This is a genomic window from Gibbsiella greigii (assembly GCF_039540155.1).
Taxonomy (GTDB): Bacteria; Pseudomonadota; Gammaproteobacteria; order Enterobacterales; family Enterobacteriaceae; genus Gibbsiella; species Gibbsiella quercinecans.
On the sequence record NZ_BAABEM010000047.1, the window covers coordinates 1 to 98962 of the forward strand.

Consider the following 98962-nt stretch of genomic DNA (forward strand, 5'->3'; position numbering starts at 1 on the left):
TTACGGGCCGTAAGTAACGGAGTCTGATGCAAATGTCAGATCGTATGCGCCTGTTAGGGCGCGGCTGGTAACAGAGCCTTATAGGCGCATCAGAAAAACCTCCGGCTATGCCGGAGGATATTTATTTGCCTGTTTTTTGCTCCGACCGTGGCGGGCAGCAGATGGACAGTGCCGCTGCGAAATCAAGAAAATTAATTACACAAAAACAACTAAGTTAACGCAATTTGGCAACAATAAAGAAATGAAATGGCGCTATTGATGAAATATCGCGCATTATTTTGTTATTTAGTGGTCGGATGAGTAGTAAACTTTCATCAACTGCGATAAGATTTCCTCCAGCTTAAAATTTCATCACTCACTCTTTCATTTGTTTTGCCCGCCGCATCCCTGGCAGTTTAACGGCCGGCATTTTTAGGAGGTTCGCATGTCTTTGTATCAGGCTTATCCCATGCATCGGATTCTCCTGCGCCGCAGCGCAGTGATTTTGCTTGGCGCCCTGGCGCTGCCGGTGATGCTGTTCCGCCGCGATCGCGCGCGGTTTTACAGCTACCTGCATCGCGTTTGGTCAAAAACCAGCGATAAGCCCGTGTGGTTACAGCAGGCGGAACTGGCGGCCGGTGATTTTTACTGAGTTTCCGGGGCTTGAGCGGCCAGCGTTTTTGGCGTACGGCGCTCAACCTATGCGGCGGCAGGGGGCACGGCCCCTTGTCTTCTTCCTTCTTCTTGATGGCTTCATTGGGCGCGGTTAGCGCCTGTCTGTAAACATTATCCCCGCGATTCTTTACCCTTAGGTCGTACTAAGCTGCGAATTCTTCTACACTTTAGTATTACTTTGAGGGAGCGAAGCATGAGTGACAAAATTCCTGTCGGTATCAGCGCTTGCCTGTTAGGCGGTGCCGTGCGTTTTGACGGTGGCCATAAAAGGCTAACGTTTGCCGTAGAACAACTCGGCGAATATGTGCAATTTGCATCCATCTGCCCGGAAATGGCGATAGGGTTACCTTCGCCGCGGCCGGCGCTGCGTTTGATTAAACAGCAGCAGCAAATCAGGTTGTGCAACAGCAACGACAGCAGCGTTGATGTCACCGAGCCGATGCAGCAATTTTCCAGGCAACAGGTCGCCAAGCTGGGGAACCTGTGCGGTTACATCGTCTGTTCAAAATCGCCAAGCTGCGGCATGGAGCGGGTGCGGGTGTATAGCGAAAATGGCGACGGCGCGCGCAAAAGCGGCGTTGGCCTGTTTACCGCTGAACTGATGCGCCAGATGCCCTGGCTGCCCGTTGAGGAAGACGGCCGTTTGCAAGATGCCGCACTGCGTGAAAACTTTGTCGAGCGGGTTTATGCGCTGCACGAACTGAATACCTTATGGCGCTCTGGCCTGACGCGCGGCAAGCTGATTGCGTTCCACAGCCGCTATAAGCTCTCGCTGTTGGCGCATTCTCAGCCGGAATACCGCGCGCTCGGCCGCTTTGTCGCGGATATCGAAAAGTGGGATTCGCTGGACGCCTTCGCTACGGAATACCGTAGCCGGTTAATGGCGCTGATGGCGCATAAGGCCACGCGCCGTAACCATACCAATGTGCTGATGCACGTTCAGGGGTATTTCCGCCGTCAGCTTAGCCCAGCCCAGCGCCAGGAGCTGGCGCAGCTCATCGATCGTTACCGCCAGGGGATGCAGCCGTTGCTGGTGCCTATCGCGTTGCTAAAACACTATATGGCTGAATACCCGGATAGCTATCTGGCACAGCAGCGTTACTTTGAACCCTACCCGGAAGCTCTGCGCCTGCGCTACGGCCGTTAATCACAAGGAAGCGCCTATGGCCACCCATCTTATTTGGCTGCGCAATGACTTGCGTATTACTGACAACCGGGCGCTGCACGCCGCCTGTGACGATCCCGAATCCAAGGTGTTGGCGGTGTTTATCGCTACACCGCGGCAATGGCAACAACACGGCATGGCGCCGCGCCAGGCCAGTTTTATTCATGCCAACCTGCTGGTGCTCCAGCAGGCGTTGACGCAACGGGCAATCCCGCTGTTCTTCCACCAATGTGATGATTTTTCAGCATCCGTTGACTGGTTGGCGGCCTTCTGCCGGCAACAGCAAGTGGATGCGCTTTACTATAACCGCCAGTATGAAATTAACGAGCGCGAACGTGATGCCCAGTTGGAAACGCGCCTGGCGGGCAACGTTACGTGCCACAGTTTTGACGACAGCCTGCTGTTGCCGCCAGGCAGTGTACTGACCGGCAAGGGCGAAATGTTCAGGGTGTATACCCCGTTTCGCAAGGCTTTTATTCAGCGCTTGATGGCCACGGACGTCAGTTCTTTACCGGCGCCCAAAGCGCGCGGTAAAAAGATAGCGGTGCGCCCGATCGCGCCGTTTGATTACCCGCAGGCGGCGTTGAGCGATGCATTCCCCAGTGGCGAAGAGGCGGCGCTACAGCGGTTACGGGCTTTCTGCCGCGAGCAGGTGCAGGATTACGTGCGACAGCGCGATCTGCCCGCGCTGGCAGGAACCAGCTGCCTTTCGCCCTATCTGGCAACCGGTGTGATCTCGCCGCGCCAGTGCGTCAACCGGCTGCGGGCCGAATGCCCGGAGGTGCTGGAAAACACCGAAGGCGGTGCGTTCAGTTGGCTCAATGAGCTGATTTGGCGTGAGTTTTACCGTCATCTGCTGGTGGCTTATTCGGCGCTGTGCAAGTACCGGCCCTTTATTGACTGGACGGATAATGTGCGCTGGCAGGGGGATGCCGCGTTGCTGGAAGCCTGGCAGCAAGGGCAAACCGGCTACCCGATCGTCGATGCGGCGATGCGGCAACTGAACGCCACGGGGTGGATGCATAACCGGTTGCGGATGATCAGCGCCAGCTTTCTGGTGAAGGATTTACTGATCGACTGGCGTGCCGGCGAGCGGTACTTCATGTCGCAACTGTTGGACGGCGATCTGGCGGCCAACAACGGCGGCTGGCAGTGGGCAGCGTCTACCGGCACCGACGCCACGCCCTATTTTCGCATCTTCAATCCGACCACCCAGGGAGAACGTTTTGATCCACAAGGCACTTTTATTCGTAAGTGGTTGCCTGAACTGGCGGAAGTGCCGGACAATGATATTCATCAACCCTATCGCTGGTTGGAAAAGCAGCGGCAGCGCGTGCTGAATTATCCGCAACCGATCGTGATACATCAGCAGGCGCGGCGTGAAACACTGGCAGCTTTTGAGGCAGCGAAGCGGGAAGCGCGTTAAGGCGAAGCTGGAGTGACCTGTCATGATGAATAAATTAGTGGCCTTGTGCCTGGCCGGGTACTGCTCGTGGGCCAGCGCGGCGTTCGACGTTGTGGCGCTGGGCGTCGAGGGCGGCGTCAGCGACGGCAACCTGACCTCGTACCTGATCCGCAGCGATAGCCAGCGGCAATATCTGGCGTTGGACGCCGGTTCATTATTGCCGGGTATCGCCAAAGGGTTGGCAAAGGGCAGCTTCCCCCAGGTTAACGACGCGCTTGCTGCGCCATATACGCCGCAGGGCTATGTATTGCGTGAACTGATCGGCAGCTATTTTATTAGCCATGCGCACCTTGACCACGTTGCCGGGCTGATTCTGGCCGCACCGGAAGACAGCCGCAAAACCCTTTATGCATCCACGGATGCGGTGCTGACCCTGCGCAACCACTATTTTAACTGGAAGGCCTGGCCTAACTTCACCGATTCCGGCAACGGCACGCGTCTTGGCACCTATCGCCTGCAGCCGGTGCGTGAACAGCAGCGTTTTACCTTCGGCAATACCGGGCTTAGCGGCGTGCTTTATCCGCTGAGCCATGCGAAGAGCCCCTCCGCCATGGTGCTGATTTCCGATCGCACCGATTCCTTTGCCTATTTCGGCGATACCGGGCCGGATACGGTTGAACAATCCCGCCATCTGGATACCGCCTGGCGGGCGCTTGGCCCGCTGGTGGCGCAGGGTAAGCTGAAAGGTATGATCATTGAAACGTCCTACCCCAACGGGGTGGAAGACAGCAAACTATATGGCCATCTGACGCCGGCTTGGTTGCTGGCAGAGCTGAAAAACCTGGAAAAATACAGCGGCGGCGACGGTGCGTTGAAAGATTTGCCGGTGATCATCAGCCATATCAAACCCAGCCTGAAACAGGGCGGTGACGTGCGCGCCACGGTGCGCCAACAGTTGGAACAGGGGAATGATATGGGCGTGCGCTTTATTTTGATGGAGCAAGGGGAGCGGCAACAGTTTTGATCTTCCGCCTTGCGATGGGCTTCGGCGCCAAAAGGGGAAGATTCATACCCAAAATAATTCGAGTTGCAGGACAAAAACGCAAAAGCGTTTTTGAACAGCGCTAGCGCTGGCCCCGAAGGGGTGAGGCCGTATGGCCGAATCACGCGGCAACGCAGCGACAAATTCGTCAGGAACGAATTTGCCTGGCCTTTGGCCAGCCTCCGGTGAGCGACAAATCTGCCGGGAGCAGATTTGAACGCTGTTGGCAGCGGCCCCGAAGGGGCGAGGCCCAGGGATGGGCCGAGTAACCAAGCCAACACACCTGCAACTTGAAGTATGAAGGGTATAATAGGTTGATTTTAAAGAGAGGACATTATGCTTAACCTCGATCTGGAACATCTGATCAATACCGAATTAAACAGTTCGGCTTTTCAAGACTACGCCCCGAATGGCTTGCAGGTGGAAGGCCGGCCTCATGTACAACGGATCGTCACCGGGGTGACGGCCTGCCAGGCATTGCTGGACGCCGCCGTTGAGCAACAGGCGGATGCCATCGTCGTGCACCATGGCTATTTCTGGAAAAATGAGGCGCCTGCGGTGCGCGGGATGAAACGTAATCGCCTGAAAACGCTGCTGGCCAACGACATCAATCTGTATGGTTATCATTTGCCGCTGGATGCGCACCCGGTGCTGGGCAACAACGCCCAGTTGGCGCTGGCGCTGGGTATCCGCGTGATCGGTGAAGTTGAGCCTTTGTTGCCGCATGGGGAGTTCGAACGGCTGATTGGCGCTGATGAGCTGAAACAGCGTCTGGAAAGCCGCCTGGGCCGCAGCGTATTACACTGCGGCGATAACGCGCCGGCGCATATTCGCCGCGTGGCCTGGTGCACCGGCGGCGGGCAGAGTTTTATCGATAGCGCGGCGCGTTTTGGCGTGGATGCATTTATCAGCGGTGAAGTTTCTGAGCAAACCATCCATGTCGCCCGGGAAATGGGGCTGCACTTCTTTGCCGCCGGCCACCATGCCACTGAGCGCGGCGGGATCAAGGCGCTCGGCGAGTGGTTGCAGCAGAACCATGGCTTTGAGGTCACCTTTATCGATATTCCCAATCCGGCTTAATCTTTAGCCTAGGGTTCAGCCTGGCTGAACCCTTTAATCCTATCTGCAGCAAGATTTGGCCCACTTTTCAATTATTTCCCTTCCGTGAATGCGGTTTAATCCCTTCTTTTTTCACCGGTTGTTCTATTGACAGCGGAAGCTGCCTCGCGCATAACAGTGAGGTTTTTCATCATAAAAAGAGGTGTCGGGGTGCAACGAGCGCAGTATTACCTGTTGGGTGAAAAAGCCGCCGTGCTTGAGTTGGCGCCGCCGGTCACGTTGGTCAGCCAACGGCGGATCTGGGCACTGGCCGAAAAGCTTAATCATCACCCCGACGTGCATGAAGTGGTGCCGGGGATGAATAACTTAACGCTGTTGCTGCGGGTGCCGCAGGCTAACGCGCAGGCCATGCTGGCCGCGTTGCAGCAAGGTTGGGAGCGTGAAGAAAGCCTGGTGCCGGAGCCGCGTCATGTGGATATTCCCGTCATTTATGGCGGCGAATATGGGCCGGATCTGGCCGCGGTGGCGGACCACACCGGTATGTCGCCGCAGCAGGTGGTGGAATGCCATGCAGCGGCGGCCTACGTGGTTTACTTCCTCGGTTTTCAGCCCGGTTTCCCTTACCTGGGCGGCATGCCGGAAAAACTGGCGATGCCGCGCCGTGCAGAGCCGCGCCTGAGCGTCGCGGCCGGATCGGTAGGGATTGGCGGCGGCCAAACGGGTATCTATCCGTTGGCCAGCCCGGGCGGCTGGCAAATTATTGGCCGTACGCCGCGGGCTTTGTTTACCCCTGACACCATGCCGCCAACGTTGCTGCGCCCCGGCGACAATGTGCGTTTTGTGCCGCAAAAGGAGGGCGTATGCTGAAAATCCTACGGGCGGGCATTTTTACCACGGTGCAGGATCTTGGCCGCCATGGCTTCCGGCGCCTGGGGGTTAGCCAGGGTGGCGCGCTGGATATTCCCGCGCTGAAGATCGCCAACCTATTGGTGGGGAATCCGCAAGACGCCGCCGGCCTGGAGATCACCCTTGGGCAGTTTAGTGCCGAATTCAGCCGCGCCGGCTGGTTCGCCCTCACCGGCGCGGGCTGTGACGCCTCGCTGGATGGCAAACCGCTATGGACCGGCTGGCGTTACCGGGTAAAAAAAGGCCAACGGCTGGTGCTGAATATGCCAAGGCGCGGTATGCGCAGCTACCTGGCCGTGGCGGGCGGGATTACCGTGCCGGCGGTGCTGGGATCGCGCAGTACCGATGTTAAGGCCGCCTTCGGTGGCCTGGAAGGGCGGCCGTTGCGGGATGGCGATCGGCTGCCGCTTGGCAAGAGCCAGACGCTGGCGCGCGACAGCATCGGGGTGAAGCAGTTGCTGTTTAATAACCGTATTCGTGCGTTAGCCGGGCCGGAGTATGGCGAATACAGTGAGGAAGCGCAGGACGCCTTTTGGCGCACCCCCTGGCAGATTAGCCCGCAGAGCAACCGCATGGGGTACCGTTTGCACGGTGGCCATGCTTTGGCCCGCACCACTGAACATGAGATCTTGTCACATGGCCTGGTGCCCGGTGTGGTTCAGGTGCCGCATAACGGGCAACCCATCGTGCTGATGGCGGATGCGCAAACGACCGGCGGCTACCCGCGTATCGCCTGCGTGATCGAGGCCGATCTTTACCACCTGGCGCAGATTCGCCTGGGGGAACCGATTCATTTTATGCCTTGCACGCTGGCGGAGGCGCAGCGCGCCAAAAGCGAACAGGACCATTTTATCCAACAAATTGCCTGGGGGCTGGATGAACATTGATTGGCGGTAATGGCCGATGAAGGTGTAAATCTTTTTCATCTCCAGAGGCTGGCCGCTATCCACCCGGAACAACGTGGAATCAACGCTGACACAACATCAGAGGGAATAGGCTATGGAACATGGGGTGGATTTGTGGCCACTGATCGGTATCGCTGCCATCGTGATTGGTTTCTTGTTGCGCATCAATCCGGTTTTAGTGGTCATCGCTTCAGGGATTATTACCGGGCTGGCGGCCTCAATGCCGCTGGCCGTTATTCTGGAAAAGCTTGGCGAAGGGTTCCTCAATACCCGTAATCTGCCATTGATCCTGCTGTTGCCGTTAGCGGTAATTGGCCTGCTGGAACGCCATGGATTAAAGGAACGCGCACAAATATGGATTGCCAAAATCAAAAGTGCGACGACAGGGCGTTTGCTGATCGTCTATTTGTTTTTCCGTGAAATAACCGCGGCAATGGGGCTGACCAGCCTGGGTGGGCATCCGCAGATGGTGCGGCCCATGTTGGCGCCCATGGCTGAAGGCGCAATGAAAAAACGTTACGGCGAATTGCCGGAGCATGTTCGCTATCGTTTACGCGCGATGTCTGCGGCGGCTGATAATGTGGGCCTGTTCTTTGGCGAAGATATCTTCGTTGCGTTTGGCGCGATTATTTTCATGCACAACTTTATGCTGGAGTCTGGCGGGATTCAAACCGAGCCGCTGCATATCGCGTTGTGGGGCATCCCCACCGCCATTTTCGCTTTTTTGATCCATGCCTGGCGTATGTACCGCATGGATCAGCGCTTGAGCACAGAGCTGGCGCAGCTTAACCAGGCGGCATTAAAAGCGAAGGGAGAGGCGCAATGAATTTCCAACAGCAATACCTCTACTGGCTTGCCGGCGCAGTTTTATTGATTGTCGCAGTGATGTCTCTCCGCGATCGCGCTAACCCACGCCGTATCTTCACCGCGTTGTTTTGGGGGTTATATGGCGTAATTTTCTTGCTCGGTGATTGGTCTTACGGGCTGTTTGGCTCTGGGGAAGACGCTCGCCGCCAACTGCATATTCTGGTTGGTGTGCTGGTGGTTGTCATGGCGCTGATTGCGGGGTTTGGTGGGGTACGTCTGGGCCATTATCACCAGCGCAGCGTGGAACAGCGTGAGGAAAGCGCCCAACGGCTTGGCAACCGCTTATTTGTGCCGGCGTTGACGATACCCGTGGTAACGGTAATCGGCGTATTGCTGTTTAACAACGTGCAGGTGTTGCAAACAAAGGTGTTCGGCCCCGGCAATCATGCAACGCTGATCACCTTGTTCAGTATGACGGTCGGCTGCCTGCTGGGCTGTTTGATTGCGTTAAAAATGACTGGTGAAAAAAGCCATCAGCCGATTCAGGAGGCGCGGCGCCTGCTGGATTCCGTTGGCTGGGCGTTTATCTTACCGCAGATCCTGGCAACGCTTGGGCTGTTATTTACTGCGGCGGGGGTTGGCACGGCGATTTCTCATTTGACGCAAGAGTACCTGGCGGTAGACAACCGTTTTATTGCGGTCGTGGTGTATGCGGTTGGCATGGCGCTGTTAACCATGGTTATGGGCAATGCTTTCGCTGCCTTTCCTATCGTGACCGCGGGGGTTGGGATCCCTATTCTGGTATTGCAGCACGGCGGCAATCCAGCGGTAATGGCGGCGATCGGTATGTTCTCAGGGTATTGCGGCACATTAATGACGCCGATGGCGGCTAACTATAATATTGTCCCCGCCGCATTGTTGGAGCTGCCTGATAAAAACGCCGTCATTAAGGCCCAGATCCCAACGGGAATAGCGTTGTTGTTGGTGAATGTGCTGCTGCTTTATTTTTTGATGTTCCTTTAGGGTATCTTTATATGCGCAACGTTCTGATTACCGGCTTTGAACCTTTCGATGGCGAATCTGTTAACCCTTCCAGGGAGGTCGTGAAGCAGTTGAACGATCGGGATCTGGCCGGGGGGCATATTATCGCGCGCCAGTTGCCGTGCGTGTTTGGTGAGGCGTTAACCGTGCTGGCGGCGGCGATTGATGAGTGGCAACCGGCAATGGTGTTGTGTATCGGCCAGGCGGGAGGGCGAACCGATATTACGCTTGAGCGTGTGGCGATTAATATTAACGACGCGCGCATTCCTGATAATAAAGGCTATCAGCCCATCGATGAACCGATAGTGGCCGACGGGCCGGCTGCGTATTTCAGCACGCTGCCGATCAAAGCGGTGGTGGAGGCGATTCGTGCCGCGGGTATTCCCGCTTCGGTATCGCAAACGGCCGGGACCTACGTCTGTAATCACGTTATGTACGGCCTGCTGCATTATTTGCGTGGCTGGCCGGCGGTGAAAGGGGGATTTATGCATATCCCTTATTTGCCTGAGCAGGCGATCGCACATCCCGGCGCGCCGAGTATGGCCGCCCAAACGGTGTTAATTGCCGTGGAGTTGGCGATATCTATAACCTTACAGGTGGAACAAGATCAAAAAGTGGCCGGTGGCGCCACGCATTAAGGAGTCGTAGATGCCGGAAGGGCCGGAAATACGCCGGGCGGCGGATAAACTGGCGGCTGCGGTGATTGAACAACCGCTGACTGACGTTTGGTTTGCTTTTCCACAGTTGAAGCACTATCAGGCAACGCTGGTTGGCCAGCGGGTGATCGCGATTGAACCACGTGGCAAGGCGTTGCTGATCCATTTTTCTGATGGGCTGACGATGTATAGCCACAACCAGCTATATGGCGTGTGGAAAGTGGTTAGTGCCGGGGAGGTGCCCGATACCAAACGTGATTTACGCGTGCGCCTGCAAACGCCGGAGCGGGCGATTTTGCTCTACAGTGCTTCGGATATTACCGTGGGGCCGCGTGAAGAGATTGAGCAGCACCCGTTTTTGCAACGCATCGGCCCGGATGTGCTGGATCCTGTGGTGACGGTGGCCGCCGTCGAACAGCGTTTATTGCTGCCGGCGTTCAGGCGGCGGCAACTGGGGGGCATGCTGCTCGATCAGGCCTTCCTCGCAGGGTTGGGCAACTACCTGCGTGCCGAAATTTTATGGCAGGCCGAACTGGCGCCGCAGCACCGGGCGCAGGAGCTGGCGCCACCGGCGTTGCACCGCCTGGCCGAGGCGCTGCTGCAGATCCCGCGTTTGTCTTACCAGACGCGGGGGCAGGTGGATGACAACCGCCACCACGGCACTCTCTTTAGCTTTAAGGTGTTTCACCGCAGCGGCGAGCCTTGCCCGCGCTGCGGCGCCATGATCGTTCGTGAGACGCTGTCTTCACGGCCGTTCTATTGGTGCCCGGGGTGCCAGAAATAGCGGGGGAATACCCTTATTCCCTCACCGGCAAAATCGTGCCTCTTTATTCCTGCCTGGTTTCAATACGAAAAACGCCGCCCAGGGGCGGCGTTTGACGCGGTAGGGCAAGAACCCAGCGCGGTTATTTTTTCAGCAGAGAGTCAAAGTCGCGCTCGGCGTAGCCGGTGTAAAGCTGGCGCGGGCGAGCGATTTTCAACCCTTCGGCATGCATTTCGCTCCAGTGTGCGATCCAGCCGATGGTACGGGCAATGGCAAAGATCACTGTGAACATGGAGGATGGGATGCCCATCGCCTTCAGGATGATGCCTGAATAGAAATCGACGTTCGGGTACAGTTTTTTCTCGATGAAGTACGGATCGTGCAGTGCGATGTGCTCCAGCTCCATCGCCACTTCCAGCAGGTTATCATCCTTCTTGTTCAGCTCTTTCAGCACTTCGTGGCAGGTTTCGCGCATTACGGTCGCGCGCGGATCGTAGTTTTTGTATACGCGGTGGCCAAAGCCCATCAGACGGAATGAGTCGTTCTTGTCTTTGGCGCGTTTGATGAATTCCGGAATGTGTTCAACGCTCTTGATTTCTTCGAGCATTTTCAGCGCGGCTTCGTTGGCGCCGCCATGCGCAGGCCCCCAAAGCGATGCGATACCGGCCGCGATGCAGGCAAATGGGTTGGCGCCGGAAGAACCGGCGGTGCGCACGGTCGACGTCGAGGCGTTCTGTTCGTGATCGGCGTGCAGGATCAGGATCCGATCCATTGCGCGTTCCAGCACTGGGTTGACCACGTATTCTTCACACGGCGTCGCGAACATCATGTGCAGGAAGTTACCCGCATACGACAGCTCGTTACGCGGATAAACAAACGGCTGGCCAAGGGAGTATTTGTAACACATCGCCGCGACGGTCGGCATTTTCGACAGCAGACGGAAGGCGGCGATTTCCCGGTGGCGCTCGTTGTTGACGTCCAGCGCGTCGTGATAGAAGGCCGCAAGCGCACCGGTAACGCCGCACAGCACGGCCATTGGGTGTGAGTCACGGCGGAAACCACGGAACAGATGGGTGATCTGATCGTGGATCATGGTATGGCGGGTAACATTGGTTCGGAACTGTTCAAATTCTTCTTTGGTTGGCGTCTCGCCGTACAGCAGGATGTAACACACCTCAAGATAGGTGGATTTTTTCGCCAGCTGTTCAATCGGGAAGCCGCGGTGCAGCAAAATGCCGTTGTCACCGTCGATGTAGGTGATTTTGGATTCACAGGACGCGGTAGAGGTAAAGCCAGGATCAAAGGTGAAGTAACCTTTCGTGCCCAAGGCGCGGACGTCGAGGACATCAGGACCCAGCGTCGGGGTCAGTACGTTTAGCTCGATCGGCGCTGCACCGTCATTCAGTGCCAGCGTCGCTTTTTTGTCAGTCATTTACAGTCTCCTTAGCGCCTTATTTTTAAACCACTAATAACTGAAATACCTTAAATCTCCGCATGTTGCCCGCAAAAAATTCGCGCAAGCGCAAACTCTGTGAGCAACTACGCAAATGCGTGTATGGGTACAGAGTGCTCATCAGGCGAACGAAACGGGTGACCAGTTATCAACGATTCATTCGAATTCATTATTGTCTGTTAATTGTTACCTACGATATGCCGCGGTTGTTCAAACCCGTGCCCTTCGCGCTGTTCAGTGCCATGTTGCCGCCTTGCTCACCAGGCCCATAAGGTTGCCCGGCATGTTGTTTGCTGGCTATGGCATGCGCGATCGCGGCTCTGGGCGGTGTAACCACACGGATTGAAGGAGTTTCAGCAAGATACACTGTTGCATAACTTGGGCGTAGGGGGAAGTGTATCTGCTGGTCGTTCGTCTATCATAGGCGTGTTTGCGTTGTATATGTAATTCAAATGTTGATATTTTGTCAAATTATATGATTTGTTTTGTGTTTTTTGTGAAAAAAGTGATCCAAATCACTGTTCAGGGGAAATGTCTCCAAAGAGATTGTGTGGGAATTGTAATAGGATTGTGATCATCCTATACTGCCGCCAGGTCTCCGGGTTTACCCTGAAGTAGGAGCACCCAGCGTTATAACAACGCGCCGTTTGAGCACAGAGGATGTTGATGTTTGAGCGCGTGACGTGTGAGGGTTTTTTTCGGCTCTTAACGCTGTCTGATCCCCGCCCAGGCCGGAGGAAGGAAAATAATAAGAGCTGTGTGGGCAAAATCGTGAAAAAACAAAGACCTGTTAATCTGGATCTGCAAACGATCCGGTTTCCCGTAACTGCAATAGCTTCCATTTTACACCGAGTCTCTGGCGTAATCACCTTCGTTGCCGTGGGCATTCTCCTCTGGCTGTTAGGCCTGTCTCTCTCTTCCCAGGACGGGTTTCTGCAAGCTACAGCCATCATGAATAGTTTCTTTGTGAAATTTATTTTTTGGGGGATCCTGACGGCGCTGGCTTATCACATTTGCGGTGGCATTCGCCATTTGTTAATGGATTTTGGCTATATCGAAGAGAGTTTGGCCGCGGGTAAACGTTCTGCCCAGGTGGCGTTCGTATTGACCGCCGTGTTGTCAATTCTGGCGGGAGTCTTGGTATGGTAAGCAATGTTTCTGCATTAGGACGCAACGGCGTGCATGACTGGTTACTACTGCGTGCCTCCGCCATCGTTATCACCCTGTACGTTCTTTATCTTCTGGGTTTTGTCGCCACGGCGCCTGACATTACCTATGACATCTGGCGGGGTTTCTTCGCCACTTCCATCACGAAAGTTTTTACCCTGCTGGCATTGCTTTCCATCCTGGTGCACGCCTGGATTGGGATGTGGCAGGTGTTAACGGATTATATCAAACCGCTGGCGGTGCGCCTGGTGCTGCAATTGGCGATCGTGGTCGCGCTGGTGGTCTATTTACTGTATGGAACAATTGTCGTGTGGGGTGCGTAAATGAAGCTGCCAGTCAGAGAGTTTGATGCTGTTGTTATCGGTGCCGGCGGCGCGGGAATGCGCGCGGCGCTGCAGATTTCCCAGGCGGGCTCAACCTGTGCCCTGCTGTCAAAAGTATTTCCAACCCGTTCCCATACCGTGTCCGCTCAGGGCGGCATTACCGTCGCGCTTGGCAACACCCATGAAGATAACTGGGAATGGCACATGTACGACACGGTGAAAGGCTCTGATTATATCGGCGATCAGGACGCCATCGAATACATGTGCAAAACCGGCCCTGAAGCCATTCTTGAGCTTGAACACATGGGGCTGCCGTTTTCCCGTTTGGATGATGGCCGTATTTATCAGCGGCCGTTTGGCGGCCAGTCGAAGAACTTTGGCGGCGAGCAGGCGGCCCGCACGGCCGCCGCTGCCGACCGCACCGGCCATGCGCTGCTGCACACCCTTTACCAGCAGAATCTGAAAAATCACACTACGATTTTCTCCGAATGGTATGCGCTGGATCTGGTGAAAAACCAGGATGGCGCCGTGGTGGGCACCACCGCTATCTGTATTGAAACCGGCGAAGTGGTCTATTTCAAAGCCAAGGCCACCGTGTTGGCGACCGGCGGCGCCGGGCGTATTTATCAGTCCACCACCAATGCGCACATCAATACCGGCGACGGCGTGGGGATGGCGTTGCGCGCTGGGGTGCCGGTGCAGGATATGGAAATGTGGCAGTTCCACCCAACCGGTATTGCCGGCGCGGGGGTTCTGGTCACAGAAGGCTGCCGTGGCGAAGGCGGATACCTGCTGAACAAACACGGCGAGCGCTTCATGGAGCGCTACGCGCCGAATGCCAAAGATCTGGCGGGCCGTGATGTGGTGGCTCGTTCGATCATGATCGAAATCCGTGAAGGCCGCGGCTGCGACGGCCCGTGGGGCCCGCACGCCAAGCTGAAGCTCGATCATCTGGGTAAAGATGTCTTGGAATCGCGCTTGCCGGGGATCCTCGAGCTGTCGCGCACTTTTGCTCACGTCGATCCGGTCAAAGAGCCGATCCCGGTGATCCCGACCTGCCACTATATGATGGGCGGCATTCCAACCAAGGTGACCGGCCAGGCATTGACGGTGAACGCGCAGGGGGAAGACGTGGTGATCCCGGGGCTATTCGCTGTGGGCGAAATCGCTTGTGTGTCGGTACACGGCGCCAACCGGCTTGGCGGCAACTCGCTGCTCGATCTGGTGGTCTTCGGCCGTTCCGCGGGCCTGCATCTGCAGGAGTCCCTGGAAGAGCAGGGCGCTAGCCGTGACGCCAGCGATTCCGACGTTGAGGCTTCGCTGGAACGCCTTAATCGCTGGAACAATAACCGCAGCGGTGAAGATCCGGTTGAAATCCGCAAAGCGCTGCAATCCTGTATGCAGCACAATTTCTCGGTGTTCCGCGAAGGCGATGCGATGGCCAAAGGGTTGGAAGAGTTGAAAGTGATCCGCGAGCGCCTGAAGAACGCGCGTTTGGACGATACCTCAACGGAGTTCAATACCCAGCGCATCGAATGCCTGGAGTTGGATAACCTGATGGAGACGGCGTTTTCTACCGCCGTATCGGCCAACTACCGCACGGAAAGCCGCGGCGCCCACAGCCGCTTTGACTACCCGGATCGGGATGACGCTAATTGGCTGTGCCATTCGCTGTATCTGCCGCAGTCGGAAAGCATGACGCGCCGTAGCGTGAATATGCAGCCGACGTTGCGCCCGGCATTCCCGCCAAAAGTGCGTTCTTATTAATTGCGGAGAAGGGATAAATGAAACTCGAATTTTCAATCTATCGCTATAACCCGGATGTTGATGATGCGCCGCACATGCAGGATTACACGCTGGAAGCGGAAGAAGGCCGGGATATGATGTTGTTGGACGCGCTGATCCAACTGAAAGAAAAGGATCCGACCCTGGCGTTTCGCCGTTCCTGCCGTGAAGGGGTCTGCGGCTCCGACGGGCTGAATATGAACGGTAAAAACGGCCTGGCCTGTATCACCCCGGTATCTGCGCTGCGCAAAGGCAATAACAAGATCGTGATCCGGCCGCTGCCGGGATTGCCGGTGATCCGCGATCTGGTGGTGGACATGGGGCAGTTCTATACCCAGTATGAAAAGATTAAGCCTTACTTATTGAATGACGGTAAAAATCCACCGGCGCGCGAACACCTGCAATCGCCGGAGCAGCGCGCTAAACTGGATGGTTTGTATGAGTGCATTCTGTGTGCCTGCTGTTCAACCTCGTGCCCGTCATTCTGGTGGAACCCTGATAAGTTCGTTGGGCCGGCTGGGCTGCTGGCGGCATACCGCTTCCTGATCGACAGCCGCGATACCGAAACGGCAGAACGTTTGGATGATCTGAACGATGCTTTTAGTGTTTTCCGCTGCCATAGCATTATGAATTGTGTCAGTGTATGTCCCAAAGGCCTTAATCCAACGCGTGCAATTGGCCATATTAAGTCAATGTTGCTGCAGCGTAGCGCTTAAAGAGTACAAGATGCTGTGCCGGGGGTTCCCCGGCCTCATCGCTGGGCAGGAAGCGCCTAAAAACCGGTGGTGATTGCCATGTTGGCAAAGCTTGTTTTTCCTCGGTTTTTAGATGTTCCTTGTAATGGGCCGCGAGGCCCGGAATAAAACGTACGTGAGGTTTGAATTCGGCAAGCGGTTATTTTTTAGCAATGGGGAACGGCGCATCTGAGCGTATTTTCGCCAGTCGGCGCCGGTAAGGGCATTTAAACGTGTGGTATCGCGTTTGTGCGCTGTCCTGGCCCAGTTTGTTTGCAATAATAACGCGGTTGTGCTGAGTTCAGGATAAGGCCGCAGGTACGGCGAGTGAACCGTTTTACGGCAAACCGTCTTTTCACGGTAACCATGTTAACCACGGCGAAAACTGAAGCTTTAAAGCTTAAGGGATCATAATGCAGAACGGCGCAATGAAGGCCTGGCTGGATTCCTCCTATCTGGCGGGCGCGAACCAGTCCTACATAGAGCAGCTCTATGAAGATTTTCTAACCGATCCGGGCTCCGTTGAGGATAGCTGGCGTTCTATCTTTCAGCAGCTTCCTACCGTAAGAGCCACACCCGATCAGCTCCATTCCCAAACGCGCGAGTATTTCCGCCGCCTGGCGAAAGATAGCGCACGTTATCACTCCACCATCAGCGATCCGCAGACCGATGCCAAACAGGTCAAGGTGCTGCAATTAATCAACGCATTCCGCTTTCGTGGGCACCAGCATGCCAATCTGGATCCGCTCGGCTTATGGCAACAGGAGCGGGTGCTGGATCTGGACCCTGCCTACCACAACCTGACCGAAGCCGATTTTCAGGAAACTTTTAACGTGGGTTCTTTCGCCATTGGCAGAGAAACCATGCGGCTGAGTGATTTGTATGCCGCGCTGAAACAAACCTATTGCGGTTCGATCGGCGCTGAATACATGCACATCACCAATACCGACGAAAAACGCTGGATCCAGCAGCGTATTGAATCGGTGGTTGGCCAGGCCAGCTTCAGCAACGAGGAGAAGCGCCGTTTTCTGCAAGAGCTGACGGCGGCCGAAGGGCTGGAACGCTATCTGGGGGCCAAGTTCCCCGGGGCGAAGCGCTTCTCGCTGGAAGGCGGCGATGCGCTGGTGCCGATGTTGAAAGAGATGGTGCGCCACGCCGGCAGTAATGGCACGCGTGAAGTGGTGCTGGGCATGGCCCACCGCGGCCGCCTGAACGTGCTGATCAATGTGCTGGGTAAGAAACCGGCTGATTTGTTCGACGAGTTTGCCGGTAAGCATAAAGAACACCTGGGCACCGGCGATGTGAAATATCACCAAGGCTATTCGTCCGACGTCGAAACCGAAGGTGGTATGGTTCACCTGGCGCTGGCGTTTAACCCCTCGCACCTGGAAATCGTCAGCCCGGTGGTGATGGGCTCGGTACGTGCTCGCCGCGATCGTCTTGATGAAGCGCACAGCAACATGGTGTTGCCAATCACTATTCATGGCGATGCCGCCATTACCGGCCAGGGCGTTATTCAGGAAACCCTGAACATGTCGCAGGCCCGCGGCTATGAGGTGGGCGGTACGGTGCGCATCGTGATTAACAACCAGGTGGGTTTCACCACCTCCAACCCGCATGATGCGCGCTCCACCCAGTATTGCACCGATATCGCTAAAATGGTGCAGGCGCCGATTTTCCATGTGAACGCAGACGATCCGGAAGCCGTGGCCTTCGTGACCCGGATTGCGTTGGATTTCCGTAACACCTTCAAACGTGACGTGATGATCGATCTGGTCTGTTACCGCCGTCATGGCCATAACGAAGCGGATGAGCCGAGTGCCACTCAGCCGTTGATGTATCAAAAGATCAAGAAACACCCTACGCCGCGCAAGATCTACGCTGACAAACTGACAGAGCAGAATATCGCCAGCCTGGAAGATGCCACGGAAATGGTCAACCTGTATCGTGATGCGCTTGATGGCGGTGAGTGCGTTGTGGATTCATGGCGCCCGATGAACCTTCACTCTTTCACCTGGTCGCCTTATCTGAACCATGAATGGGACGAAGAATATCCAAGCAAAGTGGATATGAAACGCCTGCAGGAGCTGGCGCGCCGCATCAGCCGTGTGCCGGATGGGGTCGAAATGCAATCCCGCGTGGCGAAAATCTACGGCGATCGCGCTGAGATGGCCGCGGGCAACAAGCTGTTCGACTGGGGCGGGGCCGAAACGTTGGCGTATGCGACGCTGGTGGATGAAGGTATCCCAATCCGTATTTCCGGTGAAGACTCCGGCCGCGGGACGTTCTTCCACCGCCATGCCGTGGTGCATAACCAGAAAGATGGTTCGGTCTACGTGCCGTTGGCAAATATCCATAGTGGGCAAGGCGAGTTCAAGGTGTGGGATTCCGTGCTGTCTGAAGAGGCGGTGCTGGCGTTCGAATATGGCTATGCCACCGCCGAACCGCGCACATTGACGATCTGGGAAGCGCAGTTTGGTGACTTCGCCAACGGCGCCCAGGTGGTGATCGATCAGTTCATCAGCTCCGGCGAGCAAAAATGGGGCCGTATGTGCGGGCTGGTGATGCTGCTGCCGCATGGCTATGAAGGGCAGGGGCCGGAACACTCCTCCGCCCGCCTGGAGCGCTATCTGCAGCTTTGTGCGGAACAGAATATGCAGGTGTGCATTCCGTCAACGCCGGCGCAGGTTTACCACATGCTGCGCCGCCAGGCGCTGCGCGGTATGCGCCGCCCGCTGGTGGTGATGTCGCCCAAATCTCTGTTGCGCCACCCGCTGGCGACCTCTTCGCTGGATGAGTTGGCCAACGGCGCCTTCCAGCCGGCGATTGGCGAGATCGATGAGCTCGATCCGAAAGCCGTGAAGCGCGTCGTACTGTGCGCCGGCAAGGTGTATTACGACCTGCTGGAACAGCGCCGGAAGAATGAGCAGCAGGATGTGGCGATTGTGCGTATCGAGCAACTGTATCCGTTCCCACATCAGGCGGTTCAGGCGGTGCTGGAAAAATACGCCCATGTGCATGATTTTGTCTGGTGCCAGGAAGAGCCGTTGAACCAGGGGGCCTGGTACTGCAGCCAGCATAATTTCCGTGAAGTGATCCCGTTCGGGGCCTCTTTACGTTACGCCGGGCGGCCTGCCTCCGCCTCGCCGGCGGTGGGTTATATGTCCGTGCACCAGAAGCAGCAACAGGCTCTGGTGAATGACGCGCTGAATATTGATTAAAAATTAAGGGAAAGCTAATGAGTAGCGTAGATATTCTGGTTCCTGACCTTCCTGAATCGGTTGCCGATGCCTCGGTTGCCACCTGGCACAAAAAACCGGGCGATAGCGTTCAGCGTGACGAAGTCCTGGTTGAAATTGAAACCGACAAAGTGGTGCTGGAAGTGCCCGCCAGCGAAGCGGGCGTGCTTGATGCCATTTTGGAAGATGAAGGCGCCACGGTGACTTCCCGGCAGATCCTCGGCCGCATTCGCCAGGGCGATAACTCCGGTAAGCCGACGGCAGAGAAAAGCCAAAGCAAAGAAGCCACGCCGGCCCAGCGCGCCACCGCCAGCCTGGAAGAAGAGAGCAATGACGCATTAAGCCCGGCGATTCGCCGCCTGATTGCTGAACATGAACTTGATGCCAGCGCCATTAAAGGCAGTGGCGTGGGTGGCCGTATCACCCGTGAAGATGTGGAAGTGCATCTGGCCAACGCGGCGAAGCCCGCTCAGCAGCCCGCCGCTGCGCCAGCGGCCGAAGCGGCACCTCAGCCTGCGGCGTTGAACGGCCGCAGTGAAAAACGCGTGCCGATGACCCGCCTGCGCAAACGCGTGGCGGAACGCCTGCTGGAGGCCAAAAACAGCACGGCCATGCTGACGACCTTCAATGAAATCAACATGAAGCCGATCATGGATCTGCGCAAACAGTACGGCGAAGCGTTTGAAAAGCGCCACGGCGTGCGCCTGGGCTTCATGTCCTTCTACATCAAGGCGGTGGTTGAAGCATTGAAACGCTACCCGGAAGTGAATGCTTCCATTGATGGCGATGACGTGGTTTATCACAATTACTTTGATGTCAGCATTGCGGTATCGACGCCGCGCGGCCTGGTGACCCCGGTTCTGCGCGACGTGGACAGCCTCAGCATGGCGGACATTGAGAAAAAAATTAAAGAGCTGGCGGTAAAAGGCCGTGACGGCAAGTTGAAAGTGGAAGAACTGACCGGCGGTAACTTCACCATCACCAACGGCGGTGTGTTCGGTTCACTGATGTCGACGCCTATCATAAACCCGCCGCAAAGCGCCATTTTGGGGATGCACGCGATCAAGGACCGGCCGATGGCAGTAAACGGCCAGGTGGTGATCCTGCCGATGATGTATCTGGCTCTCTCATACGATCACCGGCTGATCGACGGGCGTGAGTCCGTGGGTTATTTGGTGGCGGTCAAAGAGATGCTGGAAGATCCGACTCGCCTGCTGCTGGACGTCTAGTACCAGACCATTGCCGCCCTGCGTTGTGTGCCGCCGGGCGGCTATTTGACTCAGCATAAGGTGTTGGCCGTGTGTGTTGGTCTATGATGGCAGCCATACCCGAATACGGCGGGAGACACATGGCGCGCGGTATCGTGCCCTTACGATACTCTGTGGCCGATAAGTCATGCGGTTTTCGCGATCGTGGCTCGGCTAAAACTTTCAGACAGAACGGATTGAATATCATGAACTTACACGAATATCAGGCAAAACAGCTGTTTGCTCGGTATGGCTTGCCGGCCCCTGCCGGTTACGCCTGCACGACGCCGCGTGAAGCAGAAGAAGCCGCTTCCAAAATCGGCAGTGGCCCATGGGTCGTCAAATGCCAGGTGCATGCTGGCGGCCGTGGTAAATCGGGCGGCGTCAAGGTAGTGAACAGTAAGGAAGAGATTCGTGCTTTTGCTGAACAATGGCTGGGCAAACGCCTGGTGACCTACCAGACGGATGAGCAGGGCCAGCCGGTTAACCAGATCCTGGTGGAAGCGGCCACCGATATCGACAAGGAACTGTATCTGGGCGCGGTGGTGGATCGCAGTAGCCGCCGCGTGGTCTTCATGGCCTCTACCGAAGGCGGTGTGGAAATCGAGAAGGTGGCCGAGCACACCCCTGAATTGATCCACAAGATGAGTATCGATCCGCTGACCGGGCCGCAGCCTTATCAGGGCCGCGAGCTGGCATTCAAGCTGGGGCTGTCGGGGAAACAGGTTAGCCAGTTCAGCAAAATTTTCATGGGATTGGCGAAGTTGTTCCTGGAACGCGATCTGGCGCTGGTTGAAATCAACCCGCTGGTGATCACCAAACAGGGCGATTTGATCTGCCTGGACGGCAAGTTGGGCGTTGACGGCAACGCGCTGTTCCGCCAGCCGGAACTGCGCGAAATGCATGATATCTCGCAGGAAGATGAACGCGAATCCCGTGCGTCCCAGTGGGAGCTGAACTATGTCGCCCTGGACGGAAACATCGGCTGTATGGTGAACGGCGCCGGGCTGGCAATGGGTACCATGGACATTGTCAAATTGCACGGCGGTGAGCCAGCCAACTTCCTTGACGTGGGCGGCGGCGCAACCAAAGAACGCGTTACCGAAGCGTTTAAAATCATCCTGTCTGACGACAAGGTGAAGGCGGTTCTGGTGAATATTTTTGGTGGTATCGTGCGCTGCGATCTGATCGCCGACGGTATCATTGGCGCAGTGGCCGAGGTGGGCGTGAGCGTCCCTGTGGTGGTGCGCCTGGAAGGTAACAATGCCGAATTGGGCGCCAAAAAACTGGCGGACAGCGGTTTGAACATCATTGCTGCGACCAGCCTGACAGATGCGGCTCAGCAAGTTGTTGCGGCAGTGGAGGGGGAATAATGTCCATTTTAATTGATAAGAACACCAAAGTCATTTGCCAGGGTTTTACCGGTAGCCAGGGCACCTTCCACTCCGAACAGGCCATCGCCTACGGCACGAAAATGGTCGGCGGCGTGACGCCGGGCAAAGGCGGCACTACCCATTTGGGGCTGCCGGTATTCAATACCGTACGCGAAGCGGTAGAAGCCACCGGCGCTACGGCATCGGTGATCTACGTGCCGGCCCCGTTCTGCAAAGATTCCATTCTGGAAGCGATTGATGCCGGTATCAAACTGATCATCACCATTACGGAAGGCATCCCGACGCTGGATATGCTGACCGTTAAAGTGAAGCTGGACGAAGCCGGTGTGCGGATGATCGGCCCGAACTGCCCGGGGGTTATCACCCCAGGTGAATGTAAAATCGGTATCATGCCGGGCCATATTCACCTGCCGGGCAAAGTGGGCATTGTTTCCCGCTCCGGCACCCTGACCTATGAAGCGGTGAAACAAACCACCGATGTGGGGTTGGGGCAGTCCACTTGTGTTGGCATTGGCGGCGACCCTATCCCTGGTTCCAATTTCATCGATATCCTGAAACTGTTCCAGGAAGATCCGCAAACTGAAGCCATTGTTATGATTGGTGAAATCGGCGGCAGCGCGGAAGAAGAAGCCGCGGCGTATATCAAGGCGCACGTGACCAAGCCTGTGGTTGGCTATATTGCCGGCGTCACCGCGCCCAAGGGCAAACGTATGGGCCACGCGGGCGCGATCATTGCCGGCGGTAAAGGCACGGCGGATGAAAAATTCGCGGCGCTGGAAGCGGCAGGGGTGAAAACCGTACGCAGCCTGGCTGATATTGGCGACGCCATCAAAACCGTATTGGGCAACTGAGCCATAGCGTAATCTGGTAATAACTTATGTGTTGTAGGCCACCCACCGGGTGGCTTTTTTTTGGGGGGGCGGTTTAGCAGCGCAGATGGTTTTTTTATGAGAGAAAGCTGTTTTTTGCTAAGACGCCGTTTTTTACCATCTAGAGCCGTCGTAATGTATTCCAGTAACGCAGTTAATTAAAATGACACTAAATGTTATTTTTTTATTTATTTTTACGTTTATTAATCGTGATTGTATCTCAACGTCTGTTTATTAATAGCTAAATGACCACGCGGCATTTGCCATGCGGCTCTCTCCCGGTTGCTTCCGTTCATTACCTGTCGGCCTGCGTATAGCCATGTTGAAAGCGGTTGAGGGGATTGAGCCTCTCAAAAACGGCATCGGCACCGAGCCGTGTCTGGTGTGCAAGGATGTCGTCGTGCGGTTGCGCGCCGGGTATGGCGTGAAGGGAAAAGCATTGTCTCGGCGGCAGAAAAAACGGCTATGATTAATGTAGAAAATCAATTTTGTGATTTAAATCACTGTGTTCGATATATGGAAATAAATGGTTAATTTATTGCGTGTTATAAGTAGGTAAAAATAAAAACACCCACCTTTTATGCTACATTAAATTAACATAATGAACATGATGGAAAAAAAATTAACTCATTGATTAACATGTCATAAGAAAATTATGCGAAATAGTGTGATGAATCTGGAAATAAAAGCCAGATAGGCTTAAATTGTTTCAGATCAAATTAAGCCTGAGCACCTCTTTTGGCTGTCTTTTGACCTATAGCCAAAAGTCTAACCCACGTCACGTAAAAACCTATTTATTGTGTGGGATTGGGCGAGTATCATCCATTCTGTATTCAGGCATGGGCGATCTTGTTGTATTTGTTACCCGCTGTCGGTTTTCAGTGTTGTGCTTTGTGTCCGTTGTGATGCGCGGGCCTGAGCGCGTAGTTGAAAGCGGAGAGGCTGGATCAATTTGTTGTGTTTTTAGGGCATTCACTGCGGGGCGTTAGCGGCACTATGCCGGTAACCGCAAGTCGGAGTCTTCCTGCGAGGAGCAAGGAGTCAAGATGTTTGATATTGTCGAGCTGTCGCGCTTACAGTTTGCGTTAACGGCGATGTACCATTTCTTATTTGTTCCACTAACGCTCGGTATGGCGTTTCTGTTGGCAATTATGGAAACGGTATATGTGCTGTCAGGCAAACAAATCTATAAAGATATGACCAAATTCTGGGGCAAGCTGTTTGCAGTCAACTTTGCCCTGGGTGTGGCCACCGGTTTGACCATGGAGTTCCAGTTCGGAACCAACTGGTCTTACTTCTCTCACTACGTCGGTGACATCTTCGGGGCCCCGTTGGCGATCGAAGGTCTGATGGCGTTCTTCCTTGAATCGACGCTGGTTGGCCTGTTCTTCTTCGGCTGGGATCGTCTGAGCAAGGTGCAGCACATGGCGGTAACCTGGTTTGTGGCCCTCGGCTCCAACCTTTCTGCTCTGTGGATCCTGGTCGCTAACGGCTGGATGCAGAACCCAATCGCTTCTGACTTCAACTTCGAAACCATGCGTATGGAGATGGTGAGCTTCTCCGAACTGGTCCTGAACCCCGTTGCGCAGGTGAAGTTTGTGCATACCGTCGCGGCCGGTTACACCACCGGTGCGATGTTCGTGCTGGGCATCAGCGCCTATTACCTGCTGAAAGGCCGTGATGTGGCGTTCGCCAAACGCTCCTTCGCCATCGCCGCCAGCTTCGGTATGGCTGCCGTACTGTCCGTTATCGTGCTGGGTGATGAATCCGGTTATGAAATGGGCGACGTGCAGAAAACCAAACTGGCAGCGATCGAAGCCGAGTGGGAAACCCAACCGGCACCGGCGGCCTTTACCCTGTTCGGTATCCCGAACCAGGATAAACAGGAAAACGCATACGCGATCCAAATCCCTTATGCGCTGGGCCTGATCGCAACCCGCTCCACCAATACCCAGGTCACCGGTCTGAAAGATTTGATGGCGCAGCATGAATTGCGTATCCGTAACGGTATGACCGCTTACCACCTGCTGGAAGAACTGCGCGCCGGCAATACCGATCCGAACGTGCGTGCCGAATTCAACAAGACCAAGCAGGACCTGGGTTATGGCATGTTGCTCAAACGCTATACGCCGAACGTGACCGATGCCACGGAAGCGCAGATCGCCCAGGCAACTAAAGACTCCATCCCACGCGTGGCGCCGCTGTACTTTGCTTTCCGTATCATGGTGGCCTGCGGTGTGCTGATGCTGATCATTATCGGCCTGTCTTTCCTCAGCGTCGTGCGTGGCCGTATTGGCCAGAAGAAATGGCTGCTGCGCGCTGCCCTGTTCGGTATTCCGTTACCGTGGATTGCGGTGGAAGCCGGTTGGTTCGTGGCTGAATATGGCCGCCAGCCTTGGGCGATCGGTGAGGTGCTGCCGACGGCCGTTGCCAACTCGTCGCTGACGGCGGGTGATATCCTGTTCTCCATGGGGCTGATTTGCGGTTTGTATACGCTGTTCCTGGTGGCTGAGCTGTATCTGATGTTTAAATTCGCGCGCCTGGGCCCTAGCAGCCTGAAAACCGGCCGTTACCATTTTGAACAACCGACTGCCGCCTTGCAGGAAGCACGTTAAACAGGAGTCCACGTATGTTTGACTATGAAGTACTACGATTTATCTGGTGGATACTGGTTGGCGTGCTGCTGATCGGTTTCGCTATCACCGACGGTTTTGATATGGGCGTCGGCATTTTGGTGCGCTTGATTGGGAAAACCGATACCGAACGCCGTGTGATGATCAACTCTATCGCCCCGCACTGGGACGGTAACCAGGTTTGGTTGATCACTGCGGGTGGCGCGCTGTTTGCCGCCTGGCCGATGGTTTACGCTGCGGCATTCTCCGGCTTTTACGTGGCGATGATCCTGGTGCTGGCGTCGTTGTTCTTCCGCCCGGTCGGTTTTGACTACCGCTCCAAGCTGGAAAATAGCCGCTGGCGCAACATGTGGGACTGGGGCATCTTCATCGGCTCATTCGTGCCGGCCTTGGTATTCGGCGTGGCCTTCGGCAACCTGTTGCAGGGCGTGCCGTTCCACGTGGATGAGTATCTGCGCCTGTTCTATACCGGTAACTTTTTCCAATTGCTGAATCCGTTTGGCCTGTTGGCGGGTATCGTCAGCCTGACCATGCTGATTACCCAAGGGGCGACCTATCTGCAGATGCGCACCACCGGTGAGATCCACCTGCGCGCCCGCGCCGCGGCACAGTTGGCGACGCTGATCATGGCGGTATGCTTCCTGTTGGCCGGTGCCTGGTTGGTGAAAGGCATTGATGGCTATGTGGTCACCTCCGCGCTGAACACAATGGCGGAGTCTAACCCGCTGCGTAAAGAGGTGGCCCATCAGGCTGGCGCTTGGCTGATCAACTACAACAAATATCCGCTGCTGTGGGCATTGCCTGCGCTGGGTGTGGTGCTGCCGCTGTTTACCATCCTGTTCTCACGGTTGGAAAAAGGCGCGCTGGCGTTTGTGACGTCATCATTGACCATCGCCTGTGTGATCCTGACGGCGGGCATCACCATGTTCCCGTTCGTGATGCCTTCCAGCACTAACCCGAACGTTAGCCTGACCATGTGGGATGCCACGTCCAGCCTGCTGACTCTGCAGGTGATGACAGTCGTGGCCGTGATCTTCGTGCCTATCGTTCTGGCGTACACCAGTTGGTCGTACTACAAAATGTTCGGGCGCCTGGATAAGAACTATATTGAAAGCAACAAGCATTCGTTGTACTAAGGAAAAGGAGCTAAACCATGTGGTATTTTGCCTGGATTCTCGGAACGCTTCTTGCCTGCGCCTTCGGCATCATCACGGCGCTGGCGCTTGAGCACAGCGAAGATTCAAAAGCGCAGCAAGACGGCAAGTAATGGATTCGTTAGCCGATAAGCTGTACGCGATTACCGATAAGGGCCCGGTTCGGGCCCTCTCATTGGTGCTGGCGTTGGTGGTTGCAGGGTGCGTGTTCTGGGATCCTTCTCGGTTTGCCGCACGCACCAGCGCGTTTGAAGTATGGCACGGTATTTTGCTGATTTGGGCCGTTTGCGCCGGGGTGGTTCATGGCTTTGGTTTCCGCCCGCAACGCGCATTGTGGCGTGCATTTTTCGCGCCACTTCCGGCAATTGTGATCCTTATCGCGGGATTACTTTACGTAACTTTATAATCTATTCGAAATACCTGAGTTATGGGCCATTCTGGCCCATAATTATTTGCATTCCCCCTCTGGTACCCCATTCCAAACCCGATCTCTCTTGCGTATAGTAGCAGCGTTAATTGCATTGCTGGGAAGTAGAGTGAGTAATATGTTGTTCCGATGGCCGGTGCGTGTCTACTTTGAAGATACCGATGCCGGTGGCGTGGTTTATCACGCTCGCTATGTCGCCTTTTTTGAAAGAGCGCGCACTGAAATGTTGCGTCAGCATAACTTTCATCAGCAGCAACTGCTCAGTGAACACGTCGCTTTTATGGTCCGGCGTATGACGGTGGAATACCTGCATCCTGCACGCCTTGATGAGCTGCTGGAAGTGCAGAGTGAAATCACCCAGATACGCGGGGCTTCTCTCACGTTTGCTCAACGCATTGTCAATTCTGACGGTACTCTTTTGAGTCAGGCAGATGTGTTGATTGCATGCATTGATCCACACCAAATGAAGCCGGTAGCGCTTCCTAAGTCTATTGTCGCGGAGTTTAAGCAGTGACTGAGATGAATATCCTAGATTTATTCTTGAAGGCGAGCCTGCTGGTTAAGCTTATCATGCTGGTTTTGATAGGCTTTTCCGTAGTCTCCTGGGCGATTATCATCCAGCGTACCCGTATTTTGAATGCGGCAACGCGCGACGCCGAAGCCTTTGAAGACAAGTTCTGGTCCGGTATTGAGCTTTCACGCCTGTATCAGGAAAGCCAGGCGCGCCGTGACAGCCTGACTGGCTCTGAACAGATTTTTTATGCCGGCTTTAAAGAGTTTGCCCGTTTGCACCGCGCCAATAACCATGCGCCGGATGCGGTGATTGAGGGCGCTTCACGCGCGATGCGTATTTCGCTCAATCGTGAACTGGAAAGCCTGGAAAACCACATCCCCTTCCTGGGCACGGTCGGCTCTATCAGCCCCTATATCGGCCTGTTCGGTACCGTATGGGGGATCATGCATGCCTTTATCGCCTTGGGCGCGGTGAAGCAGGCAACGCTGCAGATGGTTGCGCCCGGTATCGCCGAAGCACTGATCGCCACCGCGATCGGTCTGTTCGCTGCGATCCCGGCGGTCATGGCGTATAACCGCCTCAACCTGCGGGTTAACAAGCTTGAGCAGAATTACGACAACTTTATGGAAGAGTTTACCGCCATTCTGTACCGTCAGGCCTTCTCCAGCAGCAGCAAATAAGTAGGAGGATAGCATGGCGCGTAGACGTGGCCGTCGTGAGCTGAAGTCTGAAATCAACATTGTTCCGCTGCTGGATGTGCTGCTGGTGCTGCTGCTGATCTTTATGGCAACCGCACCCATCATCACCCAGAGTGTGGAGGTCGATCTGCCGGATGCCACCGATTCCAAAACGGTATCCAGCGATGATAATCCGCCGGTCATCCTTGAGGTTTCCGGCGTTGGCCAATACACCATGGTGGTTGACCATAACCGTATGGAGCTATTGCCGCCCGAGCAGGTGGCAGCGGAGGCCAAATCACGCCTGGCGGCGAACCCGAAGACGGTCTTCTTGATCGGCGGGGCGAAGGAAGTGCCTTATGATGAGATCATCAAGGCATTGAATATTCTGCACCAGGCAGGCGTGGCTTCGGTTGGGTTGATGACTCAACCTATCTAGCCGCCTGGCGAGCGGCACCCGGTTCCTGCGTAACTGATGCGGGAACCCCGTTTAGGCACCAGTTTTTGGGACTCTATTTTGGTAAAACCAACTGAGCAAAACGATAAGCTGAACCGCGCCGTTATTGTTTCGGTGGTTCTGCACTTCGTATTGATTGCCCTGTTGATCTGGGGCTCGCTGCATGAAAATGCCGAAATGAGCGCTGGCGGCGGCGGTGACGGCACCGCTATCGGCGCCGTGATGGTTGATCCGGGGGCGGTGGTCGAGCAGTACAATCGCCAGCAGCAGCAGAACAATGATGCGCAGCGTGCAGAGAAACAGCGCCAGAAGAAGGCGGAACAGCAGGCTGAAGAGCTGCAGCAGAAGCAGGCGGCAGAGCAGCAGCGCCTAAAAGCGCTGGAGCAAGAGCGGCTGGCGGCGCAGGAAAAGGCCGCCCAGGAAAAAGCGGCCCAGGCAGAGCAGCAAAAGCAGGCGGCGGAGCAACAGCAGCAGGCCGCCGAGCAACAGAAAGCGGCGGAAGCCGCCGCGGCGAAGGCCAAACAGCAGCAAAAGGCGGCGGAAGAAGCCGCGGCTAAAGCAAAAGCCGAAGCGGATAAAATCGCGCAGGCGCAGGCCGAAGCACAGAAAAAGGCCGAGGCGGAAGCCAAGAAAGAAGCGGCCGCCGCAGCGGCCAAGAAGCAGGCGGAAGAGGCGAAGAAAGCCGCTGAAGCCAAAGCGGCTGCGGATGCAGAGAAAAAAGCCGCGGCCGAGGCGGCTAAGAAAGCAGCTGCTGAAGAGGCGAAGAAAGCCGCAGCCGAAGAGGCTAAAAAGGCAGCGGCGGAAAAAGCGGCGGCAGCCAAAAAAGCGGCTGATGCCAAGAAGAAAGCTGCTGCCGAGGCGGCGAAGCAGTCTGCGGATGTTGACGAGCTGTTTGGCGGCCTGGCGGACGGCAAGAACGCGCCGAAAGGCGGCGGCGCCACTCAGAAAGGCGACGGTAAACCGGCCGGCCAGGGCAATGCTAAAACGGCGGGCGCCAGTGGGGCGGATATTAGTGGTTATATGGGGCAGATTCGTTCGGCGATTCAGAACAAGTTTTATGACGCCAGCTCGTTCTCTGGTAAGACCTGTGATCTGCACATCAAGCTAGCGCCGGATGGCCTGTTGATCAGTGTACAGCCTGCGGGTGGGGATCCTGCACTGTGTCAGGCAGCCGTGGCCGCAGCGAAACAGGCTAATATTCCCAAACCGCCAAGCGATGCGGTTTATCAGCACTTTAAGAATTCGACCCTTGAATTCAAACCGCAATAACGGTTGATTAACTGAGTAATACTGCAGGGATGTACTAAGGTAACCAACAGGGATTATGTAGTGTTGTTTGTGTTGGTTTGTTAAAATTCTGCTAATTTATCGCAGGCAATCCTGTCTGGATAAGGGAGATGAGATGAAGCAGGCATTTCGAGTAGCGCTAGGTTTTTTAATACTGTGGGCCTCCGTGCTGCACGCGGAAGTTCGTATTGAAATCACCCAAGGGGTCGACTCCGCTCGCCCGATTGGCGTGGTGCCGTTTAAATGGGCGGGCCCGGGCACGCCGCCGGAAGATATCGGCAAAATAGTGGGTGCCGATCTGCGCAACAGCGGCAAGTTCAACCCGATTGACGCCGCGCGCATGCCGCAGCAACCGTCTACGGCGTCTGAAGTGACCCCTGCGGCCTGGACGGCGTTGGGGATCGATGCTGTGGTTGTCGGGCAGATCCAGCCTGGCGCCGACGGCAGCTATCTGGTGTCTTACCAACTGGTCGACACTTCTGGCGCGCCGGGCACGGTATTGGCGCAAAATCAGTATAAGGTAACCAAGCAATGGTTGCGTTATGCTGCGCATACCGCCAGCGATGAAGTGTTTGAGAAACTGACGGGCATCAAGGGCGCATTCCGCACCCGCATCGCCTATGTTGTTCAAACCAACGGCGGCAAGTTCCCGTATGAACTGCGCGTAGCGGATTACGACGGCTTCAACCAGTTTGTGGTGCACCGCTCGCCGGAACCGCTGATGTCGCCGGCCTGGTCGCCAGACGGCAGCAAGTTGGCCTATGTGACCTTTGAAAGCGGCCGTTCAGCGTTGGTTGTCCAGACGTTGTCCAGCGGTGCCATTCGCCAGATTGCCTCATTCCCGCGGCACAACGGTGCGCCGGCGTTCTCGCCGGACGGTAGCCGCCTGGCCTTTGCGCTGTCCAAATCTGGTAGCCTGAATCTGTACGTAATGAATTTGGGTTCAGGGCAGATTACTCAGGTGACCGATGGTCGCAGCAACAATACGGAGCCAACCTGGTTCCCGGATAGCCAGTCGCTGGCGTACACTTCCGATCAGGGCGGGCGTCCGCAGATTTATAAAATCAGTGCAAATGGTGGTGCTCCGCAGCGCCTGACCTGGGAAGGTTCTCAGAATCAGGACTCTGAAGTCAGCGCCGACGGTAAATTCCTGGTGATGGTGAGCTCCAACAATGGGGTTCAGCATATCGCCAAACAGGATCTGGGTTCGGGCGCCGTTCAAGTTTTAACGGATACGTTCCTGGACGAAACGCCAAGTATCGCACCTAACGGCACCATGGTGATCTATAGCTCCACGCAAGGTATGGGCTCTGTGCTGCAATTGGTTTCGACCGACGGGCGTTTCAAAGCGCGTCTTCCGGCAACTGATGGACAGGTAAAATTTCCTGCCTGGTCGCCGTATCTGTGATGCATGTGTAAATATGTATGGCAAACTCTAAAAGGAACAAAGAAATGCAACTGAACAAAGTGCTGAAAGGGCTTCTGCTGGCACTGCCAGTTCTGGCTGTAGCAGCTTGTAGTTCTAACAAAAGCGCTAACAATGACCAATCAGGCATGGGCGCTGGCGCCGGCACTGGTATGGAAAGCGGTAGCAGCAACCTGTCTTCCGAAGAACAAGCTCGTCTGCAGATGCAAGAACTGCAGAAGAACAACATTGTTTACTTCGGCCTGGACAAGTATGACATCACTTCTGAGTTCTCTCAGATGCTGGATGCGCACGCGGCTTTCCTGCGTAACAACCCATCCTACAAAGTGACCGTTGAAGGCCACGCGGATGAGCGCGGTACGCCGGAATATAACATCGCCCTGGGCGAACGCCGTGCTAACGCCGTGAAAATGTACCTGCAAGGTAAAGGCGTTTCTGCTGATCAGATCTCTATCGTTTCTTACGGTAAAGAAAAACCAGCAGTACTGGGCCACGACGAAGCGGCTTATGCTAAAAACCGTCGTGCCGTTCTGGTTTACTAAGAGAATCGCATGAACAGTAACTTCAGACGTCATTTTTTTGGTCTGTCGTTACTGGTTGGCGTAGCGGCTCCATGGGCCGCTACTGCCCAAGCGCCAATCAGTAATGTCGGCTCCGGCTCGGTTGAAGACCGCGTCACCTCACTTGAGCGTATCACCAATGCTCAAGGCCAGCTTTTAAACCAACTTCAGCAGCAAGCCTCCGATAACCAGCGTGATATCGATACCCTGCGCGGGCAGATTCAAGAAAGCCAGTACCAATTGAATCAGGTTGTTGAACGCCAGAAGCAGATCTACCAGCAAATTGACAGCCTTAGCCAAGGTGGCGCCCAGGCTCCTGCCGCTTCGGCGGGCGCAGGTGCGGCTGCGGCTAATGCTGATTCCGGGAATTCGGGCGCACAGGCCCCGGCCAGCACGGGCGATGCGAACAGCGATTACAACAGCGCTGTGTCGCTGGCGCTGGAAAAAAAACAGTATGACCAGGCGATCACGGCCTTTCAGTCGTTCGTAAAACAGTATCCGCAGTCTACCTACCAGCCCAACGCCAACTATTGGCTGGGGCAGTTGTTTTACAACAAGGGTAAAAAAGACGATGCGGCCTACTATTTTGCCGTGGTGGTGAAGAACTACGCTAAATCACCGAAAGCGCCGGATGCCATGTATAAAGTTGGGGTTATCATGCAGGAAAAAGGGCAGGCCGATAAGGCCAAGGCCGTTTTCCAACAGGTGGTAAAACAGTACCCAACCAGCGATGCGGCCAAACAGGCAAAAAAACGCATAGCCAGTTAAATCAGTAAAAATGAGCCCGGATATTGGCCTTTTTGGCCGATTTCTGGGCTCATTCGCGTGAAGAACAAGCAGTTGAACCGCTGTTAATGAAATTTAGGTTGCGCTGCCAAGATAAATTAGTAATATATGCCGCCGTTGCCAAGACATCTTGCAAGATGTTAAAGCAGCAGGGAAATTGGGTCGTTAGCTCAGTTGGTAGAGCAGTTGACTTTTAATCAATTGGTCGCAGGTTCGAATCCTGCACGACCCACCAATTCAAAATGGATTGGCAGAGAGTGGAACGTAAAGGATGAGAACCGTTAAGGTTCGAGTCGAGCGGAGCGAGACAACATCGCGCAGCGATGGCCCGAAGGGCGAGGCGAAGCCGAGTTATCCTACACGACCCACCAATTTCCTGGTAATAGCAGTAACCATATTCAGTGGGTGATTAGCTCAGTTGGTAGAGCATCTCCTTTACACGGAGGGGGTCGGCGGTTCGAGCCCGTCATCACCCACCACTGTTATGGGTCGTTAGCTCAGTTGGTAGAGCAGTTGACTTTTAATCAATTGGTCGCAGGTTCGAATCCTGCACGACCCACCATTTAGTATTTTGATAATACAGCCCTCCGTTCTGTATTCATCGTTCGGCAATAAACCATATCAGTGGGTCGTTAGCTCAGTTGGTAGAGCAGTTGACTTTTAATCAATTGGTCGCAGGTTCGAATCCTGCACGACCCACCATCTGGTTTCTTGATAATACAGTCCTCCCTTCTGTATTCATCGTTCGGCAGTAAGCCATATCAATGGGTCGTTAGCTCAGTTGGTAGAGCAGTTGACTTTTAATCAATTGGTCGCAGGTTCGAATCCTGCACGACCCACCAATGTAAAAAAGCGCCCTAAAGGCGCTTTTTTGCTATGCGCCGAACTTAACGATTCGAACCTGTAGCAGGTTCGAGCCTCACCCGTGAGGCAACGGAGCCGCTTGCGGCGACGGCCCGAAGGGCGAGCCCCAGCACCATCTTGCCGTTTCATGTCATATCACGTCTTCTGGCTAAGACAATGAGGATTGTAGGCTTGGCCCATCCGGTTTCTCTTTTTTGTATGGTTAAGGCTTGTTTTTCGCCACATGGTCACCGGCACCAGGCTTGAGCATAGCGCTATCCACGACGGCCAATAGCGCGGTTGCAGCGACGACCAGGAAGGCGATACGGAATGGCATGGCGGCGTCAGCCGCGGGCGCCATGGCTTCGCCGATGCGCCAGGCGATAGCGCCCAGTGCGATACCTAAACCCATTGCAAGCTGGAAAGCCGTGGAGAACAGGGTATTGGCACTCGACATCTGCGCCTGTGGCACATCGGAGAAGGCAATGGTGTTAAGCGCGGTGAACTGCATTGAGCGCGCCATGCCGCCGAAGAACAACACTGTGCAGATTAGCCACAGCGGCATCTGGCTGGCGAATAACGCGCAAGCACCGATCAAGGCAGCATTGAACACGCCATTGACGATCAGGATCGGCCGGAAGCCAAAGCGTCGCATCACCCGCGTCGTCAGCGGTTTCATTGTCAGGTTCCCGGCGAATACCGCCATCAGCATCATGCCCGCGGAGAAGGCATCGAAACCGAAACCAATCTGGAACATCAGCGGGAGCAGGAACGGCACCGCGCTCACGCCCATACGGAACAGTGAGCCGCCCCAGATTGTAACCGCGAAGGTCGGCAGCTTTAGCGCGCCAAGGTCGAACATCGGCCGGGCCGCACGTTTGAGATGGACGACGCCAGCCGCCATCAAGCCAATACCGGCGGCTAGCGCCAGTGCCGCCTCGCCCCAAGCCGCTTCAGGATGCGACAGGATTTCGGTGGCCGCCATCAGGCCGAATAGCCCGCCGCCCGTCAGCAGGAAGCCCGGCCAGTCGAACGGTTTGTCCCGAACACGTTCCAGCGGCGGCACGATATACCAGGCAAGTATAAAGGCGATCGCGCCCAGCGGCAGGTTGAGCCAGAAAATCCAACGCCAATCGCCGTGGTCGGCGATTAGTCCGCCCAGCGGCGGCCCCAGCACCGGAGCTACCAACGCCGGCCAGGTGAGCACTGCGATTGCGCGCACCAGTTCCTGTTTGGGCGTTTCGCGCAATACCACTAACCGCCCGACCGGCACCATCAGGGCCCCGCCGATCCCCTGCAGGATGCGCGTGACGATGAACTGCGGCAGTGAGGCCGCCAGTCCACACAGCAGTGACGCGACGGTAAACAAGGCGATGGCGAAAGCGAACACGTGCCGCGCCCCAAAACGTTCCGCCATCCATCCGCTGATCGGGATGAATACGCCCAGCGTCAGCATGTAGGCCGACACTCCGGTGTTGAGATCGACCGGCAAGGCGCCGAAACTGCGTGCCATCGTCGGGATCGCCGGGGTAATCACCGTGGCATCCAGGTTTTCCATGAAGAATGTGCCCGCTACCAGCAAGGCGAGCGCGGAACGGCGGTCAATGATTGGCATGGCGGCGTTCTCTTTGCGGTTTACGCATCACATATTGAAAATCACCACTATAAAGTCACAACTGAAATAGAACAATTGACCTAAAAGTTGATTATTTATTCACTTTATATGAATTATGGATCTGATATCCCACCTGTGTGACGCCATTGTGATCGCCGACTACAGCAGCATGCCCGCGGCAAGGAAGATGTGCCTTCTCAGCAACGAGCGGTATGCCACTTTCTGATTCCGGAGTTTAAATGACAATGCTGTAGTAGCCGGATTGATGCGCTCTGCCTAAGCTATCACGCTCCCCGTGTTGCTTGGAAAAAAGACAGAGTATGCCGTTCGACATCGCCGCGTCCTGTATCCAATCGGGTATCCCAATATTTGCATCCCAGGTAAAACCAATTCAAGAAATTCGGGAGCGAGGACTGATGCTTGATAGGTGGGGAAAAGGGCCTGCGTCTGGGAACCACGATATTGAACTAGCCATTGGTCTTGCCTAAGAGGCATATGCAGCAAGTACTGACAGAAGCACGACCCACTAATGTAAAAAAACGCCTTAAAAGCGTTTTTGCTATGCGCACAACCCAACGATTCTAATGACTGCCTTTCCATACTCTAGCGTCTATTTTTTCAATAAATTAAACAACGCCCAGTTTTTTTAGAAAATAACAGCGACATTTCACTTTTTGTTAGGTATTTTGTTTAGTATGTAAAACATTGGTGGTTTGCGGAGCGGAAATTCCCGTAAGCTTGCCGGCCAGCGCAGAGATGACAGCGATGAGTGAAATGTTTGATGCCAACGCGGCGGTATATCCATTCCCGCCAAAGCCTGTGCTGTTGGATGCCGCGCAAAACGCGTTCTATCGCCAGCAGATCAAAACCCTGCTCAAGCAACGCGATGCGGTGATGGTCGCGCATTACTATACCGACCCGGAAATTCAGGCGCTGGCGGAAGAAACCGGCGGCTGTGTGGCAGATTCCCTGGAGATGGCGCGCTTTGGCTGCCAGCATCCGGCCTCCACGCTGCTCGTGGCCGGCGTGCGCTTTATGGGGGAAACAGCCAAAATCCTTAGCCCTAAGAAGCAGGTGCTGATGCCCACGCTGCAGGCGGAATGTTCATTGGATCTGGGCTGCCCTGCGGCGGAATTCGCTGCCTTTTGCGATCGCCACCCAGACCGCACCGTGGTGGTGTATGCCAATACATCGGCCGCCGTTAAGGCGCGCGCCGATTGGGTGGTGACCTCCAGCATTGCCGTCGAACTGATTGAGCATCTCGATAGCCTGGGCGAGAAAATCATCTGGGCGCCGGATCGCCATTTAGGCAACTATGTGCAAAAACAGACGGGGGCGGACATACTGTGTTGGCAGGGCGCCTGTATCGTTCATGATGAGTTTAAAACTCAGGCGCTGATGCGCATGAAGGCCTTACATCCCGCGGCGGCGATACTGGTGCATCCGGAGTCGCCACAGGCGGTGGTCGATCTGGCCGATGCGGTGGGCTCTACCAGCCAACTGATCCAGGCGGCCAAAACCTTGCCGCAGCGCCAGCTGATTGTCGCGACCGATCGAGGCATCTTTTATAAGATGCAGCAGGCATGCCCGGATAAAGCGTTGTTCGAAGCGCCGACCGCCGGTGAAGGCGCCACCTGCCGCAGCTGTGCGCATTGCCCATGGATGGCGATGAATGGCCTGAAGGCGATTGCCGAAGGGTTGGCGCTCGGCGGGCGGCAGTATGAAATCCAAGTGGATGCGCAACTGCGCGCGCAAGCGCTGCGGCCGTTGAACCGCATGTTGGAATTTGCTGCCCGTTTGAATATGCAGGTCAAAGGGAACGCCTAACTTTTAATCATGAGATAAGGACGAGAAGATGAGTTTTTTCAGTACCAGCAATATATTGGTGCATATTCCCTTGGGCGCGGGAGGGTATGATCTCTCCTGGATAGAAGCCATTGGCACGCTGTTTGGCCTGTTGTGCATCTGGTATGCCAGCAAAGAGAAAATCATCAACTATCCGCTTGGCCTGATCAACGTCACGCTGTTCGCCGTGATATTTTTCCAGATCCAACTGTATGCCAGCCTGTTGCTGCAGCTATTTTTCTTTGCCGCCAATATTTACGGTTGGTACGCCTGGAGCCGCAAGACGGCGGATCGGCAGGCTGAATTGCAGATCCGCTGGCTGCCGTTGCCCAAGGCCCTGGCCTGGGCGGTGGTGTGCGCCATCGGCATTCTGCTGATGACCTTTAATATCGATGCCGTCTTTGCCTGGCTGACGCGGCTTGCGGTCGCGGTGATGCAAGGCCTGGGCATGTCGATCAGTATGCCGGCGCTCCAGCCGGATGCTTTCCCATTCTGGGATTCCACCATGATGGTGTTGTCGATTGTGGCGATGATTCTAATGACCCGCAAATACGTTGAGAACTGGTTACTGTGGGTGGTTATTGACGTGATCAGCGTGGCGATCTTCACCTATCAAGGCGTTTACGCCATGGCGCTGGAATACGTTATCCTGACGCTGATCGCGCTTAACGGTTGCTGGTTGTGGATCAAAAGCGCCGCCGACAACCGTTCCCGGCCGCTGTCGCCAGTGCAATAATTCACGGCCGCACAATCGGCGTGGTAGCTGCGTCTATCGCGTCATGATTCGCCGGCATGCGCTGTCAAAAGCACCGCTGATACAGCCGGTGCTTTTATCTTTTCGTCAAGTTTGCCGTATTGGTACGTTGTTCTGATATATAAGAATTATTCGCCAATAAATTGATCGCAGCGATTTCGCGTGCCAAAGGTGATTTACAGCGCCTGCCGTGCAGGCTAGATTGATGCCATCTGATCTATACCTTCCATACTTCAAGTTGCAGGTGTGTTGGCTTGGTTACTCGGCCCATCCCTTGGCCGCGCCCCTTCGGAGCCAGCGCTAGCGCTGTTCAAAAACGCTTGTGCGTTTTTGTCCTGCAACTCGAATTATTTTGGGTATATGCCTTAAGAAACATTATCGATACCGAATGGAAAAGTTATGAGTTACCAAAACGACGATTTACGTATTAAAGAGATTAAGGAACTTCTGCCGCCAGTGGCTTTATTAGAGAAGTTCCCGGCCACGGAAAAGGCCGCGGAGACGGTGGCCCTGGCGCGCAACGCGATTCATAAGATCCTTCGCGGCAATGACGATCGTCTGCTGGTGGTGATTGGCCCATGCTCTATTCACGATCCGAAAGCGGCCAAAGAATATGCGGCGCGTTTGCTGAACTTGCGCCATGAATTGCAGGATGATCTGGAAGTTGTGATGCGTGTTTACTTTGAAAAACCGCGCACTACCGTGGGCTGGAAAGGTTTGATCAACGATCCGTTGATGGATCACAGCTTCCAGATTAATGATGGCCTGCGCCTGGCACGTAAGCTGCTGCTGGATATCAACGACACCGGGCTGCCGGCGGCCGGGGAATTCCTCGACATGATCACCCCGCAATATCTGGCGGATCTGATGAGCTGGGGAGCAATCGGCGCCCGTACCACGGAATCGCAAGTGCACCGCGAGCTGGCTTCCGGCCTGTCATGCCCGGTTGGTTTTAAAAATGGCACCGACGGCACCATTAAGGTCGCTATTGATGCGATTAACGCTGCGGGCGCGCCGCACTGCTTCCTGTCGGTAACCAAATGGGGCCATTCGGCGATCGTTAATACCAGCGGTAACGGCGACTGCCACATCATCCTGCGCGGTGGTAAAGAGCCAAACTACAGCGCGGCGCATGTGCAGCAAGTGAAAGAGGTGCTGACCAAGGTGGGTTTGCCGGCGCAGGTGATGATCGATTTCAGCCACGCCAACAGCAGCAAACAGTTCAAGAAGCAGTTGGATGTGAGCGCAGACGTTTGCCAGCAACTGCGTGGCGGCGAGAAGGGCATCATCGGCGTTATGATCGAAAGCCACCTGGTTGAAGGCAATCAGGCGCTGGAAAGCGGCGAGCCTCTGGTATATGGGCAAAGCGTGACGGATGCCTGCATCGGCTGGGAAGACACCGAAACTGTGCTGCGCGATTTGGCCGCGGCGGTGCGTGCACGCCGTAGCTGATCTTGATATGCCGGGCAGGTGCCAGCAACCTGCCCAAAACGCGGATAAAAAAATGCCAGTCAGTAGCCTGACTGGCATTTTTGCTATTAGCCGGCACGGTTATGCCGGCGCGCAATGGTTACTTCGCTTTACCTTGGTTCGCCACGGCAGCGGCTTTCGCTGCGATCTCGTCGGCGTTGCCCAGATAGTAGTGTTTGATCGGTTTGAAGTTTTCGTCGAACTCATACACCAACGGCACGCCGGTTGGGATGTTCAGTTCAAGGATTTCTTCTTCGCTCATGTTATCCAGGTATTTCACCAGCGCACGCAGGGAGTTACCGTGAGCGGCAATGATCACGCGCTCACCGCTTTTGATGCGCGGCAGAATGCTTTCATTCCAGTAAGGGATTACACGTTCGATGGTCAGCGCCAGGCTTTCGGTCAGCGGCAGCTCTTTTTCGGTCAGTTTTGCGTAACGTGGATCGTGGCCAGGATAGCGTTCGTCTTCTTTGGTCAGTGCCGGTGGGGTAACGGCGAAGCCGCGGCGCCATTGTTTCACCTGGTCGTCGCCGTATTTTTCAGCGGTTTCCGCTTTGTTCAGGCCCTGCAGCGCGCCGTAGTGGCGTTCGTTCAGCTTCCAGGATTTCTCCGTTGGCAGCCAGGCCTGATCCAGTTCGTCCAGCACGCTCCACAGGGTATGAATCGCACGTTTCAGTACGGAGGTATAAGCGAAATCGAAGGAGAAACCTTCATCTTTCAGCAGTTTACCTGCTGCTTTCGCTTCGGAGCGCCCTTTGTCGGACAGGTCAACATCGTACCAACCGGTAAAGCGGTTTTCGTTGTTCCACTGGCTTTCGCCGTGACGCACCAGAACTAGCTTAGTTACAGCCATAGCTTAACTCCTTAATAATCTGACGATTCAATGATAACGAATATCATTATATTGCCGTGCCCGGTGGCTCGGCAATCGATAGTGTTTAACCATAGCCAATTTCTTGGCACAAAGTAAGGGATTGGTTAAGGAAAAAGCTGAATCGATCAGGCTGGCGGGCAGATAAGGCACGGCGCGAATGAAATTTATTCAACCGCGCCGTGGAAGGAGGGCGGGATTATGCCGCTTTTTTCAGGCAGTGGCCCATAAAGGTTTTACGCGCTTCGCCCTTCAGGTCTTTTTTGGCCGCTTCGGCATTGCAGCTTTTCATTTTCTGCTGTTGTGGCGTGAGGTGTTTTTCAGCGGTTTGGTGGCCTTCGGATTTCAGGCAGGTGCTCATGAAGGTGGAACGATCGGCACCCTTTAGCGCTTTGCCAGAGGCTTGCTGGTTGCAATCCGTCATGCGTTGCTGCTGGGCAGCCTGCGCCGGGGAAGGGGTTTTTGCTGGGTGTTCAGCGGCCATCAGGTTGCTGCTCAGCATTAAACCAGCCAGTAATGGGAGTGCGGTAATTAAACGCATTAAAAATTCCTTTTGCTATTGGCCGGCCGGGAACGGCCGAAGATTGTGATAAGGCACAACGGGTTGTGCCTTATCACCGTAATCTGATTTTAGTGCTGGGAATGGAATAAGAAAAGGCGCGGCGCGCTTGCCCCTGCGTAAAAGCGTAAGCATTTATAACAGCCGAGCCCCGGCCGGTTACCGGGGCTCGCTGGGCTACAGAGCGAAAAATTGGTAGTGCGTTGCGCTGCGATACGTTTGGCCGGGCTGCAGCCAGCAGTCAGGTTGCGGCCATTCAGGGTGGTTTGGGCTATCGGGTAAAAATTCGCTTTCCAGCGCAATGCCGGCATAGTTGGTGTAGCTGCCGCCGTCGCGTGCTGGCGTGCCGGCCAGGAAGTTGCCGCTGTATAACTGCACCGCAGGGGCGCTGGTGAACATACTCATTTGCACTTTATTGTCTGCTGCCCACAGGTGGGCGCAGGGATCGGCCAATGCGCCGGGCTGGCGCAGCAAGTAGGCATGATCGTAGCCTTTTACCCGCTGTTGATCGCGATCGTGTAAAAAATCCCGCAGCAGGGTTTTCGGCTGGCGGAAATCCATGCCGGTTCCATCGACCGCCGTCAGCGCGGCACGGGGGATGCCGTCACTGTCGACCGGCAGATAACGGTCTGCAAACAGCTGCAACCGCTGTTTGCGTGCGTCCGTGCCGGCGCCGTCAAGATTGAAATAGGCATGATTGGTCAGGTTGACCGGGCAGGGACGATCGGTTTGCGCCCAAAAGGCGATCTCTATACGGTTATCGTCTGTCAGGCGGTAAGTCACCTGTGCGTCGAGGTTGCCGGGGAAGCCTTGATCGCCGTTTTTAGAGTGCAGGCGGTAAGTGAGCTGCTGTGCATTTTGTTGGCTGGCCAGCCAGCGGCGGGCATGGAACCCGGCCTGCCCGCCATGCAGTTGATGCAAGCCCTGATTAGCGGCCAGCGGGTGCGGTTTGCCGTCGATTTGCAACTGGGCCAGGGCGATGCGGTTGGCGTAGCGGCCGATGGTGGCCCCCAGATAAGCCCCCTGATGTGGGTAATCGGCGGGGGAAGGGCACCCCAGCAGCAGCTCACGCCGCTCGCCGCTTCTTAGCGGGAAAACGGTGGACAGCCAGGTTGCGCCCCAATCCATCAGCGTGACTGTCATACCGTTGGTATTGTGTAGGGTAACCAGATTGAACGGCTGCCCATCGGGGGCGGGTGCGTCGGCGGGGGTTAACATTGGCTCGCTCCTTGTGATGCTTGGCACACGTAAAAGGTTTCAGTAAGGCCGTTGGTCCGCAGTGGGTATTCGCGCGCCACGGTTTCGCGTACCGATGCGACCAGTTCCTGCGGCATCAGCGCCACGACGCAACCGCCAAAGCCGCCGCCGGTCATACGCACCCCGCCGCGTTCGCCTATCACCGATTTAACGATCTCGACTAATGTGTTGATAGGCGGCACGGTAATCTCAAAGTCATCACGCATTGAAGCGTGCGATTGCGCCATCAACTGCCCCATCCGGTGTAGATCGCCCGCCGCCAGCGCATTTGCGGCGGCCAGCGTGCGCGCGTTTTCAGTGATCACATGGCGCGCCCGCTTGGCAACGATCGGATCCAACCCCGCCTGGCGGCTTGCGAACAGTTCCTCATCAACATCGCGCAGTGCTTTAACGCCAAAGAACCGCGCGGCTTCTTCGCACTGTTTGCGGCGGGTGTTGTATTCGCTGTCCACCAGGCCGCGTTTAACGTTGGAATTGATGATCACCACGGCCACGTTTTCCGGCATGGATACGGCTTGGCTGGCCAGAGAACGGCAGTCGATCAACAGTGCGTGATCCTGCTTGCCCAAGGCTGAAATAAGCTGATCCATAATGCCGCAATTACAGCCTACAAATTGGTTTTCTGCTTCCTGCCCATTCAGCGCCAGCGCCACGCCGTCAAGCGGCAAACCATACAGTGCCTGCAAGGCCTGGCCGACGGCAACCTCCAGGGAGGCCGAGGAGCTCAGGCCGGCACCTTGGGGCACATTACCGCTGATGACCAGATCCGCGCCGCCGAAATCGCTGCAACGGTTTAGCAGGTGTTTTACCACGCCACGCACATAGCTCGCCCATTGCCAATCGGGGTGCGGTGTTATCGGGCTAGCGAGGGAAAACAGATCCTGCTGATTATCATAGTCCGCCGCCAGCGTACGAATTTGACCATCGTCACGTTTCGCTGCGCTGATCACCGTTTGGTAATCAATGGCGCAGGGCAGCACAAAGCCGTCGTTATAGTCGGTATGTTCACCGATCAGGTTCACCCGCCCCGGCGCCTGAACGGTCAGGGCCGAAGGGTAGCCGAAGTGTTGGGCGAAGGCGTTTTGGGTATGTTTTTTCAAACTCATGGTGTCACTCTCCGGCTTCAAGGTAATGGGTATCGCTAACGGTGCGCAGCCGCTCTGCCGCTTGCTCTGCGGTGAGATCGCGTTGGGTTTCTGCCAGCATTTCGTAACCCACCATAAATTTGCGTACCGTGGCGGAGCGCAACAACGGCGGATAAAAGTGGGCGTGCAGTTGCCAGTGCCGGTTATCGGCGCCGTTGAATGGCGCGCCATGCCAGCCCATGGAATAGGGGAAAGAGCACTGGAACAGATTGTCGTAACGGCTGGTTAGCTTTTTCAGCGCCAGCGCCAAATCCCAGCATTGGCCGTGGCTTAAATCGGGCAGGCGTTGCACCGGCGTTTTGGGCAGCAGAAGGGTTTCAAACGGCCAGGCGGCCCAGTAGGGCACCACGGCCAGCCAGTGCTCGGTTTCCACCACGGTGCGGCGGCCATCAGCCTGCTCGCGTTGCACATAGTCCATCAGCATCACGCTGCCGTACTGGGCGAGATACTCGCGTTGCAGGCGGTTTTCACGTTCGGCTTCGTTCGGCAAAAAGCTGTTGGCCCATACCTGGCCGTGCGGGTGCGGGTTAGAGCAGCCCATCGCCGCGCCTTTGTTCTCAAACACCTGCACCCAGGGGTAACGTTGGCCCAGCTCGGCGGTCTGCTGTTGCCAGGCGGCAATCACCTGTTCCAGTGCCGGCAGGGAAAGCTGCGGCAGCGTTTTACTGTGATCGGGAGAAAAGCAGATGACCCGGCTGGTGCCGCGTGCGCTTTGGCAACGCATCAACGGATCGCTGTTTTCCGGCGCCGGCGGGGTGTCGCTCATCAGGGCGGCAAAGTCATTGGTGAACACGTAGGTGCCCGAATAATCTGGGTTCTTATCGCCGGTAACGCGGGTATTGCCGGGGCAAAGAAAGCACTGGGAATCGTGTGCGGGCAGTGTCAGCCGTGCCGGCGCTTCTTGTTGCCCTTGCCAGGGGCGTTTGGCGCGGTGCGGCGATACCAATACCCACTGGCCGGTAAGCGGATTAAAACGGCGATGCGGGTGATCGATAGGATTAAACTCCGTCATGATTCTTCCTTTCAGGTGCCTGTGTTTACGCCGTCTCTGCAATCGTTTCCAGCGTGTGGTTAACCCCGGTGCTGAACGAATGGCGGCTTATGTTGGGCAAAAAGATAGCACCATGGTGCGTGAAAAAAGGTGATCCAGCGCGAAAAATGGAATCGTTTACACAACGGTTTTAAACGTAAACTCACGTTTTAATGCCAGGCATGGTGATTTAATAACTATGAGGGTGGTAGCGTTTTCATTACGCGCGCCGGCAGAGTGCCCTGCCGGCGGCCGGTCAGGCGTGCAGGTAGTGCGGATAGGTGAAAAACAGCAGATGTATGACGTTCAGGCCAAAGTGGAACAGGATCGGCACCCACAGGCGCCCGCTCCACATCCAGGCCAGCCCATAGATAAGCCCGGCCAGGGTTGCGAAGCCCACCAGCAGCATACCGCCGGCCAGATGGGCGGCGCCAAACGCCAGCGCAGTGATAATCAACGCCGGGTAGGCGCCCAGCCATTGGCGCAGGCGCTGTTGCAGGTAGCCGCGGAACAGCGCTTCTTCCGCCATGGCGACGAAAAACAGGTTGGCCATCAGGAACGCCAGTATCCATTCGGGCGCATGCAGTTCGATTTTCAACCCACCCAGGCCCACGGCCAGCAGCAGTAGCGCCGGGATGGACAGGATCAGCAGCAGCCAGGCAACCGGGGTGGCGTTTTTGTCTGCCTGGCCAGCGTTAAAGAGCGTGGGCAAGCAGGCAAACAGCAGGAAAGGGAGCAGCGCTTTATCAAAGTTGTAATACAGTTTGAACGGTACACTCAGCGGCCCGGCCTGGCCATCAACCATCACTGGGTTATTAAAACCGGGAAGCCGATGGCAAAACAGGGCGATGGCGCCGATCACCAGTATGGCTTCCAGCGCAATGGACCATGCGGATAGTTGCCGATAGCGCAATTTCAGCCCAACCAGCACTGCAAGCCCCGCCAAAATGCCTAAGCTCGCGGGGGTAATGATATGGTGATATATCCCCATCCCCACGGAGGCGAGAAGAATCAGCCAAGCGACAAGCTGATTGAAGGGCAAGAAAAATAATGAAGCCGAAAGAACTCCCCACATCGTTGTTATTCCTTTGCGATTGTTACTCAGGGCCGGTACGCGCAGGCCGCGTCGCCCCATAGATGGCTGAACGGATAGTAACACAAGGCAACCTGACCACAGATTGATACCGCAGTAATCGTCCTGATGGAATAGCAACCCGTGCCAGGCTCTGGCCATGAATGAAATAATAATCGTATCTTCACGTGGTTTGCAGCCCGCCGCATTAGGATTTGCCTGTAAAAAATCACCTGCCGCCCGTTCGTTAGCGGAACAACAATGTTACGCATCGGTTGCTTTTCCCGCGGAAAACGCATTATGCCCCACGGTTTTGCCAACAGGATCACAGATACTGAATCGGGTTAGCAAAATATCTTGTTTACGCGTTATGTCCTCATTAATCTCCCTGTAAAACCGATTTAGCTATTTTAGCAAAAAACAAAACATACCTCTGATGGGAACACTAAGATGATGATAAAACGCAGTTATCTTGCTGTAACGATGGGTCTGATACTTTCCGGTTCCGCGATGGCGGCATCGACCACCGATAGCCTTGAAGCACGGCTAAACGCGCTGGAAAAACGCCTGCAACTGGCGGAACAGCGCGCGGCCCAGGCGGAAGCCCGCGCCGATGCGGCAGAAAAACAAACGCAACAGCTGGCCGCGCGCACAACGCAAGCCGAGCAAAAAACCGATCAGGTCGCGCAAAAAACGGCTGATCTGGCCAGCCAGAATAAAGTCGCCAATGGTTTCGAATTCCACGGCTATGCCCGTTCCGGCTTGTCGACCAACGGCTCGCCGCGCAGCTCCCAGGTTGATATTGGGCCAGGGATGACGCCGGCGGGCAGCACCGGCGGCCACGTCGGCCGTCTGGGCAATGAAGACGATACGTATGTTGAAATGAAGCTGGAGCATAAACAGAAGCTGGATAACGGCGCGACCACCCGCTTCAAAGTGATGATGGCCGACGGTCAGCGCAGCTATAACGACTGGACGGCGTCCACCAGCGATCTCAACGTGCGTGAAGCCTTTGTCGAGTTGGGCTCGCTGCCAAGCTTCACCGGCGCATTGAAAGACAGCACTATCTGGGCTGGTAAGCGTTTTGATCGCGATAACTTCGATATCCACTGGATCGATTCCGACGTGATTTTCCTTGCCGGTACTGGCGGCGGTATCTATGACGTGAAATGGGCGGATAACTTCAAGAGTAACTTCTCGCTGTATGGCCGCAGCCTGGGTGATATCGAAGGGCTGGATGATAGCATCCAGAACTACATTCTGACGGCCAATAACTACGTTGGCCCGTTCCAGTTCATGCTCAGCGGCCTACGCGCCAAAGACAATGACGCGCGGGCAAACACTGGCCATAACAGCGCTTATACCGTGACCAACAGCAACGCGGGCGATACCGGTTACCATGCGATGCTGGCCTGGCACGGCGACAGTTTCTACGGGCTACGCGACGGCACCTCGACAACCGCACTGCTGTATGGCCACGGTCTGGGGGCCGAGGTGAAGTCTCTCGGTTCCGACGGCAACCTGACCGACGATGCCAGCACCTGGCGCCTGGCCACCTATGGCACCACTTCGCTGAATAAAACCTGGAGTTTCGCACCTTCTGTTTTGGCGCAGACCAGTAAGGATCGCTACATCAAAGGCGACAGCTATGACTGGGTCACCTTTAACGCCCGCTTCATCCAGGAAATTAACCAGAACTTTGCGCTGGCTTACGAGGGCAGCTACCAATACATGGATCTTGATCCGCAAGGTTATCTGAGCCGTAACCACGTGAGCGGCGGGTTCTATAAATTGACGTTTGCGCCAACGTTTAAGGTGGGCGACATCGCCAATTTCTTCAGCCGCCCGGAACTGCGCGTCTTCGCCTCCTGGATGGATTGGGATAAACGGCTGGATAACTACGCCACGGATGACGCATTCGGCGCCAAAGGCCTTACCGCCGGCGGCGAATGGAACTTCGGCGTCCAGATGGAAACCTGGTTCTAACTATACGCATACGGCCACCGGCGCCCTGCCTGGGCGGCGGTGCCAAGCTCCCCATCAGTATCAAGCTGCAGGAAAGTGGCAGCCGAACAAACCACGCAGCAGGTTAGGGCGCGGCGGCTGTGGAATGCCCAGGGAGGGGATGATTGAACGCAGGCAATACTCTGCAACTGAAACATGAAGGGGATAGCGGTTACCTGATTCATCATTCAGAGGAATATCATGGACATTAACGCTACAGCAAACGCGTTGCTTCCCCTCTTGGGCGGGAAAGAAAACATCGCCAGCGCCGCACACTGCGCCACCCGGTTGCGCCTGGTACTCAGCGACGACAGCCTGGCGGATAAAGCCGCTATCGAAAAGCTTGATGGGGTAAAAGGCTGTTTCCATAATGCCGGCCAGATGCAGATTATTTTTGGCACCGGGCTGGTCAATAAAGTGCATGCTGCCTTTATCCAGGCCGCCGGTATTAGCGAATCCAGCAAGTCTGAAGCCGCCAACATCGCCGCCAAAAAGTTGAACCCGCTGCAGCGCCTGGCGCGTTTGCTGTCGAATATCTTCGTGCCAATCATCCCCGCCATCGTGGCCTCCGGCCTGTTGATGGGGCTGCTTGGGATGGTGAAAACCTATGGCTGGGCCGATGCCAACAGCGCACTGTTTGTGATGCTGGACATGTTCAGCTCGGCGGCGTTTATCATTCTGCCGATCCTGATTGGCTTTACGGCGGCGCGTGAGTTTGGCGGCAATCCTTATCTGGGCGCTACGCTGGGCGGCATTTTGACCCACCCGGCGTTAACCAACGCCTGGGGCGTTGCCGGCGGCTTCCAGACGATGAATTTCTTTGGCCTGGATGTGGCGATGATCGGCTATCAGGGTACGGTTTTCCCGGTCTTGCTGGCGGTGTGGTTTATGAGCCAGTTGGAAAAACGCCTGCGCAAGATCATTCCAGATGCGCTGGATCTGATCCTGACACCGTTTCTGACGGTGATCATCTCTGGCTTTATCGCCATGCTGTTTATCGGCCCGGCAGGCCGCGCCCTGGGCGACGGCATCTCGTTGGTACTTAGCACGCTGATCGCCCATGCCGGTTGGCTGGCGGGCCTGCTGTTCGGCGGCCTGTATTCCGTCATTGTGATCACCGGCATCCACCACAGCTTCCACGCCATTGAAGCCGGGCTGTTGGGCAATCCCAATATTGGCGTGAATTTCCTGTTACCGATTTGGGCGATGGCGAACGTCGCGCAGGGGGGCGCCTGTTTGGCGGTGTATTTCAAAACCCGTGACGTAAAAATCAAAGCGATTGTGATCCCGTCTTCATTCTCTTGCCTGCTGGGCATTACGGAAGCGGCGATTTTCGGTATCAACCTGCGCTTTATGAAACCCTTTATTGCCGCGTTGATCGGCGGGGCGCTCGGCGGCGCCTGGGTAGTGGCGATGCACGTCAATATGACGGCGGTGGGGCTAACCGGCCTGCCGGGCATGGCTATCGCCCAGGCCGGATCGTTGCTTAATTACACCATCGGTATGGCGATCGCCTTTGCCGGGGCGTTTATTATCTCGCTGCTGCTGAAATACAAAACCGACGGCCAATGAGCCTTCCGGTGGTTCTCTGCGTAACGCCCTGGCCGCCGGCCCGGGCGTTTATCCTTTCATCCAACGTTGCGACTGGCTGATATCCGCGAAGTTTTGTAACGTATCCAGGCTTTGCTGGTGCAGTTCCTGGGTGGGCGCCGCGCATAAATCCTGTAACACAGACACTTTGAAACCGGCGTCATGCGCCTGGCGCACGCTGCTTTCGATAGCCAGCGGAGTGCTGACGCCGGCCATCAGCAGGTGGTGGCAACGCTGGCCGCGCAGCCAGGCCAAGAGATTGTTGCCGGCGAAGGCGCTGACCGCTTTTTTGTCAAACAGCAGATCCTCCGGCTGCTGATCCAGCCCGTGCAGCCAACGGCAGCCGCCGTTGCTCAGGCGTAGCGCCCCGGTTTGCTTGAGGTGATTAAACAGCGGCGAGTGCGGCGGCATATCATGGTAGTCGTCGGCAAAGCCGGTGCGCACCCAGATCACCGGGATCTTGCGCACGCGGGCATAGGCGGTGGCTACATTAATGTGGGTTATCAGATCCCGCGCCTCGGCCTGCGGGTAGCAGTGATTGGCACGGCCTTTGGCGCCGGCAAAATCTTCAATAAGATCGACAACGATTAGCGCAGCGGACATGGCTTCTCCAAAAACGGTAACTCATCTTTTCATGATAAAAGGCCGCGCGGGATGTGCTGTAGCGAAGTGTTGCCGGATATGTCATCGGCTGCGCGGCACGGCCACGCAGCCTGAGCCGCTAAGCCAGTTGCTGGTGTTGGTAGCGGTAGTGCTCGCCATCGGGGATGAAGGCCAGACGGTGGGTAATGCATTGCGGGGCATCTTCCGCATGGTGCGAGACAAACAGCAGTTGGGTGCTGCCCTGGCTTATCAGCACATCGACAAAGCGGCGCACCAACTGGCGATTGAGCGGATCAAGCCCCTGTAATGGCTCGTCGAGGATCAGCAGCGCCGGGTGTTTAACCAGGGCGCGGGCGATCAGAACCAGGCGCTGTTGCCCCCAGGAAAGGCTGTGGAAGGGGGCATCCCCCTGCGCCTGGCTGAATCCCAGCAGCGCCAGCCATTGGCCCGCCAACTGGCGATGGCGATCGGACACCGCCTGATAGATGCCGATCGAATCAAAGAAACCGGAGGTAATGACGTTGCGTACGCTGGCGCTGACACGGTAGTCCAGATGCAGGCTACTGCTGACATAGCCGATGTGGCGTTTGATATCCCAGATGGTTTCACCGCTGCCGCGCCGGCGGCCGAACAGTGACAAATCGTTGCTGTAACCCTGTGGATGATCGCCGGTGATCAGGCTGAGCAGGGTGGATTTCCCTGCGCCGTTCGGCCCGATAATTTGCCAGTGTTCACCGTGGTTCACCTGCCAATCCAGGTGGTTGAGGATCGGCCGGTCGTTGTAGCTCACTACGCCGTCGCGCAGTACGATCAGTGGTTGATCCTGCGGCGGTTGGGTTTCCTGCGCCGGTGTTTCGGTTTCCGGCAGCGCCAGGCCGTTAAGGTGCTCACTGTGTGCCAACTGCGCCACCAGCGCTTCGGCCATCACTTCGGCGCGCGGGCCGGTGTTGGTCAGGGTGCAGTCCGCCAGCACACCGACCTGCTGAACGAAATCCGGGATATCATCAAAGCGGTTCAGCACCAATACCAGCGTATAGCCCTGCTGCGACAGCGTGGCCAACAACGCCGCCAACTGCGCCCGTGAGTTGACGTCCAGGCCGTCGAAGGGTTCGTCTAGGATCAGCAAATCCGGCTGCGGCATCAGTGCGCGGCACAGCAGCGTTTTGCGGGTTTCACCGGTGGAAAGGTATTTGAAGCGGCGGGAGAGCAGGGCGCTGATGCCAAACTGTGCGGCCAACTGCGCGCAACGAGCCGGATCTTGCTCCTCTTCCTGGATGATTTCGCTGCAGGTTCGGCCCGTGTCGTCTTCGCCGGGGCTGAGCATATCGGTGTTGTTGCGCTGCCATTCTTCGCTGACCAGCTTTTGCAGTTGTTCGAATGAAATGCGCACCACACGATGAAAGGTGCTGTGCTGCTCGCCGCGCAGCAGCACCAGTTCGCCGGCCAGGGCGCGCGCCAGAGCAGATTTCCCGCTGCCGTTGGCACCGACAAACGCCCAACTGTCGCCTGAATTAATACTTAGCGCATCCAACACCAGCGTACGGGTATCACTAATGCGGAACGAACCTTGCGAAATCTGCAACGACGACATCAACTATTCCTTTTTATGCAATTTTATTCTTAGGAATAGGCGCTTCGGCCGGCGATGTCAATCGGCACGGGCGGCTTTTTACGCCGCCTGGGCTAGCACAGCGTGGCGATAATCACGCGATCGGCATTGAACAATGCGGTAACCGCCATACCCGTGCGGAGCTGCAACTGCTGCAGTTCCTGGCTGGTGAGCGTTGAGCACAGTGTTTCGCCGCCGGCCAGTTGCACCAGCACTTCACTGTGATCGGGGCCGGGCTGGATATGGCTTACGTGGCCCGGCAGGTGATTATCCGCCGCGTGGGCTAACGCCGGATCGGTAGCCAGTTTCACCCAGGGCGCCTTGATCAACGCCAGCACTTCTTTGCCGGGGGTCAGTTGCAGGCGGTTGGCGCTTTGCTCCGTGAGCGCGACGGCCAGGTGGGTTTTGCCATCGGCCAACAGCAGGTTGACGTGCTGCTGAACCTGGTGGTGATCGCGCTCGATAACCGTGCCGAAGAACTGGTTACGGGCGCTGGTTTGCAGGGAAAAGCGGGAAATGGCCGCCAACAGGCTATCCAGCGGCAGTTCATCCTGGCGCAGCACGTCGAACGCTTTCTGCTGGATCTGCGCCAGCAGATCGTAGAGCTGGATTAACCGCTGGCCATAATGGGTGACCTGCGCGCCGCCGCCGCCTTTGCCGCCGGTTACGCTTTCCACCACCGGGTGATCCGCCAGTTGGTTCATTTCATTAATCGCATCCCAGGCGCTTTTATAGCTGATGCCTGCCAGTTTGGCGCCCTGGCTGATGGAGCCGGAGTTCAGCACCTGTTTGAGCAATGCGATACGCCGTGGATCGGCAAAGAGCTTTTGCTGAAGTTTAATGGTGAGGAGGATTTCGGCCTGCATAACACATCCTGTTGGCTCAAAAGCGTTATTGTCGCTGATTTGGCGTAAACAACCAAATGAGCACGTTTGGCAGATGATAAATTTCACCTGGGCCTTAAAATGGCCACGTTTTACCTGTATTTTAGTGTAGGAACCAGAGACGGTTGTTTAAATCAGCAGTTAAGCGAGGCTACGATGCTGGAACTATTAAAAAGTCTGTTATTCGCTGTGGTAATGGTGCCGGTTGTGATGGCCATTATCCTTGGCCTGATCTATGGCTTGGGTGAGGTTTTCAACGTGTTGTCCAAAGTGGGCCATTCAAACGAAAAATCTAGCCAGGTCACACAGCACAAATAACCGTTCCGCGGCACCGCCAGTTAGGGCATCACGGTGCCTTTTATTCTCCCTTCCAGGCGCACACAGCGTGCGTTCTTTGCGGCATCTCGCAAAAGCCAATCACTCTCTTTACAGCCAACGTTATAGTCTTCATTATACAGCGGAGAATGTATTCGTTTGTTAATTGGCGGAGAAAACAATGAAAAAGCAATGGACCAAATGGATCGGCGGTATGGTGTTGGCTTCCGGCATGGTGATGCAGGCGTCGGCGGCGGATAAAATCACGGTATTTGCAGCGGCTTCGCTGACCAATGCGCTGCAGGATATTGCGACACAATATCAGCATGGCAAGGATGTGCAGGTTGTTTCTTCTTTCGCTTCTTCTTCCACGCTGGCGCGCCAGATTGAACAAGGTGCGCCGGCCGATATGTTTATTTCTGCCGATCAGCAGTGGATGGATTACGCCATCGATAAACAACAAATGGTGAAAGACACCCGTTACACCCTGTTGGGCAATGAGCTGGTGCTGATCGCCGCACAAGACAGCAAACAGGACAAACTGACCATTTCCAAACAGACGGACTGGGCCAAGCTGCTCAACGGTAGCCGCCTGGCGGTGGGCGATCCGGATCACGTGCCGGCGGGCATCTATGCCAAAGAAGCGTTAGGTAATCTCGGTGCCTGGGCGGCGCTGGAGCCTAAACTGGCGCGCGCCAATAACGTGCGCAGCGCGATGGCGCTGGTGGAGCGCGGTGAAGCCCCGTTGGGCATCGTCTACGGTTCCGATGCCGTTGCCAGCAACAAGGTGAAAGTCGTCGGCGTCTTCCCGGAAGACAGCCACAAGCCAGTTGAATACCCAATGGCGATTGTTAAGGATCGCCAGACCCCTGCCGTTACCGCATTTTATGACTACCTGAAGGGCCCGGAAGCGGCCGCCGTGTTTAAAAAATATGGCTTTAGCCCGCGCTAATGATGCTGAGCGAGTATGAGTGGCAGGCGGTTGAACTGAGCCTCAAAGTCTCGGTGGTGGCGGTGATCGGCAGTTTGCCGCTGGGCATATTGATGGCCTGGATCTTGGTGCGCTGCCGGTTCCCCGGTAAATCGCTGCTGGACAGCGTGATTCACCTGCCGTTGGTGCTGCCGCCGGTGGTGATCGGCTATTTACTGCTGGTCGCCATGGGGCGGCGCGGCGTGATCGGTGAATGGCTGTATGACTGGTTCGGTTTTAGCTTCAGCTTTAGCTGGCGCGGTGCTGCACTGGCTTCCGCGGTGGTGGCGTTTCCGCTGATGGTGCGCGCCATTCGGCTGGCGTTGGAGGCGATCGATACCCGTTTGGAGCAGGCGGCACGCACGCTGGGCGCCAACCCATGGCGGGTGTTTTTCACTATTACGCTGCCGCTCTCCCTGCCGGGTATTATCGTCGGCGTGGTGCTGGCCTTTGCCCGTTCGCTGGGCGAGTTCGGCGCCACCATTACCTTCGTTTCCAACATTCCGGGGGAAACCCGCACTATTCCGCTGGCGATGTATACCCTGATTGAAACGCCGGGGGCGGAAGCGGCGGCGGCGCGCCTGTGCGTGATAGCTATCGTGCTTTCCCTGGCTTCTTTGTTGATATCCGAGTGGCTGTCCCGCTGGGGCCGTAAGCGGTTAAGGGTGTAGTCATGCTGGAACTGGATTTTTCGCAACGGCTCGGCGATCTTGATCTACAGGTGAAGGCTAATCTGCCGGCGCACGGGATCACGGCCATTTTTGGGTTGTCCGGCGCCGGCAAGACCTCGCTGATTAACGCCGTCGGCGGCCTGACGCGGCCGCAACGCGGGCGCATTGTGCTCAACGGCCGGGTGTTATTGGATACCGCCGCTGGGCTGTGTCTGCCGCCGGAAAAGCGCCGTATCGGCTATGTTTTTCAGGATGCCCGTCTGTTCCCGCACTACCGGGTGCGCGGCAATCTGCAATATGGCATGGCTGCGGCTATGCGCAGCCAGTTTGATGCCATTGTCGAGCTGTTGGGGATTGCACCGCTGTTGAACCGCCTGCCGATGACGTTGTCCGGCGGTGAAAAACAGCGCGTGGCGATTGGCCGGGCGTTGCTGACCGCGCCTGAGGTGCTGTTGATGGACGAGCCGTTGGCATCGCTTGATCAGCCGCGTAAACGTGAGCTGTTGCCCTATCTGGAACGGCTAGCGCAGGATGTGAAGATCCCGATTCTCTACGTCAGCCACAGCATGGAAGAAATTCTGCGCCTTGCCGAACAGGTGATGGTGCTGGATCAGGGGAAAGTGCGTGCGTTTGGCGCACTGGATGAGGTCTGGGCCAGCAGCGTACTGCGGCCGTGGCTGCAACAGGCGGATCAAAGCAGCGTGCTTAATGTGCTCGTTATGGAGCACCATTCCCACTATGCGATGACGGCGCTCGGGGTCGGGGATTATCCCTTATGGGTGGGGCGCATTCAGGCGCCGGTTGGCACGGCGTTGCGCATCCGTGTTAATTCTGCCGATGTTTCTTTGGTGCTGCAGCCCCCGGTGAACAGCAGTATTCGCAACGTGTTGCCGGCGCAGGTGCTTGAATGCCTGGATGTGGACGAGCAGGTGGAGGTGAAGCTGGCCGTGGGGAATAACGTACTCTGGGCGCGGATCACACCATGGGCGCGCGATGAACTGGCGATCCAGCCGGGGATGAAGCTGTATGCACAGGTGAAAAGCGTGGCGATTAGTCGCGAACGCCCTCACGCTCACCCTCACCCCAACCCTCTCCCGCCGGGAGAGGGCGCAGCCTGAGCTGGGGTTAGGTTCCGGGGCTAAATCTCGCTTGTTGTGAGTCTGGCGAAGGTGTTTCACTCCTTGCTTATCGTCGGTGCCGATACTCCCTCTCCCTATGGGAGAGGGCTGGGGTGAGGGGATTATCGTTATGCCAGAACCCGGGTGCGGATCACTTCGGCGATGCCTGGCTGCAGATGATCGGCGATCACCAAATCGGCGCGTTCCTTGATTGCATCATCGGCGTTGCCCATTGCGACGCCAAGCCCGGCCGTTTCCAGCATGCTCAGATCGTTATAGTTATCGCCAAACGCCACAACCTGATCCATGCTCAAACCCTGGGATTCCACCCACTGGCGCAGGCGCTTGCCTTTGCTGTTGCCGCTTTTGGCGACGTCCACCTGATCGTGCCATGACCATTCGCAGGCCAGCCCCAGCTCTTTCTCAACCGTTTCGGCAAAGGTGCGCAAGGCCGGGATATCATTATGCGAGGTAGCGAACTTCCAGATCGCCTGTGCGTCGTCGGTTGCCTGCATCAGGCTATCAACCTGCAGCAACGTTGGGCGATGCGCTGCTGGCAAGGTTTCGGCCCAGGCCAGCGAACGGGTGACGTGGCCGGTTTCTTCCTGATACAGCATGGCATCGTCCACATACATCAGCCCGTGGATGCGGCTCTGTTTAAGCAACTGCAACACCTGCTGCGCCTGCGCTTTTGGCAGCGGATCGGCATCCAACACCTTTTGCTGATGAATGTCGTAGAGGTAGGTGCCGTTGCAGCAAATAGCCGGGGTATCAAGCTGTAACGCATGGTAGAACGGATAGATCGCCACGTGATGGCGGCCGGTTACCACCACCACTTTAATTCCGGCAGCCTGTGCCGCCGCCAGCGCTTCAAGCGACTGTGGCAAGATCCGTTTTTGTTTGTCCAACAGGGTGCCGTCCAAATCGAGGGCAATAACGCGATAGCTCATAGCGTGTCTCATTAATTGTCAGCGAAATAATCAACTGATGGTACACCGTCTCACCCCCGGATAAAACCGTAATACCCGTCTACAGATAGGCGCGTTTTCGGTTATGCCATAAACAGGTAATACACCAGGCCCACCTTCAGGCCGAGAATAATGATATAGGCCGCGCAGTACTTCAGGGTGCCGGCCATGATGGCGCTGCCCTGGCCTTCCATACGCGTGGCGGAAACGGCAATGGCGATACTCTGTGGGGAGATCATTTTGCCGCCGGTTGCGCCAGAGGTGTTGGCCGCCGCCAGCCACAGCGGATCGACATGCAGTTTTTCCGCCGCCGCGGTTTGCAGTTTACCGAACAGCACGTTGGAGTTGGTGTCGCTGCCGGTGACAAAGGTGCCCAGCGCGCCGATGACCGGTGCGATAAACAGATAAGCGCCGCCGGTGGTGTTGACCATGGTTTGCGCCAGCGTAGCGATAACCCCACTGACGTCCATCACGGTAGCCATCGCCACGATCGCGGTAATGGCGATGATGGAGTTCTTCAACTGTTTTACGGTGCCCCAAAAGGTCTTGAGCATATCAGGCACAGACGCGCCCTGGATAAAACCGCCCAACAGCGTCGCGATGATAATCAGTACCCCAGGTGTGGCGATCCAGTCGATTTTGAGCTTGAGCGCACCGCCGTTGGCCAACGGTAACGCCAGGCTGGTGGCTACCTGCGCCACGGCGTTTTTGATACCGGGGAACAACGGTGAGCACAGCAGGATAAAGACGAAAATCAGTAGGTAAATGGCGCAGGCCTGCAGCAGTTGGCGCAGGGTGTAGCGGGGGCGGGCAGATAACGCCGTGCTGGCGATGCGGTAGGCGTCGTCAACCGGCGCGCCTTTGCGCCTTTTGGCCAACAGCGCGACGGCCAGCAAGCTCACCAGGCTGCCGGCGAACGCCGGCAGTTCGGCCCCCAGGTGAACCGCGACGAAATATTGCGGGATCAGGGTGGTGATACCGCACAGCAAGGTGATGCCAAATACGCCGCGGATAGCTTTGATCCCGCCGCCGATGATCGCGACGATCACAAAAGGCAGCAAAATATTAAATAACGCCAGTTGGGCGATAATCGTCCCGCCCAGCGCGGTGACCGGTAGATTAACCTGCTCGGCCAGAATAGAAACCGGGATACCCACGGCGCCGAACGCGGTCGGCACCGTGTTGGCCACCAGCGAAGCGATAGCAGCCTTAAGCGGGTTGAACCCGAGCGCGATCAAAATCCCGATAGGGATCGCCACCGCTGTGCCGTAACCGGCAGCGGCCTCCAGAAACCCGCCGAAGCACCAGGAAATCAGCAGCACCTGAATACGCTTATCATCACTGATGCTGGCCAGTACATCCCGCAGTACGTCCATGCTGCGTGTTTTCAGCATCAGGTTGTAGCTGTAAATCGCCCCGAGGATCACGATGATAATCGGCCACAGCCCTTTGATGAAACCGTAGATAACCGCCGATGTCAGGGTTTGCAGCGGGGTGTGCCAGAAAAAGGCGGCCACGCCTAAAGAAAGCAGGAGGGTAACAATAACGGCGTAGTGGATAGGTGTCTTGACCTTAAGAATTAAAAATATCATGACCAAAAGCGGGGAGACCCCCAGCAGAAACTGCAGATATTCTTGCATAAAACTCCCTAACTGCGCAGGCGAAAAATTATTAGTATGATGATTTAACCGGCTGTTTTTGTAGCGTAAAAAGAGGTTCAAATCAGGGGGCTGGATCGCTTCAGGGGAAAAAATGCAAAAAAACGGTGCATTTTTTAAAAAATATTTACCAAGAATATTATTTATCTTTTATTAATAACTTTGATGAATTTGCGGGTTATTTAGCCGATAGCAACCGGGTAAAAAATTGGCTATAAACGCCGCAATGCGCACGCACACCGATAGCCGACGGCCGGCGCCTGAGGTAAGCTAAGGAAAACCGCAAAAATGAAACCGGTTTCTCTTTTACCCTGTTCAAGGAGCCCAAATGAAGCAAATCGTTTATGTCGCCAGCCCGGAAAGCCAGCAGATTCACGTATGGCAATTGGATGATGCCGGTGCGTTGGCACTGCTGCAGACCGTTGACGTACCCGGGCAGGTGCAGCCGATCGCCATTCATCCGGACAAACGCTATCTGTACGTTGGCGTCCGCCCCGCCTTTGGCGTGGTGAGCTACCGTATCGAAGAGGACGGCAGGCTGCAGGAGGCCGGGATGGCGCCGTTGCCGGGTGGGCCGACGCATATTTCCACCGATTTGCAGGGGCGTTATTTGTTCTCGGTTTCATACAGCGGCAACTGCGCCAGCGTCAGCCCGATCTGCGAAGATGGCGTTGTGGCCGCGCCGCTGCAGGAGATCAACGGTTTGACGGCGCCGCACTCGGCGAATATCGATCCGACCAACCAACTGGTGCTGATCCCGTGTCTGAAGGAAGACCGCATTCGCCTGTTCGATCTAAGCCCGCAGGGGCAACTGGCGCCCCATAGCCAGCCGGAGGTCAAGGCTGCCAGCGGCGCCGGCCCACGCCACATGGCTTTCCATCCCAATCAACGTTATGCATATTGCGTTAATGAACTGGACAGCACGGTGGATGTGCTGGCGATCGGCGAAGGCGGCAAAAAATACACCACGGTGCAGACGCTCGACGTTATGCCCGCGGATTTCAACGGTACCCGTTGGGCGGCGGATATCCACATCACGCCGGATGGCCGCTTCCTGTATACCAGCGATCGCACCGCCAGCATTCTGACGATTTTCCGCGTGGCGCAAGACGGCAGCGCCTTGAGCGTCGTTGGGCACCACCCTACGGAACAGCAGCCGCGTGGCTTTAATATCGATCACAGCGGGCGCTTTGTGATTTCCGCCGGGCAGAAGTCCGATCATATTGCGGTCTATGCGATTAATAGCGCGGATGGCACCTTGAAAACGCTGGCGCGTTACCCGGTGGGTAAAGGCCCGATGTGGGTAAGCATACTGGCGCAGTAAGATTAAGGGCGCAACGCTGTTGCGCCCTGATGATTCGCGTGGTTAGCTGTAGATTACCGTCAGTGCCGCACTGCCCAGCGTATGGAAGTGCACGTTAAAGCCCACCAGAGCGCCGCTTGAACCTTCATCGACGTCGATGTGATCGACATCCAGCGCGTATACCGTGAACTGGTAGCGGTGGCTTTCGCCCTGTGGCGGCGCCGCGCCGCCATAGCCGGCTTTGCCGAAGTCGGTGCGGCCCTGCACTGCACCCGCTGGCAGCCCCGGTTTGCCCGAGCCGGCCCCTTGCGGCAGCTCGCGCACGTCGGCCGGGATATTGGCGACGGTCCAGTGCCACCAGCCGGAGCCGGTCGGCGCATCGGGATCGTAAGCGGTGATCACAAAACTTTTAGTGCCTTCCGGCGCCCCATCCCAGGCCAGGTGCGGCGAAAGGTTCTCGCCCTGATAGCCCATGCCATTGAACACCTGCTTTTCAGGCATTTTGGCGCCGTCTTGCAGATCATTACTGTACAAACGAAAAGCCATGATGACTCCTGGTTGTCGAGAAAAGCGAACCCTTAAACTAGATCGTTTTGCCTGAACAATACAACCGTTGGCGTTGGGTGGTTGATTTCCACCGTGATATGCACCAACGCGTTGTGCGTGCGCAGCAATTGGCGCACGCGTTCGGGAGTGAGCGTAGCATCTGGGCTGCTTAGCGCCAATATGCAGTGATATTTCCCTTTGCCGATGCGGCCCAGGTGCAGATCGGTCAGGGTTAATCTAAAGCCGGAGTGGGCCAGCACATCTTTGATCTCCTCAACCAGCGGGTTATCCATTTCGGCATCCAGCAGAATTTTTCCCGTTTCACGCAGCAGACTATAGGCCCAAGCGGCAACCAGCCCGGCACCGACGATTCCGATCAGCGGATCAAGCCAGGCGGCGCCCCAAAGCAGGCCACCCACCAGCGCCAGAATGGCCAGCACCGAGGTGGCGGCATCGGCCAGCACGTGCACATAGGCCGAACGCAGGTTGAGATCTTCGCCGTGGCCGTGATGATGCCCATGCCCATGCCCATGCCCATGCCCATGCCCGTGATCCGGCGTCGCGCGCAACAGCCAGGCGCAAACCAGGTTAACCGCCAGCCCGGCAACGCCAATGGCGATGGCTTCACTGTAGTGGATCGGCGTTGGCGCGAAGAGGCGTTCGACGGACTGGAACAGCATCAGCACGGCAACCACTACCAGCAGAACCGCGCTGGTATAGCCTGCCAGCACTTCGATTTTCCAGGTACCAAGGCTGAAGCGGCGATTATTCGCCAACCTGCGGGCGGCAGCATAGGCCAGCACGGAAAGCCCCATTGCCAGCGCGTGCGAACTCATGTGCCAACCGTCCGCCAGTAGCGCCATTGAGTTGAACAACCAACCGCAGACGATCTCGATGACCATCATCGCAGCGGTGAGGATGGCCGCCCAACGGGTGCGCTTTTCTGCCAATGGATTCCCATCGTCAAAAATGTGATTATGTTGTGGCCGGACGGTTAATGTGGATGAAGGCATGATGACAAGTCCCTACGTCATGGGTGAATGATAAATTATACTATACCCCAGTATAGTAGTTAACAAACGGAAATCGTTTATGAGCCATACGATCAAAGATCAAAAAAAGCTATTGGCGCGAGTGCGTCGCATCAAAGGGCAGGCCGATGCGCTGGAGCGCGCGTTGGAGAGCGGGAGTGAATGCTCAGAGATCCTGCAACAAATTGCGGCGGTACGCGGCGCGGTCAATGGCCTGATGGCTCAGGTATTGGAAGGGCACGTGCGCAATCATCTGGCGGCGGAAGACGCAACACCCCAGCAGCGCGAGCAAGATGTTGAACAACTGATGTCCGTTTTACGCACATATATGAAATAACCATGATCTCTTTTAAAAAACGCTCGCCTTGGTTCGGCTGGCTGCGCCGCTGGGCCAACGGCATCAAACGCGACATTTATGCATTGTGGTTAGCCGCGCGCGATCGGCGCACGCCCTGGTATGCCAAACTTATCGCTTTGCTGGTGGCGGGCTATGCCGTATCGCCTATCGATCTGATCCCGGATTTTATCCCAGTATTCGGCTATCTGGATGACGTGATCCTGGTGCCGCTCGGCATCATGCTGGCGGTGCGCCTTATTCCAAAACCATTGATGCAGGAGTTTCGCGCCAGGGCACAAAAGCGCATAGATAACCCGACCGGCCGCCTGGCGATGGTGGTGATCATTGCGCTGTGGATCCTGTGCCTGGTTTGGCTGGCCCGTTACTTGAACCAGCATTGGTAGCGCCAGGCCCCGGGCGGGGCCTGGGCGTCAGCGCACGGCTTCGGCAATCGCGGCCGTGAGCCGGCTGAGCTGTTCGGGCTGAATAATATAGGGCGGCATCAGGTAGATGAGCTTGCCGAACGGCCTGATCCACACGCCGCGCGCAACAAAGCCTTGCTGCAACTGCGCCACATCCACCGCGTCATGCATCTCAACCACGCCGATGGCGCCCAGTACGCGCACGTCGGCGACTTTCGGCATGTGCGCCAGCGGCAACAGTTGCTGTTTTAGCTGCGTTTCGATCGCTGCAACCTGCTGCTGCCAACGGTTCTCCGCCAGCAAGTCCAGGCTGGCGCAAGCCACCGCGCATGCCAGCGGGTTGCCCATGAAGGTCGGCCCGTGCATAAAACAGCCCGCCGCGCCGTTGCTGATGGTTTCCGCCACCTGTCGGCTGGTCAGGGTGGCGGACAACGTCATGTAGCCGCCGGTCAGCGCTTTGCCCAGGCACAGAATATCCGGCACCACCGCGGCGTGTTCACAGGCGAACAGCTTGCCGGTGCGGCCAAAGCCGGTGGCGATTTCATCGGCAATCAACAGTACCTGATGGCGATCGCACAGCTCACGCACGCGTTGTAAATAGGTGGGGTGATAGATGCGCATGCCGCCGGCGCCTTGCACCACCGGCTCCAGAATCACCGCGGCAATTTCGCCGGCATGCTGTTCCAGCAGTTGTTTGAATGGGGTGATGTCTTGTTCATCCCAAACGCCGCCGAACCGGCTCTGTGGGGCACGCGCAAACAAGTGCGGCGCCAGATAGCCCTGATACAGGCTATGCATGGAGTTATCCGGATCGCACACCGACATGGCGCCCAGCGTGTCGCCATGGTAGCCATGGCGCAGCGTCAGGAAGCGCTGCCGGCGTTCGCCTTTCGCCTGCCAATACTGCAAGGCCATTTTCATCGCCACTTCTACCGCCACCGAGCCGGAATCCGCCAGGAATACGCATTCCAGCCGCTCGGGCGTCATCGCCACCAATTTTTGGCACAACGCAATCGCGCTTGGATGGGTAATGCCGCCAAACATCACGTGCGCCATTTTTTCCAATTGCCGGCTGGCGGCCTGGTTCAGGATCGGGTGGTTATAGCCGTGGATCGCCGCCCACCAGGATGACATGCCGTCCACCAGGCGCCGCCCGTCGGCCAGCTGCAGCTCTACGCCGCTGGCGGCTTCCACCGGGTAGCAAGGTAATGGATGGCTCATTGAGGTGTAGGGGTGCCAGATGTGGCGCCGATCAAATTCGAGCGCCGAAGGGGATAGCGACATACTTGTAAACCAATTTGATTACCGAATGGTTGACAGTATATCCACAATATTTAAACTGACGAGACTTTTTTATTTTGGAGACGCCATAATGGCTGACCGCATTCACTGGACCGTAGGGCGTGCCCAAGCCCTGTTTGAAAAACCTTTGCTTGAGCTGTTGTTTGAAGCGCAAACCGTGCACCGCCAGCACTTCGACCCACGCCAAGTGCAGGTGAGCACGCTGTTGTCGATCAAAACCGGCGCCTGCCCGGAAGACTGCAAATATTGCCCGCAAAGCTCGCGTTACAAGACCGGGCTGGAAGCCGAGCGCCTGATGCAGGTGGAACAGGTGCTGGTTTCGGCGCGCAAGGCCAAGGCCGCCGGGTCCACCCGTTTTTGCATGGGCGCCGCCTGGAAAAACCCGCACGAGCGCGATATGCCCTACCTGCAGCAAATGGTGCAGGGCGTGAAGGCCATGGGGCTGGAAACCTGCATGACGCTGGGCACCCTGAATAACGATCAGGCGGAGCGGCTGGCGGAAGCCGGGCTGGATTATTACAACCACAACCTGGACACTTCGCCGGAATTTTACGGCAACATCATCACCACCCGCAGCTATCAGGAGCGCTTGGATACGCTGGAAAAAGTGCGTGAAGCCGGTATCAAAGTCTGCTCCGGCGGCATTGTCGGGCTGGGCGAGACGGTGCGCGATCGCGCCGGCCTGCTGGTGCAGTTGGCCAATCTGCCCAAGCCACCGGAAAGCGTGCCGATCAACATGCTGGTGAAGGTCAAGGGCACGCCACTGGCGGATAACGAAGACGTTGATCCGTTTGATTTTATCCGCACTATCGCGGTTGCGCGCATTATGATGCCGTCTTCCTACGTGCGGCTGTCCGCCGGGCGTGAACAGATGAATGAACAGACCCAGGCCATGTGCTTTATGGCCGGCGCCAACTCCATCTTCTATGGTTGCAAGCTGCTGACCACGCCAAACCCCGAAGAAGACAAAGACCTGCAACTGTTCCGCAAGCTGGGGCTGAACCCGCAGCAAACCGAAACCGAACATGGCGATAATCAACAGCAGCAGGTGCTGGCGCGGCAGTTGCTGAATGCCGACACGGCTGAATATTACAACGCGGCGCCATAATGGACTGGCAGCAGCGTATTGCCCAGGGGCTGGAAGCGCGGCGGCAAGCCGCCGCCTATCGCAGCCGGCAGGTTAACCAGGGAGGGAATGGCCGCCTGATTCAGCTTAACGGCGAACATTACCTCAATTTCTCCGGTAATGATTACCTTGGTCTGAGCCAGGATGAGGCGGTTATCGCCGCGTGGCAGCAGGGGGCACGGCGGTATGGCGTAGGCAGCGGCGGCTCCGGCCACGTGACCGGCTATAGCGAAGCCCATTACGCGCTGGAACAACAGCTCGCCGCATGGCTTGGCTATCCGCGTGCGCTGTTGTTTATCTCCGGCTATGCAGCTAATCAGGCGTTGCTGGCGGCGTTGATGCAGGCGGACGATCGCATTTTGGCGGATAAGCTGAGCCATGCCTCGTTACTGGAAGCGGCCGCTCACTCACCCGCGCAACTGCGGCGTTTTCACCACAACCAGCCCGCGTCGCTGGCGGCGCTGCTGGATAAACCCTGCGGCGGCCAGACGCTGGCGGTGACTGAAGGGGTCTTCAGCATGGACGGCGACAGCGCGCCGCTGGCTGAATTGCACCGTTTAACCCGGCGGGCGGGTGCCTGGCTGATGGTTGACGACGCGCACGGCATCGGCGTGTGCGGCGAGCAGGGCCGGGGCAGTTGCTGGCAGCAGGGGGTGCGGCCGGAAGTGTTGGTGGCGACCTTCGGCAAAGCGTTCGGCGTCAGCGGCGCTGCCGTGCTGTGCGACGAACCGTTGGCCGAGTACCTGCTGCAGTTTGCCCGCCATCTGATTTACAGCACCGCGATGCCGCCGGCACAGGCTTGCGCTTTGCAGGCGGCGCTGCAGCGTATCCAGCAGGGCGATGCGTTGCGTGCGCGCCTTCAGGCGCATATCCAGCGCTTTCGCACCGGCGTGGCGGGCATGCCGCTCACGCTCACCGATTCACAAACCGCCATCCAGCCGCTGCTGGTGGGGGATAATCAGCGGGCGCTCGATCTGGCCCAGCGCTTGCGGGCGCAAGGCCTATGGGTGAGCGCCATCCGCCCGCCAACGGTACCGCCGGGCGGTGCGCGGCTGCGCATCACCCTGACGGCGGCACACCAGCCACAGGATATCGATCGCCTGCTGGAGGTGCTGCATGCCGTCAGCGTTTGACGCCGTCAATAAACAGGCGGTCGCTTCGGCCTTCAGCCGCGCCGCCGGCAGCTACGATACCGCAGCCGTCCTGCAGCGCAGCGTTGGTGAACGCTTACTGGGGATGGGGGCGGCGCACGCCGGCCGCCACGTATTGGATGCCGGTTGCGGCACCGGCTATTTCAGCCGCCGCTGGCGCGAACAGGGGAAACGGGTCACCGCGCTCGATCTGGCTCCCGGCATGCTGGCTTACGCCCATCAACAACAGGCGGCCGACGATTACCTGCTGGGGGATATCGAACACATCCCGTTGCCGGACGCCGTGGTGGATATCTGCTTCAGCAGTCTGGTGATGCAATGGTGCGCCAGCTTGCCGCAAGCGCTGGCGGAGCTGTATCGGGTCACTCGCCCGGGCGGGGTGATCCTGTTTTCCACCCTGGCGCAAGGTTCTCTGTATGAGCTGGGGGATGCCTGGCAGCAGGTTGACGGCGAGCGCCACGTGAATGATTTTCTGCCGCTGGCGCAGATAGGCGCCGCAAGCGGCGCCTATCGCCATCAGTTGCAGGCCGCCTGGCAAACCCTGGCCTACCCGGATGTCATGGCGCTGATGCGCTCATTGAAAGGCATCGGCGCGACGCACCTGCACGGCGGGCGCGGGGCCGGGCTGCTTTCCCGCCGGCGGCTGGCGGCATTGCAGGCCGCTTACCCTCGCCAGCACGGGCAGTTTCCGCTCAGTTATCATTTAGCCTATGGAGTCATTTATCGTGATTAAGCGTTGGTTTATCACCGGGACGGATACCGAAGTGGGAAAAACCGTGGCCAGCAGTGCGCTGCTGCAGGCGGCGAACCAGCAAGGGTACCGCAGCGCAGGCTATAAACCGGTGGCTTCCGGCAGCGTGATGACGGCGCAGGGGCTGCGCAACGATGACGCGCTGGTGCTGCAGGCCAACAGCGGCGTCACGCTGGAATATGGTGAAGTGAACCCTTACACCTTCGCCGAGCCGACGTCGCCGCACATCGTCAGCGCCGCTGAAGCGCGGCCAATCGATCCGGCACATTTATCCGCCGGGTTGCGTCATCTGGAGCAGCGCGCAGACTGGCTGCTGGTTGAAGGAGCTGGCGGTTGGTTCACCCCGCTGTCGGAAAGCTATACCTTTGCTGATTGGGTAAAGGCGGAACGGCTGCCGGTGATTTTGGTGGTGGGCATCAAGCTGGGCTGCATCAACCATGCGGTGTTGACCGCACAGGCAATTGCGCAGGCGGGGTTAACATTGGCCGGTTGGATCGCGAATGATGTGGTGGCGCCAGGGGTTCGTCATCAGGAGTATCTGGCAACCCTGCGCCGCATGCTGGCTGCGCCGCTGTTGGGGGAAATCCCGCATTTGCCACAGGTTGAGCGGCAGCCGCTTGGCCAGTATCTTGATTTAGGGGCGTTGCCGGCCTGAACCTAATAGCAGGGCGCAGCGTACACGTTGCGCCCTGTTTGTTTACACTGCCAGATAGGCATTAATCAATTCCTCATCCAACTGTTCCAGCGTGCCATTAGCCACGTTACGGCCTTTATCCATCAGGCAGAAACGATCCGCCACGCGGCGTACGAACGGCAATGAATGTTCCACCAGCAGGATGGTCATCCCCAGATCGCGGTTGATTTTACGGATCACATTGGTGATATCCGCCGCGATAGACGGCTGAATGCCGGCCGTGGGTTCATCCAGAATCAGCAATTCCGGCTCCAGTACCAGCGCCCGGCCAATCGCCAACTGCTGCTGTTCGCCGTCGCACAGATCGCCGGCGCGGCGGGAGCGCATATCGTACAGATTGGGGAACAGATCATAGACCAACGGCGGGATACGATGCGGTTTATCACGCCCCGCCATCAACGCCACCTGCAGGTTTTCTTCCACACTAAACTGGGAAAAGATTTGCCGCCCTTGCGGCACATAGCTGATACCCAGCGCCGCACGGGTTTCCACCGGCTGTTGCAGCAGGTTTTGCGGCGGCGCATCCATAGGCTGCCAGGTCATACTGCCGCTGACCACCGGCAAGTGGCCCATAATGCAGTTGACCAGCGTGGTTTTACCCACGCCGTTACGGCCAAGCAGGGTGGTACATTGGCCGCGCGGCAACTCCAGGTTGATATCCCACAGCGTATGATTTTGTCCGTAATACTGGTTTAACGACCTTAAACTTAACATCGGCATTCTCCTCAAAGGCCTGGCACTTGTGGATGTGCGCCTCAATGGCACTGGCGTAACGCCCGGCATGGCACTCAAACGTCAACGTCCTGTGTGTATCCACACTCCTTAACTGTACTCGCCGCGTTAGCGGTTTCTTTCCCAAGTGTATTAACGGCCAGAATAAAATGCCGTTCCGGCAACCATAGGGGGTTAGCGCAGAAAGGCCGCTAAAATTTAATATTCAGGAAAAAATGGCCATGAAAAGCCGAATTCCCGTTATGTTTCGCTTTTATGACTGCGTTAGCGGTGATTTGTTTTACCGGTAACGGGCCGATTCAAGCAGAGGATTCTATCGCACAGGCGGGATTCGCTCTCTATCCACGCTGTCTATCCTTAACGGGGTTTTGCAATTAGCAGGCCAACTTTATCGCGGCGATAAAAAAGCGTCTTGTTAGCGCGGTGTTAACCGGGCGGCAGGGGCGGGGCGGGCTGGCGGAAAGGCGGCGCAGCCAAAGTTTGGGCGGTAAGCGCCGAGTGTGCACTTTTGCGGTGCTGCCGGGATTGGTTATGGTGCACAGGATTTCACCCATCGGGCAGGCAACAACCCCATGCGGCGGTTGAAAGTGGAAAATGAATTTCGGCCGGGCCGGTTTATTAGCATTAATCGGCATAAACACAGCGATTTTTTTATGAAAAAAATCACTAAAAAGACCCTTTAAACCGTTTTGGTAACCGAAAGGGGGTCTTTCTGGAGCTCCCGTGGTTGGCGGGGTGGTAAGAGTTATCCACTATTCCTGTGGATAACCTTGTGCATTAGATTTAGAAAAGCGGCCTAAAGCGAGAGCCGGCGCGGGTTGTGTTCGCGTTGCCCGTATTCTCATCTTTTTATTAAACTATATATTTATCAAATAATTAATTAAAATCAAGCGATGCCTGAAGGATCGGATGCGTTTGCCTGGATTTTTACCGTTGTGTTACTGATAAGTTAATATAGGGCGGGTTTTGGGGATAAATCTGTGATTGACAATAAAAATGTCACCGTATTGTCATCGCCGGTGTGCGCGTAAAGCCGGGCCACGGTGCATGGCTGGCCGATCTTGGGGCAACCGCGCCGGCTAAATCTGCTTGAAGCTGGTTTTATATCCAGTATCATAAAGGCACTGGCGCAATTCGCCGGCGTTTTCCATACTTAAGGGCTGCTCAGTGAAGCGATTCACGAGCCGCCTGCGCGCATTTCTCACGGGGTTGCCTAGTCTGATGAGTAAACTGTTCAAACTGCATTCTGAGTTCAAACCGGCCGGCGATCAGCCGGAGGCCATCCGCAAACTGGAAGAAGGGCTGGAAGACGGCCTGGCGCATCAGACGTTGCTGGGGGTAACCGGCTCGGGCAAAACCTTCACGATCGCCAATGTGATTGCCGATCTCAATCGGCCAACCATGGTGCTGGCGCCGAATAAAACGCTGGCGGCGCAGCTGTATGGCGAGATGAAAGAGTTCTTCCCGGAGAACGCGGTGGAATATTTTGTCTCTTATTACGATTACTACCAGCCGGAAGCCTATGTGCCGAGCTCCGATACCTTTATCGAAAAAGACGCCTCGGTGAACGAGCACATTGAGCAGATGCGTTTGTCGGCCACCAAGGCATTGCTGGAGCGCCGCGATGTGGTGGTGGTGGCGTCGGTGTCCGCTATCTACGGTTTGGGCGATCCGGATCTGTACCTGAAGATGATGCTGCACCTGACCAACGGGATGATTATCGATCAACGTTCGATCCTGCGCCGGCTGGCGGAGCTGCAGTATACCCGCAACGATCAGGCCTTTCAGCGTGCTACCTTCCGCGTGCGCGGCGAAGTGATCGATATCTTTCCGGCGGAATCCGACGAGCTGGCGCTGCGCGTGGAGTTGTTCGACGAGGAAGTCGAGCGGCTGTCGCTGTTTGATCCTCTCACTGGTCAGGTTCAGCAGGTGGTGCCGCGGTTCACCATTTACCCCAAGACGCACTACGTCACGCCGCGCGAACGTATTTTGCAGGCGATGGAAGAGATCAAACTGGAGCTGGCCGATCGGCGCAAAGTGCTGTTGGCCAATAACAAGCTGCTGGAAGAACAGCGCCTGACGCAGCGCACCCAGTTTGATTTGGAGATGATGAACGAACTGGGCTATTGCTCCGGCATTGAAAACTACTCGCGTTACCTTTCCGGGCGCGGGCCGGGCGAGCCGCCGCCCACGCTGTTCGATTACCTGCCGGCGGATGGCCTGCTGGTGGTGGATGAATCCCACGTGACGATCCCGCAGATCGGCGGTATGTACAAGGGTGACCGTTCACGCAAGGAAACGCTGGTGGAGTATGGCTTCCGCCTGCCTTCCGCATTGGATAACCGCCCGATGCGTTTTGAAGAGTTTGAAGCGCTGGCGCCGCAGACGATCTATGTTTCCGCCACGCCGGGCAAATATGAGCTGGAGAAATCCGGCGGTGAAATTATCGATCAGGTGGTCAGGCCGACCGGGCTGCTGGATCCGGAAATCGAAGTGCGGCCGGTCGCCACGCAGGTGGACGATCTGCTGTCTGAAATCCGCAAGCGGGCGGCGATCAACGAACGTGTGTTGGTGACCACGCTGACCAAACGGATGGCGGAAGATCTGACGGAATATCTGGAAGAGCACGGTGAGCGCGTGCGTTACCTGCACTCGGATATCGATACCGTGGAGCGCGTTGAGATCATCCGTGATTTGCGCCTGGGGGAATTCGATGTGTTGGTGGGCATCAACCTGCTGCGTGAGGGGCTGGATATGCCGGAGGTTTCGCTGGTGGCGATTCTGGACGCCGATAAAGAAGGCTTTCTGCGTTCAGAACGCTCACTGATCCAGACCATCGGCCGTGCGGCGCGTAACCTGAACGGCAAGGCGATCCTTTACGGCGACAAAATTACCGATTCCATGGCAAAGGCGATTGGTGAAACCGAGCGCCGCCGTGCCAAACAGCAGGCTTACAACGCCGAGAGAGGCATCACGCCGAAAGGCCTGAATAAAAAGATCGGCGATATTCTGCAAATCGGCCAGCCGGTCAACGGTAAAAATCTGGCGAAGGGCAAAGGCAAAACGGCAAGCCAGCTGCAGAATCAGCTGCTGTCGCCAAAAGCGCTCGAGAAGAAAATCCGCGAGCTGGAAGCGCAAATGTATACCCATGCACAGAACCTGGAGTTTGAGCAGGCGGCGGCACTGCGCGATGAGATCCAGCAGCTGCGCGAACAGTTTATCGCCATTTCCTGATGTATAACGCCGCGGGGCCGTATTTGGCCCCGCTAACCCCGCCAACGCTGGGGAAACAAAAGTCCTTGCCGCACCGGCCAAAGCTGATTATGGTGTGCGGCCAATAAAAAAACGAGCTGCCGATATGACCATCTTCCCCTCAAAAGATCCGCTGCATGGCATCACGCTGGAGCAGTTGCTGAACGCACTGGTGGCCGAGTATGGTTGGCCGGGGCTGGCGGAGCGTATTCGCATCAACTGTTTTCGCAGCGATCCGAGCATTAAATCCAGTTTGAAGTTCTTGCGCCGCACGCCGTGGGCGCGCAAGCAGGTCGAAGAGTTGTATATTCGCACCGTCAGCGATAACCCGTGGCGGCGCGGCCGCGATTAAACGGCGTTTCTTGCACGATCAACGGCGGGCGGCCAGCGCGGAGAGGGCGCGATCCAACGCCTGGCGCAGCAGTTGGCGATCGTGGCGGTAAGGGATATCGCTGGCTTCCAGCGCTTGCTGGATCACAACGCGATCCTGCACCTGACGGGTATCGGCCGCGGGGCAGGCGATCACCGCATCGATCATCCTGCGGCCGATATGTTCTTCCATCATATTCAGCTTGTCTTTCAATGACAGCGACGCCGCAGCGACGCTAAGCTCACGCCCCAGGTTATTGATATAAATCACATTGGCGCTGCTGCGCCGCAACGCCTGAGCCAGATCCGCCAGCAACAGCGGCGGCATCAGGCTGGTGAGGAAGCTGCCTGGGCCAATCAGGATCACATCGGCCTGCGCTATGGCGTCCAGCGCTTCGCGCGTGGCGTGCACCGGGGCGGAAAGCAGCAGCGCTTGCGGCATGTGGGTTAGCCGATCGATATTGACCTCGCCGTAAACCTGGTTGCCTTCACGATCGTAGGCCACCAGATCCACCGGCTGCTCAGACATCGGGATCAGCAGCGCGTCCACTTTCAGCAGGCTGCGGATCAGGTTGATGGCTTCCAGCGGGCGCACGCTGAGATTCTCCAGCGCTTTAAGCATCAAATTGCCCAGGTTATGCCCGGCCAGTTCACCACTACCACTAAAACGGTATTCGAACATGGCCGATGCTACGCTAGGATCGGTAATCAGCTGGTTGAGGCAATTGCGCAAATCCCCCCAGGCGATCCCGCCCTCTGAACGGCGAATACGGCCGGTGGAGCCGCCGTTGTCGGTGGTGGTGACGATACCGGTCAGGCGGGAGCCGAGCGATGAGAGCGAAGACATCACGCGGCCAAGGCCATGGCCACCGCCCAGAGCTACCACCCGATCCAGATCGGCCAGGGTTCGATTACGCATAAATTTCCTTAAAGAGGGGCTGACTGCCTGCTTAAATTAACCGATCCGATGAAAAAACGCGAAACCGCGTGCCGTATGCGTGACTTTAGCCGATCCCTCTGCGAAACGGGCATTTTTCGTGATTAATGTGTTAGCTGTGCGGGCGAAAACGCTATCTACATTATTATATAACGAAATTGCCCGTTGGCTATCGCCGGGAATTGGCGCTAGAATTCTGCCGAAAACCGCGGTTTTATCCCGGCAGCGGCTGTTTGCCGGGCTGAAATCAAAACTCCTAGCCCTTGGGCCTGTGTTGTTCCCATCGAACAATATGGCGTTTGGGCCGTGGCGAAGCCTGCCACCAGGGTGCCAGTGGAAACGCCGGCATCTCCCGTATTTGGAAAGGTGTTATGGTGCCGCAACTCACTGATGCTTTTGCGCGCAAGTTTTACTATTTGCGCCTGTCGATCACCGATGTGTGCAATTTTCGTTGCACCTACTGTTTACCGGGCGGCTATCAGCCGAACGGCAGTCCGAAAACCTTTCTTTCACTGGATGAGATCCGGCGGGTGAGCCGCGCGTTTGCCGAACTGGGGACGGAGAAAGTGCGCCTGACCGGTGGCGAGCCGTCGCTGCGGCGCGACTTTACTGAGATTATTGCCGCCGTGCGCGAAAACCCGATGGTTCGCCAGCTTGCCGTGACCACCAACGGTTACCGTTTGGCGCGCGACGTAGAACGCTGGCGTGACGCCGGGTTAACGGCGATTAACGTCAGCGTTGATAGCCTGGATGCCCGCCAGTTTCACGCCATTACCGGCCAGGATCGTTTTCAGCAGGTGATGGCCGGCATTGATGCCGCCTTTGCCGCCGGTTACCGCAAGGTGAAAGTCAACGCGGTGCTGATGCGCGACGTGAACCACCATCAGCTCGGCGCTTTTCTGCGCTGGATTAAGGATCGCCCGATTCAACTGCGCTTTATTGAACTGATGGAAACCGGCGAAGGCGGGCAGCTGTTTCGCAAACACCATGTCTCCGGCGATGTGATCCGCCGGCAGTTGGAACGTGAAGGGTGGTGCCGTTTGCCGCGCGGGCGCAGCGATGGCCCGGCGCTGGTGTTCAGCCACCCGGATTACCAAGGCGAGGTGGGGTTAATCATGCCCTATGCGAAGGATTTCTGCGCCAGCTGCAACCGCCTGCGGGTATCCGCCATTGGCAACCTGCATCTGTGCCTGTTTGGCGAGCAGGGGATCCCGCTGCGCGATCTGCTGGCGGCGGATAACCAACTGGAACAGCTGAAGCTGCGCATTCAGGGCGGGCTGCTGAACAAAAAGCAGACCCACTTCCTGCACCAGGGCAACAGCGGCATAACGCAGAATTTGTCGTTTATCGGCGGTTAATGCCGGCGCGAATGGTAACGCGCGGCACCACATCAGCAGGAGCGAGACACATTATGAGCCATACCAGCAGTGAATTTATTCCGTTGCGCATCGCTGTGATGACGGTGTCCGATCGCCGCAGCGAAGCGGAGGATACCTCCGGCGACTACTTGCAGCAGGCAGCGCAGGAAGCCGGCCACACGGTGGTGGCCCGTGCGTTGGTCAAAGACAATGTTTACCAGATCCGCGCGCAGATCTCGCTTTGGATCGCCAGCGATGACGTGCAGGCGGTATTGGTTAACGGCGGCACGGGGTTTACCGAACGGGATAATACCCCGCAGGCGCTGTTGCCGTTGTTCGATCGGGAAATCGAAGGTTTCGGCGAGCTGTTTCGCATGGTTTCTTATGAAGAGATCGGCACGGCGACTATTCAGTCGCGCGCGCTGGCCGGCATCGCCAACCGTACCGTGATTTTTGCCGTGCCGGGCTCCACCCGCGCCTGCCGCACCGCGTGGGAGCGGGTTATCGAAGAACAACTGGACGCGCGGCATCGCCCGTGTAATTTTCAGCCGCATGTGAAAAAGTAGCCTTATGAGCCAATTAACCCATATTAACGCCGCCGGCGAAGCCCATATGGTGGATGTCTCCGCCAAGGCGGATACCGTGCGGGAAGCCCGCGCCGAGGCGTTTGTCGCCATGCATGCCGAGACGTTGGCGATGATCGTCGAAGGCCGCCATCACAAGGGCGATGTGTTCGCTACCGCGCGCATCGCCGGCATCCAGGCGGCGAAGCGCACCTGGGAGTTGATCCCATTGTGCCACCCGCTGATGCTGAGCAAGGTCGAGGTGCATTTGGAAGCGCAACCGGCGCATAGCCGCGTGCGCATCGAAACCTGCTGCCGCCTTAGCGGCAAAACCGGCGTGGAAATGGAAGCGCTCACCGCTGCTTCGGTGGCGGCGTTGACCATTTACGACATGTGTAAGGCGGTGCAAAAGGACATGGTGATCGGCCCCGTACGCCTGCTGGCGAAAAGCGGCGGCAAATCCGGCGACTTCAAGGTGGAATAGTGCATGATTGATATTCTGTTTTTTGCCCAGGTGCGTGAATTGGTCGGCGTGTCCAGCCTGCGCCTGGCGGCAGACTTCCCGACCGTGGATGCGTTGCGCCAGGCGCTGTGCGCGCGTGGCGATCGCTGGGCGCTGGCGCTGGAAAACGGCAAGCTGTTGGCGGCGGTCAATCAGGCGTTGGTTCCGCTGGACCACCCGCTGTGCGCCGGCGACGAGGTGGCGTTCTTTCCACCGGTAACCGGGGGCTAACCATGAGCAATACCCGTATTCGCGTTGGCCATGCGCCGTTTAACGTCGGTGATGAATATGCCTGGCTGGCGCAGTGCGCCGACGATGGCGCGGTAGTGACCTTCACCGGCAAGGTACGCAACCATAACCTGGGTGACGATGTCAGCGCGCTGACGCTGGAACACTACCCGGGCATGACGGAAAAAACGCTGGCCGAGATTGTTGAACAGGCCCGCCAACGCTGGCCGTTGCAGCGGGTCGCGGTGATTCACCGGATCGGCGAGCTGTTTCCCGGCGATGAAATTGTGTTCGTCGGCGTGACCGGCGCGCACCGCAGCCAGGCCTTTGAAGCCGCCGAATTTATTATGGATTACCTGAAGACGCGCGCGCCGTTCTGGAAGCGTGAAGCCACCGGGCAGGGGGAGCGCTGGGTGGAGGCGCGTGCCGCGGATACGCTGGCGGCGAAGCGCTGGTGAGCAGGTAAATCATTGTTCAACGGCGCGTAATTAATAGCGCTGCGCGCTCCCGGCAGTGCGTTATTGTGGTACTCTTAATAACGGCAGGGCTATGGCATATGCTATCCCGAATCTTGTTCAACATGCAAAAGGTAACCGTCATGGACCGATATCCACGTTCTAATGGTTCAATTGTCGAACGTGCTGGCAGCGGCATTCAGGCCTATATGGCGCAGGTGTATGGCTGGATGACCTGCGGCCTGTTGCTGACGGCGTTTGTCTCTTGGTATGCGGCCAACACGCCTGCAATCCTCAACTTTATTTTTTCCAGCCAGATCACCTTCTTCGGGCTGATTATTGTGCAATTGGCGCTGGTGTTCGTTATTTCCGGCATGGTTAACCGCCTGAGCGGGGCGATGGCCACTTCGCTGTTTATGCTGTATTCGGCGTTGACCGGGCTGACGCTTTCCAGCATTTTCATTGCCTACACTTATTCTTCCATCGCCAGCACCTTCGTGGTCACCGCCGGGATGTTCGGCGCCATGAGCCTGTATGGCTACACCACCAAGCGCGATCTGAGCGGCTTCGGCAGCCTGTTGTTTATGGCGTTGATCGGTATTGTGTTGGCGTCGCTGGTCAATATCTGGCTGAAAAGCAGCGCATTGATGTGGGCGATCACTTACATCGGCGTGGTGGTATTTGTTGGCCTGACGGCCTACGACACCCAGAAACTGAAAGCGATGGGCGAACAGCTCAACGCGGATGATAAAGACCATTTCCGCAAATATGCGATTGTCGGCGCGCTGACGCTGTATCTCGACTTTATCAACCTGTTCCTGATGCTGCTGCGGATTTTCGGCAACCGCCGTTAATCGCTAATCCTTCGCTGCTACCCGCACCGTTGTTTCTCAAAGGGCCCTGTTTTGCAGGGCCTTTTGTTATCTGTTTACTTAAGCGACAGTCATGCTTTTTCACGCCGTTTTATTGACACTGCGCCAGGCATTGCGTTGAATAAACAGGTTATATGGGATGGCAGTAGTAAAACACAATGATAATGGTAACGAGGGATTTATGAGTAAAGAGCTAAGCCCAAAGTGGCAAGCGCGTTTTGCCTTATATGATAGCGTCGGTGGGAATGTCACTTCCCCTGAATACCAGCGGAAGCTAAAGGAGATGAAGTTCTTCGCGCGGATTAAATACGTCATGAACTTTTACGCCTTTTTCTTCGGCATTATTTATTTTTGTCTTTTGGGCTTGTGGAAGAAAGGCCTGGTGCTGTTTGTGGTGATATGTGCCATCAACTTAATCCTGGGGATGATTGAATACAGCAATGGCGTGAACCTTGATGCCTGGGCGCGCGGCGTGAACGTTGCCTATGCGTGTGCGTGCGGCAGCCTCGCCAACTACAGCTATTACCTGAAAGAAGTGAAGGGCATTCAGAGCTGGAACCCATTGGAAGGCTTAACCAAAGCGTCGGCGGCAAGAATCGCCCAGCGCTAATGGGCAGAAAAGGGCAAACGGATTGCCCTCTTTGGCTATCACGGCTGTCCTTATGAGGATGCGAAGGCGATAGCGATGAGATAGAGTGCAAAAATCGCCAGTGCGATCAGTAAAGAAAATAGCGCCCGCCATTTCAATGACGATTTGAATAGCCCGATGATGGCGAAATAGAACACCACGAAGTTCGCAATCACATTCACGCCGGCCATGGCTAGCACCACCAGATCAAGCCACTCTCCGCTGTCTTCCGGCAGAAAAAAACCGGCCGCAAAAATCAGCATGACCAACAGCAGGCTAATGCCGGCAAGCCGGAAGCCAAAACGGGTCATTTTATTGAATTCATTGTCTTTAACTGCTTCTGTCAAAACGCCTCCATGAATAATCGATGACAAGACAAACACCGTTATCGCAGCCCCGCTCTCAGGCGATTTTACGCCGGAACATGGCATAAGCCACGCTGCCGGTGGTGACGGTGATCACCAGTAACGGCCACAGGCTGTGCCAAATAATGCCGAAGCTGGCGTCTTTCAAATAAATCTGCTTGGTGATGTCGGTAAAGTGACGGATTGGGTTAATCCAGGTCAGGTTCTGCAGCCACACCGGCATATTTTCCACCGGCGAAACATAGCCTGAAAGCAGGATCGCCGGCATCATAAACACGAATACGCCGATAAACGCCTGCTGCTGGGTTGCGCACAGCGCCGAGATCAACAAGCCGAAGCCCACCAGGGACAGCCCGTAGGCCAGCATGGTGCCATAAAACAGTAGCAGGGAGCCAGCGAACGGGATCTGGAACAGGAAAATACCGATCAACAGCACGATGGATGCCTGGAACGAAGCGACAATCAGCGCCGGCACGGCCTTGCCGATAAAGATTTGCCAGGTGGTGAGCGGGGAGACCAGCAGCTGTTCCAGCGTGCCCTGTTCACGCTCGCGCGCCACAGAAAGCGAAGTGACAATCAGCACGCCGATGGTGGTAATCATGGCGATCAGGGACGGAACCACAAACCATTTGTAATCCAGGTTGGGGTTATACCAGTTGCGCACCACCAGCTCGCTGTTATTGGGTTTTTGCCGGCCGCCGATCAACGCTTCCTGATAATCCTGCACGATGTGCTGGACATAATTGGCGGCAATCTGCGCACTGTTCGAGTTGCGGCCATCCAGAATCAATTGCAGCGGCGCGGTGTTGCCGGTGGCAATATCACGTGAAAACTGCGCCGGAAAGCGGATCAGCAACAGTGCTTTCCGGTTGTCGAGTGTGGACTGAATTTCCTGCGGGTTGCGCAGCAGCAAAACCTGCGAGAAGGCTTTGGCTTTGGCAAAGCGCTGGGTCAGCTCGATCGAAGCCTGGCCGTTGTCTTCGCTGTAAATGGCGATCGTGGCATTGGTGACTTCAAGCGTGGCGGCGAACGGGAACAACAACACCTGCACCAGCACCGGCATGATCAGAATGATGCGGGTTTGCGGATCGCGCAGCAGCGTTTGCAGTTCCTTGATAATAAGCGTTAATAAGCGGTGCAACATGCTCCCCCCTTAATCCAACCGCCGCTGGGTTTTCCAGGCCGTCAGCCCGATAAACACCACCGCAGAAGCGATCAGCAACAGCAGATTGATGATCAGCACCGTGCCGATATTCCCAGCCAAAAACAGCGTTTGCAGGGTACTGACGAAGTAGCGCGCCGGAATGAGGTAGGTGAAGGCGCGCACTACCGCCGGCATACTGTCGATTTGGAAAATAAACCCCGAAAGCATGATTGAAGGCAGGAAAGCGGCGTTCAGCGCCACCATCGCCGCGTTGAACTGATTGCGCGTTACGGAAGAAATCAGCAGCCCCATGCCGAGCGTGCTGGCCAGGAACAGGCTGCTGATGATAAACAGAATCAGCCACGAGCCGCGGTAAGGCACCTTGAGCACGAAGAGCGATATCACCATACACAACGCCATGGCGAGCATACCCAGCAGATAGTAGGGCAGCAGTTTGGAGAGCAGCAGCTCGCCGCGCGTCACCTGCGTCGACAGCAGGGCCTCCATGGTGCCGCGCTCCCACTCGCGGGCGATCACCAACGAGGTCAGGATCGCGCCGATCACCGTCATGATGATGGTGATCGCCCCAGGAATGATGAAGTGCTGGCTTATCGCCGCCGGGTTGAACCAGTAGCGCATCTGGATCTCGATCAGCGGTTTATCCTCCTGCCCGCGATCGGTAGCGCGCTGCTGCTGCCAGATCTGCCATACCCCCTGGGTATAGGCCTGCACAAAGTTGGCTGTGTTGGGTTCGCTGCCGTCGGTGATGACCTGGATCGGTGCCTGATCGTAAGGGCGCGCCATACGTTGGGCAAAATCAGTGGGGATCACCACCAGCCCGCGGATCTCACCGGCCTGCATTTTCTGGATCAACGCCTGCCGGTTATCGCTGACGGTCGGATCGATATACGGCGATCCGGTAAACGCACTGACCAGATCCCGTGCTTCTTCGTTTTGCTGTTCAAGCAAAATGCCCAGCCGCAGTTTGCTGGAATCCAGATTGATGCCGTAGCCGAAGATAAACAGCAGCAGCAGCGGAATGACGAACGCGATCAGCCCGCTGCTGGGATCGCGCAGGATCTGGCGGGTTTCTTTCAGGCACAGCGCGCGCAAACGCCGCCAGGAAAAGCTGCTGCCTTCGCTCATGATGTTTTCTCCTGCCGATCGTAGCCTTGCACCAGCTCAATAAACGCATCTTCCATTGAGGGATTGGGATTCTGTTCGCTGGCGACCTGGTGTTTAAGATCGTCCGGCGTGCCGGCGGCGATAATCTTGCCGTGATACACCAGCCCGATGCGATCGCAATATTCCGCCTCGTCCATGAAGTGGGTGGTCACCATGACCGTCACGCCTTTATCCACCATGCCGTTGATATGCAGCCAGAATTCACGCCGGGTTAGCGGATCGACCCCCGAGGTGGGTTCGTCGAGGAACAGAATATCGGGTTCGTGCATCAGCGCGCAGGCCAGCGCCAGGCGCTGCTTAAACCCCAGCGGCAGCGAGTCCGGGGTTTGGTCGATAATCGGGCCGAAGTTAAATGCGCGCGACATCTCATCGATTTTATCGCGCTGCTTTTTGCCGCTGAGGCCATACACCCCGGAAAAGAACTTCAGGTTTTGCCCCACCGTCAGGTTGCCGTACAGCGAGAATTTTTGCGCCATATAGCCCAGGCGCTGGCGTGCTTTGCCGGAGCTGGTTTTTAAATCCATCCCCAGCACCAGAGCCTTACCGCCGCTGGGCGTCAACAGGCCACACATCATTTTGAAGGTGGTGGATTTGCCCGCGCCGTTTGGCCCTAGCAGGCCGAAGATTTCGCCGCGCTGTACTTTGAAATCCACGTTATCGGTGGCGGCGAAGTTGCCAAATTTTTTGGTCAGCCCTTGCGCTTCAATCACGGTTTCCGTGCTGTCGCCTTGCACCGTCGGCATAATCTCCGCCAACGCCGAGCGGCTGTTGGGGCCGCCGCCGAGCAGATCGATAAACGCATCCTCAAAACGCGGCTCGGCTTCATGCAGTTCGGCCTTTGGCAGATCCAGCGCTTGTAATATCTGCTGGTGTTCGGCGGTGGGTTTTAGCATCAGGCGCAGGTATTTGCCCTGGATCACCCCGTCGGTGACCGCCGGCAAGCAAATCGCGCGCTGTAACAGTGCGCGCGGGTTGTCGCCCGGCGCATCAAGCAGGATCGAACGGCCGGCCATGCGTTGGGTCAGCGCCTGCGGCGCGCCGCTGAACAGCAATTCGCCTTCATTCATCAGCAGCACTTCCCGGCATTGTTCGGCCTCATCAAGATAAGAGGTGCTCCAAAGGATCAGCATGCCGTCGTTGGCCAGTTCATGCACCATACGCCACAGTTCGCGGCGCGAGATCGGATCGACGCCCACCCCAGGCTCATCCAGCAGCAGCACCTGCGGCTGACCAACCAGCGTACATGCCAGCCCCAGCTTTTGCTTCATGCCGCCGGAAAGCTTGCCGGCCAGGCGATCGGTAAAGTGGGTGAGATCGGTAAATTCCAGCAGTTGTTTGAAGGTTTGCTGGCGCGCTTCGCCGGTGACGCCGCGCAGATCGGCATACAGCGTCAGGTTTTCCATCACCGTCAGGTCTTCATACAGGCCGAATTTTTGCGGCATATAGCCAAGAATGGCGTGCAGTTGACGATCCTGGGCGATCGGATCCAACCCGGCGACGCGCAGTTGGCCGCTGCTGGGTTTCAACAGCCCGGCCAGCATGCGCAACAGCGTAGTTTTGCCCGCGCCGTCCGGCCCGACCAGGCCGGTCACCGCACCGCTGCGTAGCGTGGTGGTCAGGCTGGCGACCGCCGGTTTTTCGAGTGACGGAAAGCGTTTTTCCAGCGCTTCCAGCTCAATCACATGTGCCTGTTCCATGACATCCCTAACGTCAGAAGCTATCAACGAGGTATAGCGTTTGCAGGCTGCCGGGCAGCCTGCGCCGAATCCTACTGGGCGGCGCCGTTGTCAAAGCGCAGCGTCACTGGCATCCCTTGGCGCAGCGCATCGTCGGCGTCGGTCACCACCACGCGCAGGCGGTAGACCAGATCGGTGCGCAGGTCTGGCGTTTCGACGCTTTTTGGCGTGAACTCGGCGGTGGGGGAAACAAAACCGATCCTGCCGTGATAGGGCTTATCCGGCCGGCTGTCGGTGTAAATGGCAAGCTGGGTGCCCGGCGCCGCCTGGCCCAGGTGGGCTTCGCTGACGTAGGCGCGTACCCAAACCGGGTTGGTTAGCGAAACGGTGAACACAGTGCTGCTGGCGCTAAGCATGGTGCCTGGCTCCACCGCACGGGTCAGCACCGTACCGGCGGAGGGGGCAAGCAGGGCGGTATCCTGCAGGTTGAGTTGCGCCTGCGCCAATGCCGCCTGGCTTTGGGCCAGAACGGCCCTGGCCTGTTCGATTTCCTGCGGGCGGTTGCCGCTTTGGTATTGGGTGAGTTTATCTTTCGCCGCTTGCAGATTGGCCTGCGCCTGGTTGCGCGCGGTGCGGGCATCTTCCAGGGCGTCTGCCGACGTGGCATTTTTGGCCCACAGCCCCTGCTGGCGTTTTAAAAAGCTGTCGGCATAGCTGAACGCCGATTGCCGCTGCGCCACCTCTGCGCGCACCTGGGCGATCTCTTCATTGCGGTAGCCGGCCAGCAGCAGATCCAGCTTGGCCTGTGCGCTGCCGACGTTGGCTTCTGCTTGCCGCAGTGCGTTGATATAGGGGCCATCGTCCAGTTTGCCGAGCGGTTGCCCCGGTTGGACGCGATCGCCTTCATCAACCGCCAGCGAAGCCAGGCGGCCATCAACGCGGAAACCGAGATTAACGGTGCGGATATCGACGTTACCGTACAGCGTCAGCGGTGTGTTTTGCCGCTGCTGGTAAGATAAAAATCCATAGACGACGGCGGCGATTGCCAGAATAGCCACCACCACAACGGCACTTCTTTTCTTGTTCATAACACTCCCTGCCAGCGTTTTTATGCGCTATAGCGCTGATGCAACCCGTGAACCAGAAGATCGATATGTTCAACTAACACGGCCCTGATCTGCGCCGCCTGTTCCTCGCCAATTTGTTGCCAGCCGGCCTGCCGGCAGATGGTTTCCCGCGCCACGCGGAACGCCAGTACTTCGCCGATCAGCGCATGGGTATGCAGCACGACTTTGTCTGATTCCGGCGCCATACCGGTGCTGGCCGCCATCAACCGGCACAGTTGGCTATGGACCGGCGCCGTTATCTGCTCGTGGATCAGCGGGAAGACATCGGTGGGCGACAATTGCTCGCGCGACATGATTTTGCTTATCTTGATGGTTTGCGGCTGAGTCATCAGTTCACTTAGCATCAACAGCCCGCGCTTAAGGTAGTGCAGGTAGCTTTCAGGCGGGCGCTGCGCGGCCGGCAACAGCCAGAAACGCTCAATTTCTTCGGCCAGCGGGCTGAATGCCTGCTGGAAAAAATCAGCGATCCACTGTGCTACGGCACGATACAGGCCTTCTTTTGAATTGAAGTAGTAGGTGATGGCGGCGATATTTTGCCCGGCCAGCCGGGCGATTTCCCGCGTCGTGGCGCCGCGCAGGCCGTATTCGCCAAACACCTCGATGGCGGCGGCGATCAGCTGCTGGCGCGCCTGTTCGCCACGTGCCTGGCTGGCAACCTGTTTATTCTCCGCTGAAGGCATCACACGCATCCATAAAAATTAATCAATCATATGATTAACTTTAGGCCTCGTAGTGGGCCATGTAAACCGGCCCGCGCGTTTTTCTCCTGCGCGGTCAGCCAGGTTTGATGGCGTTTATCGCGTGTTGCAGCGGCATTGTGCGTTTCATCACGTAAAATTGCTTTTTTTTCTTCGACTTCTGCTACAATCACACGCTTGGTGCACTGCAGTTTGTGCCAATCCCTCGTGGTCATCCCGGGAATGTTGCCAGCGGCTGAATGCCGGGCACATCCTTATGCCCCGTCTGATCATCCTCCCAGGAAACTGCACCGAACTGATGTTCAGGTTAGGGGGGATCTGGAGTTTTTCTCTACTATGTCATTTGAAAACCTCGGCTTAAGTGCTGAAATTCTGCGCGCTGTTGAAGAACAGGGCTATCGCGAACCTACGCCAATTCAGCGTCAGGCCATTCCTGTGGTATTGGAAGGCCGCGATCTGATGGCCAGCGCCCAGACCGGCACCGGGAAAACCGCCGGTTTTACCCTGCCGTTACTGCAATTGCTGAGCAAACATGACCATGCGGTCAAAGGCCGTCGCCCGGTGCGGGCGCTGATCCTGACGCCAACCCGTGAATTGGCGGCGCAGATCGGCGAAAACGTCGTGGCGTATAGCAAACACCTGCGCCTGCGTTCGCTGGTGGTGTTCGGCGGTGTGAGCATCAACCCGCAGATGATGAAGCTGCGCGGCGGCGTCGACATTCTGGTGGCAACGCCGGGGCGCCTGCTGGATCTGGAACACCAGAACGCAGTGGATCTGTCGAAAATTGAAATTCTGGTGCTGGATGAAGCCGACCGCATGCTGGATATGGGGTTCATCCACGATATCCGCCGCGTGCTGGCCAAGCTGCCGTCAAAACGCCAGAATTTGCTGTTCTCCGCCACGTTCTCGGACGATATCAAAGCGCTGGCGAGCAAACTGCTGCATAACCCGGCCTCCGTTGAAGTGGCGCGCCGCAATACCGCCTCTGAACAAGTGGCGCAGAGCGTGCACTTTGTGGATAAAAAGCGCAAGCGCGAGCTGCTTTCCCACATGATCGGCGCCGGCGACTGGCGCCAGGTGCTGGTGTTTAACCGCACCAAGCACGGCGCTAACCACCTGGCGGAGCAGTTGAATAAGGACGGCATTACCGCCGCTGCCATTCACGGCAACAAGAGCCAGGGCGCGCGCACCCGTGCGTTGGCCGATTTTAAAGACGGCAGGATCCGCGTGCTGGTTGCGACCGATATCGCCGCCCGCGGTCTGGATATCGATCAGTTGCCGCACGTCGTGAACTACGAGCTGCCTAACGTGCCGGAAGACTACGTGCACCGTATTGGCCGTACCGGCCGTGCCGAACGTACCGGCGAAGCCGTTTCACTGGTTTGCGTGGATGAGCACAAACTGCTGCGCGATATCGAACGGCTGCTGAAACGCGAGATCCCACGCATTGCTATCCCCGGCTATGAACCGGATCCGTCCATCAAGGCGGAGCCGATCATCAACGGCCGCCAGGGCGGCGGGCGTGGTACACCGCGCGGCAATGGTGGTGGGCAGCGCCGTAGCCAAGGCGGCGGTCAGCGCTCTGCCAACGGCGGCGGCCAACGCGAAAGCCGCGAAGGCGGCCATGCGCGCCCGCAGGGTGAAGGCCAGCGCCGCAGCGGTGCGCCATCACGCCGCCCGCGCAGCCGTAAGCCTGCGGAATAAATAACGCGGCGCGAATACCACGCGCACGGTTCTTTCAATGCCAGCCAGAGCGATCCGGCTGGCATTTTTTTATCGTCATTTCCCCGCCGGCCGCTTGCGAAAATGTTAACCGCCCGGCATTAACGGCGTGCCGGCGCCGTTTGTTGCAGTTGAACGGCTCGATCCGTACTACGCTGTAATGCGGCGGAATGCGCCGGCGAGGGGAAAATGAATGAAACTCAAATGTGCCATACTCGACGATTACCAGCAGGTGGCGCTGGCGATGGCGGATTGGGCGCCGCTTGCCGATCGGGTTGAGGTGTTTAGCTTGCGCGAACATATTGCCGACGAGGCGCAACTGGCCGCACGGATCAACGATTGCGCGATTGTGGTGATTATGCGTGAGCGCACGCCGATCACCGCAACGTTATTGGCCCGTTTGCCGGCGCTGAAGTTGTTGGTGACCTCGGGGATGCGCAACGCCGCGGTGGATTTGGCCGCCGCGGCGCGCCAGGGCGTGGTGGTGTGCGGAACCGACAGCGGTTCCGCTCCGCCGATGGAATTGACCTGGGCGTTAATCCTCGGCCTGACCAAACACCTGATGACGGAAAGCAGCGGCCTGCGCCACAACGGGCCGTGGCAACAGCAGGTGGGAGTCAGCCTGTATGGCAAAACCCTCGGGCTGCTGGGGCTTGGCAAAATCGGCAGCCGAATGGCGGCGGTAGGGCAGGCGTTTGGCATGCGCGTTATCGCCTGGAGCCAGAACCTGACGGCACTGCGGGCGGCCGAAGTGGGCGTAGCCCTGGCGCCATCCAAACAGGCGCTGTTCGAGCAAAGCGATGTGCTTTCCGTGCACCTGGTGTTGAGCGAACGCAGCCGCGGCCTGGTGGGGCGGAACGAACTGCGCGCAATGAAGCCCGGAGCGTTCCTGATTAATACCTCGCGGGCGGCCATTGTGGATCAGCCGGCCTTGCTTGAGGCCTTGCAGCAGGGCTGGATCGCCGGCGCCGGCCTGGACGTGTTTGAGCAAGAACCGCTGCCGGCCAACCATCCGTTGCGCCGCTTGCCTAACGTGCTGGCGACGCCGCACCTGGGTTATGTCGCCGACAGCAACTACCGAACTTACTTTCAGCAGGCGGTGGAGGATATTCAGGCTTTTGTCGATGGCGCGCCGGTACCGCGGCGGATTGTTGCATGATGGGCTTGTCGCGCGCAGGCATTAGCTCGTATTATTGCGCGTCTTTTTTGCTGGGGTGGTTTGTTCATGCGTGTGTTACTGGCTCCGATGGAAGGAGTGCTCGATTCTTTGGTGCGTGAATTACTCACCGAAGTGAACGATTACGATCTTTGCATCACCGAGTTCCTGCGCGTTGTCGACCAACTGTTGCCGGAAAAATTGTTCTACCGGCTGTGCCCGGAATTGCGCCATGCCAGCCGTACCCCGTCCGGCACTCTGGTGCGTGTTCAACTGCTTGGCCAATACCCGCAGTGGCTGGCGGAAAACGCGGCCCGGGCGGTGGCGCTGGGTTCTTATGGTGTTGATCTGAACTGCGGCTGCCCGTCCAAAACGGTTAACGGCAGCGGCGGCGGGGCGACGCTGCTCAAAGAGCCGGAGCTGATTTACCAAGGGGTGAAGGCGATGCGCGCCGCCGTGCCGGCGCATCTGCCGGTGACGGTAAAAGTGCGCCTGGGGTGGGATTCATCCCATTACAGCCTGGAAATTGCCGATGCCGTGCAGCAGGCCGGCGCGACGGAGCTGGCGGTGCATGGCCGCACCAAAGAAGACGGTTATAAAGCCGAGCGCATCAACTGGCAGGCGATTGGCGAAATTCGCCGCCGCCTGACGATACCGGTGATTGCCAACGGCGAAATCTGGGACTATCAAAGCGCGCAGAATTGTCTGCAAGCAACTGGCTGCGATGCGGTGATGTTGGGGCGCGGCGCCCTGAATATACCGAACCTGAGCCGGGTGGTGAAATATAACGAACCGCGGATGCCATGGCCTGAGGTAATGCAACTGTTGCTGAAATATGCCTATCTGGAAAAACAGGGCGATACCGGCCTTTACCATGTGGCGCGAATTAAACAATGGTTAGGCTATTTACGTAAAGAATATAGCGAAGCCAGCGAAATTTTTAGCGAAATTCGTTCGCTCACCCGTTCTGCCGATATTGCCAAGGCTATTTGCCGCAATGCGGAAATAGCATAGTATTCAAATTATTTAAATGATTTCTATTGAGGAACTTCCCGGTTTAATCTGGCGGAATTCAGCCGGTATATTGGCAGGTTACTCTCATTTATTCGCAGTAAATTGATTGCATTGCATTGTTTTTTAATGAAATTCATCTATTTTTCATATTTTTCACTCCCCAGTTTTTTATGATTATATAAATTTTCACTGTGCCCGGTTAGATGCGTCACTTAAGCTTTTTATCTGAATTTTTTTGCATGTATGTGGTCATGGAAGAAAAAAATGAGAAGCCTTATAAAACGCCTTTACCAGGCCGCTCCCGATTTTATTTATTACCAGGTGGGCTATTATGCAACACACGGTTCCTTCGTTAACTTCAAAAACCCCCGCACTTTCTCCGAGAAAATTTACTACCGTATGCGTTACCCGCGTGAAGAATTCAGCCAGATTGCGGATAAGGTCGCGGTGCGTAAATATATCGCCAGCCGGGTGCCGGAAAAATATATGGCGCCGGTGATCCTGATAACCGAAGAATTTACCATGCAGGACTACCAGGCTTTGCCCTCTGCGTTTGTTATCAAAACCAATAATGCCTCGTTGCAGGTGATGATTGTGAAGGATAAAACGCAGGTCTCGTTCCAGGATATTCAAAATACGCTGAAGCAATGGGCGAAAGTCACCTACTGGAAGCGCTATCGTGAAAAGCACTACGCGAATATCCCGCCGAAAATCATCGTCGAAAAACTGCTGGATATTGAGGTTAATGGCGAGCTGATTGACTATAAAGTGCATGTTTTCAACGGCAAGGTGCCATACCTGTTTGTTGAGCTGCTGCGCGGCGGGCCGCACCCGACCTCATTGGAATATCTGGATGAGCACTGCCACCACTGTTTTTTCATTCAGGATGATATCCCGCAATTGAACACCCTGTATGAAAAGCCGCGCTTCTGGGATGAAATGATTGACGTCGCCAAGGCGGTGTCTGCGGATCTGGATTATTGCCGGGTCGATTTTTATCTGACGCAGGAACAGATCTATATTGGCGAACTGACGCTAACCCCCGCGGCCGGTAATGAGGTGTTCCTGCCGCATTCCACCGATCGCCTGCTGGGTGATCTGATGGTGCAAGAATGGTGAGTGCTTACCGGCGTTTTAACGCCGTTCAGGCATAAAAAATCCCCCGCGTTGAATAACGGCGGGGGAGTATGGCGTGGCGATCAGCGGTCGGTTTTTTCTTCGAGCGCTTTTTGCTCGTGTTTTACTTCCGCCGCGCGTTTACGCAGCCCGAACCAGCCAAGCACCAGCAGCAGGGCCAGCAGTGGAATGGTGGCCACGGTCCAGGTGCCGTTCGGGTAGTCAAACGCCATCATGACCAGCACCACCAACAGGAACAGCAGCGTTATCCATGAGGTGACAGGCGCCCCCGGCATTTTGAAGGAAACCGGCTTGGCTTTGCCTTCCTTGATGGCTTTGCGCAGGCGCATTTGGCAGATGATGATAAATGCCCATGAGCTAATAATGCCCAACGAGGCGATGTTAAGCACAATTTCGAACACCTGGGATGGCACCAGGTAGTTCAGAATTACGCCCAGCACATAGATGCAGCAGGTGACCAGAATGCCGGCATAAGGCACCTTCTGGCTGCTCATCTTCGACATTAGCTTCGGCGCGGAACCGCCCATCGACAGAGAACGCAGAATACGGCCGGTGGAATACAGCCCGGAGTTCAGGCTGGAGAGCGCGGCGGTGAGCACCACAATGTTCATGATGGTGCCGATATAAGGCACGCCGAGCTTGCTAAAGAAGGTGACGAACGGGCTTTGCCCTGCCTGGTAGGCATTCCACGGCAGCAGCAGCACCAACAGCACCACGGAGCCGACGTAAAACAGGCCGATACGCCAGATCACGCTGTTGACCGCCTTGGGCAGCATTTTTTCCGGGTCTTTGCACTCACCGGCGGCGGTGCCGATCAACTCCACGCCGGCGAAGGCGAAGATCACCCCCTGCATCAGCACCAATGCCGGCAGCAGGCCGTGCGGGAATACGCCGCCGTTTTCAGTGATCAGGTGCATGCCGGTGGTGTTGCCGTCGATCGGTGTGCCAACCCCGAGCAACACCACGCCGACCACCAGAAAGGCGGCGATGGCGGCCACTTTGATTAGCGCAAACCAGAACTCCATTTCGGCGAACCATTTCACACCGATCATGTTCATGGTGGCGACGATACCCAGCGCGCACAGGGCGAACAGCCACTGCGGCACGTCGGCAAAGGTTCCCCAATAGTGCATATAAAGCGCGACCGCGGTGATATCGACAATGCCGGTCATTGCCCAGTTGAGGAAGTACATCCAGCCGGCAACGTACGAGGCTTTTTCGCCGAGAAATTCACGGGCGTAAGAGACGAAGCTGCCGCTGCTTGGGCGGTGTAGCACCAACTCGCCCAGCGCGCGCAGAATGAAGAAAGAGATAATGCCGCACGCCAGATAAACCAGCGCCAGCGCCGGGCCGGCCTGTTCCAGACGGCCGCCGGTGCCGAGGAACAAGCCGGTACCGATCGAGCCACCGATGGCGATCATTTGGATCTGCCGGTTACCCATGCTTTTGTGGTAACCGGATTCATGGGAGTCTAACCAACGTCTTCTGGCTGCGAGCTTGTCGTGCGCAGATTTATTATGTGATTTCATCGTTCGTCCTGTTTTCCTGTCTATCGTTTTCTGCCCTCAAGGGAGCAAACGATTGCTATCGCTAATCGTTATTACGAAGGAGCATCGCCACATTTTGCCGTTTGTTTTTTGTGCGGCGGCTGAAAAATAACAGCGAAGCATGCTACCTTTTCTCTGGAAATGAGGCAAAAAATCCTGTGCCAAAATCGTTATTATTTGTTTTTTTCTGTTGTTTGGCGTTAGAAACGGAATATTATTCAAAAGGATATAGCAGCGTTTGGCCGGGGTGTCAGAGGAAGATAACTATGCTTAATGAAACCGTAATGTCCGTTTTGGGTATCACTGGGGTGATAGCACTGGGTGCGATGAGCCCGGGGCAAAGTTTTATCCTGGTTGCCCGTACCGCGGTGGCCTCGTCGCGCCGTGCGGGCATGGCCGTGGCGCTGGGGATGGGCGTGGGCTGCTTTATTTTTGCCCTGATCGCACTATTGGGCCTGCAGTCACTGTTGCTGGCGTTGCCATGGCTCTACGGCACGCTGAAGGTTCTGGGCGGCCTGTATCTGGTTTATCTTGGCATCAAGATGCTGCGAGGGGCTCGCCGGCCTTTAGTGCTGGCGGCACCATGCGGGCAACCGCTCGGGCTGTGGCAGGCTTTCTGCACAGGTTTATTCACCCAATTGGCTAACCCGAACACCGCGATTGTGTTTAGCGGCGTGTTTGCCGCCTTGCTTAGCCACAAAATCCCGCTGGTGCTGTACATCGTATTGCCGTTAATTGCACTGGCGGTGGATTTGCTTTGGTATGCGTTTGTGGCCTTTGTCTTGTCGTCGCCGCGCCCGCGGCAAGTGTATCTACATTTTAAAGCCGGGTTTGATCGGCTGGGTGGCACGATGCTGGCGCTGTTTGGCGCCAAACTGATGCTGAACCGCTAGGCCTTACGGCGGCGCCACCAGTGGCGCACCAGCAATACCACCAAAATCACCAACGCGACGAACAGCAGGCTGGAGAGCTTTTTGTCGAAGCCAGCAACAAAGTGTTCCATTGCCCGGCCGCCAAAATAGCCCAGCATGACGAACAGTGTGGCCCACAGGATGGCCCCCAAAATATTCAGTGGCACAAAGCGTGACGGGGGTAGCTTGCTGGCGCCGATCAAGACTGGGCCGATAATGCGAAAGCCATACATAAAACGCACGCCGATGACAAACAGCATCGGGTGGCGGGTAATCAGCCGTTGTGCGCGCGTGATGCGTTGCTGCTGACCTTTCAGGCGCGAAATCACCCGTTCGCCATAGCGGCGCCCGGCAAAATACAGTAATTGATCGCCCAGTGTGCCGCCAAACGCCACCACGGCAATCACCCACGGCCAGTGCAACAACCCTTCATGTGCCGCGATGCCGCCCAACAGCGTGATGGTTTCCCCCTCCGCCAGGCAGCCGAAAAACAGCGCCCAATAGCCGTATTCGCTAATATAGTGTGCCAGGATGTTCATCCTTAAATCCTTGTCTTGCCTGCCAATAGGCGCTCATTATACCCTTTGCCGCCCAGGCTGTATTGAACCGCTGCCGGGGTTAACCGCATCTGGCGGCAATCTGCGCGACCAGCGCCTGCCGTTGCCGCAGGCTTTCGGCCATAGTTTCACGCATCTTTTTTACTATCGCTGGCGGCGCCAGTGCCGGCGTGCCGCCGACAAACGGCGGGGCCGGAGCATATTCAAAGCCCAGTTGAATGGCCTGTGCGGTTTCCTCACCGTGCAGTTCGGCGATGAGCGTCAGTGCGAAGTCAATCCCGGCTGTGACGCCGCCGCCGGTGATCACATTGCCATCGCGCACCACACGCTCGCTGCTGGCAATGGCGCCGAACAGCGGCAGGCAGTCGCACATCGACCAATGGCTGGTGGCGCGTTTGCCGCGCAACAAGCCCGCGGCCCCCAGGATCAGCGAACCGGTGCAGACGGATGTGATATAGCGGGCGCCGCGCGCCAGGCGTTGGATCTGCGCCATATATTGCTCATCCTGCATCGCCTGGGTACAACCGCCGCCGCCCGGCACGCACAGCACGTCGCAATGGGCGATCTGCGCCAATGGCCGCAAGTGGTTGAAAGACAGGCCATCCCCGTCGATCTCTGCGCCGTCTACGGAGGCGACAATAGTTTCGGTATTGGGCATCCGCGAGAGGAACTGATACGGGCCGGTAAAATCAAGCTGGGTGACGCCAGAATAAAGCGGGAAAACGATCGTTAACGGTTCGGCCATGATTTTTACCTTGAGCGGATGATTTAACCTGAGTAATGATAGTTGCCAATGTTCTGATATTGCCAATGTTCTGATATTGCCAATGTTCTGATAGATAGCAAGGCTGCTGTTGAAGGCCATGACAGGCGGTAAAGCGAAAAAGGAGTGCGGGATGTGCCTGGATTTTGAACGTGAACTGAATTGGGCGTTGGGCCAGATGCCGCGCACCCGGGCGGCGGTGGCGGCATTGCCGGATCTGCACGGCGTGCGCCTGGCATGTAGCATGCATTTGGATCTGAAAATGGTGCCGCTGGTTGCCGGCCTGCTAAACAAGGGCGCGGCGGTGTATCTGACCACCTGCAACCCCACCACAGTGCAGGATGAGGTGGTGGCCTGGCTGGAGCGCCACGGCGCGCAGGCTTTTTCCTGGCGAGATATGGATCAGGCGGATTGGGTGGCGTCTTTCGATCGCGCACTGGCCTGGGGGCCGACCCATCTGTGTGAGATGGGTGCCGATCTGACCGCCCGCCTGCACCAGGCAGGGTACGATTTGCCGATCAAGGCCGGGCTGGAAGCCACCGGTTCCGGCATCAGCCGGCTGGACGGCATGGCGCCGCGTTACCCCATCTTCAACTGGGACGATCTGCCGGTTAAAGAAGGGCTGCATAACCGCCATATGGTTGGCCTGACGGCCTGGCACACTTTTTTCCAGACCACCCGGCTGACGCTGCATGAAAAATGCGTGCTGGTTATCGGTTATGGGCTGGTGGGGCAAGGCGTGGCGGCGGCTGCCAGGGCCTATGGCGGGCAGGTAATGGTGGCTGAAATCGATTCGGCCCGCGCTCTGCAGGCGCGCTATGACGGTTGGCAAGTGGTTGATTTGGCGGAGGCGGTGCCGCTGGCCGACGTGATAGCCACCGCCACCGGGGCCAGCAATGTGCTTTGCGCCCGGTATTTGCAGCAAACCAAAAACGGCGTATTTATTCTCAACGTTGGCCACGTGGCGGCGGAAATCGACGTGGGTTTTCTGCAGACGCTGCCGCACAGCCAGCCGATGCCGTTTATTGATGCCTACCAGATGGGCGACAATACGCTTTATCTGTTGGCCAACGGTTCGATGCTGAACCTGACGGCCGGCTATGGCGATAGCCTGAACGCTTTTGACGTTACGCTGGCGGTGATGGCGGCGGGCATCGGCCATATCATCGGTGCCGGCGCGCAACAGCCCGCCGGGGTGTATCTGTTGCCCCGTTCCGCCTGGCAGGCGGCGCTGTAACTTTTGTATGATTTGCCCGCACCCCAGAGCCACCGCGGGCTGCGTTAGGTTTCTATAGACAGAATTTGTCACAAATCGCCACTGACAATCACAGTGCTAACTTTATTAGGCTCACATATAATTCGCCCCATGAATGTTTGGCGATCGCCGGTTTCCCTCACCCCGGCCCTCTCCCAAGGGGAGAGGGGGCGCCTATATTGATATTGGCTCTGGTCGTTAGCGCTGATGCAAGCTAACCATTTCTTCTCCCAAGGGGAGAGGGGGCGCCCATATTGATATTGGCTCTGGTCGTTAGCACTGGTGCAGGGCTAACGATTTCTTCTCCCAAGTGGGAGAAGGCTTACCCAGATAGTCAGTGCTAACTATCCCCTCTCCCTTTGGGAGAGGGCTAGGGTGAGGGCGACAAACAGCAATCTTCCCTTATTTGTGACAAGAGTAATGCATGTGAAAATCCGAGTACTTGTTTTGGCCTTGCTCGCTTTACAAGCGGGCGCAGGCCTGGCGCCGCGCGCGCTGGCCAGTGAAAATACCCCTGCGTTACATGCCACCCAGCCGGAACTGGCCTCCGGCAGCGCCATGGTGGTGGATATGCACACCCATAACGTGATTTATGCTCGTAACCCGGATGAAGTGGTGCCGATCGCCTCCATCACCAAGCTGATGACGGCGATGGTGACGCTGGATGCTCACCTGCCGTTGGATGAAATGCTGGCGGTGGATATCCATCAGACCCCGGAAATGCGGGGCGTCTATTCCCGCGTGCGGTTGAACAGTGAAATCAGCCGCAAGGATATGCTGCTGCTGGCGCTGATGTCTTCCGAAAACCGCGCCGCTGCCAGTCTGGCGCATCATTATCCCGGCGGGTACGACGCCTTTATCCGCGCCATGAACGCCAAAGCGAAAGCGTTAGGGATGACGCACACCCACTATGTGGAGCCGACCGGGCTATCAATTCATAACGTTTCGACCGCGCGCGATCTGACCAAGCTATTGATTGCCACCAAACAGTACCCGCTGATCGGCCAGTTGAGCACCACCACCGAACGTATGGCGGCGTTCAAGGGGCCAAACTATACCTTGCCGTTCCGTAACACCAACCACCTGGTTTATAACCCGAAGTGGAATATCCAGTTGACAAAAACCGGCTTCACCAATGAGGCCGGCCACTGCCTGGTGATGCGCACGGTGATCGGCAGCCGCCCGGTATCGCTGGTGGTGCTGGATGCCTTTGGTAAATATACCCACTTTGCCGATGCCAACCGCCTGCGCAGTTGGATTGAAACCGGTAAGGTGACGCCAATCCCACCGGCGGCGCGTGATTATCGCCGGCAAAAAGATGCGCGCCTGGCGCAGAACGCAGAATAACCCGCCTTTGCCTGCCGGGTTTTCCGGCAGGCTCATTTTCTCTTTTCTTTCATCGCCTGATGAAAGTTAGCCACGCATTCGCTGCTAAATCCCGCTATGCTAGTTACTGTATTGCATTGTCATATTTCTTTTTTTGATTAAGGATGGCGCATCTTGGCCGGAAGTAGCTTACTGACGTTAATCGATGACATCGCCTCGTTGCTGGATGATGTCTCGCTGATGACCAAAATGGCGGCAAAAAAAACCGCCGGCGTACTGGGTGATGATTTGGCGCTCAATGCCCAACAGGTGACTGGGGTTTCCGCAGACCGTGAATTGCCGGTGGTATGGCGCGTGGCAAAAGGCTCGTTTGTCAACAAAGCGATTCTGGTGCCGCTGGCGTTGTTGATCAGTGCGTTTGCCCCCTGGGCGATCACCCCGTTGCTGATGGTGGGCGGCGCCTATCTCTGCTTTGAGGGCTTTGAAAAGGTGTTCCACAGCCTGTTTCACAAGAAAGGGGAAGGGGAAGACAAAGACGGCCCGGGCGCCAATGAAGACGTGGCGGCCTATGAAACCCGTAAGATTACCGGCGCTATCCGTACCGATTTTGTGCTGTCGGCCGAAATTATCGCCATTACCCTGGGCACCGTGGCCGCCGCCACCTTTACGCAACAGGTGATTGTGCTGTGCGGTATCGCCATCGTTATGACTATCGGCGTGTATGGCATTGTGGCGGGCATTGTGAAGCTGGATGATTTGGGGCTGTATTTAAGTCGCAAGACCAGCACGCTGGTGCGGAGCGTGGGCAACGGCATTGTGCGTGCAGCGCCGTACCTGATGAAAACGCTGTCGGTGGTGGGCACCATTGCCATGTTTATGGTGGGCGGCGGCATCCTGACTCATGGCCTGCCGGCGGTACACCACCTGTTTGAAGGCTGGGCAGCAGACACCTCGGTGGTGCCGACGTTCGGCCTGCTGCTGCAAGGCGTCGTGCCTTCGCTGCTGAACGTGGTGTTCGGCATTGTTGCCGGTGGCCTGGTGCTGCTGGTGGTTTCCGTACTGGGCGCTATCCGCGCACGCTACAAAGCCTGATTCCCCGCCGTCTGCACTGACACTGCCGGTTAAACCGGCAGTGTATGATTGCTTTCCCCTAGCGGCAGTTGCATCACATGCGTGTCGCGCCAACTGCCCAGCTTGAAGCCGACGGCGTTGAGCGTGCCGACGCTGGTGAACCCATGCTTGCGGTGCAACGCCAACGATCCGAGGTTCTCTGCCGAATTGCCGATGATGGCCAGCATTTGCCGCCAGGGCCCCTGTTCACAGCGGGCGATCAGCGCCGCCATCAGGCTGCTGCCGATCCCTTTGCCCTGCATCCCTTCGGCAATGTATACCGAGTTTTCGATGGTAAAACGGTAGGCGGGCCGCGGCCGGTATTGCGCGGCGTAGCAATAGCCCACCACTTGGCCGTTGAGCCGGGCTACCAGCCAGAACAGATCGTCTGCCAATACCTTTTGGCGGCGTGCTTCCATTTCAGCCAGCGACGGCGGCGTTTCCTCAAATGAAGCGGCACCGTACAACACATGGTATTGATAAATCTGCTGCACGGCGGCCATATCCTCAGCGTTGGCATCGGTGATGGTGAACAGGGCGGGTGCCGGCGTTGCGGATGACGACATATATGTCCTTGTAAATATAGAGGGAATCAGGCCGCGGCGGCGGCATGAAAGATAGTGCCATTATGCCCTTGGTTTTTTAGCCCGATAAATTGATTTTTGCTATGACGGTCATAAGAAAAACATCGGATCAGCGTTGCATGCCGTGCCCTATTGCCTGTTGCAGATAGCTGAGCAGCGCCGGCGTGAGCCAGGTCCCCTCCGCCAGCGCCGGTTCCTGCGCCATGGCATGGCGGATTTTCGCCTGTGTGGCGGGATCGTCGCTGGCGTAAGAGCGAAACAGCGCCAGCCACTCCCCCGCCAGTTGCCCTGCCTGGGCGGAGCTTGCCGGCACGCCGTCTGCCATTGCCCGGTGGAATTTGGCAATCAGCGGCGGCCATTCGTGCAAGCGATCGAAATAGTGCCGCCGGACATACGCATATTCATCTGCCGACAGATAGTTTTGGAAAATCGCCAGCTTGCTTTCGCCAAATGCCCGGGTGATGTAATCCACCACGGCAGGCGTGATACCGGTTTGCTGGCGTATGGCGGCTTCATGGCTATGCATGGCGTTCAGCTTCACCAGAAACGTCGGGTTATTGGCGGTATCGCGTTCCAACGTGCACATCCAACGGCGCGCCAGCGCCTGTGCTTGCGGGGTTTGTTCACTGGTGCCGGTATCGAGCAGCGCCTGAGCCTCGGCAACCATCTCTGCCCACTGTTGTTCACGGGCTTCATCAGGCTGGTAAAAGGGTAACTGCGCCAATTCATCCACGGTAAAATAGTTATCGTACATTGCCATTAACTCCAATGTGGTTAGCCAATCATTCAGTTCAGGTTCATCCCCGGCGGTCAACTGTGTATGCAAATGCTGCAGCCGGCCACGCAGCGCGGTCATCTGCGCCAGTTGCCGATCGAGCATGGTGATTTGTTGTTCGATGACGAAAGGCAGCGCCGGATCGGCGCGCTGCAGAATGGCGCCGACTTCCGCCAGTGCGACACCCATGCGGCGCAACGCCTGGATATGATGCAGCCGGGTGATATCCGCCCAGTTATACAAACGGTAACCGGCTTCGGAACGCGCCGAGGGCACCAACAGCCCGATGCTGTCGTAGTAATGCAGCGTGCGGATCGTAAGCCCGCAGCGGCGTGCCAGTTCGCCAACTTTCAATAGCATAAGATGATCTCCGTGATGCCTGTGGCGCAGACTACTGCCTGACGCGGCGTCAGGGTCAAGCGCGGGATTGCGGATTATTTGCTGTTGTTGCCGATCACGGCAAAAAAGGGGCTCCTCCCGCCGGGAGGAGCGATCGCGGGGGGTTACCAGCCTTTAACTGCGCCGCCGTTGAAGATTTTTTCCGCGGCGGCGGCGACTTCGTCCGACTCATAGGCTTTGACGAAGTTCTGCACATTTTGTGCGTCTTTATTGTCTTCACGTGCGACCACGATATTGGTGTACGGCGAATCTTTATCTTCGATGAAGATCCCGTCTTTGGTTGGCGTCAGGCCAGTTTGGTTTATGTAGGTGGTGCTGATAATCGCCACCGTGACTTTGGGATCGTCCAACACGTGCGGCAACTGGGCGCCTTCCAGCTCCATGATCTGGTAGTTGTGCGGGTTGGCGCTGATATCCAGTGCGGTGGGTAACAAGCCTTTACCCGGTTTCAGCGTAATAAGCCCGGTTTTTTGCAGCAGCAGCAATGCGCGGCCCAGGTTGGTGGGATCGTTTGGGATCGCAATCACGTCTCCATCCTGCAGCGCTTGCACCGATTTGATCTTTTTAGAATAACCGGCCATGGGGAACACGAAGGTATTGCCTACTGCCACCAGCTTGTAGCCATGATCGCGGTTTTGCTGTTCCAGGAATGGGCGGTGTTGAAACACGTTTGCGTCCAGTTCACCTTTGTCGGTTGCGTCGTTCGGCAGCAGTGAGCCGCTAAAGCCGACCAACTCGACATCCAGGCCATATTTTTGTTTCGCCACCTGCTTGGCGACTTCCGCCACGTCTTGCTCGGCGCCGTTGATCACGCCGACCTTGATATGATTTTGATCCGATTTCCGATCGCAGCCCTGCAGCAACAACGTTGCCGCCAGAGCCGCTGCCAATGCGCCGTAGCGCCAGCGGGTTGCCATAATCTACTCCCTGAAAAACAATGAAAAAATGTGGTTTTTGTGCTGATAGCTAAACGCAGGGCCGGAGCGATGTCAAACAGCCCTTAAGCATAAGTGGCTATGGATAATAACCATTAATTATTATTCTGGCCGCAGCACCACGATGCCCGGGGTGGCCCTGATGTATTCGATAAAAGGGGAATCGACCACTTTGTGCCGGTTTGGGTGAGAAGATGCATGGCGTAGCACCGGCCCGGCCGCGGTGTGTACCAGAATGCCGACGTGGGTGACGTCCAAACCGGCGAGCGGGGTATAAATGCCGATGTAATCACCGCTGTGCAGGCGGGAAATGCAGCCAGCGTCGACCTCTGCGCCGGGGATGTGGGTGATGGCGCGCGCCACCACCGGCAGGCCTGCCAGATAAACGCTCCCGTCGGCCTTTTGGTTAAGGCTTTTTTCGACCGTTACGGCCAGTGAACCGATCCGGGCCGTGATGTCGCGGGCCAGGGCTTTACCGCGCCAGGCCCAGTCGCTAAAGAAATGCTTGCGCTGGAGGAAGCTGATTTCACCATCGGCATAGCGGGTTTCAATCAGGTTTTGTATAAACGTGGGCACGCTGTTTGATACGCTCAGCGCGGCGACATAATCGAGCAAGGTGAAGCAGTCCAGCCCGCGGAAATCGATGATTAACCGTTCCGGCACCGTCGCCGAGCCGACAAGCTGGTTGGCCGCATAGGGGATCCCCAGGAATTGCTGCGCCAGCAGTGCGCACAGCTCACCTTTTGCAGCGCCTGGCGGGGTGGCCGCGCGCAGCGCGAGGCAGGCCTGAAGGGTATGCAAGGTTTGCGGATCGAGCGTCATCGTATACCTGTTTATTTGAGGCATGGCGCAAGCTTAGGGCAGCGCTCTTAATAGCCTTGCCGGGTTGCCGGCGTAAATGCCCTTGCGGGCGATATCACGAGTCACCACCGCTCCGGCGCCGATTACCGCACCGCTGCAAATGGTTACCGCCAGAATGGTTGCGCCGGAGCCGATCGAAACCCGATCGCCAATCCAGGTGTGCCCCCAGCTTTCTGGGTTGGCGTCCGGCGCGCCCTGTTTGAACAGATCGTTAGCGAACATCACGCCGTGGCCGATAAAACAATCCTCGCCAATGGTCACGTATTCACAGATAAAACTGTGGGATTGCACTTTGCTGCGGGCGCCAATGCGGGTATTACGTTGGATCTCAACAAACGGGCCAATAAACACCCCGTCGCCAAGATGGCAGCCGTACAGGTTGCAGGGTTCGATCACCGTGACGTTTTCGCCGGTTTCAACATCAACGATGCCTGCCTGAAGGGGACGCAGGGAAGATGACATTAGGGTGCCTCATCGGGGAGCGGTGGCTTGATTATATACTCTAAATAATTCGAGTTGCAGGAAGGCGGCGACACAGCGAATCCCCAGGAGCTTACTCGAGTAAGTGACTGGGGTGAGTGACAAATCTGCCGGGAGCAGATTTGAACGCTGTGGGCAGCGGCCCCGAAGGGGTGAGGCCCATGGATAATGAGATGGACGCTCCAACGTTGACGGCATCTAAGTGCCAAAATACGAGCGTAAACTCAGCAGAAGGAGCGTCCAAATGCAAGTATCTACTTTGGGTATCGACCTGGCAAAAAATGTTTTCC

The 98962-nt window shown here is 56.7% G+C and carries 95 protein-coding genes, 5 tRNA genes, 1 other RNA gene and 1 riboswitch; of the genes, 69 read left to right on the forward strand and 32 right to left on the reverse strand.

Annotation, left to right across the window (positions count from 1 at the left end; all coding sequences use genetic code 11):
• Positions 1-424 precede the first annotated feature (424 nt).
• The 11 genes from AC559G_RS19860 (at position 425) to nei (ending at position 10424) form a co-directional block, all read left to right on the forward strand.
• Positions 425-631 (forward strand): YbfA family protein, encoded by a 207-nt coding sequence (locus tag AC559G_RS19860; RefSeq protein WP_095845445.1) that lies wholly within the window; start codon positions 425-427, stop codon positions 629-631.
• Positions 632-847: 216 nt separating this feature from the next.
• On the forward strand, positions 848-1801 hold the full coding sequence (locus AC559G_RS19865) for a YbgA family protein (protein ID WP_498914182.1): 954 nt from the start codon (positions 848-850) through the stop codon (positions 1799-1801).
• Positions 1802-1817: 16 nt separating this feature from the next.
• Positions 1818-3245 carry a deoxyribodipyrimidine photo-lyase gene (gene phrB, locus AC559G_RS19870; protein ID WP_498914184.1) on the forward strand — a complete coding sequence of 476 codons (1428 nt, stop codon included), beginning with the start codon at positions 1818-1820 and terminating at the stop codon, positions 3243-3245.
• Between the two features lie 22 nt (positions 3246-3267).
• Entirely contained in the window at positions 3268-4248 is a 981-nt protein-coding gene (locus tag AC559G_RS19875) for an MBL fold metallo-hydrolase (protein ID WP_498914186.1), read from the forward strand.
• A 354-nt stretch (positions 4249-4602) separates the two neighbouring features.
• The gene (locus AC559G_RS19880) at positions 4603-5346 is read left to right on the forward strand and encodes a type 2 GTP cyclohydrolase I (protein WP_498914187.1); all 744 of its coding nucleotides are present in this window, start codon (positions 4603-4605) and stop codon (positions 5344-5346) included.
• A gap of 189 nt (positions 5347-5535) precedes the next feature.
• The gene (gene pxpB / locus AC559G_RS19885) at positions 5536-6192 is read left to right on the forward strand and encodes a 5-oxoprolinase subunit PxpB (RefSeq protein ID WP_279029668.1); all 657 of its coding nucleotides are present in this window, start codon (positions 5536-5538) and stop codon (positions 6190-6192) included.
• Positions 6186-7118 (forward strand): 5-oxoprolinase subunit C family protein, encoded by a 933-nt coding sequence (gene pxpC / locus AC559G_RS19890; protein ID WP_498914189.1) that lies wholly within the window; start codon positions 6186-6188, stop codon positions 7116-7118. The genes pxpB and pxpC overlap by 7 nt, the downstream gene beginning before the upstream one ends.
• Before the next feature lie 112 nt (positions 7119-7230).
• The gene (locus AC559G_RS19895) at positions 7231-7962 is read left to right on the forward strand and encodes a DUF969 domain-containing protein (RefSeq protein WP_498914191.1); all 732 of its coding nucleotides are present in this window, start codon (positions 7231-7233) and stop codon (positions 7960-7962) included.
• On the forward strand, positions 7959-8966 hold the full coding sequence (locus tag AC559G_RS19900; RefSeq protein ID WP_498914192.1) for a DUF979 domain-containing protein: 1008 nt from the start codon (positions 7959-7961) through the stop codon (positions 8964-8966). The genes AC559G_RS19895 and AC559G_RS19900 overlap by 4 nt, the downstream gene beginning before the upstream one ends.
• An 11-nt stretch (positions 8967-8977) precedes the next feature.
• On the forward strand, positions 8978-9622 hold the full coding sequence (pcp, locus tag AC559G_RS19905; protein ID WP_498914194.1) for a pyroglutamyl-peptidase I: 645 nt from the start codon (positions 8978-8980) through the stop codon (positions 9620-9622).
• A 10-nt stretch (positions 9623-9632) separates the two neighbouring features.
• On the forward strand, positions 9633-10424 hold the full coding sequence (nei, locus tag AC559G_RS19910) for an endonuclease VIII (protein WP_498914195.1): 792 nt from the start codon (positions 9633-9635) through the stop codon (positions 10422-10424).
• A gap of 121 nt (positions 10425-10545) precedes the next feature.
• On the opposite strand, the gene AC559G_RS19915 is transcribed toward nei, so the two are convergent.
• Positions 10546-11835 carry a type II citrate synthase gene (locus tag AC559G_RS19915; RefSeq protein WP_498914197.1) on the reverse strand — a complete coding sequence of 430 codons (1290 nt, stop codon included), beginning with the start codon at positions 11833-11835 and terminating at the stop codon, positions 10546-10548.
• A 780-nt stretch (positions 11836-12615) separates the two neighbouring features.
• Between AC559G_RS19915 and sdhC the strand changes: the two genes are divergently transcribed.
• The 25 genes from sdhC to AC559G_RS20040 all read left to right on the forward strand — a co-directional run bounded on the left by sdhC (position 12616) and on the right by AC559G_RS20040 (position 33377).
• Positions 12616-13005, forward strand: coding sequence for a succinate dehydrogenase cytochrome b556 subunit (gene sdhC / locus AC559G_RS19920; protein WP_438597467.1), 390 nt, complete (start codon positions 12616-12618; stop codon positions 13003-13005).
• On the forward strand, positions 12999-13346 hold the full coding sequence (sdhD, locus tag AC559G_RS19925; RefSeq protein WP_095845433.1) for a succinate dehydrogenase membrane anchor subunit: 348 nt from the start codon (positions 12999-13001) through the stop codon (positions 13344-13346). Before sdhC ends, sdhD begins: the two co-directional genes overlap by 7 nt.
• Positions 13347-15113, forward strand: a complete 1767-nt coding sequence (gene sdhA / locus AC559G_RS19930) for a succinate dehydrogenase flavoprotein subunit (protein ID WP_498914199.1) — start codon at positions 13347-13349, stop codon at positions 15111-15113.
• 17 nt (positions 15114-15130) lie between these two features.
• A complete protein-coding gene (locus tag AC559G_RS19935; RefSeq protein ID WP_121525267.1) occupies positions 15131-15847 on the forward strand; it encodes a succinate dehydrogenase iron-sulfur subunit in 717 nt (238 codons plus the stop codon).
• A gap of 431 nt (positions 15848-16278) precedes the next feature.
• Complete coding sequence (sucA, locus tag AC559G_RS19940) at positions 16279-19086, forward strand: 2-oxoglutarate dehydrogenase family protein (RefSeq protein WP_498914200.1); 2808 nt, start codon at positions 16279-16281, stop codon at positions 19084-19086.
• Between the two features lie 17 nt (positions 19087-19103).
• Positions 19104-20333, forward strand: a complete 1230-nt coding sequence (gene odhB, locus AC559G_RS19945; RefSeq protein ID WP_498914202.1) for a 2-oxoglutarate dehydrogenase complex dihydrolipoyllysine-residue succinyltransferase — start codon at positions 19104-19106, stop codon at positions 20331-20333.
• 224 nt (positions 20334-20557) lie between these two features.
• On the forward strand, positions 20558-21724 hold the full coding sequence (gene sucC, locus AC559G_RS19950) for a succinate--CoA ligase subunit beta (protein WP_498914204.1): 1167 nt from the start codon (positions 20558-20560) through the stop codon (positions 21722-21724).
• The gene (gene sucD / locus AC559G_RS19955) at positions 21724-22596 is read left to right on the forward strand and encodes a succinate--CoA ligase subunit alpha (RefSeq protein ID WP_095845427.1); all 873 of its coding nucleotides are present in this window, start codon (positions 21724-21726) and stop codon (positions 22594-22596) included. The genes sucC and sucD overlap by 1 nt, the downstream gene beginning before the upstream one ends.
• A gap of 1064 nt (positions 22597-23660) precedes the next feature.
• Positions 23661-25229 (forward strand): cytochrome bd-I ubiquinol oxidase subunit I, encoded by a 1569-nt coding sequence (cydA, locus tag AC559G_RS19960; RefSeq protein WP_498914205.1) that lies wholly within the window; start codon positions 23661-23663, stop codon positions 25227-25229.
• Positions 25230-25243: 14 nt separating this feature from the next.
• Positions 25244-26383, forward strand: coding sequence for a cytochrome d ubiquinol oxidase subunit II (gene cydB, locus AC559G_RS19965; protein WP_498914207.1), 1140 nt, complete (start codon positions 25244-25246; stop codon positions 26381-26383).
• A gap of 17 nt (positions 26384-26400) precedes the next feature.
• Positions 26401-26514 (forward strand): cytochrome bd-I oxidase subunit CydX, encoded by a 114-nt coding sequence (gene cydX, locus AC559G_RS19970; RefSeq protein WP_021805265.1) that lies wholly within the window; start codon positions 26401-26403, stop codon positions 26512-26514.
• Positions 26514-26807: a cyd operon protein YbgE gene (gene ybgE / locus AC559G_RS19975; protein ID WP_438596947.1), complete on the forward strand. Its 294-nt coding sequence runs from the start codon at positions 26514-26516 to the stop codon at positions 26805-26807. Before cydX ends, ybgE begins: the two co-directional genes overlap by 1 nt.
• Positions 26808-26937: 130 nt before the next feature.
• Positions 26938-27342: a tol-pal system-associated acyl-CoA thioesterase gene (gene ybgC / locus AC559G_RS19980; protein ID WP_279026430.1), complete on the forward strand. Its 405-nt coding sequence runs from the start codon at positions 26938-26940 to the stop codon at positions 27340-27342.
• Between the two features lie 5 nt (positions 27343-27347).
• Positions 27348-28022 (forward strand): Tol-Pal system protein TolQ, encoded by a 675-nt coding sequence (tolQ, locus tag AC559G_RS19985; protein WP_346078983.1) that lies wholly within the window; start codon positions 27348-27350, stop codon positions 28020-28022.
• A gap of 13 nt (positions 28023-28035) precedes the next feature.
• On the forward strand, positions 28036-28458 hold the full coding sequence (tolR, locus tag AC559G_RS19990) for a colicin uptake protein TolR (protein ID WP_095845421.1): 423 nt from the start codon (positions 28036-28038) through the stop codon (positions 28456-28458).
• 78 nt (positions 28459-28536) lie between these two features.
• Positions 28537-29745: a cell envelope integrity protein TolA gene (gene tolA / locus AC559G_RS19995; protein ID WP_498914208.1), complete on the forward strand. Its 1209-nt coding sequence runs from the start codon at positions 28537-28539 to the stop codon at positions 29743-29745.
• Positions 29746-29878: 133 nt separating this feature from the next.
• Entirely contained in the window at positions 29879-31171 is a 1293-nt protein-coding gene (tolB, locus tag AC559G_RS20000; protein WP_498914210.1) for a Tol-Pal system protein TolB, read from the forward strand.
• 44 nt (positions 31172-31215) lie between these two features.
• Positions 31216-31731, forward strand: a complete 516-nt coding sequence (gene pal, locus AC559G_RS20005) for a peptidoglycan-associated lipoprotein Pal (RefSeq protein WP_095845419.1) — start codon at positions 31216-31218, stop codon at positions 31729-31731.
• A 9-nt stretch (positions 31732-31740) separates the two neighbouring features.
• Positions 31741-32517 carry a tetratricopeptide repeat protein gene (gene cpoB, locus AC559G_RS20010; RefSeq protein ID WP_498914212.1) on the forward strand — a complete coding sequence of 259 codons (777 nt, stop codon included), beginning with the start codon at positions 31741-31743 and terminating at the stop codon, positions 32515-32517.
• A 177-nt stretch (positions 32518-32694) separates the two neighbouring features.
• Positions 32695-32770, forward strand: a tRNA-Lys gene (locus tag AC559G_RS20015).
• 15 nt (positions 32771-32785) lie between these two features.
• Positions 32786-32906: non-coding RNA, RtT sRNA (locus tag AC559G_RS20020), on the forward strand.
• A 32-nt stretch (positions 32907-32938) separates the two neighbouring features.
• Positions 32939-33014 (forward strand) — tRNA-Val (locus AC559G_RS20025).
• Between the two features lie 7 nt (positions 33015-33021).
• Positions 33022-33097: transfer RNA gene (locus tag AC559G_RS20030), tRNA-Lys, on the forward strand.
• Between the two features lie 64 nt (positions 33098-33161).
• Positions 33162-33237: transfer RNA gene (locus AC559G_RS20035), tRNA-Lys, on the forward strand.
• A 64-nt stretch (positions 33238-33301) separates the two neighbouring features.
• Positions 33302-33377: transfer RNA gene (locus AC559G_RS20040), tRNA-Lys, on the forward strand.
• Between the two features lie 224 nt (positions 33378-33601).
• On the opposite strand, the gene AC559G_RS20045 is transcribed toward AC559G_RS20040, so the two are convergent.
• Entirely contained in the window at positions 33602-34993 is a 1392-nt protein-coding gene (locus AC559G_RS20045) for an MFS transporter (protein WP_498914214.1), read from the reverse strand.
• A 765-nt stretch (positions 34994-35758) separates the two neighbouring features.
• On the opposite strand from AC559G_RS20045, the gene nadA reads away from it, so the two are divergent.
• The 3 genes from nadA (at position 35759) to aroG (ending at position 39044) form a co-directional block, all read left to right on the forward strand.
• The gene (nadA, locus tag AC559G_RS20050) at positions 35759-36820 is read left to right on the forward strand and encodes a quinolinate synthase (protein ID WP_498914216.1); all 1062 of its coding nucleotides are present in this window, start codon (positions 35759-35761) and stop codon (positions 36818-36820) included.
• A gap of 28 nt (positions 36821-36848) precedes the next feature.
• A complete protein-coding gene (gene pnuC, locus AC559G_RS20055; protein WP_498914217.1) occupies positions 36849-37574 on the forward strand; it encodes a nicotinamide riboside transporter PnuC in 726 nt (241 codons plus the stop codon).
• Between the two features lie 417 nt (positions 37575-37991).
• Positions 37992-39044: a 3-deoxy-7-phosphoheptulonate synthase gene (gene aroG, locus AC559G_RS20060; protein WP_498914219.1), complete on the forward strand. Its 1053-nt coding sequence runs from the start codon at positions 37992-37994 to the stop codon at positions 39042-39044.
• Positions 39045-39162: 118 nt separating this feature from the next.
• On the opposite strand, the gene gpmA is transcribed toward aroG, so the two are convergent.
• The 6 genes from gpmA to AC559G_RS20090 all read right to left on the reverse strand — a co-directional run bounded on the left by gpmA (position 39163) and on the right by AC559G_RS20090 (position 44999).
• On the reverse strand, positions 39163-39915 hold the full coding sequence (gene gpmA / locus AC559G_RS20065) for a 2,3-diphosphoglycerate-dependent phosphoglycerate mutase (protein ID WP_498914221.1): 753 nt from the start codon (positions 39913-39915) through the stop codon (positions 39163-39165).
• 217 nt (positions 39916-40132) lie between these two features.
• On the reverse strand, positions 40133-40474 hold the full coding sequence (locus AC559G_RS20070) for a PsiF family protein (protein WP_095845407.1): 342 nt from the start codon (positions 40472-40474) through the stop codon (positions 40133-40135).
• A 195-nt stretch (positions 40475-40669) separates the two neighbouring features.
• Complete coding sequence (gene galM, locus AC559G_RS20075; RefSeq protein ID WP_498914223.1) at positions 40670-41710, reverse strand: galactose mutarotase; 1041 nt, start codon at positions 41708-41710, stop codon at positions 40670-40672.
• Entirely contained in the window at positions 41704-42855 is a 1152-nt protein-coding gene (galK, locus tag AC559G_RS20080) for a galactokinase (RefSeq protein ID WP_498914225.1), read from the reverse strand. The genes galM and galK overlap by 7 nt, the downstream gene beginning before the upstream one ends.
• Before the next feature lie 4 nt (positions 42856-42859).
• On the reverse strand, positions 42860-43906 hold the full coding sequence (gene galT / locus AC559G_RS20085) for a galactose-1-phosphate uridylyltransferase (RefSeq protein ID WP_498914227.1): 1047 nt from the start codon (positions 43904-43906) through the stop codon (positions 42860-42862).
• 274 nt (positions 43907-44180) lie between these two features.
• Positions 44181-44999 carry a CPBP family intramembrane glutamic endopeptidase gene (locus AC559G_RS20090; protein WP_498914230.1) on the reverse strand — a complete coding sequence of 273 codons (819 nt, stop codon included), beginning with the start codon at positions 44997-44999 and terminating at the stop codon, positions 44181-44183.
• A gap of 450 nt (positions 45000-45449) precedes the next feature.
• Between AC559G_RS20090 and AC559G_RS20095 the strand changes: the two genes are divergently transcribed.
• Together AC559G_RS20095 and AC559G_RS20100 are read left to right on the forward strand one after the other, a co-directional pair.
• Positions 45450-46982: a carbohydrate porin gene (locus AC559G_RS20095; protein ID WP_498914293.1), complete on the forward strand. Its 1533-nt coding sequence runs from the start codon at positions 45450-45452 to the stop codon at positions 46980-46982.
• A gap of 219 nt (positions 46983-47201) precedes the next feature.
• Positions 47202-48572 (forward strand): sucrose-specific PTS transporter subunit IIBC, encoded by a 1371-nt coding sequence (locus tag AC559G_RS20100; RefSeq protein ID WP_438598650.1) that lies wholly within the window; start codon positions 47202-47204, stop codon positions 48570-48572.
• A 48-nt stretch (positions 48573-48620) separates the two neighbouring features.
• On the opposite strand, the gene AC559G_RS20105 is transcribed toward AC559G_RS20100, so the two are convergent.
• The 3 genes from AC559G_RS20105 to modE form a co-directional block, all read right to left on the reverse strand.
• Positions 48621-49193 carry a cysteine hydrolase family protein gene (locus AC559G_RS20105; protein ID WP_498914232.1) on the reverse strand — a complete coding sequence of 191 codons (573 nt, stop codon included), beginning with the start codon at positions 49191-49193 and terminating at the stop codon, positions 48621-48623.
• A gap of 118 nt (positions 49194-49311) precedes the next feature.
• Entirely contained in the window at positions 49312-50784 is a 1473-nt protein-coding gene (gene modF, locus AC559G_RS20110) for a molybdate ABC transporter ATP-binding protein ModF (protein ID WP_498914233.1), read from the reverse strand.
• 92 nt (positions 50785-50876) lie between these two features.
• The gene (modE, locus tag AC559G_RS20115) at positions 50877-51668 is read right to left on the reverse strand and encodes a molybdenum-dependent transcriptional regulator (protein WP_498914235.1); all 792 of its coding nucleotides are present in this window, start codon (positions 51666-51668) and stop codon (positions 50877-50879) included.
• A gap of 174 nt (positions 51669-51842) precedes the next feature.
• On the opposite strand from modE, the gene AC559G_RS20120 reads away from it, so the two are divergent.
• The 4 genes from AC559G_RS20120 to modC all read left to right on the forward strand — a co-directional run bounded on the left by AC559G_RS20120 (position 51843) and on the right by modC (position 54760).
• Entirely contained in the window at positions 51843-52004 is a 162-nt protein-coding gene (locus AC559G_RS20120; protein WP_498914294.1) for an AcrZ family multidrug efflux pump-associated protein, read from the forward strand.
• Positions 52005-52182: 178 nt separating this feature from the next.
• Entirely contained in the window at positions 52183-52953 is a 771-nt protein-coding gene (gene modA, locus AC559G_RS20125) for a molybdate ABC transporter substrate-binding protein (protein WP_438598654.1), read from the forward strand.
• The gene (modB, locus tag AC559G_RS20130; RefSeq protein WP_498914237.1) at positions 52953-53642 is read left to right on the forward strand and encodes a molybdate ABC transporter permease; all 690 of its coding nucleotides are present in this window, start codon (positions 52953-52955) and stop codon (positions 53640-53642) included. Before modA ends, modB begins: the two co-directional genes overlap by 1 nt.
• Positions 53643-53644: 2 nt before the next feature.
• Entirely contained in the window at positions 53645-54760 is a 1116-nt protein-coding gene (gene modC / locus AC559G_RS20135; RefSeq protein WP_498914239.1) for a molybdenum ABC transporter ATP-binding protein, read from the forward strand.
• Between the two features lie 128 nt (positions 54761-54888).
• Here the strand turns inward: modC and AC559G_RS20140 are convergent, their stop codons facing one another.
• Together AC559G_RS20140 and AC559G_RS20145 are read right to left on the reverse strand one after the other, a co-directional pair.
• Positions 54889-55710 (reverse strand): HAD family hydrolase, encoded by an 822-nt coding sequence (locus AC559G_RS20140; RefSeq protein WP_498914241.1) that lies wholly within the window; start codon positions 55708-55710, stop codon positions 54889-54891.
• Between the two features lie 101 nt (positions 55711-55811).
• Complete coding sequence (locus AC559G_RS20145; RefSeq protein ID WP_498914243.1) at positions 55812-57368, reverse strand: L-lactate permease; 1557 nt, start codon at positions 57366-57368, stop codon at positions 55812-55814.
• 346 nt (positions 57369-57714) lie between these two features.
• Between AC559G_RS20145 and pgl the strand changes: the two genes are divergently transcribed.
• Entirely contained in the window at positions 57715-58710 is a 996-nt protein-coding gene (gene pgl / locus AC559G_RS20150) for a 6-phosphogluconolactonase (protein ID WP_498914245.1), read from the forward strand.
• 42 nt (positions 58711-58752) lie between these two features.
• On the opposite strand, the gene AC559G_RS20155 is transcribed toward pgl, so the two are convergent.
• Complete coding sequence (locus AC559G_RS20155) at positions 58753-59235, reverse strand: kinase inhibitor (protein WP_095845393.1); 483 nt, start codon at positions 59233-59235, stop codon at positions 58753-58755.
• A 32-nt stretch (positions 59236-59267) separates the two neighbouring features.
• A complete protein-coding gene (gene dmeF, locus AC559G_RS20160) occupies positions 59268-60248 on the reverse strand; it encodes a CDF family Co(II)/Ni(II) efflux transporter DmeF (RefSeq protein WP_498914247.1) in 981 nt (326 codons plus the stop codon).
• 79 nt (positions 60249-60327) lie between these two features.
• Between dmeF and AC559G_RS20165 the strand changes: the two genes are divergently transcribed.
• Complete coding sequence (locus AC559G_RS20165; protein ID WP_095845391.1) at positions 60328-60603, forward strand: metal/formaldehyde-sensitive transcriptional repressor; 276 nt, start codon at positions 60328-60330, stop codon at positions 60601-60603.
• Between the two features lie 2 nt (positions 60604-60605).
• Positions 60606-61007 (forward strand): YkvA family protein, encoded by a 402-nt coding sequence (locus AC559G_RS20170; protein WP_438598662.1) that lies wholly within the window; start codon positions 60606-60608, stop codon positions 61005-61007.
• A gap of 27 nt (positions 61008-61034) precedes the next feature.
• Here AC559G_RS20170 and bioA read toward each other — a convergent pair whose 3' ends face one another.
• On the reverse strand, positions 61035-62309 hold the full coding sequence (gene bioA / locus AC559G_RS20175) for an adenosylmethionine--8-amino-7-oxononanoate transaminase (RefSeq protein ID WP_438598663.1): 1275 nt from the start codon (positions 62307-62309) through the stop codon (positions 61035-61037).
• Positions 62310-62397: 88 nt separating this feature from the next.
• Here bioA and bioB point away from each other — a divergent pair, with 88 nt between their 5' ends.
• From bioB to bioD, 4 genes are read left to right on the forward strand one after another with little or no spacing between them, the layout of a single operon-like run.
• Positions 62398-63435: a biotin synthase BioB gene (gene bioB, locus AC559G_RS20180; protein ID WP_438598664.1), complete on the forward strand. Its 1038-nt coding sequence runs from the start codon at positions 62398-62400 to the stop codon at positions 63433-63435.
• A complete protein-coding gene (gene bioF, locus AC559G_RS20185; RefSeq protein ID WP_498914249.1) occupies positions 63435-64586 on the forward strand; it encodes an 8-amino-7-oxononanoate synthase in 1152 nt (383 codons plus the stop codon). Before bioB ends, bioF begins: the two co-directional genes overlap by 1 nt.
• A complete protein-coding gene (gene bioC, locus AC559G_RS20190; RefSeq protein ID WP_498914251.1) occupies positions 64570-65337 on the forward strand; it encodes a malonyl-ACP O-methyltransferase BioC in 768 nt (255 codons plus the stop codon). The genes bioF and bioC overlap by 17 nt, the downstream gene beginning before the upstream one ends.
• Positions 65330-66010 carry an ATP-dependent dethiobiotin synthetase BioD gene (gene bioD / locus AC559G_RS20195; RefSeq protein WP_498914253.1) on the forward strand — a complete coding sequence of 227 codons (681 nt, stop codon included), beginning with the start codon at positions 65330-65332 and terminating at the stop codon, positions 66008-66010. Before bioC ends, bioD begins: the two co-directional genes overlap by 8 nt.
• 42 nt (positions 66011-66052) lie before the next feature.
• Here the strand turns inward: bioD and AC559G_RS20200 are convergent, their stop codons facing one another.
• Positions 66053-66763, reverse strand: coding sequence for an ABC transporter ATP-binding protein (locus AC559G_RS20200; protein WP_438598668.1), 711 nt, complete (start codon positions 66761-66763; stop codon positions 66053-66055).
• A gap of 1239 nt (positions 66764-68002) precedes the next feature.
• On the opposite strand from AC559G_RS20200, the gene uvrB reads away from it, so the two are divergent.
• Together uvrB and AC559G_RS20210 are read left to right on the forward strand one after the other, a co-directional pair.
• Positions 68003-70015, forward strand: a complete 2013-nt coding sequence (gene uvrB, locus AC559G_RS20205) for an excinuclease ABC subunit UvrB (RefSeq protein ID WP_498914255.1) — start codon at positions 68003-68005, stop codon at positions 70013-70015.
• 124 nt (positions 70016-70139) lie between these two features.
• Positions 70140-70385, forward strand: a complete 246-nt coding sequence (locus AC559G_RS20210) for a VF530 family protein (RefSeq protein ID WP_498914257.1) — start codon at positions 70140-70142, stop codon at positions 70383-70385.
• Positions 70386-70403: 18 nt separating this feature from the next.
• On the opposite strand, the gene yvcK is transcribed toward AC559G_RS20210, so the two are convergent.
• A complete protein-coding gene (yvcK, locus tag AC559G_RS20215; protein WP_498914259.1) occupies positions 70404-71321 on the reverse strand; it encodes a CofD/YvcK family protein in 918 nt (305 codons plus the stop codon).
• A 259-nt stretch (positions 71322-71580) separates the two neighbouring features.
• A riboswitch (molybdenum cofactor riboswitch) is annotated at positions 71581-71724 on the forward strand.
• On the opposite strand from yvcK, the gene moaA reads away from it, so the two are divergent.
• The 7 genes from moaA to AC559G_RS20250 all read left to right on the forward strand — a co-directional run bounded on the left by moaA (position 71711) and on the right by AC559G_RS20250 (position 75927).
• Complete coding sequence (moaA, locus tag AC559G_RS20220; RefSeq protein WP_498914260.1) at positions 71711-72697, forward strand: GTP 3',8-cyclase MoaA; 987 nt, start codon at positions 71711-71713, stop codon at positions 72695-72697. (Overlaps the previous riboswitch by 14 nt.)
• 53 nt (positions 72698-72750) lie before the next feature.
• The gene (gene moaB, locus AC559G_RS20225) at positions 72751-73263 is read left to right on the forward strand and encodes a molybdenum cofactor biosynthesis protein B (protein WP_498914261.1); all 513 of its coding nucleotides are present in this window, start codon (positions 72751-72753) and stop codon (positions 73261-73263) included.
• Between the two features lie 4 nt (positions 73264-73267).
• Positions 73268-73744 carry a cyclic pyranopterin monophosphate synthase MoaC gene (gene moaC / locus AC559G_RS20230; protein WP_498914263.1) on the forward strand — a complete coding sequence of 159 codons (477 nt, stop codon included), beginning with the start codon at positions 73268-73270 and terminating at the stop codon, positions 73742-73744.
• A 3-nt stretch (positions 73745-73747) separates the two neighbouring features.
• On the forward strand, positions 73748-73993 hold the full coding sequence (gene moaD, locus AC559G_RS20235; protein ID WP_498914264.1) for a molybdopterin synthase sulfur carrier subunit: 246 nt from the start codon (positions 73748-73750) through the stop codon (positions 73991-73993).
• Between the two features lie 2 nt (positions 73994-73995).
• Entirely contained in the window at positions 73996-74448 is a 453-nt protein-coding gene (moaE, locus tag AC559G_RS20240; RefSeq protein ID WP_095845375.1) for a molybdopterin synthase catalytic subunit MoaE, read from the forward strand.
• 140 nt (positions 74449-74588) lie between these two features.
• Positions 74589-75299 (forward strand): Bax inhibitor-1/YccA family protein, encoded by a 711-nt coding sequence (locus AC559G_RS20245; RefSeq protein WP_095845374.1) that lies wholly within the window; start codon positions 74589-74591, stop codon positions 75297-75299.
• Between the two features lie 199 nt (positions 75300-75498).
• Positions 75499-75927, forward strand: a complete 429-nt coding sequence (locus AC559G_RS20250) for a DUF2628 domain-containing protein (RefSeq protein WP_498914266.1) — start codon at positions 75499-75501, stop codon at positions 75925-75927.
• Positions 75928-75977: 50 nt separating this feature from the next.
• Here the strand turns inward: AC559G_RS20250 and AC559G_RS20255 are convergent, their stop codons facing one another.
• The 6 genes from AC559G_RS20255 to AC559G_RS20280 form a co-directional block, all read right to left on the reverse strand.
• On the reverse strand, positions 75978-76292 hold the full coding sequence (locus tag AC559G_RS20255) for a hypothetical protein (protein WP_462615477.1): 315 nt from the start codon (positions 76290-76292) through the stop codon (positions 75978-75980).
• Positions 76293-76347: 55 nt separating this feature from the next.
• Entirely contained in the window at positions 76348-77454 is a 1107-nt protein-coding gene (locus AC559G_RS20260; protein WP_498914268.1) for an ABC transporter permease, read from the reverse strand.
• A 9-nt stretch (positions 77455-77463) separates the two neighbouring features.
• A complete protein-coding gene (locus tag AC559G_RS20265; RefSeq protein ID WP_498914270.1) occupies positions 77464-78600 on the reverse strand; it encodes an ATP-binding cassette domain-containing protein in 1137 nt (378 codons plus the stop codon).
• Complete coding sequence (locus AC559G_RS20270) at positions 78597-80336, reverse strand: ATP-binding cassette domain-containing protein (protein WP_498914272.1); 1740 nt, start codon at positions 80334-80336, stop codon at positions 78597-78599. Before AC559G_RS20270 ends, AC559G_RS20265 begins: the two co-directional genes overlap by 4 nt.
• A gap of 71 nt (positions 80337-80407) precedes the next feature.
• Complete coding sequence (gene hlyD / locus AC559G_RS20275; RefSeq protein WP_498914273.1) at positions 80408-81403, reverse strand: HlyD family secretion protein; 996 nt, start codon at positions 81401-81403, stop codon at positions 80408-80410.
• A 20-nt stretch (positions 81404-81423) separates the two neighbouring features.
• Positions 81424-82122 carry a CerR family C-terminal domain-containing protein gene (locus tag AC559G_RS20280; RefSeq protein WP_346080832.1) on the reverse strand — a complete coding sequence of 233 codons (699 nt, stop codon included), beginning with the start codon at positions 82120-82122 and terminating at the stop codon, positions 81424-81426.
• Between the two features lie 354 nt (positions 82123-82476).
• Here AC559G_RS20280 and rhlE point away from each other — a divergent pair, with 354 nt between their 5' ends.
• From rhlE to AC559G_RS20300, 4 genes are all read left to right on the forward strand, one after another.
• Positions 82477-83844, forward strand: coding sequence for an ATP-dependent RNA helicase RhlE (rhlE, locus tag AC559G_RS20285; RefSeq protein ID WP_498914275.1), 1368 nt, complete (start codon positions 82477-82479; stop codon positions 83842-83844).
• Positions 83845-84055: 211 nt separating this feature from the next.
• On the forward strand, positions 84056-85021 hold the full coding sequence (locus AC559G_RS20290) for a D-2-hydroxyacid dehydrogenase family protein (RefSeq protein WP_498914277.1): 966 nt from the start codon (positions 84056-84058) through the stop codon (positions 85019-85021).
• A gap of 66 nt (positions 85022-85087) precedes the next feature.
• Positions 85088-86032 (forward strand): tRNA dihydrouridine(16) synthase DusC, encoded by a 945-nt coding sequence (gene dusC / locus AC559G_RS20295; protein ID WP_498914279.1) that lies wholly within the window; start codon positions 85088-85090, stop codon positions 86030-86032.
• A gap of 264 nt (positions 86033-86296) precedes the next feature.
• Complete coding sequence (locus AC559G_RS20300) at positions 86297-87151, forward strand: ATP-grasp domain-containing protein (protein WP_498914280.1); 855 nt, start codon at positions 86297-86299, stop codon at positions 87149-87151.
• 80 nt (positions 87152-87231) lie between these two features.
• Here AC559G_RS20300 and ansP read toward each other — a convergent pair whose 3' ends face one another.
• Complete coding sequence (gene ansP / locus AC559G_RS20305) at positions 87232-88698, reverse strand: L-asparagine permease (protein ID WP_498914281.1); 1467 nt, start codon at positions 88696-88698, stop codon at positions 87232-87234.
• A 284-nt stretch (positions 88699-88982) separates the two neighbouring features.
• On the opposite strand from ansP, the gene AC559G_RS20310 reads away from it, so the two are divergent.
• Positions 88983-89609, forward strand: coding sequence for a LysE family translocator (locus tag AC559G_RS20310; RefSeq protein WP_498914282.1), 627 nt, complete (start codon positions 88983-88985; stop codon positions 89607-89609).
• On the opposite strand, the gene AC559G_RS20315 is transcribed toward AC559G_RS20310, so the two are convergent.
• Both AC559G_RS20315 and AC559G_RS20320 read right to left on the reverse strand, forming a co-directional pair.
• The gene (locus AC559G_RS20315) at positions 89606-90166 is read right to left on the reverse strand and encodes a DedA family protein (protein ID WP_498914283.1); all 561 of its coding nucleotides are present in this window, start codon (positions 90164-90166) and stop codon (positions 89606-89608) included. The two genes, AC559G_RS20310 and AC559G_RS20315, sit on opposite strands and share 4 nt — an antisense overlap.
• Before the next feature lie 79 nt (positions 90167-90245).
• On the reverse strand, positions 90246-90929 hold the full coding sequence (locus tag AC559G_RS20320; RefSeq protein WP_498914284.1) for a DJ-1/PfpI family protein: 684 nt from the start codon (positions 90927-90929) through the stop codon (positions 90246-90248).
• 151 nt (positions 90930-91080) lie between these two features.
• Here AC559G_RS20320 and AC559G_RS20325 point away from each other — a divergent pair, with 151 nt between their 5' ends.
• The 3 genes from AC559G_RS20325 (at position 91081) to AC559G_RS20335 (ending at position 94620) form a co-directional block, all read left to right on the forward strand.
• Positions 91081-92184: a Rossmann-fold NAD(P)-binding domain-containing protein gene (locus AC559G_RS20325; RefSeq protein ID WP_498914285.1), complete on the forward strand. Its 1104-nt coding sequence runs from the start codon at positions 91081-91083 to the stop codon at positions 92182-92184.
• A 438-nt stretch (positions 92185-92622) separates the two neighbouring features.
• The gene (pbpG, locus tag AC559G_RS20330) at positions 92623-93549 is read left to right on the forward strand and encodes a D-alanyl-D-alanine endopeptidase (RefSeq protein ID WP_498914286.1); all 927 of its coding nucleotides are present in this window, start codon (positions 92623-92625) and stop codon (positions 93547-93549) included.
• Positions 93550-93702: 153 nt separating this feature from the next.
• Positions 93703-94620 carry a DUF808 domain-containing protein gene (locus AC559G_RS20335; RefSeq protein WP_416261925.1) on the forward strand — a complete coding sequence of 306 codons (918 nt, stop codon included), beginning with the start codon at positions 93703-93705 and terminating at the stop codon, positions 94618-94620.
• A gap of 29 nt (positions 94621-94649) precedes the next feature.
• Here AC559G_RS20335 and AC559G_RS20340 read toward each other — a convergent pair whose 3' ends face one another.
• From AC559G_RS20340 to AC559G_RS20360, 5 genes are all read right to left on the reverse strand, one after another.
• Positions 94650-95204 carry a GNAT family N-acetyltransferase gene (locus tag AC559G_RS20340; RefSeq protein WP_498914287.1) on the reverse strand — a complete coding sequence of 185 codons (555 nt, stop codon included), beginning with the start codon at positions 95202-95204 and terminating at the stop codon, positions 94650-94652.
• Positions 95205-95331: 127 nt separating this feature from the next.
• On the reverse strand, positions 95332-96357 hold the full coding sequence (locus tag AC559G_RS20345; protein ID WP_498914288.1) for a MerR family transcriptional regulator: 1026 nt from the start codon (positions 96355-96357) through the stop codon (positions 95332-95334).
• A 143-nt stretch (positions 96358-96500) separates the two neighbouring features.
• Positions 96501-97313, reverse strand: coding sequence for a type 2 periplasmic-binding domain-containing protein (gene nlpA, locus AC559G_RS20350; RefSeq protein WP_498914289.1), 813 nt, complete (start codon positions 97311-97313; stop codon positions 96501-96503).
• A gap of 120 nt (positions 97314-97433) precedes the next feature.
• The gene (locus AC559G_RS20355) at positions 97434-98153 is read right to left on the reverse strand and encodes a DUF1460 domain-containing protein (RefSeq protein ID WP_498914290.1); all 720 of its coding nucleotides are present in this window, start codon (positions 98151-98153) and stop codon (positions 97434-97436) included.
• 33 nt (positions 98154-98186) lie between these two features.
• A complete protein-coding gene (locus tag AC559G_RS20360; protein WP_498914292.1) occupies positions 98187-98654 on the reverse strand; it encodes an acyltransferase in 468 nt (155 codons plus the stop codon).
• Positions 98655-98962: the final 308 nt, after the last annotated feature.

Bases quoted from the DNA above. Each gene is read 5' to 3' on its own strand.
- pgl (WP_498914245.1), top strand. From the start codon at position 57,715: ATGAAGCAAATCGTTTATGTCGCCAGCCCGGAAAGCCAGCAGATTCAC.
- AC559G_RS20165 (WP_095845391.1), top strand. From the start codon at position 60,328: ATGAGCCATACGATCAAAGATCAAAAAAAGCTATTGGCGCGAGTGCGT.
- AC559G_RS20270 (WP_498914272.1), bottom strand. From the start codon at position 80,336: ATGGAACAGGCACATGTGATTGAGCTGGAAGCGCTGGAAAAACGCTTT.
- bioC (WP_498914251.1), top strand. From the start codon at position 64,570: ATGCCGTCAGCGTTTGACGCCGTCAATAAACAGGCGGTCGCTTCGGCC.
- aroG (WP_498914219.1), top strand. From the start codon at position 37,992: ATGAGTTACCAAAACGACGATTTACGTATTAAAGAGATTAAGGAACTT.
- moaC (WP_498914263.1), top strand. From the start codon at position 73,268: ATGAGCCAATTAACCCATATTAACGCCGCCGGCGAAGCCCATATGGTG.
- sucD (WP_095845427.1), top strand. From the start codon at position 21,724: ATGTCCATTTTAATTGATAAGAACACCAAAGTCATTTGCCAGGGTTTT.
- AC559G_RS20045 (WP_498914214.1), bottom strand. From the start codon at position 34,993: ATGCCAATCATTGACCGCCGTTCCGCGCTCGCCTTGCTGGTAGCGGGC.
- phrB (WP_498914184.1), top strand. From the start codon at position 1,818: ATGGCCACCCATCTTATTTGGCTGCGCAATGACTTGCGTATTACTGAC.
- AC559G_RS20290 (WP_498914277.1), top strand. From the start codon at position 84,056: ATGAAACTCAAATGTGCCATACTCGACGATTACCAGCAGGTGGCGCTG.
- moaD (WP_498914264.1), top strand. From the start codon at position 73,748: ATGATTGATATTCTGTTTTTTGCCCAGGTGCGTGAATTGGTCGGCGTG.
- nei (WP_498914195.1), top strand. From the start codon at position 9,633: ATGCCGGAAGGGCCGGAAATACGCCGGGCGGCGGATAAACTGGCGGCT.
- uvrB (WP_498914255.1), top strand. From the start codon at position 68,003: ATGAGTAAACTGTTCAAACTGCATTCTGAGTTCAAACCGGCCGGCGAT.
- odhB (WP_498914202.1), top strand. From the start codon at position 19,104: ATGAGTAGCGTAGATATTCTGGTTCCTGACCTTCCTGAATCGGTTGCC.
- modA (WP_438598654.1), top strand. From the start codon at position 52,183: ATGAAAAAGCAATGGACCAAATGGATCGGCGGTATGGTGTTGGCTTCC.
- AC559G_RS20145 (WP_498914243.1), bottom strand. From the start codon at position 57,368: ATGCAAGAATATCTGCAGTTTCTGCTGGGGGTCTCCCCGCTTTTGGTC.
- AC559G_RS20325 (WP_498914285.1), top strand. From the start codon at position 91,081: ATGTGCCTGGATTTTGAACGTGAACTGAATTGGGCGTTGGGCCAGATG.
- moaA (WP_498914260.1), top strand. From the start codon at position 71,711: ATGGTGCCGCAACTCACTGATGCTTTTGCGCGCAAGTTTTACTATTTG.
- sdhD (WP_095845433.1), top strand. From the start codon at position 12,999: ATGGTAAGCAATGTTTCTGCATTAGGACGCAACGGCGTGCATGACTGG.
- AC559G_RS20155 (WP_095845393.1), bottom strand. From the start codon at position 59,235: ATGGCTTTTCGTTTGTACAGTAATGATCTGCAAGACGGCGCCAAAATG.
- galT (WP_498914227.1), bottom strand. From the start codon at position 43,906: ATGACGGAGTTTAATCCTATCGATCACCCGCATCGCCGTTTTAATCCG.
- modE (WP_498914235.1), bottom strand. From the start codon at position 51,668: ATGCAGGCCGAAATCCTCCTCACCATTAAACTTCAGCAAAAGCTCTTT.
- dusC (WP_498914279.1), top strand. From the start codon at position 85,088: ATGCGTGTGTTACTGGCTCCGATGGAAGGAGTGCTCGATTCTTTGGTG.
- AC559G_RS20245 (WP_095845374.1), top strand. From the start codon at position 74,589: ATGGACCGATATCCACGTTCTAATGGTTCAATTGTCGAACGTGCTGGC.
- tolR (WP_095845421.1), top strand. From the start codon at position 28,036: ATGGCGCGTAGACGTGGCCGTCGTGAGCTGAAGTCTGAAATCAACATT.
- AC559G_RS20250 (WP_498914266.1), top strand. From the start codon at position 75,499: ATGAGTAAAGAGCTAAGCCCAAAGTGGCAAGCGCGTTTTGCCTTATAT.
- nlpA (WP_498914289.1), bottom strand. From the start codon at position 97,313: ATGGCAACCCGCTGGCGCTACGGCGCATTGGCAGCGGCTCTGGCGGCA.
- AC559G_RS20360 (WP_498914292.1), bottom strand. From the start codon at position 98,654: ATGTCATCTTCCCTGCGTCCCCTTCAGGCAGGCATCGTTGATGTTGAA.
- bioF (WP_498914249.1), top strand. From the start codon at position 63,435: ATGGACTGGCAGCAGCGTATTGCCCAGGGGCTGGAAGCGCGGCGGCAA.
- AC559G_RS19895 (WP_498914191.1), top strand. From the start codon at position 7,231: ATGGAACATGGGGTGGATTTGTGGCCACTGATCGGTATCGCTGCCATC.
- AC559G_RS20340 (WP_498914287.1), bottom strand. From the start codon at position 95,204: ATGTCGTCATCCGCAACGCCGGCACCCGCCCTGTTCACCATCACCGAT.
- cydB (WP_498914207.1), top strand. From the start codon at position 25,244: ATGTTTGACTATGAAGTACTACGATTTATCTGGTGGATACTGGTTGGC.
- modC (WP_498914239.1), top strand. From the start codon at position 53,645: ATGCTGGAACTGGATTTTTCGCAACGGCTCGGCGATCTTGATCTACAG.
- AC559G_RS20265 (WP_498914270.1), bottom strand. From the start codon at position 78,600: ATGAGCGAAGGCAGCAGCTTTTCCTGGCGGCGTTTGCGCGCGCTGTGC.
- sucC (WP_498914204.1), top strand. From the start codon at position 20,558: ATGAACTTACACGAATATCAGGCAAAACAGCTGTTTGCTCGGTATGGC.
- moaB (WP_498914261.1), top strand. From the start codon at position 72,751: ATGAGCCATACCAGCAGTGAATTTATTCCGTTGCGCATCGCTGTGATG.
- AC559G_RS19915 (WP_498914197.1), bottom strand. From the start codon at position 11,835: ATGACTGACAAAAAAGCGACGCTGGCACTGAATGACGGTGCAGCGCCG.
- AC559G_RS19900 (WP_498914192.1), top strand. From the start codon at position 7,959: ATGAATTTCCAACAGCAATACCTCTACTGGCTTGCCGGCGCAGTTTTA.
- pcp (WP_498914194.1), top strand. From the start codon at position 8,978: ATGCGCAACGTTCTGATTACCGGCTTTGAACCTTTCGATGGCGAATCT.
- pal (WP_095845419.1), top strand. From the start codon at position 31,216: ATGCAACTGAACAAAGTGCTGAAAGGGCTTCTGCTGGCACTGCCAGTT.
- modB (WP_498914237.1), top strand. From the start codon at position 52,953: ATGATGCTGAGCGAGTATGAGTGGCAGGCGGTTGAACTGAGCCTCAAA.
- rhlE (WP_498914275.1), top strand. From the start codon at position 82,477: ATGTCATTTGAAAACCTCGGCTTAAGTGCTGAAATTCTGCGCGCTGTT.
- AC559G_RS20315 (WP_498914283.1), bottom strand. From the start codon at position 90,166: ATGAACATCCTGGCACACTATATTAGCGAATACGGCTATTGGGCGCTG.
- cydX (WP_021805265.1), top strand. From the start codon at position 26,401: ATGTGGTATTTTGCCTGGATTCTCGGAACGCTTCTTGCCTGCGCCTTC.
- AC559G_RS20280 (WP_346080832.1), bottom strand. From the start codon at position 82,122: ATGCCTTCAGCGGAGAATAAACAGGTTGCCAGCCAGGCACGTGGCGAA.
- ybgE (WP_438596947.1), top strand. From the start codon at position 26,514: ATGGATTCGTTAGCCGATAAGCTGTACGCGATTACCGATAAGGGCCCG.
- modF (WP_498914233.1), bottom strand. From the start codon at position 50,784: ATGTCGTCGTTGCAGATTTCGCAAGGTTCGTTCCGCATTAGTGATACC.
- AC559G_RS20140 (WP_498914241.1), bottom strand. From the start codon at position 55,710: ATGAGCTATCGCGTTATTGCCCTCGATTTGGACGGCACCCTGTTGGAC.
- AC559G_RS19935 (WP_121525267.1), top strand. From the start codon at position 15,131: ATGAAACTCGAATTTTCAATCTATCGCTATAACCCGGATGTTGATGAT.
- AC559G_RS20095 (WP_498914293.1), top strand. From the start codon at position 45,450: ATGATAAAACGCAGTTATCTTGCTGTAACGATGGGTCTGATACTTTCC.
- sucA (WP_498914200.1), top strand. From the start codon at position 16,279: ATGCAGAACGGCGCAATGAAGGCCTGGCTGGATTCCTCCTATCTGGCG.
- AC559G_RS20260 (WP_498914268.1), bottom strand. From the start codon at position 77,454: ATGTTGCACCGCTTATTAACGCTTATTATCAAGGAACTGCAAACGCTG.
- tolQ (WP_346078983.1), top strand. From the start codon at position 27,348: ATGAATATCCTAGATTTATTCTTGAAGGCGAGCCTGCTGGTTAAGCTT.
- AC559G_RS20170 (WP_438598662.1), top strand. From the start codon at position 60,606: ATGATCTCTTTTAAAAAACGCTCGCCTTGGTTCGGCTGGCTGCGCCGC.
- pbpG (WP_498914286.1), top strand. From the start codon at position 92,623: ATGCATGTGAAAATCCGAGTACTTGTTTTGGCCTTGCTCGCTTTACAA.
- AC559G_RS19865 (WP_498914182.1), top strand. From the start codon at position 848: ATGAGTGACAAAATTCCTGTCGGTATCAGCGCTTGCCTGTTAGGCGGT.
- moaE (WP_095845375.1), top strand. From the start codon at position 73,996: ATGAGCAATACCCGTATTCGCGTTGGCCATGCGCCGTTTAACGTCGGT.
- sdhA (WP_498914199.1), top strand. From the start codon at position 13,347: ATGAAGCTGCCAGTCAGAGAGTTTGATGCTGTTGTTATCGGTGCCGGC.
- cpoB (WP_498914212.1), top strand. From the start codon at position 31,741: ATGAACAGTAACTTCAGACGTCATTTTTTTGGTCTGTCGTTACTGGTT.
- hlyD (WP_498914273.1), bottom strand. From the start codon at position 81,403: ATGAACAAGAAAAGAAGTGCCGTTGTGGTGGTGGCTATTCTGGCAATC.
- ansP (WP_498914281.1), bottom strand. From the start codon at position 88,698: ATGAAATCACATAATAAATCTGCGCACGACAAGCTCGCAGCCAGAAGA.
- AC559G_RS20355 (WP_498914290.1), bottom strand. From the start codon at position 98,153: ATGACGCTCGATCCGCAAACCTTGCATACCCTTCAGGCCTGCCTCGCG.
- AC559G_RS19875 (WP_498914186.1), top strand. From the start codon at position 3,268: ATGATGAATAAATTAGTGGCCTTGTGCCTGGCCGGGTACTGCTCGTGG.
- AC559G_RS19860 (WP_095845445.1), top strand. From the start codon at position 425: ATGTCTTTGTATCAGGCTTATCCCATGCATCGGATTCTCCTGCGCCGC.
- galM (WP_498914223.1), bottom strand. From the start codon at position 41,710: ATGTTAACCCCCGCCGACGCACCCGCCCCCGATGGGCAGCCGTTCAAT.
- AC559G_RS20200 (WP_438598668.1), bottom strand. From the start codon at position 66,763: ATGTTAAGTTTAAGGTCGTTAAACCAGTATTACGGACAAAATCATACG.
- AC559G_RS20300 (WP_498914280.1), top strand. From the start codon at position 86,297: ATGAGAAGCCTTATAAAACGCCTTTACCAGGCCGCTCCCGATTTTATT.
- AC559G_RS20320 (WP_498914284.1), bottom strand. From the start codon at position 90,929: ATGGCCGAACCGTTAACGATCGTTTTCCCGCTTTATTCTGGCGTCACC.
- AC559G_RS20105 (WP_498914232.1), bottom strand. From the start codon at position 49,193: ATGTCCGCTGCGCTAATCGTTGTCGATCTTATTGAAGATTTTGCCGGC.
- AC559G_RS20070 (WP_095845407.1), bottom strand. From the start codon at position 40,474: ATGCGTTTAATTACCGCACTCCCATTACTGGCTGGTTTAATGCTGAGC.
- gpmA (WP_498914221.1), bottom strand. From the start codon at position 39,915: ATGGCTGTAACTAAGCTAGTTCTGGTGCGTCACGGCGAAAGCCAGTGG.
- galK (WP_498914225.1), bottom strand. From the start codon at position 42,855: ATGAGTTTGAAAAAACATACCCAAAACGCCTTCGCCCAACACTTCGGC.
- nadA (WP_498914216.1), top strand. From the start codon at position 35,759: ATGAGTGAAATGTTTGATGCCAACGCGGCGGTATATCCATTCCCGCCA.
- pnuC (WP_498914217.1), top strand. From the start codon at position 36,849: ATGAGTTTTTTCAGTACCAGCAATATATTGGTGCATATTCCCTTGGGC.
- AC559G_RS20120 (WP_498914294.1), top strand. From the start codon at position 51,843: ATGCTGGAACTATTAAAAAGTCTGTTATTCGCTGTGGTAATGGTGCCG.
- yvcK (WP_498914259.1), bottom strand. From the start codon at position 71,321: ATGCGTAATCGAACCCTGGCCGATCTGGATCGGGTGGTAGCTCTGGGC.
- AC559G_RS20100 (WP_438598650.1), top strand. From the start codon at position 47,202: ATGGACATTAACGCTACAGCAAACGCGTTGCTTCCCCTCTTGGGCGGG.
- AC559G_RS20210 (WP_498914257.1), top strand. From the start codon at position 70,140: ATGACCATCTTCCCCTCAAAAGATCCGCTGCATGGCATCACGCTGGAG.
- bioA (WP_438598663.1), bottom strand. From the start codon at position 62,309: ATGTCGCTATCCCCTTCGGCGCTCGAATTTGATCGGCGCCACATCTGG.
- dmeF (WP_498914247.1), bottom strand. From the start codon at position 60,248: ATGCCTTCATCCACATTAACCGTCCGGCCACAACATAATCACATTTTT.
- bioB (WP_438598664.1), top strand. From the start codon at position 62,398: ATGGCTGACCGCATTCACTGGACCGTAGGGCGTGCCCAAGCCCTGTTT.
- AC559G_RS20090 (WP_498914230.1), bottom strand. From the start codon at position 44,999: ATGTGGGGAGTTCTTTCGGCTTCATTATTTTTCTTGCCCTTCAATCAG.
- pxpC (WP_498914189.1), top strand. From the start codon at position 6,186: ATGCTGAAAATCCTACGGGCGGGCATTTTTACCACGGTGCAGGATCTT.
- AC559G_RS20310 (WP_498914282.1), top strand. From the start codon at position 88,983: ATGCTTAATGAAACCGTAATGTCCGTTTTGGGTATCACTGGGGTGATA.
- AC559G_RS19880 (WP_498914187.1), top strand. From the start codon at position 4,603: ATGCTTAACCTCGATCTGGAACATCTGATCAATACCGAATTAAACAGT.
- cydA (WP_498914205.1), top strand. From the start codon at position 23,661: ATGTTTGATATTGTCGAGCTGTCGCGCTTACAGTTTGCGTTAACGGCG.
- AC559G_RS20345 (WP_498914288.1), bottom strand. From the start codon at position 96,357: ATGCTATTGAAAGTTGGCGAACTGGCACGCCGCTGCGGGCTTACGATC.
- tolB (WP_498914210.1), top strand. From the start codon at position 29,879: ATGAAGCAGGCATTTCGAGTAGCGCTAGGTTTTTTAATACTGTGGGCC.